The 114483-nt window shown below is 30.3% G+C and carries 98 protein-coding genes and 3 other annotated features (1 of these 101 cut by a window edge); of the genes, 18 read left to right on the forward strand and 80 right to left on the reverse strand.

What is annotated here, in order from left to right; all coding sequences use genetic code 11:
• From H9661_RS01855 to ytxC, 8 genes are all read right to left on the reverse strand, one after another.
• Positions 1-435, reverse strand: partial view of a cell division protein ZapA gene (locus H9661_RS01855; protein WP_191767565.1) — the 5' portion only. 729 nt of this gene lie to the left of the window's left edge; only the first 435 of its 1164 coding nucleotides appear in the window; the start codon lies at positions 433-435; its stop codon lies beyond the left edge, outside the window.
• A 143-nt stretch (positions 436-578) separates the two neighbouring features.
• The gene (gene pheT / locus H9661_RS01860) at positions 579-2954 is read right to left on the reverse strand and encodes a phenylalanine--tRNA ligase subunit beta (protein WP_191767566.1); all 2376 of its coding nucleotides are present in this window, start codon (positions 2952-2954) and stop codon (positions 579-581) included.
• 14 nt (positions 2955-2968) lie between these two features.
• Positions 2969-3988: a phenylalanine--tRNA ligase subunit alpha gene (gene pheS / locus H9661_RS01865; protein WP_143314458.1), complete on the reverse strand. Its 1020-nt coding sequence runs from the start codon at positions 3986-3988 to the stop codon at positions 2969-2971.
• A gap of 83 nt (positions 3989-4071) precedes the next feature.
• Positions 4072-4293 (reverse strand) — a binding site (T-box leader).
• 40 nt (positions 4294-4333) lie between these two features.
• Positions 4334-5107 (reverse strand): TrmH family RNA methyltransferase, encoded by a 774-nt coding sequence (locus H9661_RS01870; RefSeq protein WP_191767567.1) that lies wholly within the window; start codon positions 5105-5107, stop codon positions 4334-4336.
• 209 nt (positions 5108-5316) lie between these two features.
• Entirely contained in the window at positions 5317-5676 is a 360-nt protein-coding gene (gene rplT, locus H9661_RS01875; RefSeq protein ID WP_143314561.1) for a 50S ribosomal protein L20, read from the reverse strand.
• Positions 5677-5700: 24 nt separating this feature from the next.
• Complete coding sequence (gene rpmI, locus H9661_RS01880) at positions 5701-5898, reverse strand: 50S ribosomal protein L35 (protein WP_143314562.1); 198 nt, start codon at positions 5896-5898, stop codon at positions 5701-5703.
• A 21-nt stretch (positions 5899-5919) separates the two neighbouring features.
• Positions 5920-6441: a translation initiation factor IF-3 gene (gene infC / locus H9661_RS01885; protein WP_143314563.1), complete on the reverse strand. Its 522-nt coding sequence runs from the start codon at positions 6439-6441 to the stop codon at positions 5920-5922.
• Positions 6442-6467: 26 nt separating this feature from the next.
• Positions 6468-6590: a sequence feature (ribosomal protein L20 leader region), on the reverse strand.
• A gap of 50 nt (positions 6591-6640) precedes the next feature.
• Positions 6641-7504, reverse strand: a complete 864-nt coding sequence (gene ytxC, locus H9661_RS01890; protein WP_143314564.1) for a putative sporulation protein YtxC — start codon at positions 7502-7504, stop codon at positions 6641-6643.
• 140 nt (positions 7505-7644) lie between these two features.
• Here ytxC and H9661_RS01895 point away from each other — a divergent pair, with 140 nt between their 5' ends.
• A complete protein-coding gene (locus H9661_RS01895; RefSeq protein WP_143314565.1) occupies positions 7645-8346 on the forward strand; it encodes a DUF6873 family GME fold protein in 702 nt (233 codons plus the stop codon).
• Between the two features lie 95 nt (positions 8347-8441).
• On the opposite strand, the gene H9661_RS01900 is transcribed toward H9661_RS01895, so the two are convergent.
• From H9661_RS01900 to H9661_RS01960, 13 genes are all read right to left on the reverse strand, one after another.
• Complete coding sequence (locus H9661_RS01900; protein ID WP_191767568.1) at positions 8442-9068, reverse strand: HD domain-containing protein; 627 nt, start codon at positions 9066-9068, stop codon at positions 8442-8444.
• A 103-nt stretch (positions 9069-9171) separates the two neighbouring features.
• Positions 9172-10815, reverse strand: a complete 1644-nt coding sequence (locus H9661_RS01905) for a peptide ABC transporter substrate-binding protein (protein WP_191767569.1) — start codon at positions 10813-10815, stop codon at positions 9172-9174.
• A gap of 54 nt (positions 10816-10869) precedes the next feature.
• The gene (locus H9661_RS01910) at positions 10870-11832 is read right to left on the reverse strand and encodes an ABC transporter ATP-binding protein (protein WP_191767570.1); all 963 of its coding nucleotides are present in this window, start codon (positions 11830-11832) and stop codon (positions 10870-10872) included.
• A complete protein-coding gene (locus H9661_RS01915; protein ID WP_143314569.1) occupies positions 11832-12839 on the reverse strand; it encodes an ABC transporter ATP-binding protein in 1008 nt (335 codons plus the stop codon). The genes H9661_RS01910 and H9661_RS01915 overlap by 1 nt, the downstream gene beginning before the upstream one ends.
• Positions 12840-12858: 19 nt before the next feature.
• Positions 12859-13800 (reverse strand): ABC transporter permease, encoded by a 942-nt coding sequence (locus tag H9661_RS01920; protein WP_143314570.1) that lies wholly within the window; start codon positions 13798-13800, stop codon positions 12859-12861.
• A gap of 15 nt (positions 13801-13815) precedes the next feature.
• Complete coding sequence (locus H9661_RS01925) at positions 13816-14742, reverse strand: ABC transporter permease (RefSeq protein ID WP_143314571.1); 927 nt, start codon at positions 14740-14742, stop codon at positions 13816-13818.
• A gap of 334 nt (positions 14743-15076) precedes the next feature.
• Entirely contained in the window at positions 15077-15808 is a 732-nt protein-coding gene (locus H9661_RS01930) for a LytR/AlgR family response regulator transcription factor (RefSeq protein ID WP_185966679.1), read from the reverse strand.
• Between the two features lie 12 nt (positions 15809-15820).
• Positions 15821-17125 carry a sensor histidine kinase gene (locus H9661_RS01935; protein WP_191767571.1) on the reverse strand — a complete coding sequence of 435 codons (1305 nt, stop codon included), beginning with the start codon at positions 17123-17125 and terminating at the stop codon, positions 15821-15823.
• Positions 17126-17179: 54 nt separating this feature from the next.
• Complete coding sequence (locus H9661_RS01940) at positions 17180-17335, reverse strand: hypothetical protein (protein ID WP_185966680.1); 156 nt, start codon at positions 17333-17335, stop codon at positions 17180-17182.
• A complete protein-coding gene (locus H9661_RS01945) occupies positions 17307-17939 on the reverse strand; it encodes an accessory gene regulator B family protein (RefSeq protein WP_143314574.1) in 633 nt (210 codons plus the stop codon). The genes H9661_RS01940 and H9661_RS01945 overlap by 29 nt, the downstream gene beginning before the upstream one ends.
• A gap of 299 nt (positions 17940-18238) precedes the next feature.
• Entirely contained in the window at positions 18239-19123 is an 885-nt protein-coding gene (gene hslO / locus H9661_RS01950) for an Hsp33 family molecular chaperone HslO (protein ID WP_143314575.1), read from the reverse strand.
• Between the two features lie 2 nt (positions 19124-19125).
• Positions 19126-19872, reverse strand: a complete 747-nt coding sequence (locus tag H9661_RS01955) for a class I SAM-dependent DNA methyltransferase (protein WP_191767572.1) — start codon at positions 19870-19872, stop codon at positions 19126-19128.
• A 65-nt stretch (positions 19873-19937) separates the two neighbouring features.
• Entirely contained in the window at positions 19938-20189 is a 252-nt protein-coding gene (locus H9661_RS01960) for an alpha/beta-type small acid-soluble spore protein (protein WP_143314577.1), read from the reverse strand.
• A gap of 455 nt (positions 20190-20644) precedes the next feature.
• Between H9661_RS01960 and dapA the strand changes: the two genes are divergently transcribed.
• The 4 genes from dapA to dapD all read left to right on the forward strand — a co-directional run bounded on the left by dapA (position 20645) and on the right by dapD (position 23341).
• Complete coding sequence (dapA, locus tag H9661_RS01965) at positions 20645-21523, forward strand: 4-hydroxy-tetrahydrodipicolinate synthase (RefSeq protein WP_191767573.1); 879 nt, start codon at positions 20645-20647, stop codon at positions 21521-21523.
• 10 nt (positions 21524-21533) lie between these two features.
• Positions 21534-22286, forward strand: a complete 753-nt coding sequence (dapB, locus tag H9661_RS01970) for a 4-hydroxy-tetrahydrodipicolinate reductase (protein WP_143314579.1) — start codon at positions 21534-21536, stop codon at positions 22284-22286.
• Between the two features lie 70 nt (positions 22287-22356).
• Positions 22357-22512, forward strand: a complete 156-nt coding sequence (locus H9661_RS01975; protein ID WP_185966681.1) for a hypothetical protein — start codon at positions 22357-22359, stop codon at positions 22510-22512.
• Positions 22513-22630: 118 nt separating this feature from the next.
• Positions 22631-23341 carry a 2,3,4,5-tetrahydropyridine-2,6-dicarboxylate N-acetyltransferase gene (gene dapD, locus H9661_RS01980; RefSeq protein ID WP_143314580.1) on the forward strand — a complete coding sequence of 237 codons (711 nt, stop codon included), beginning with the start codon at positions 22631-22633 and terminating at the stop codon, positions 23339-23341.
• Positions 23342-23451: 110 nt separating this feature from the next.
• Here the strand turns inward: dapD and H9661_RS01985 are convergent, their stop codons facing one another.
• Positions 23452-24108: a single-stranded DNA-binding protein gene (locus tag H9661_RS01985; RefSeq protein WP_143314581.1), complete on the reverse strand. Its 657-nt coding sequence runs from the start codon at positions 24106-24108 to the stop codon at positions 23452-23454.
• Positions 24109-24220: 112 nt separating this feature from the next.
• The gene (locus H9661_RS01990) at positions 24221-24979 is read right to left on the reverse strand and encodes a polysaccharide deacetylase family protein (RefSeq protein ID WP_143314582.1); all 759 of its coding nucleotides are present in this window, start codon (positions 24977-24979) and stop codon (positions 24221-24223) included.
• A gap of 102 nt (positions 24980-25081) precedes the next feature.
• On the opposite strand from H9661_RS01990, the gene H9661_RS01995 reads away from it, so the two are divergent.
• A complete protein-coding gene (locus H9661_RS01995) occupies positions 25082-25627 on the forward strand; it encodes a DUF4364 family protein (RefSeq protein ID WP_143314583.1) in 546 nt (181 codons plus the stop codon).
• Here H9661_RS01995 and H9661_RS02000 read toward each other — a convergent pair.
• The gene (locus H9661_RS02000) at positions 25587-26495 is read right to left on the reverse strand and encodes a YncE family protein (protein ID WP_143314584.1); all 909 of its coding nucleotides are present in this window, start codon (positions 26493-26495) and stop codon (positions 25587-25589) included. The genes H9661_RS01995 and H9661_RS02000 overlap by 41 nt on opposite strands.
• Before the next feature lie 150 nt (positions 26496-26645).
• Between H9661_RS02000 and H9661_RS02005 the strand changes: the two genes are divergently transcribed.
• Positions 26646-26891: a TIGR03905 family TSCPD domain-containing protein gene (locus H9661_RS02005; RefSeq protein ID WP_143314585.1), complete on the forward strand. Its 246-nt coding sequence runs from the start codon at positions 26646-26648 to the stop codon at positions 26889-26891.
• Between the two features lie 158 nt (positions 26892-27049).
• Here H9661_RS02005 and H9661_RS02010 read toward each other — a convergent pair whose 3' ends face one another.
• From H9661_RS02010 to H9661_RS02120, 23 genes are all read right to left on the reverse strand, one after another.
• Positions 27050-28363 carry a bifunctional folylpolyglutamate synthase/dihydrofolate synthase gene (locus tag H9661_RS02010; RefSeq protein WP_191767574.1) on the reverse strand — a complete coding sequence of 438 codons (1314 nt, stop codon included), beginning with the start codon at positions 28361-28363 and terminating at the stop codon, positions 27050-27052.
• A 102-nt stretch (positions 28364-28465) separates the two neighbouring features.
• A complete protein-coding gene (locus H9661_RS02015) occupies positions 28466-29389 on the reverse strand; it encodes a hypothetical protein (protein WP_143314587.1) in 924 nt (307 codons plus the stop codon).
• 26 nt (positions 29390-29415) lie between these two features.
• The gene (locus H9661_RS02020; protein ID WP_191767575.1) at positions 29416-29928 is read right to left on the reverse strand and encodes an A24 family peptidase; all 513 of its coding nucleotides are present in this window, start codon (positions 29926-29928) and stop codon (positions 29416-29418) included.
• A 9-nt stretch (positions 29929-29937) separates the two neighbouring features.
• On the reverse strand, positions 29938-30546 hold the full coding sequence (locus H9661_RS02025; RefSeq protein ID WP_191767576.1) for a prepilin peptidase: 609 nt from the start codon (positions 30544-30546) through the stop codon (positions 29938-29940).
• A 53-nt stretch (positions 30547-30599) separates the two neighbouring features.
• Positions 30600-31346 carry a TadE/TadG family type IV pilus assembly protein gene (locus H9661_RS02030; RefSeq protein ID WP_191767577.1) on the reverse strand — a complete coding sequence of 249 codons (747 nt, stop codon included), beginning with the start codon at positions 31344-31346 and terminating at the stop codon, positions 30600-30602.
• 9 nt (positions 31347-31355) lie between these two features.
• Positions 31356-31526: a hypothetical protein gene (locus tag H9661_RS02035; protein WP_185966682.1), complete on the reverse strand. Its 171-nt coding sequence runs from the start codon at positions 31524-31526 to the stop codon at positions 31356-31358.
• Positions 31527-31579: 53 nt separating this feature from the next.
• Positions 31580-32293, reverse strand: coding sequence for a thioredoxin domain-containing protein (locus H9661_RS02040; RefSeq protein WP_191767578.1), 714 nt, complete (start codon positions 32291-32293; stop codon positions 31580-31582).
• Between the two features lie 83 nt (positions 32294-32376).
• Positions 32377-33096 (reverse strand): hypothetical protein, encoded by a 720-nt coding sequence (locus H9661_RS02045; RefSeq protein ID WP_191767579.1) that lies wholly within the window; start codon positions 33094-33096, stop codon positions 32377-32379.
• 81 nt (positions 33097-33177) lie between these two features.
• Complete coding sequence (locus H9661_RS02050; RefSeq protein ID WP_191767580.1) at positions 33178-33891, reverse strand: hypothetical protein; 714 nt, start codon at positions 33889-33891, stop codon at positions 33178-33180.
• Between the two features lie 83 nt (positions 33892-33974).
• The gene (locus H9661_RS02055) at positions 33975-34688 is read right to left on the reverse strand and encodes a hypothetical protein (protein WP_191767581.1); all 714 of its coding nucleotides are present in this window, start codon (positions 34686-34688) and stop codon (positions 33975-33977) included.
• A gap of 12 nt (positions 34689-34700) precedes the next feature.
• Positions 34701-37091 carry a DUF5702 domain-containing protein gene (locus tag H9661_RS02060; protein WP_191767582.1) on the reverse strand — a complete coding sequence of 797 codons (2391 nt, stop codon included), beginning with the start codon at positions 37089-37091 and terminating at the stop codon, positions 34701-34703.
• A gap of 10 nt (positions 37092-37101) precedes the next feature.
• Positions 37102-37761, reverse strand: a complete 660-nt coding sequence (locus H9661_RS02065; RefSeq protein WP_191767583.1) for a TadE/TadG family type IV pilus assembly protein — start codon at positions 37759-37761, stop codon at positions 37102-37104.
• A gap of 16 nt (positions 37762-37777) precedes the next feature.
• Positions 37778-37957, reverse strand: coding sequence for a Flp1 family type IVb pilin (locus H9661_RS02070; protein WP_191767584.1), 180 nt, complete (start codon positions 37955-37957; stop codon positions 37778-37780).
• A gap of 261 nt (positions 37958-38218) precedes the next feature.
• Positions 38219-39088, reverse strand: coding sequence for a type II secretion system F family protein (locus H9661_RS02075; RefSeq protein ID WP_191767585.1), 870 nt, complete (start codon positions 39086-39088; stop codon positions 38219-38221).
• A 1-nt stretch (position 39089) separates the two neighbouring features.
• On the reverse strand, positions 39090-40043 hold the full coding sequence (locus tag H9661_RS02080) for a type II secretion system F family protein (RefSeq protein ID WP_191767586.1): 954 nt from the start codon (positions 40041-40043) through the stop codon (positions 39090-39092).
• Between the two features lie 113 nt (positions 40044-40156).
• Positions 40157-41398, reverse strand: a complete 1242-nt coding sequence (locus tag H9661_RS02085; RefSeq protein WP_143314598.1) for a TadA family conjugal transfer-associated ATPase — start codon at positions 41396-41398, stop codon at positions 40157-40159.
• Positions 41399-41406: 8 nt separating this feature from the next.
• Positions 41407-42492 (reverse strand): AAA family ATPase, encoded by a 1086-nt coding sequence (locus tag H9661_RS02090; RefSeq protein ID WP_191767587.1) that lies wholly within the window; start codon positions 42490-42492, stop codon positions 41407-41409.
• Between the two features lie 29 nt (positions 42493-42521).
• On the reverse strand, positions 42522-44198 hold the full coding sequence (locus H9661_RS19970) for a DUF6382 domain-containing protein (RefSeq protein ID WP_191767588.1): 1677 nt from the start codon (positions 44196-44198) through the stop codon (positions 42522-42524).
• Between the two features lie 135 nt (positions 44199-44333).
• Positions 44334-45521, reverse strand: coding sequence for an ABC transporter permease (locus H9661_RS02100; protein WP_191767589.1), 1188 nt, complete (start codon positions 45519-45521; stop codon positions 44334-44336).
• Positions 45514-46245 carry an ABC transporter ATP-binding protein gene (locus H9661_RS02105; RefSeq protein ID WP_143314602.1) on the reverse strand — a complete coding sequence of 244 codons (732 nt, stop codon included), beginning with the start codon at positions 46243-46245 and terminating at the stop codon, positions 45514-45516. Before H9661_RS02105 ends, H9661_RS02100 begins: the two co-directional genes overlap by 8 nt.
• Positions 46246-46558: 313 nt before the next feature.
• On the reverse strand, positions 46559-49201 hold the full coding sequence (locus H9661_RS02110) for a valine--tRNA ligase (protein WP_143314603.1): 2643 nt from the start codon (positions 49199-49201) through the stop codon (positions 46559-46561).
• Positions 49202-49252: 51 nt separating this feature from the next.
• Positions 49253-49479 (reverse strand) — a binding site (T-box leader).
• Between the two features lie 64 nt (positions 49480-49543).
• Positions 49544-51007, reverse strand: coding sequence for a cellulase family glycosylhydrolase (locus tag H9661_RS02115; RefSeq protein ID WP_191767590.1), 1464 nt, complete (start codon positions 51005-51007; stop codon positions 49544-49546).
• 137 nt (positions 51008-51144) lie between these two features.
• Positions 51145-51684: a CPBP family intramembrane glutamic endopeptidase gene (locus H9661_RS02120; RefSeq protein ID WP_243129497.1), complete on the reverse strand. Its 540-nt coding sequence runs from the start codon at positions 51682-51684 to the stop codon at positions 51145-51147.
• Positions 51685-51779: 95 nt separating this feature from the next.
• Between H9661_RS02120 and H9661_RS02125 the strand changes: the two genes are divergently transcribed.
• The 3 genes from H9661_RS02125 (at position 51780) to H9661_RS02135 (ending at position 55144) form a co-directional block, all read left to right on the forward strand.
• Positions 51780-52382: an accessory gene regulator B family protein gene (locus tag H9661_RS02125; protein ID WP_191767591.1), complete on the forward strand. Its 603-nt coding sequence runs from the start codon at positions 51780-51782 to the stop codon at positions 52380-52382.
• Between the two features lie 59 nt (positions 52383-52441).
• Positions 52442-53173 (forward strand): LytR/AlgR family response regulator transcription factor, encoded by a 732-nt coding sequence (locus H9661_RS02130; RefSeq protein ID WP_243129499.1) that lies wholly within the window; start codon positions 52442-52444, stop codon positions 53171-53173.
• A 627-nt stretch (positions 53174-53800) separates the two neighbouring features.
• Positions 53801-55144: a sensor histidine kinase gene (locus H9661_RS02135; protein ID WP_191767592.1), complete on the forward strand. Its 1344-nt coding sequence runs from the start codon at positions 53801-53803 to the stop codon at positions 55142-55144.
• A gap of 26 nt (positions 55145-55170) precedes the next feature.
• Here H9661_RS02135 and H9661_RS02140 read toward each other — a convergent pair whose 3' ends face one another.
• The 10 genes from H9661_RS02140 to H9661_RS02180 all read right to left on the reverse strand — a co-directional run bounded on the left by H9661_RS02140 (position 55171) and on the right by H9661_RS02180 (position 80345).
• On the reverse strand, positions 55171-55314 hold the full coding sequence (locus H9661_RS02140) for an AgrD family cyclic lactone autoinducer peptide (RefSeq protein WP_191767593.1): 144 nt from the start codon (positions 55312-55314) through the stop codon (positions 55171-55173).
• Positions 55315-55511: 197 nt separating this feature from the next.
• Entirely contained in the window at positions 55512-58199 is a 2688-nt protein-coding gene (locus H9661_RS02145) for a glycoside hydrolase family 9 protein (protein WP_243240312.1), read from the reverse strand.
• 40 nt (positions 58200-58239) lie between these two features.
• Positions 58240-60462 carry a glycoside hydrolase family 48 protein gene (locus tag H9661_RS02150; RefSeq protein ID WP_191767594.1) on the reverse strand — a complete coding sequence of 741 codons (2223 nt, stop codon included), beginning with the start codon at positions 60460-60462 and terminating at the stop codon, positions 58240-58242.
• A gap of 137 nt (positions 60463-60599) precedes the next feature.
• A complete protein-coding gene (locus H9661_RS02155; protein ID WP_191767595.1) occupies positions 60600-62150 on the reverse strand; it encodes a glycoside hydrolase family 9 protein in 1551 nt (516 codons plus the stop codon).
• Positions 62151-62263: 113 nt separating this feature from the next.
• The gene (locus tag H9661_RS19470) at positions 62264-65185 is read right to left on the reverse strand and encodes a glycoside hydrolase family 44 protein (RefSeq protein WP_243240313.1); all 2922 of its coding nucleotides are present in this window, start codon (positions 65183-65185) and stop codon (positions 62264-62266) included.
• Between the two features lie 30 nt (positions 65186-65215).
• Positions 65216-67360 (reverse strand): glycoside hydrolase family 9 protein, encoded by a 2145-nt coding sequence (locus H9661_RS02165; RefSeq protein WP_191767596.1) that lies wholly within the window; start codon positions 67358-67360, stop codon positions 65216-65218.
• Between the two features lie 111 nt (positions 67361-67471).
• The gene (locus H9661_RS02170; protein WP_191767597.1) at positions 67472-72556 is read right to left on the reverse strand and encodes a X2-like carbohydrate binding domain-containing protein; all 5085 of its coding nucleotides are present in this window, start codon (positions 72554-72556) and stop codon (positions 67472-67474) included.
• Positions 72557-72799: 243 nt separating this feature from the next.
• Positions 72800-75328 carry a dockerin type I domain-containing protein gene (locus H9661_RS02175; RefSeq protein ID WP_191767598.1) on the reverse strand — a complete coding sequence of 843 codons (2529 nt, stop codon included), beginning with the start codon at positions 75326-75328 and terminating at the stop codon, positions 72800-72802.
• A 477-nt stretch (positions 75329-75805) separates the two neighbouring features.
• A complete protein-coding gene (locus tag H9661_RS19815) occupies positions 75806-75940 on the reverse strand; it encodes a CPC_1213 family protein (protein ID WP_279232031.1) in 135 nt (44 codons plus the stop codon).
• A gap of 112 nt (positions 75941-76052) precedes the next feature.
• Positions 76053-80345 carry a 2-hydroxyacyl-CoA dehydratase gene (locus H9661_RS02180; protein WP_191767599.1) on the reverse strand — a complete coding sequence of 1431 codons (4293 nt, stop codon included), beginning with the start codon at positions 80343-80345 and terminating at the stop codon, positions 76053-76055.
• A 202-nt stretch (positions 80346-80547) separates the two neighbouring features.
• On the opposite strand from H9661_RS02180, the gene H9661_RS02185 reads away from it, so the two are divergent.
• Complete coding sequence (locus H9661_RS02185) at positions 80548-80901, forward strand: tetratricopeptide repeat protein (RefSeq protein ID WP_143314615.1); 354 nt, start codon at positions 80548-80550, stop codon at positions 80899-80901.
• Positions 80902-80911: 10 nt separating this feature from the next.
• Here the strand turns inward: H9661_RS02185 and H9661_RS19475 are convergent, their stop codons facing one another.
• The 3 genes from H9661_RS19475 to H9661_RS02200 are packed head-to-tail and all read right to left on the reverse strand — an operon-like array spanning position 80912 to position 83882.
• On the reverse strand, positions 80912-81976 hold the full coding sequence (locus H9661_RS19475) for a transglutaminase domain-containing protein (protein WP_243129505.1): 1065 nt from the start codon (positions 81974-81976) through the stop codon (positions 80912-80914).
• 12 nt (positions 81977-81988) lie between these two features.
• A complete protein-coding gene (recX, locus tag H9661_RS02195; protein WP_143314616.1) occupies positions 81989-82627 on the reverse strand; it encodes a recombination regulator RecX in 639 nt (212 codons plus the stop codon).
• A 7-nt stretch (positions 82628-82634) separates the two neighbouring features.
• Positions 82635-83882, reverse strand: coding sequence for a M16 family metallopeptidase (locus H9661_RS02200; RefSeq protein WP_191767600.1), 1248 nt, complete (start codon positions 83880-83882; stop codon positions 82635-82637).
• A gap of 167 nt (positions 83883-84049) precedes the next feature.
• Here H9661_RS02200 and H9661_RS02205 point away from each other — a divergent pair, with 167 nt between their 5' ends.
• Entirely contained in the window at positions 84050-84721 is a 672-nt protein-coding gene (locus H9661_RS02205; RefSeq protein WP_143314618.1) for a response regulator transcription factor, read from the forward strand.
• A 2-nt stretch (positions 84722-84723) separates the two neighbouring features.
• Positions 84724-86229 (forward strand): HAMP domain-containing sensor histidine kinase, encoded by a 1506-nt coding sequence (locus H9661_RS02210; protein WP_143314619.1) that lies wholly within the window; start codon positions 84724-84726, stop codon positions 86227-86229.
• Positions 86230-86287: 58 nt separating this feature from the next.
• On the opposite strand, the gene ymfI is transcribed toward H9661_RS02210, so the two are convergent.
• Positions 86288-87028 (reverse strand): elongation factor P 5-aminopentanone reductase, encoded by a 741-nt coding sequence (gene ymfI, locus H9661_RS02215; protein WP_143314620.1) that lies wholly within the window; start codon positions 87026-87028, stop codon positions 86288-86290.
• Positions 87029-87044: 16 nt separating this feature from the next.
• Positions 87045-87980: a dipeptidase gene (locus H9661_RS02220; protein WP_143314621.1), complete on the reverse strand. Its 936-nt coding sequence runs from the start codon at positions 87978-87980 to the stop codon at positions 87045-87047.
• A 152-nt stretch (positions 87981-88132) separates the two neighbouring features.
• Between H9661_RS02220 and H9661_RS02225 the strand changes: the two genes are divergently transcribed.
• On the forward strand, positions 88133-88771 hold the full coding sequence (locus H9661_RS02225) for an MBL fold metallo-hydrolase (protein ID WP_185966683.1): 639 nt from the start codon (positions 88133-88135) through the stop codon (positions 88769-88771).
• Positions 88772-88839: 68 nt separating this feature from the next.
• Here H9661_RS02225 and H9661_RS02230 read toward each other — a convergent pair whose 3' ends face one another.
• Entirely contained in the window at positions 88840-90072 is a 1233-nt protein-coding gene (locus H9661_RS02230) for a serine hydroxymethyltransferase (RefSeq protein ID WP_143314623.1), read from the reverse strand.
• Between the two features lie 133 nt (positions 90073-90205).
• Between H9661_RS02230 and H9661_RS02235 the strand changes: the two genes are divergently transcribed.
• A complete protein-coding gene (locus H9661_RS02235; RefSeq protein ID WP_143314624.1) occupies positions 90206-90982 on the forward strand; it encodes a threonine/serine exporter family protein in 777 nt (258 codons plus the stop codon).
• Complete coding sequence (locus H9661_RS02240; RefSeq protein ID WP_143314625.1) at positions 90979-91416, forward strand: threonine/serine exporter family protein; 438 nt, start codon at positions 90979-90981, stop codon at positions 91414-91416. Before H9661_RS02235 ends, H9661_RS02240 begins: the two co-directional genes overlap by 4 nt.
• A 31-nt stretch (positions 91417-91447) precedes the next feature.
• Here H9661_RS02240 and H9661_RS02245 read toward each other — a convergent pair whose 3' ends face one another.
• The 9 genes from H9661_RS02245 to glnA all read right to left on the reverse strand — a co-directional run bounded on the left by H9661_RS02245 (position 91448) and on the right by glnA (position 100577).
• Complete coding sequence (locus H9661_RS02245; protein WP_143314626.1) at positions 91448-91711, reverse strand: hypothetical protein; 264 nt, start codon at positions 91709-91711, stop codon at positions 91448-91450.
• Positions 91712-91723: 12 nt separating this feature from the next.
• Positions 91724-92971, reverse strand: coding sequence for a Y-family DNA polymerase (locus H9661_RS02250; RefSeq protein ID WP_191767601.1), 1248 nt, complete (start codon positions 92969-92971; stop codon positions 91724-91726).
• Positions 92972-93088: 117 nt separating this feature from the next.
• Positions 93089-93355: a metal-sensitive transcriptional regulator gene (locus tag H9661_RS02255; protein ID WP_143314628.1), complete on the reverse strand. Its 267-nt coding sequence runs from the start codon at positions 93353-93355 to the stop codon at positions 93089-93091.
• 159 nt (positions 93356-93514) lie between these two features.
• Entirely contained in the window at positions 93515-94894 is a 1380-nt protein-coding gene (locus H9661_RS02260; protein WP_143314629.1) for a radical SAM/SPASM domain-containing protein, read from the reverse strand.
• 126 nt (positions 94895-95020) lie between these two features.
• A complete protein-coding gene (locus H9661_RS02265; protein ID WP_143314630.1) occupies positions 95021-96208 on the reverse strand; it encodes an LL-diaminopimelate aminotransferase in 1188 nt (395 codons plus the stop codon).
• A gap of 1 nt (position 96209) precedes the next feature.
• A complete protein-coding gene (locus H9661_RS02270) occupies positions 96210-97808 on the reverse strand; it encodes a CTP synthase (protein WP_143314631.1) in 1599 nt (532 codons plus the stop codon).
• Positions 97809-97814: 6 nt separating this feature from the next.
• Positions 97815-98645: a diaminopimelate epimerase gene (gene dapF / locus H9661_RS02275; protein WP_191767602.1), complete on the reverse strand. Its 831-nt coding sequence runs from the start codon at positions 98643-98645 to the stop codon at positions 97815-97817.
• A gap of 2 nt (positions 98646-98647) precedes the next feature.
• Positions 98648-99217 carry an ANTAR domain-containing response regulator gene (locus tag H9661_RS02280; protein ID WP_143314633.1) on the reverse strand — a complete coding sequence of 190 codons (570 nt, stop codon included), beginning with the start codon at positions 99215-99217 and terminating at the stop codon, positions 98648-98650.
• 28 nt (positions 99218-99245) lie between these two features.
• Positions 99246-100577 (reverse strand): type I glutamate--ammonia ligase, encoded by a 1332-nt coding sequence (glnA, locus tag H9661_RS02285; protein ID WP_191767603.1) that lies wholly within the window; start codon positions 100575-100577, stop codon positions 99246-99248.
• A 447-nt stretch (positions 100578-101024) separates the two neighbouring features.
• On the opposite strand from glnA, the gene H9661_RS02290 reads away from it, so the two are divergent.
• Positions 101025-103124: a glutamine synthetase III family protein gene (locus H9661_RS02290; protein ID WP_143314635.1), complete on the forward strand. Its 2100-nt coding sequence runs from the start codon at positions 101025-101027 to the stop codon at positions 103122-103124.
• 84 nt (positions 103125-103208) lie between these two features.
• Here H9661_RS02290 and H9661_RS02295 read toward each other — a convergent pair whose 3' ends face one another.
• From H9661_RS02295 to H9661_RS02315, 5 genes are all read right to left on the reverse strand, one after another.
• Positions 103209-104915: an ABC transporter ATP-binding protein gene (locus H9661_RS02295; protein WP_191767604.1), complete on the reverse strand. Its 1707-nt coding sequence runs from the start codon at positions 104913-104915 to the stop codon at positions 103209-103211.
• A gap of 24 nt (positions 104916-104939) precedes the next feature.
• The gene (locus H9661_RS02300) at positions 104940-105608 is read right to left on the reverse strand and encodes an ABC transporter ATP-binding protein (RefSeq protein ID WP_191767605.1); all 669 of its coding nucleotides are present in this window, start codon (positions 105606-105608) and stop codon (positions 104940-104942) included.
• Positions 105592-106359, reverse strand: a complete 768-nt coding sequence (locus tag H9661_RS02305; RefSeq protein WP_143314638.1) for an ABC transporter permease — start codon at positions 106357-106359, stop codon at positions 105592-105594. Before H9661_RS02305 ends, H9661_RS02300 begins: the two co-directional genes overlap by 17 nt.
• Positions 106334-107311 carry an ABC transporter substrate-binding protein gene (locus H9661_RS02310; RefSeq protein ID WP_191767606.1) on the reverse strand — a complete coding sequence of 326 codons (978 nt, stop codon included), beginning with the start codon at positions 107309-107311 and terminating at the stop codon, positions 106334-106336. Before H9661_RS02310 ends, H9661_RS02305 begins: the two co-directional genes overlap by 26 nt.
• A 147-nt stretch (positions 107312-107458) precedes the next feature.
• A complete protein-coding gene (locus H9661_RS02315; protein ID WP_143314640.1) occupies positions 107459-107884 on the reverse strand; it encodes a YaaR family protein in 426 nt (141 codons plus the stop codon).
• Positions 107885-108030: 146 nt separating this feature from the next.
• On the opposite strand from H9661_RS02315, the gene H9661_RS02320 reads away from it, so the two are divergent.
• Positions 108031-109167: a DEAD/DEAH box helicase gene (locus tag H9661_RS02320; protein WP_191767607.1), complete on the forward strand. Its 1137-nt coding sequence runs from the start codon at positions 108031-108033 to the stop codon at positions 109165-109167.
• A 260-nt stretch (positions 109168-109427) separates the two neighbouring features.
• Here H9661_RS02320 and H9661_RS02325 read toward each other — a convergent pair whose 3' ends face one another.
• From H9661_RS02325 to H9661_RS02335, 3 genes are all read right to left on the reverse strand, one after another.
• The gene (locus tag H9661_RS02325; protein WP_207729615.1) at positions 109428-111377 is read right to left on the reverse strand and encodes a rhamnogalacturonan acetylesterase; all 1950 of its coding nucleotides are present in this window, start codon (positions 111375-111377) and stop codon (positions 109428-109430) included.
• Between the two features lie 229 nt (positions 111378-111606).
• Positions 111607-112857, reverse strand: a complete 1251-nt coding sequence (locus tag H9661_RS02330) for an MFS transporter (RefSeq protein ID WP_143314642.1) — start codon at positions 112855-112857, stop codon at positions 111607-111609.
• Positions 112858-112861: 4 nt separating this feature from the next.
• Positions 112862-113632: a DUF2087 domain-containing protein gene (locus H9661_RS02335; RefSeq protein WP_191767608.1), complete on the reverse strand. Its 771-nt coding sequence runs from the start codon at positions 113630-113632 to the stop codon at positions 112862-112864.
• Positions 113633-114483 lie beyond the last annotated feature (851 nt).

Below are 114483 nucleotides of genomic sequence, written 5' to 3' on the forward strand. Positions count from 1 at the left end.
GCTCTCATTGTTACTATTTAATTTACTATTCTCATCAAATAAATTTTTATTCTTATTAGTTTGTTCTATTATATTTTCATTTAACTTACCAACTTTATTTTCTAAATCACCGATTACTTTATTACTAGTTCCATGAATCTTTTCTATTCTTTCACGTAATTCCTTTATTGTATCGCTTAAGGTTTGATTTCTTTCCTCTAATGAAACCTTAATTTTATTTAATCTGTCTACTTCAATATCCCCTTTGTAAAGTTCATCTGCTATATTTATTGCCGCTAGGACTGCTGCATCTCCTGTACTTAAAAAGGTATTCTTACTTGTAATTTCTTTTATTTTACTATTAACAAATTCAGATACTTCTTTTAAATAATTTTCATCTTCTTTACCCTTTAAATTATATTCTCTTCCATTTATAGTAACTGTAACTTTAATCATAGTAACACCTCTCAAAATTGTCTTTATAAATAATTATAGGGGAATTAAACCTATAAAACAAGCTAGCTGATAAAAAATCAGCTAGCCAAAATCTTACAATATTATTACTACTTTCATCCTATACGCAACAAATCAACAACATTTTATCTTAATTGTGCTCCAACTTTATTTTCCAAGCTCTTCAATATTTTATCGTGAACTTTATTTACATCATTATCAGTTAATGATTTTTTTGCATCTCTATACACTATTGCATAAGCTATACTCTTCTTACCTTCTGGAATTTGAGAACCCTTATAAATATCAAATAGTGCTATCTTCTCAACTATTGAACCACCAGCTCTTAACATACATTCTTCAATATCTCCAACAAGTATACTATCATCAACCAAAATAGCTATATCTCTTGTAGCAGCTGGAAACTTAGGAATTGGTGCATACTCTCTCTTAACATTAGAAGCTTCATATAAAAGATCTAAATTCAATTCAGCTACATAAGAAGGAACATCTAACCCATATTCATCTTGTACATCTGGATGTATTTCACCAAATATACCTGCACTCTTACCTCTTAATTGAATTCCCGCTGTTTTTCCTGGATGGAATGTAGGATTTTCACTTTCCCTTACGAATTTAGCCTTAGTAATTCCTAATCTATCAAGCACATTTTCAACTACACCCTTCAAATCAAGGAAATCAACTTTTCCATACATACCAATAGTTAAAATATTCTTTTCATTTGGAAGTTTATTTTCCTCTTCGCTCTTAACATAAACTTTTCCTATTTCAAAAAGCTTAGCATATTCATTATTTCTCGAATAATTTCTTCCAAGTGATTCCATTATAGAAGGCAAAGTTGAAGTTCTCATTACTGAGAAATCTTCTCCTAATGGATTTTTAATTTTAATAACATCTCTAAGTTCAGAATCTTCTGCTACCTTTATTTTATCAAAAACCTTAGGTGATACAAAAGAATAAGATATTGATTGATTTAGCCCAGAAGCTATTAATGCATCAATAACAACTTCTCTAAGAATATCATTTTTATGTTTGTTTTCTCTCATAGGAGTCACATCAAACACTGTGGTAGGAATCTTATCATATCCATAAATTCTTGCAACTTCTTCTGCTATATCTTCTCTTATTCCTATATCTACTCTAAATGTAGGTACAGTTATCTCTAAGTTATCTCCATTTATTTCAGTATTTAGGTCTAAAGAATCTAATGCACTTTTCATTTCTGCTTTAGTTATATCAGTTCCTAAGAACTTATTAATCCAGCTTGCAGATACTGTCATATGAGAAATTTCTTTAACCGAAGGATATTCATCTATAGTTCCTTCCATTACTTCCCCAGAACCTAATTCACAAATAAGAGCACAAGCTCTATCTAATGCAATTTGTGCTAAATTTGGATCAATATCCTTTTCAAATCTTGATGAACTTTCAGTTCTAAGGCCTAAAACCTTAGAGTTAACTCTAATATTAGTTCCATCAAAATTTGCGCATTCAAATACAACTTCAGTAGTATCTTCCTTTATTTCTGAGTTTAGTCCACCCATAATACCAGCTAGGGCAACTGTTTTGTCTCCATCCTTAATACATAAGAAACTTGAATCTAATTCTCTTTCTATTTCATCAAGAGTTGTAAACTTTTCTCCATCTTTTGCTCTATCTACTACAATTTCCTCAGTAGTTAGCTGTCTTTTATCAAATGCATGCATTGGTTCACCAATTTCTAACATTACGAAATTTGTTATATCTACAATATTATTTATTGGTCTGACACCCGCTTCAAGCAATCTTTCTTGCATCCAACTTGGTGATGGAACTATTTTAACATTTTTAACTCCTCTAGCCATATATCTTCTGCAAAGGTCACTTTTAATGGTTACCTTTAATTCATCATTTATATTTTTAGAAGATTTAACTTCAAAGTTAAGGTTTGGCATTTTATATGTTGTTCTAAACGCTGCAGCTGTTTCCCTTGCCATACCCACCATACTTAAACAATCTGGTCTATTAGATGTAATATCAAAATCTAGTATAGCTTTATTTAGTTTAAGATATTCTTTTATATCCATTCCTATAGGAGCATCTTCTGGTAATATCATAAGTCCATGTACTGGCTCATCTCCAGCTATTCCAAGCTCTTCTTCTGAGCAGAACATACCATTAGATACAACACCTCTCATCTTGCCCTTCTTTATCTCTGTTCCATCAGCTAAAATAGATTTATGAAGAGCAACAGGAACTTTATCTCCTTCTTTCATGTTAGTTGCAGCTGTAACTATTTGAATTTTCTCTGTTCCAATATCAACTTGACAAACATTTAATCTATCTGCATCAGGATGCTTTTCTATTTGTTCTATATAACAAACAACTACATTCTTAATACTATCTCCTTGAATCTCTACCTCTTCAAGTTGTGAACCTGTAAGCGTAAGTATATCTCCAAGTTCTTTAGCGTCTACATTTATATCAACATAATCTTTAATCCAATTAAATGGTACCTTCATTACTTAATCCTCCTCTAGAATTGATTTAAGAATCTCATATCACTTTCATATAATAATCTGATATCATCAAGGCCATAGCTAAGCATAACCATTCTATCAACACCAAATCCAAAAGCAAATCCGCTATAAACCTCTGGATCTAAGCCACAATTTCTAAGAACATTTGGATGAACCATACCACAACCTAAAAGTTCAATCCACCCCGATCCTTTACATACATTACATCCTTTTCCCCCGCATACGAAACAAGTTGCATCCATCTCAGCAGATGGCTCTGTAAATGGGAAATGATGTGGTCTAAACTTTGTCTTAACCTTATCACCAAACATCTTCTTTGCAAATAGCTCTAAAGTTCCCTTTAAGTCTGCAAATGTAACTCCTTTATCTATTACTAACCCTTCCATTTGATAGAATATTGGAGAATGGGTAGCGTCCACAGAATCAGCCCTATAAACTTTTCCTGGAGAAATCATCTTTATTGGTGGTTCTTGCTTTTCCATAGTTCTAATTTGTACTGGAGATGTTTGAGTTCTTAGCACAATATTATCATTTATATAGAATGTATCTTGCTCACTTCTAGCTGGATGATTTTTGGGTATATTTAGAGCTTCAAAATTATAATAATCAAGCTCTACTTCTGGTCCATCTTCTATTGCAAATCCCATAGAAATGAATATATCCTTCATTCTCTCAACAGTTAGCTCCAATGGATGTCTCTTCCCAATATCATTTTTCTTTCCTGGAAGTGTTATATCTATAATTTCGCTGCCAAGTTTTTCATTCTTTTCTCTTTCTTTTATTTCCTTTGAGATAAATTCCAACTTATCTTCTACAACTTTTTTTACGTCATTTACCATTTTACCTACTACAGGTCTTTCTTCTTTAGACAAACCACCCATACTCTTTAAAATAGTAGTTAGTTCTCCTTTTTTACCTAAGAACTTAACTCTAAGTTCTTGAACTTCTGCAGTATTTTTTACTGCTTCAATTTCTTTTAAAGCCACTTCTTTAATTTGCATCAATTTTTCTTGCATTTTAATTCTCCTTTACTTGAACTTTGTAAGTAATAAGTTTTCCATTAACTTTACTAATTTTGAACATAAAAAAAACGCCCCTAAAAAGGGACGAATTATCCGCGTTACCACCCTAATTGGTCTGTCTAAATAAAGACAACACCCAACTCAATAATTTAACGGTTTCCCGCTAGCTACTACTAAAAATTTCACAGCTAGAACTCCTGAGGGAACTTCAATATAACTCCTCATAAAAAGGCTTCCAGTCCAAGACCCTTTCTCCCTGAATGTTTTATTATATTTACTTTCTCAATCATAGTTTATTATTCTATTACTTTCCTATTATACAAATAAATTTATTAAATATCAACTATTTTGTCTAACTTTCTCGTATAATATAACCGATGTTGCTATAGCAACATTTAAAGATTCTGCTCCTCCTGGCATAGGTACCTTAACCTTTTTATCTGAAAGATTGTATATCTCCTCACTAACACCATTTCCTTCATTTCCAACTGAAATAATAATCTTTCCAGTTAAATCTTCTTTAAAGAAATCCTTATCTCCTTCCAAAGAAGTAGAAACTAGTGAAAATCCTCTATCTATTAATTTTTTTGTAATGCTATTATTTTCATCATCATTAATGATAGGAATATGAAATAACGATCCCATGGTAGATCTTATAGTTTTATCATTATAAACATCCACACTCCCCTTTGTTAATATAACGCCATCCACACCGGCCGCATGAGCAGTTCTAATTATAGTTCCTAAATTACCAGGATCCTGAAGTTTATCACATAACAAATAAAAACTTCCTTCAAAGCTTATATCTAGCTTCTTCATCCCAACAACTGCTACAATTCCTTGTGGTTTTTCTGTAGAACACAACTCTCTTAATAAATCATCTCTTAATCCATAAATTTTCGTCTTATTTATATATTTTCCAAGATATTCATTAAGTTTTTCTACTTCCCCGCTAAAGAATATATAATCTACAGAAACACCTGCTTTAAATGCTTCTTCTATAAGCCTAAATCCTTCTATTATATATTTAGAAATTTTATTTCTGCCTTTTCTATCCTTAAGTTTTTTTGTTTCTTTGTACAAAGTATTATCTTTACTTTCTATGAAAATCAAAGTTTACACCCCTACTATTTTATATTAACTATCTTACCTTCTACTATAATCAGATGATAATTCAATATACTCCATTATACTTGAAAATACTAATTTATGTTCAATTCTATCGTCCATATACTTTTCATGTAATAAAGCTACTCTATCTTATATATCTATTATTTTTTGCAAAAAAAACGCGACACTTTGTCGCATTTCTATTATATATATTAAGCGTTTATGTTTTTCTTAGCTACTTCTACTAAATCAGCAAATGCCTTTGGATCATTTATAGCTATTTCTGATAACATCTTTCTGTTGATGTCAACACCAGCTAATTTCATTCCGTTCATGAACTTTGAATATGAAAGACCATTCATTCTTGTAGCAGCATTTATTCTAGCTATCCATAATCTTCTATAATCTCTCTTCTTTAATCTTCTTCCAACATATGCATTTCTTAATGCTCTTATAACTGATTCATTAGCTGTTTTAAATAACTTACTCTTTCCACCGTAGTATCCTTTTGCAAGCTTTAAAACTTTTTTATGATTCTTACGAGAATTAACCGCTCTTTTTACTCTTGCCATTCTTTAAACCTCCTGTACCAATTCTTATAGATATGGTAATAATTTCTTCATTGCTTTTTCTTGAGTAGTTGAAACATATCCCGCTTTTCTAAGATTTCTCTTTCTCTTTGCACTTTTCTTAGTTAGGATATGGCTTCTGAAAGCCTTTGCTCTCTTTAATTTACCTGTACCTGTTAATTTGAATCTTTTTGCTGCACCTCTATGAGTTTTCATTTTTGGCATTGCTTAATTCCTCCTCTCAGTTTATGCCTTTTTAGGGCCTACAACCATCGTCATATTTCTTCCTTCTCTTTTAGCTGGCTTTTCGATAATACATACATCTTCAAGCTTGCTCGCGAAGTTTTCTAGAATCTTTAGTCCTAAATGACCAAGTTCCATTTCCCTTCCTCTAAATCTGACAGTGATCTTAACTTTGTCTCCATCTAATAAGAACTTTCTTGCATTTTTAGCTTTAATTTCGATATCATGTTCTTCAATTGTAAGGCTTACCCTTACTTCCTTTATACTGATAACCTTTTGCTTTTTCTTAGCTTCCTTTTCCTTCTTAGATTGCTCATATATGAATTTTCCTAAATCCATAATCTTGCAAACTGGTGGCTTAGCTCCAGGTGATATCATAACTAAATCTAACTCTGCTTCATCAGCCATATTTTGAGCTTCTTTAGTAGCTATTACACCTAATTGACTTCCGTCAGCTGCTATAACTCTTATTTCTTTTTCTCTTATATCCTCATTAACTATATAATTTTTGTTAATAGTTTTCACCTCCGAAAAATAAAAGCAATATTCTATATATAATAAAAAGACGGCAGTATACTGCCGTCCTATATTATCAACAAAATCATCGCGATAAATAACCACGCTAGCTATCAATTGATGCTGCAAGGTGAGAAACGGCGTTTCTTCTTAACGTATTTAATTCTATCACCCAATAACTGTGATGTCAACATTTTTATTAAAAAATCTAATTATAAACTTTTTTAAACGTTACTCTATCTCCAAATACATTAGTAATTGTATCAATAAATTCTTTATTTGTACAATCCTCTTTACCCTGAATTACGATATGATTTGGAGCATTAGTGATTAATCCACTAATAACAATATCTTCAACACTAGCATCAATTCCTAATTTACATTCTGATAAATCTCTTAAAAAAGAACTAAAAATATCATTACCATATTCATCAGTAATTTTATATCCTCCAGTAGAGTTTATTTCTATATTTACTTCTTGTATTTTACTTTCTTGAATGTCTACAAAGTACTTTAATAATTTAATAAATTCCTTATATTCCTTTTCTACCATATATTTTTCTACTACTTTATCAATTATATCTTCGATATCTTCTCTAAGTTCCCTCATCCTGAAGGTAATAAACCCATTTATATTAATCATCTTATTTTCTTCAATGCAATATTTAATCTTCTCAATTATAGAATTAACTTTGTTTGCGCAATAAACAAACATATCATCCCTTGGTCCTTGCTCTCCAATAAGCACTTTCATAATTTCTTCTTCAACTTCTAATATTTCCTCTTGTCTTAAAAAGAAATAAGTGTCTGTTAAAAATTGAAACATTTCTTTTTCTTTATATTTCTTAATAACTATATTGTATAGAATATTGCTTATATATAAATTTATTCTATTACAGGTCTTTTCATCATAACCTTCATCATCACAAACCACCTTAACTACATGAGTTATCCCATCTAATCTTTCAACTACTCCAATAACTACATTTCTCTTTCTGAGAATATCCTTTAACTCTTGTAGCTCTTTAACAAAATCTAATTCACCTGAATAAGCTAATTCCTGTACAAGCATGGGTTTCACTCCCTTCCTAGTAATAGTATGTATTAAAATTTCAGCTATATACAGAATTTATTTTTCAGCTTTTGTCTACTTGATTTTTTTAATTTTTAATAGTAACTTATCCTTATAATGAATTATTTAAGGAGCGTTTCATGTTTTGTTTTGTAGATTATAGAATTACTCGTGAAGAAATAAATAACCTTATCAAGCATAAGCTTACACCTATTATTATTCCTAAATGCATAGAAGTTTATGATGCCATTGATGGTCATGTTGATATTCAACTGAATATCCTAAATAAAGAAGAAAAGACTGTAATAATACAAAAAAATATAAATAAAAGCTTTCTAACTACCTTATCTTCTAATAACATAAAATACATATTATCAGAAAAATCACTTGGAAGCTTATATCCAAATGATATAGGTTTAAATGCGCTAATAACTGAAAAATATTTTATCCATAACATAAATTTTACTGATAAAAATCTACTTGAAAGTCAATTAACTAAAAAGATAATCAATGTTAAACAAGGTTATACAAAGTGTTCAATATTACCAATTAAAGATGATGTGTTTATAACTAGTGATAAAGGTATTTTTAACTCCTTGAAAGATGAAGAAATTGATGTTTTACTCATTCCTGAAGGAGATATTCTTTTACCTCCTTTAAATTACGGTTTTATCGGAGGAATAGGTGGCATGATCTCTGAAAATAAACTTGGACTATTTGGCGAACTGAATAATTACAATTACGGTGATGAAGTATACAAATTTTTATATAAATACGATATCGAACCTATTAGCCTAAAAAAAGGGAAATTAATTGATAGGGGTAGTCTTATGGTTCTTTAACTTCCATATATATTACGTGGTTAAGATGTAAATTGTTCTCAAATAGAAGTGTTTTAAATTTTTTTATATAAAAGATTCAGATGCTATAATTATTCCTATAGCATCTGAATCTTTCCATATTTTTCTCTAAATTTCTTTATCTCATTTCTAACTTCTTCTTTATCCTTATCTGAAAGGCCACCTCTTCCTAATCTATCACTTAAAAATACCATGGACAAGTCATCTAAGTCAGTATATCTCTTCATACCTTCAATGTCTGAATATGGCATTTTGCCCATTACATATAAGAGGTGCATATGGTACCTTATTAGTTTTATTGTTTTTACAATAAATTTTTCATCATCTATAAAATAACTCAAAAACTTTCTTCCCTCTTCCTCTCCAACTTTATCATGATCATAAGAAATCCATCTTCCTTTACGAAGTTTTGTAGTAGTAAGTTTTCCTAAATCATGTAGTAGCAAACACCACATAAATGATCTTTTATCCTTAACTTCATCCAAAACCTTAGCGCCTTCATCTACAACCATCATGGTGTGTATCCATACATTGCCCTCTGGGTGATGTTTAGGAGACTGCTGAATTTTCTCTAGCCCCTTAATTTCACTAAATGGGTATTCATCCAAGATACCTTTATCTTTCAATTCATTTAAGAATATAGATGGTTTTTTATCCTTTAATAGATGCTCTTCAATCTCTTCATAAAGCTTCTTTCCACTCATAATAATAACCTCCATAAAATCCTGCTTATTTCTAAATTTATTATACCCTACAAACAAAAAAAATCTCGTAACAAGAATAATCTTATTACGAGATTTAAAATTACTATTCAGCCATATAAGCTTTAACAAAGTATACTTGACCTAAAGGTGATACTCTCATATCCTTAACCTTAGGATCAATTCCTTTTACAAAAGTATAATAGTATATTGGAACTATTGGCATTTCTTCCATTAATATATCTTCTGCTTCTCTCATATGTTGAGCTCTAGTTTTTACATCAGTTTCTAATTGTGCTTTTTTGATTAATTCATCATATTTTGGATTTGCAAATTTAGCGTCATTATTTCCTCCGCCAGTCATCCACATATCTAAGAAACTTATTGGATCAACATAATCAGCACTCCAACCATGTCTAGCAATTTCATAGCTACCATTTTCTCTTGATTTTTGGAATACCTTCCATTCTTCATTTTGTAAGTTAACTTTAACACCGATTTGTGCCCACATTTGTTGAACAGCTTCAGCTATTAACTTATTACCTTCAGCAGTGTTATACTTTAATTGGAAAGTAGGAAGGCCTTCACCATTTGGATATCCTGCATCAGCTAATAATTTCTTAGCCCCTTCAACATCAAACTTAGTTTCATCCCAATACTTCTTATCAGCAAAATCTTTACCGTCTATTTCTATACCTTTAGGTACAAATGAATAAGCAGGTTCTTGACCACCCTTAGCAACTTCTTTAACAATCTTTTCTCTATCTATAGCAAGATTAAGTGCTTTTCTAACATTTTTGTTATCTAAAGCTTTCTTAACTTCTGGCTTAAGTTGTTCAGTTTTATTTCCAACATTTAAACAATAGAAGTATGTTCCTAAATTTGGAGAAATTTGAACTAATCCAGATTGTTTACCACTTTCTATTTCTGCTACTGGTACAATATCAATTGAAGTAAGTTCTCCATTCTTTAATGACGCATAAGCAGAAGTTTCATCTACTATCATCTTAAATGTTAACTTATTAAGCTTAACCTTATCTTTATCATAGTAATTGTCATTTTTAACAAATACGTAAGAATCTTTCATATTATATTCTTGTAACTTAAATGCCCCATCAGTTACATAAGTAGAAGGATCTGTAGTCCAATCATTTGGATGAGCTGAGATTACATCTTCTCTTAATGGCATATAAGTTGCAAATGCAGTTAACTCTAAGAAGTAAGTTGTTGGTTTTTCTAATTTTACTTCTAATGTTAAATCATCAACAACTTTAATTCCTAATGCATCTGCTGAACCTTTTCCAGTGTTATATGCTTCTCCACCTTTTATATAATACAATTGGTAAGCATAATTCGCAGCTGTTTTTGGATCTAAAGCTCTTTTCCAAGAATAAGCAAAATCCTTTGCAGTAACTTGTTGTCCATCAGACCATTTAGCATCATCTCTTAAATGGAATGTATAAGTCAATCCATCTGAAGAAATATCACAGCTCTTTGCTATTCCTGGCTCTGCCTTATCACTATCATAAGTTTTATAAAGTCCTTCAAAAGCATTAGCTATTACTATAGATCCATCAATTGCTTTATTTAATGTTGGATCTACTGTTTCAACTTCTGCTCCCAAGTTATGAACCATTTCTTGTTTAGCGCCCTTTCCGCTATCCTTTCCTCCACAACCAACTAATGTTGTCGCACCTAAAGCTAATGCTAAAGTTATAGCACAAAGCTTTTTAATTTTACTTTTTTGCATATTTGTTCCCCCTTAATAGATTTATTATAATTTGCTTAATGCAAAATAATAAGCTTATAAATTATGACACGCTACAAAATGACCTTTTTTAACTTCCCTCATCACTGGATCTTCCTGTCCACAGATTTCAGTTGCATATTTGCATCTTCCTTTGAATCTACACCCCTTTGGTGGATCAATTGGTGAAGGAATATCACCTTCCAATATTATCCTTTTACTATTTTTAGCTTCCTTAGGATCAGGTATTGGAACCGCTGATAATAAAGCTTTTGTATAAGGATGCATAGGATTAGTATAAACATCATCACTAGTACCCTTTTCAACTAATTTACCTAGATACATAACTCCTATATGAGTAGAAATATGCTTTACCATAGATAAATCGTGCGCAATAAATAAGTATGTTAATCCAAGTTCCTCAAGCATATTTATAACTTGTGCTTGAATAGATACATCTAAAGCCGATATAGGCTCATCACAAACTATTAAATCCGGTTCAACTGCAAGTGCCCTTGCAATTCCAATTCTTTGTCTTTGACCGCCTGAAAATTCATGAGGATACCTGTTTATATGAGATCCATTTAGCCCTACTTTATCAAGTAAGTATCTAATTCTATCTTCTCTCTCTTTCCCAGAGTATAATTTGTGAATATCTATTGCTTCTCCAATTATATCTCCTACTGTCATCCTTGGATTCAAAGATGCATAAGGATCTTGGAATATCATTTGCATATTCCTTCTTAAAGGAACCATTTCTTTATCACTAAGTTTTGAAATATCTTTTCCTTTAAATATAATTTCTCCTGAAGTTGGCTGATAAAGTTTAAGTACTGTTCTACCTGTAGTAGTCTTACCGCAACCTGATTCCCCAACAAGTCCTAACGTTTCACCCTTATTTATTGTAAATGATACATCATCTACAGCCTTTACATAACTTTTTTGACTAAACAACCCCTTGTTTGCAGGGAAAAATTTACATAAATTTTTAACTTCTAAAACAACCTCTTTATTTCCCATTACTTATCTCCTCCCAATGTTGACTCTACCTTTGGCGCATTTTCATGGCATAACCAACAAGCTGCTTTATGTCCTTTTTCTATTTCAAATAGAGGTGGCTGTTTTTCCATACATATTTTCATTGTATGATCACATCTATCTGCAAACGGACATCCTACAGGAGGTTTAAATAAATCTGGTGGTTGCCCCTCAATTGGTATAAGTTTTTCTTTCATATCACTCTTAGGATTAGGTACAGATTTTAATAGTCCCCATGTATATGGATGTTTTCCTCTATAGAAGATATCTTCATCTGTTCCTTCTTCTACAACAAGTCCACCGTACATTACATATATTCTAGTACATAAATCTGCCACAACACCTAAATCGTGCGTAATTAAAATAATAGCTGTATTTAATCTATTCTTTAAATCTTTCATTAAATCGAGGATTTGTGCTTGGATTGTAACATCTAAAGCAGTAGTTGGCTCATCTGCTATTATTAGCTCAGGTTTACAAATCAAACTCATGGCTATCATTACTCTTTGTCTCATACCTCCTGAAAATTCATGAGGATATTGTTTAACTCTTTTTTCTGGGCTAGGAATTCCTACTAATGAGAGCATCTTTACAGCTTCATCTAGAGCTTCTTTTTTACTAACACCTTTATGTTTTATTAAAGATTCAGTTAATTGATCACCTATTGTTAAAACTGGATTAAGAGATGTCATAGGATCTTGGAATATCATTCCTATCTTATTTCCTCTTATTGTTTCCATTTCTTTTTCTGTAAATTTAGTTATATCTTTTCCATTGAATATGATCTCACCATCAACAATTTTACCATTGCTTCCAAGCAATCTCATTATGCTCATCATACTTACTGATTTACCACAACCTGATTCACCAACTATACCAATAGCTTCCCCTTTATTTAAATAAATATTCGTACCTCTTACTGCTTTTACTTCCCCTATATGAGTATCGAAGGAAGTTTTAAGTCCTTTTACTTTTAACAATTCGTCCATACTTATTTTTCCTCCTACTCTATCTTTGATTCTTAGGATCTAAAGCTTCTGTAAGCCCGTCTCCTAGTAAGTTAAATGATAGTATTATAATACATATCGCAGCAGCTGGGAAGAATAATTGATATGGATGTACATATATTGCCTTCATAGCATCATTACATAAAGTACCAAGTGAAGCTAAAGGCGCATTTATTCCAAGTCCTAAGAAACTTAAAAAAGCCTCAGTAAATATTGCTTCTGGAATTAATAATGTCATTGTAACAATTATTGAGCTTACGCAGTTTGGTATTAAGTGTCTAACTAATATTCTTGCTTTAGAAGCACCTAATGATTTTGCTGCTAGCACGAAATCTTGTTCTTTTAATTGAAGTATATCACCTCTAACTATTCTAGCCATACCTACCCAATATGATATAGAAAGAGCAATAATTATATTTCCAATACCGCTACCACCATCTTTGCTTGTAAAGAATGCCATTAACAATATTACATAGATAATAGTTGGTATAGAATATAATACATCAACTATTCTCATCATTACATTATCAACCTTACCACCTATGAAACCTGCAATTCCTCCATAAAAAACACCGATAACAAGATTGATAATAGCCGCAGCCACACCAATTGTTAAAGAATATCTCGCTCCATACATTACTCTAACAAATAAGTCTCTTCCTAATGCATCAGTTCCAAAGATATGTGCTCCCCCTGGATTAGCATTAGTATTCGTTAAATCATTTGCATCATAAGTAAATGATGATACAAGTGGAACGCTAATTGCAGCAACAATACATAAAATAACTACAATTAACGAAACTATCGCTACTTTATTGCTTTTCAATCTTCTCCAAGCATCTTTCCAATATCCAACACTTGGTCTTACTACTTGTTCAAACTTTTTTTCTTCAGCGCTTAAAGGTGTAAACAAGCTTTTATCTAAATCATTTAAATTTTCCATTTTTGTCTTCCTTCCTTACACTTCTGGCTTATCCAATTTTATTCTTGGATCTACTATTACATACATAATATCAACTAAAATGTTACATACTACTATTAATGTACTATAAAATACTAATACTCCTAGTAATGCTGAATAATCTCTATTTGTAACTGTGGATACAAATTCGCTACCAAGACCTGGAATTGCGAATATGCTTTCTACTACGAAACTTCCTGTCAATACCCCAGCTATTAATGGCCCAAGGTATGTAATAACTGGAATCAAGGAATTTCTTAAAGCATGTTTAAAAATAATAGTCCTTCCACTTAATCCTTTAGCCTTTGCTGTTCTTATATAATCCGATTTTAAAACATCAATTAACTTACTTCTAGTTAATCTAGTTATAAATGACGTCGCACTAGCTGCTAGTGCTATAGACGGCATAACCAAATGTTTCCAACTAGTAAACCCTGTTGTTGGTAAAATATGCAATTTGCTTGCTAAGACATATATTAGCAGTGCACTCATAACAAAGCTTGGAATTGTTATACCAAGTGTTGCTAAAAACATACATAGCCTATCTGGCCATTTACCAGATTTTAAAGCCGAAACAACTCCTAAACTTACACCTACTACTACTGCTAATGCTACTGCAACTCCTCCAAGTTTAGCAGATTTAGGGAATGTTGTTTTAATTGTCTTACTTACGTCCCTTCCAACAAACTTCATAGATTCACCCAAATCTCCTTTTAAAAGATTTGACATATAGATTTTATATTGCTCACCCACCGGCTTGTCTAATCCATACTTTGCCTCTAAGTTTGCTTTTATTTCAGGCGTTATTTTGTCTCCATCAAATGGACCCCCTGGCATTAGTCTTACAAGAAAAAATGTTATAGTAATAACTGCCCATATAGTAATTATTCCTGTAAGAAGTCTTTTAAAAATGTACCTTAACAACTTCATCTCTCCCTTATTCCTTAATATAGATACACATGTCCTTATTAACAATTATATATAGATAAATGGATTTGTCAAATAAACTCGCATTTTATTTACACTACTATTAGTTATTTTAATATTCATTTGCAAGATTAAATTATTGATTTGTTAAAATATATTTATTCTTGGAATACGTTTTCACTTTTTATTTATGCTATTTTACAATTTATTCTACTATTTGTGTAAATAGAATTTTTTTACTAGATATTTTTTCCATAATAAAAATATTAACTTTTTATACTAAAAAAACAAAAAAATTAAAGTGATAAACACTTTAACTCTTTCTTTCATTTTATATAATCTTTGATAATTTGGACATTCGCCCAAATCCAATCTTACATTTTTCACCGTTATTCATTAATACATATTTTCTACTCTTGCTCATAGCCTTTACATATTTTAGATTAATTAAAACCTTTCGATTAACCATAAAGAAGTTCTTCCCAGCTTTACTCTCTAAATCTTTCAATCTCCCATTAAACTCTATTTGTCTATTTACACCATGTAATACAATTTTTTGAGTTTTAGAATCCAGTTCAAAAAATATTATTTTTTCTTTATCAAAGCACAATTTCTTTTTTCCTATATCTATAGATAATATTCTATCATCCTCTAAATCATTAGCTTCTTTAATAGAATTAGCCTTAACTAAACATTCCTTTACCTTATTTAGCATAGAATCAATTTCATCCTTTATTATAAAATCCATTGCTTCAATTTTATATTGGAATGTTAAAACACTCAATTCGCTATGAGTAGTAACAAAAATTATGAATCCATTTTTATCATGTTTTCTTATAATTTGAGCTAGCTCTAAGCCATGAATATCTTCCCCTAAATCAATATCTATGAAATATAGCCCAACAGTACCTTTTCCTTCAATACTACAAATCAAATCTTTGGCTTTATCTGTACTAAGCGCCAATTCCATATCTAAGCCATCCTCATCTATAGTCTTTTCTACAAAGTTAGTCAACCTTTCTCTTTGGCCTATGTCATCTTCAATTATATATACCTTTAACATTATCATACCTTTCTAATATATCTCTAGAATTTGTCTAAACTCGCCTTCCTCTATTATGGTATCAAGAGTAGCATGTGAATATTTTGATAATATTTCTCTAAGATTACTTAGCCCTATACCTCTATTTTCCCCTTTAGTAGAGAATCCTTTTTCATAAAGTTTATGTATTGGTGGAACACTACATTCAAAGGAATTAATTATAACAATCATCAGAGAACCACTTCTATTAATAAATCCTATTTTTATTTTTCCATCATTGCATGCAACTGCAGATTCAATTGCATTATCTAATAGAATTCCAATACATATACTTAAATCTATTACATCAAAATTAACTTTCTCTATTTTTTCAGCAACATCTATATCTACATTTACCCCAAGCTCTTGTGCTCTTATCACTTTAGTTAAAATTACCCCTTTAATTTCTTTAATCATAATATTATGAAGCAATCCAACTTTAGAATTTTTTTCGTTTATTTCTGTACCTAAAGGTACAATTCTATCCCGAAAATAACATTTTAATCCATTTAGATCTTCTTCTTCTATGTAAGCTGCCATTGATGATAATATATTTATATAATCATGTCTAAACTTTCTCATATCATTATATAACATCTCTAAATTTTCATTATATTCTGTAAGATCTTTTAATTGCCTTTCTCGAGTTTCAGCTGCTATTTCACTTTTTATGTTTTTATATCCAATAAACGTTATTATAATACCAACAATACAATAACTTATTGATATTACAATTCCTAAATAAATAAAATCGACTTTATCATTCGTCTCTTTCATTATATAACAATTTACTGAAAACATAAGTAAAACAATAGCGCAGCTAAAAGCAACCATTAACTTATTTTTAAGAATTATTTCCTTTGTCATTCCAAATTTCTTAAGCTTCTTTTCTAAAAACTTAAACCCATTACGGATTACTTTACTAGTTAATATTGATAACAAGAAAATTATTATTCTTGAAATAATAAGTTTATTGTTGCCCATTGTAACTTTTTCATCAATAATATCAATAAAAATTGGCGAAACTAACAAATCAAGAATAAACATTATAAATAATGCAATAACTTCTGATACGAGACTGATTAAAATGCTGTTCCTTTCATATATTAAAAAAAGTAGCACCGCTAACCATAGAACTATATTTGAAAATCGACTTAATTCTAATGCAATAGCAATGCTGACTCCTCCTAAAACACAAATTTTAATCCATAACTTTCTCTTTGAAAACTTAACTAAGCCTAATTCCTTTATTGACAAAATTACAGTGATAAAAGTTATTATCCCACCTAGAATTATCATTTTATTCTACCTATCCATTTGTGTACTATAAAATTTGCGAGTTCCATTCTTTGCCTACTCTTCTTCTTGTATTAATTCTTGCATAAATTCTGGCTCATAATAAACAAAGAATAAACAATCAATGTTATCAGCCTTTTTTTCAAATTGTGACATTGCAGCATCATACATACCCTCTGCAACCTTATTTCCTACCTTTTTTAAAATACTCATAATTATTGTACCTCCTCTTAAAAACTTTATATGTTATAGGTAATATACTAATTGTCTCTGCTAAAGCAGAAATAGCAAATAGAGTCTTAATTTGATGAGAATTTAAAATCATTACTAAAGCAAACAAAAAAGTAAAAGTTACAATAGTTTTAATTTTAAATTTTTTTCTTAGCTTCTTCCCAACTAATGGTCTTGATTCTGTATCCGCTGGAGCATAAATAATATAAGCTAATAAGACCATAGCATAAATTAGATAAACTATATATATTGGTAAGGTAAAATATTTATTTACCAATCCACCTCCAATAAATATTAGAATCGATACAATAGTACAACTAATACTATTTGAAGAATGTATTCCAAATGCAAACTTACGTTGTATAGCAAAAAATGCCCATATAATAAATACTTCTTTAAAGATATTTAATAAGCAAGCTATTGCAAGTATGATAACCATTTTCGTTATATTTACATATAGTACGTATATATAGTAAACCAACTTTTTTTTGTCTAATTCGGTTATCTCTCTATTTTGTCCAACTATCTCCACTATCTTTTCGCTTATCAATTCCGGAATGCTATTTCTCTTTGCTCTTTCCTTCATATTAGTATTAAATTACCTCCCCACACTACTATATGTATATTATACATAATACTATATTTACAGTCAAATTTTACTAAAGAATTGGCTTTTTCTTTTTCCATGTAGTTATAAATTAAAATTATTGCATTTTTCATCATATCTCTAAACAGTATTCTACAGTATTTTTCATTATTTGTAAAATAATTGTCTAATGTCTCTATTTTACTACATATTTATTGATAAAAAAATTAATATATACTAAAAAGACCATAGAAATTAAAATCTCTATGGTCTTTCTAGTATATTTGCTTATTGCCATTTTACTTTTTAGCTTTTTCCAAAAGATCTCCTATGTCATAATTGGTAAATTTGTATTTTTTATTACAAAAGTGACATACTACTTCTTCTTCTTTGCCATCATCATAAATTTCTTGTAAGTCTTTTTCCCCTATACTAATTAATGCTTTTTCAATTCTCTCTCTTGAACAATCACAAAAATATTTGGGCTCATTTGCATCTTCAAGTTTCAAATCCATTCCATCAAAAACATATTCTAATATCTCTTCTATAGTTTTTCCTTCATCAATCATTGTAGTTATTGAAGGTATTTCTTCTAGCCTATACATTAATATATCTGCAAGCAACGGATCCGCACCTGGCATCATCTGAATTATAAACCCTCCAGCAGCTTTAATAGATAAATCTTTGTCAACTAATACCCCTAAAGAAACTGCTGATGGTGTTTGTTCTGAAACAGTAAAATAGTAAGTAAGATCTTCTGCAATTTCACCTGATTGAATTGGCACTTGTCCAACATACGGATCTTTAAGACCTAAATCTTTTATTACATATAATATACCTTTTGTTCCAACTGCTCCCCCTACATCTAACTTTCCTTTACTATTAAGAGGCAACTCTATAAATGGATTTCCAATAAAACCTTTAACAGAAGCATCCGAATGAGCTGTTACTGTTATTCCCTTAGCTTCTCCAGATCCATTGATTTTTAATGTAACTACTTCTTTTTCAGACTTCAAAGTTGTTCCTATTAATGCTCCTGCTGTCAGCATTCTTCCAAGTGCTGCAGCTGCTAAAGGTGTACACTCATGCACACTTGTTCCATCACTCACTAGTTCTGTAGTTATTCCCCCTATTACTCTAATCATACCATCTTTTGCTGTTCCTCTTACTATTTTGTCTTTCATAATTATACCTCCGCTTTCTTACCTACAACATATAAAACTCTTTCACTCTCATCACTGACAGCTTCATCATAATAGCCATTAAATTTACCTAAAACTCTAAATTCACATCTTTCAAGTATTTCTTCTATAAATTCTTCTTTGTATGCTCTTTCAAAATGCTCTTCTTCAAATTTCTCATATAAATCTCCATCCTTAACAAAAAAGGTTAAAAACATACTAACTATATCATCTTCTAAAACATTTTCCCAAGAATAAAACACTTTTTCTTCATTATATATATAAATGTTATTACCAAGAATATTAGTTAATTTATAATATGAATTTATATCAAAGAAAAAAACACCATCATCTTTCAAATGATCGTACACACCTTTAAAATACTTTTCTAAATCTTCACTATCTATTATGTAATTAGTTGAATCTAAAACACAACTTATCACATCAAATTTATGATTCAAGGATAACGCTGTCATATCTTGGCATATTATCTTACCTTTAATCCTATTTTCTTTAAATTTATCATATGATTCTCTTAACATATCTTCTGATAAATCTACAGCATAGGTATTTTTAAATTCTTTAGCCATTCTAATTGCTACATTACCTGTACCACATGCCAAGTCTAAATAATCTTCATGTTTTACATTATGTTTTTCCATAAGATCTTTTAACCTGTCAGCAATGTGATCATAATTCACATCTTCATTTATCAATTGATCATAAACTTTTGCAAATTCCTCATATGCCATAACTTTCCCCCATTATTAAATAATTACTCTAAATTATATTAAAGCTTATATTAACTTTAGTCAATTCATTTTCTGCCAAGGATTTCATTATTTGTTGGTATATGAAGTTCTTTTTTTCTTCTAGTCATTATCCCACCTATTCTTCCTGTTTCCTCTGCAGTAAGTCCACTCCATCCTAGAGCATCTACTTTATCTCTTAGTCCAAGTTCTTCTGCAATTTCATATTTGATTTTTTCTCTAAGCATTTCTTCTTTTGTTAATTGCTTATTACCTTTAATTTTTGCCTTAATAATCTTTTTTAGCGGTGTATTACCCACATTCTTCCCCTCCTTCTATCCTTACAAGTCTATTATTACCATTAGCGTTTCAATATATGCTACAAATTAATCACATCAAAAAAATATTCATCTTATCTCTTGATATTTAAACTATATTTATCTATATTTATTATGTATATAAAATATTTGATAATATATAAAAGAAGGTTCCTGTTATTTTACATAATGACATGAAATATGAACCTTTAACTTAGAAATTTCATATTGCTTATATTTTTAATTTACTAAGTACCAGAAAAGATTATAATGTATATTATAATCGTAGAGAATAAATATTTCCTGATACTCTTAAAGTTGTATAATCATCATCAATTTCACACATAAAATTAGGCTAAGATATTTATTCTAATAACTTTACAGATTACAGGAAAACCATGCTTTATATGCATGGCTAAACTAATTATATAAAACTCAAATAGAATGGAGGATTCTAAATGTCAATATTTGAAGGTTCTGGTGTAGCTATAATTACTCCCTTTACTGAAAATGGAGTAGATTATAAAAAATTAAAAGAATTATTAAACTGGCATGTTGAAGAAGGTACAGATGCTATAATTATCTGTGGAACTACAGGCGAAGCAACTACCATGACACTAGAAGAAAAAAGAGAAACAATTAAATTTACAGTTGAAGTTATAAACAAGAGAATTCCAGTAATAGCCGGTACAGGTTCAAATAATACACTTGCTGCTATAGAAATGAGTAAATACGCTGAAAGCGTAGGCGTAGACGCTCTACTGGTAATAACACCTTATTACAATAAAACAAATTCTATTGGTTTATTTAAACATTTTGAAGCTATTAATAACGCTGTAAATATTCCAATAATTCTTTATAATGTTCCTAGTAGAACAGGTCTAAATATTACTCCTAATAACTTATTAGAGATCTCAAAGCTTTCTAATATAGTAGCAATTAAGGAAGCTAGTGGTAATATAAGTCAAATAGCTAATATGAAAGCACTTTGTAAGGATTCTATAGATATCTATTCTGGTAATGATGATCAAATTATACCTATTATGTCCCTTGGTGGCAAAGGGGTAATCTCAGTACTAGCTAATGTTATCCCAAATGATGTCCATAAAATGACTAAAGCTTATTTAGAAGGAAATCTCAAAGAAGCTTTAACTTTTCAATTAGATAATCTTGAATTGTCTAATGCTTTATTCTTAGAAACAAATCCTATCCCCGTAAAAATTGCTCTTAACATGATGGGAAAAGAAGTAGGTCCATTAAGGTTGCCTCTTTATGACATGAATCCTAGTAATAAAGAAATGTTAAAAAATACTTTAAAAAAATACAAATTAATATAAGGAGAGACATATGATTAAAATAATTTTAAACGGATGCTCAGGAAAAATGGGCAAAATGATAACTGAAACCGCTAAACAATTCGATAATTTACAAATAGTTGCTGGTATAGATAAATACCCTGCTGAACTTGGTTATCCTATATTTGAAAGCACTAAAGCTGTCAATATAGACTACGATGTTCTTTTAGACTTTTCAAGAGCTGATGCCTTAAACGACATTTTAGACTTAACCGAAAAAACTAAAAAACCTTTAGTAATATGCTCAACAGGATTTTCAAATGAGGACTTAGACTTAATTGATAAAAGAAGCAAATCACTACCTCTATTTAGATCAGCTAATATGTCTCTTGGCATAAATTTAATAAATTCTCTTTTAAAAAAGGTAGCACCTTTGCTATATGGAAACTATGATATAGAAATCGTAGAAAAACATCACAACCAAAAAGTTGATGCTCCAAGCGGTACTGCTATCCTTCTAGCTGATACTATAAAAAATTCGCTAACTGATAAAACAGAATATGTTTATGGAAGAGAAGGAAATTCTAAAAGAGCACAAAACGAAATAGGTATACATGCTGTAAGAGGAGGCTCTATAGTTGGTGACCACGATGTTATATTTGCTGGTACTGGCGAAGTTATCGAGTTAACTCATAAAGCAATTTCAAGAGAAGTTTTTGCAGTAGGTGCACTTAAAGCTTGCGAATACATGAGCACTATAACAAATCCTGGTCTTTATAATATGGATGATGTTATAGGATTATAAAATTCATAGAATATCTTCTTTTTAATTGTAAATACTATTTTATAGATTACATTAAGGAGGGTATACTAATATGACAAAGGATAGTCAACCTGATAATAAAAAGGCACGAATGGAAAAGTGCAACCATCAAACACCACTTACAGATGAGGAAGCTAAAAATCATAATAGAAATGATAAAAGACAATCTATTAAGACTGAAGGCTTTCAAAGTGATCATATCAATTAATAAAAAGCTGTCTATATATAGGCAGCTCTTATTTATTTAATTATTTCTTCGATTTTTTGCAAATTTTCATAAGACAAACATAATTATATATAGAGAAGTGATTATGGAGGTCCATATTATGAATTGTAATTTATCCGATCCTTTTGAAATTGCAAGATATATAAAAGAATCTAAAAAGACAACTCCAGTTAAAGTTTACGTGAATGGTGATTTAAGCAATGCTGACTTAAGCCATACCGAATGGTATGGCTCAAAAGGATTTTATATTTTGATAGGAGAATGTAATATAATAACACCTATTATTTTAAATAATAAACACTTAATTAGACACTTTCGTATAGAAAATGATAGAAGGAATTCAGCTATACCCATGTTAGATTTACTAGAATTAGATGCTAGAATTGAGCCAGGGGCAATTATTAGAAATTTCGTAAAAATTGGTCGTAATGCTGTAATCATGATGGGAGCCGTAATTAATATAGGTGCAGAAATAGGCGAAGGGGCAATGATAGATATGAATGCTGTCATTGGTGCCAGAGGAAAAATAGGCAAACGTGTCCATGTAGGTGCTGGCGCTGTTATAGCAGGTGTTCTTGAACCACCTAGTCTTTCTCCTTGTATTATATGTGATGATGTTATGATAGGTGCTAATGCCGTTATACTAGAAGGAGTAACCATAGGTTATGGCGCTGTTGTAGCAGCAGGTGCTGTTGTAACTAAAAACGTCCCTCCAGGAATTTTAGTAGCAGGTGTCCCTGCCAAAATTATTAAAAAAGTTGATATTGAAACACGTCGCAAAACTGAACAACTAAAAGATTTAAGAGATTGATACATAAAAAGCAGCTATAAAAGCTGCTTTTAAAAATTAATTAATTTATTCTTATGTGGTTTATATACTTCATTTTGTTTAGTTTAATTTAATTTATATAATAGCAAATTCTACACTGCTCCAGCTTCATCTTGTGACGCTGAATCCTCTTTTGAAACTTTCTCCATTTTAGAAATAGACACTTCATAAGCAATCTTTTTAATTGCTTCAGTTTCGGAAATCTTCTTTTGATATTCTCTGCTTTGAAGCCTTCCCCAAACTCTTATATTATCTCCAACACTTAAAGTCTGACAAAATCTAGAATTTCTTCCCCACGCAATAGTTGGAATATAGTCCGACTTATTATATGCTCTATTTACTGCTAATAACACATCAGCTATCTCCCTTCCAAATGGGGTTGTCCTGTATACAGGTTCCTTACATATAAATCCATCTAAGTAAATTTCATTTGGATTCTTACTTCTTTCAATGCATGGTTCTATGTTTCTAGCAAAAACTGTTAATATAAGTTTATTAGATCCATCCATAAACTTGTTATATGATCTTAGTTGTCCCTCTACTATAACTTCATTTCCAATAGTTAAATCTAATTCACTTAATAACCTTTCAGAAACAGTAATATTTAACAAATCTACTGAATCACTTAATCTCATAACCTCAATATTGAAGCTATAAAATCCTTCCCCATACATTTCATGACTGAACTCAAGTTCAGATGCTATCTTTCCTTCAAGATATATTTTGTTATTTAACATTAAATTATCCATTTGTAACCCCTCTCTCCCTTGGTAATAACTTAATTCAAAATAAAGAAGACCCCCACAAGTACATATTTCCATTATAATACATTTTAACATTAGTTTTCAATATAATTTGAAATTATTTTCTATATTGGATACCATTTTCGTCTATATAATAATTTTCATATAGAATTAACCGTCCTACAGTTTCAAAAGAATACCCCTCACTTTTTAATTCTCTAATAATCCTATCTAGATTTTGAGGAGTATATTTAGCATTATTATGAAAAAGTACGATAGATCCTGATTTTACATTTTTTTTAACCTTATTATATTCAACATCAACTCCCTGTTCCCTCCAATCAACCGAATCTGTATCCCATTGAATCGGTATATATCCTGCTGACCAAACGGTTCTACATGCTTTTTTATTGTAATCTCCACTAGGAAATCTAAAAAGTTTTGGCTTTTCACCTATAGCATTTTCAATAGTTTCACTTGTTTTCTTAAGTTCTTCTAACATCCTTGCTTCTGAAATACTACTAAACATTGGATGTTTATAACTATGATTTCCGATTTCATGACCCCTTTCATGAATTAACTTTAGTTTTGTTAAGTTTTCCTCACTATAATTTACCCAACCTCCCATTATAAAAAATGTTGCTTTTACATTATATTTATCCAAAATATCTAATATGCTATTAAGGTAATCCTTCTCAGCCCAATTTATATCAAAGCTTATAGCTATAACTTTTTCTTCTTTATTTACTGAATATATAGGAAGTTCACATACTTCACTTGAAACCTTTTTGTTTGCATTTTGGAATAAATATGATGCCCCTATTAAAACAAATATTAACAATATAGATAAAATTGTCTTAATCCATCTCCATTTCACCTCTAAGACTCCTACTATTTCTATATTTAAATTTATATTCACTTATCAACTTTTTATGATATAATAATTTCGTATACTTTCACAGGAGATGGAGGTTGTTATATGTTTGAAAATTCGGCAGAACTTGCGGAAAACAAATTATTACTTTTATATATTTTAAGTGAATTAAAAACACCAATTTCTAATACACAACTTACTGAAATAGTTCTTGAAAATAATTTCATAAATTATTTCACCTTACAACAATATATTAGTGAGCTTGAACTATCTAAGTTTATATCTTATAAAAATATAAACGAAAAAAAACTTTTAATTTTAACCGAAAAAGGAGAAAATGTTCTATCCTTGTTTAATGACAGACTTTCTCCTTCAAAAATAGCTATATTCGATAATTATATAAAAGATAAGATTGATTTGATAAAAAAAGAATTAACTATTCAAAGTGATTATACTATAGCAAAAAATGATAGTTTTTTAGTTGATCTTAAAGCTCTTGAAGATAATTTAACACTTATGGAGTTAAAATTATCCGTTCCTACAAGAAAACAAGCTGTCTCTCTTTGCTCAAAGTGGCAAGAGAACCCATCTGATTTATATAATAAAATTATTAATCTACTGTTTTCTGAGGATAATCAACAAGAATCATAGCATTAGGCTCTTTGCCTACTGTTATGGTTTTAATTATTCTTTCCTTTAAATTAAGTTTTATAACTTTTCCATTCATATTATTCCCAATAAAAATATCTTCTTTATATTTTATAATCCCTCTAGGCATTCCACCTACAAAAATTTTTTTAATTTCTCTCTCTTTTTTTAAATCTACTATACTTAAATATCCCTCAGAAAAATTTGTAATATATAATCTTTCATCCTCTTCAAAAATATCAACAGGACTTCCACCTACTTTTATACGTTTAACTATTTCATTGCTATCTGTAGATATTACAGATATATATCCATCTATGTCCATTCCGAGATAACTTTCACAAAGGTATAACTTTTTCTTATCCTTAGATAGTAAAATCTTTGTTGGATACTCTGGTGCTTTTATATTATCTATGGCCCTATTCTTTAAGCAATCTATGACAGTTATAGAGTGTCCTTCCATATTACTTATATATGCAATATCTTTTTCTGGATAAATTTCTATACTGTGTGGAAATGCTCTAGCTCCAAGAAATACCTCACATATCATACTTTCCTTATTTAAATCTACTACAACCAATGAATTAGATTCGCCACAAAGCACATAAGCCTTGTCCTTAAATACCTTTACATCATTTGGATGAGCACCTACGTGAATATTCTTTATTTCTTTATTAGCCATTAAACTAAAAATAGAAATACTATTGCTATAATTATTTGTAGTTATAATATTTCCGTTATAATAATCAATTCCATGAGGTCCAACAGGCTTTTCTCCTAATTCTAAGGGTAGACTTTCAACTGAATAATCCTTCAAGTTAATTTTACTTAATGTATCACCAGCTGTATTACATACAAAAATATATTTCATCTTTTTAACCCCCTTTAGAAAAACCTTTTGTACTTATAATATATGTGAAACCCCAACTAGTGGGACAACTTTCAGTTAATATTTCACTTTATTTATTTTCAATATAAGCATATAATATAATTACACTTAGACAATGGAGGAGGGTGCATTATGTACACTTACAAGACCAAAGGAACATGTTCCACAGAAATCAACTTTGAAGTTGAAGACAACATAATTAAGGAAGTAAACTTCATTAGAGGTTGCTCAGGTAATTTACAGGGTATCTCAGCATTAATTAAAGGTATGAATGTTGATGATGCTATAGATAAGTTAGAAGGAATTGACTGTAAAGGTAAAGGTACTTCTTGTCCTGACCAATTAGCTAAAGCCTTAAAAGAGTGGAAAAATAAATAAATACTAAAACAAGCTATCATAAAGAAGTTAATACTTCTATTTTGATAGCTTGTTTTAGTATTTTTCTTAGTCGCCATTTTTTCAGCATATTCTTATATTCTTATATTCTTGTATTCTTATATTCTTAAGAATATATATGGTAATATTCCTTTTTCATGCTATAATACTTTATTACAAATCTCTCTTATTTTTTTTCTCATATCTCCTATCATATAAAGGGAGCCACTTACAAGAATCAGATCATCTTTATCAGCTTCCTGGAGTGCCAGAGTCAAAGCTTCATTATACCCTTCCATAGCAACACAATTGCTATTATACTTCATAGCAACCTTTTTCAAATCAACAGCAAGTTCTGCTCTATCACTATGGGGAGTAAGAGCATATACTTTCCTTGCCATAGGTGCTATAACCTTTACCATTTCTTCTACTTGTTTATCTGCTAATATTCCTAAAAGCAAATAAATATTTTTATATTTCAAATACTTTTTTACATTAACACTTAATTGACTTATACCTTGGATATTATGTGCTCCATCTATTACTATTAAAGGATTCCTAGACATTATTTCAAACCTTCCAATCCATTTAACCTTCTCTATAGATTTTTTTATTTCTTCTTCTACTATTTCTAAATTTTCCTTTTTACAAATCACTTCATATGCCTTAAGGGCTACTAAAAGATTAGTTATTTGATGTGCTCCAAGTAATGGTAATTTTAAATCAATAGTCTGTTCTTTAAAATTAACTTGTACATGTTGATAGATTTTATTTTCATCTAATATATCTATTAATACTCCATCCTTGTAGTCTACATTATAAATTGTAGAATTCATCTCCTTAGCTTTATTATAAATAGCCATATAAGCTTCTTCTTCCTGAGGATAAGTTACTACTGGAGTATTGCTTTTAATTATCCCTGCTTTTTCACAAGCTATTTCAGAAAGTGTATTTCCTAGTAGATTAGTATGATCAAAACTAATAGATGCTATTACACTTACTATTGGCATAATAACATTTGTAGAGTCTAACCTTCCTCCAAGACCTACCTCTATAACTCCATAATCAACATTTTCTTCATAGAAGTACAAAAACATTAAGCAAGTTATTATTTCAAATTCAGTAGGATGGCTAAACCCTTCCTCTATAACCTTATCTACAGCAATTTTAATCTTATCCATTAAGTATCCTAATCTCTCTTTAGGTATATTATCACCATTTATTTGAATTCTTTCTTCAAATTCCTCTAGATATGGTGAAGTATACATACCTACCTTATACCCCTTTCCTCTAAGAAGAGAAGTTATCATAGCTGTAATAGACCCTTTTCCATTAGTGCCTGCTATATGTATAAGTTTAAGTTCTTTCTGTGGATTACCAAGTAGTTCTAATAATTTATATGTTCTCTCTAATCCATAATTTGATCCAAAGTTTCCAACCTGTTTTATATAATTCATAGCCTCTTTATATTTCATTACTTATCATCCTATTCATTTTAATTAATATCTATATTATAAGATAGAAAAAAAATAAGTCAAACGCAATGACCTTTGCGTTTGACTTGTACTAAATTACTTTTATATAGATCTTGAAACAATTTCTTTAAACTTGCTTGAACAGTCTTGCATTTGTCCATATAAGTCATAAGAAACTTCTGATTGAGAACTAGCATAGATATAATCCTTAATCATAATAATTACTACCACTGGTTCAATAAATGTAGCAGATATTATTGCCCATAATAAAATAGCTACTATTATGCCTATAAAAAATCCTTTTGAATGCATAAGTGGAGTTAAGAAACCTATTATTAAAAATAACATAAATGCTTTTATAGCCACTACTCCAATTGCAACCTTAGCACTAGCTTTAAAAATAGCTTTCCAGTTTTGTACATATAGTACTATTCCATCTGCTGTCTTTTTCCATACATTACTTTCATCATTCTTTATATAAATATATGCCATTACTGCTTCATCAACATAATTTGTTACAGTCTTAATAAAGAACTTTACGATCCACATGAATGTTCCAATCCCAGGAATAAAATCCAAGAAATCTTCTACTCTATTTAAAACAGACAACCCTTGATTTGTAGCACCTCTAATTAAACTATCAAAACCAAAACCAACATTAGTTGTTATAAAGTTTTCTTTAACAGTTCTCTTTGCATACTCAACTTGTCCTTCCTCAGGTAAACATCCATAAGCCATATAATATGCTATTACAGAAACATGTCCAGCTTTTATTAAATACATAACCCAGTGATTTATGAAATATACCACTGCCATTACTGCTATTACTGCTATAAAAGTAAATATTGTTGGATCAAATCTACCATGAGTCATTTTTCTCAATGCTGCCCCTATACCAAAAAATATTCCAAATACTAAGAATGCTATTACTCCCTTTAGAATATTTGCTCCCATTCTTACCATGATCATAGGCATCGTCTTAGTCAATATTTCCATAGTACTTCTATTTTTCATATCTTCGTTCATTAATTACACTCCTCAATTTTTACATTCTATATAAATTTATATACTATTATTAACTGGGAAACAGTCCCAAGTAATATTGCTACCGCAAAAGGAAATCTTCCATTCCCTTTTTCATAATCTACCATGCTTTTACTCAATATTAAATTAAATAAAAAGCTGAAAAGATACTTAATTCTTTTCAAAAAATTTTTTCTAATTAATATAAGTATTATTGATACAATTCCCCCTGCTATGAAGGAATATATAATATTATTCAATAAAAATTGCCATCCCATTAAAAATCCTATAGTTGAAAATAATTTAATATCACCTGCTCCAAACATCTTAAATATAAACAGCGGTGCAAATACTATTATAGGAATAATCCCTCCAATTAAGGAATCCACTCCTCTACCTAAACCTCCAAATATAAAATTCAATAATAGTCCACCTATAACAAAAGGCAATAATACCACATTATATATCTTATTGTTTCTAACATCTGTAACAAAACAAATAACCACCAATAACACTAAAATTCCTTTTATAAAAATCTCCAAAACAACCTCCTACTGTAACACATTTACCAAAATACACGCTACTAAAATAAATGGCACAAAAGGCATTTCTTTTTTTCTATTTTTAAAACTTTTAATTAAATAAAATACTCCTATAATAGCTACAAATAATGAAGCTAAAAATAAAACCATCAAGATTCCATCTAAGCCATAATATAGTGATAATATTGACAATAAAATTGCATCACCATAACCTAATGCTTCATTAGTAAATTTACTTAATAAAAACACTACGATTGATATCACTAAAAAAGCTATACCAACGTTTATTAAATTATCTTTGTTTATTACAAATACTGATGCTACACTTACTACTGCTAACATAATTATCACTTTGTTTGATACTACCTTTTCTTTAATATCAACTAATGCTAAAGCAAATAATAAGAATGTAACTATACTATCAAAAATTAATTTTATACAAGGTTCTTCATAATAAGTTAATCCCCCTATTAAAATAACTAGAATAATACCCTGTAAATATGTAAACTTATTCTTCAAAACGCTAAAATTAATTTTTTTATCTTTTATACTACTTTCTATTACTCCATAGAAAAGCCATAGTATTAATGCTCCTATGGGAAGAAAATATGGTGACATGTTCCCACCTCCTTTGTTTATTTGCCATCTCCACCTTCACTTGAATTATTACTTCATTTGTCTCCGATCCAAGCCTTTACACGAGCTTTATGTTTCATGTGAAAAACCTTCTTAGATATTAAAGGAAATGGCACCTTCACGTTATACTGAACTTGAATTACTATATCTTCACCGTTATTAAAGGTTGTCCCCTCAAAGTTTAAAGCGTCCTTTACATTAGATACCTTATTGCCACCAGCATCTACTAAATTCATCTTACCTAATTTATCTTCAGAGGATTCCTTATCATTCCCTAAGTCCATTAGAAATAAATATTTCGAAATATTCTCACAAACTGCTGCTGCAGCTTTATCTTTATAAGAATTACCTATAGCACATAAAATCATTATCCCTTCTTTTCCAGGGTTATCTTTAACAGTATTCATTAAATTTCCCAAATCACTATTACCTTGCATTTGTGCATTAATCTCAGCAATATCTCCCATTTGAACATCTTCTTGTGTTTGTATTTTATTAAACTTAGAAAGTGCTTCTAAAACTACCTTTTTTTGTTCTTCAACTTTATCTGCTGAATCCCCCATAGCAGTACTTGCAGAACTTGCTATATCCTTTAATCCTGATCTTTCATAAAGATATGAATATTCACTAATATTATTAGCAGTATGACTTAATGAATTTTTCATAGTTTCATCAATATATACAAGCCTCATTATAAAGGCTAAAGTAAGCATTGCTAAAGCAAATATTGGCACTACTAATGCTGCTTCTACGGTTATAGATCCTTTATTTCTTTTAAACATCCTCGTAAATCACCTAATCTTTATATCAAATTTGAATCCAATTCTTGAATTCGAATTATTGTCTTCTTTTATCGTGCTTTTCTTTGAAGCCGATTCATAAGCTTCATCTCTGCTACAACTAACTATTGCAAATGTTGCTATAATCAGTAGCAATACCCCTAATATATTTTTCTTTTTCACCATTTCCACCTTATTTAGTAAAGTTTATGTAAAGTAGTTAAAACATTTTAATATTATTTTCTTAGTGAAAAACTAAATATTATCATATTTGTGTTTTTGCCAGCTCTTTTGCTTCCACCTTCTATACCTTCATGGAATGAACCTACGTCTCTTGCTGATGCTCCTTGTTTTTCTTTCGATTGTATCTTCTTAATATGCTCTGACATCCATTTATCTAATGAGGCAAAATCATAATCACTACCTTGTACTTCTTGTACTAATTCTTTAAACATCTTAAAGTTGTCCAATTTAAACTCTTCTGTTGTTGGATAGTCAATTGTTATTTGATATAAATAACGTGGTCCATCTGTATTTTTACTTTCATAAGCACTATAAGATATAGAATATCTATGATCTCCACCATCATTAAGATTTACACCTTCAGTTGTTGTTATACTATAGCCTTTCCCCCCTTCAAGTGAACAATCATTTTCATCTTTAGCTATATGCACTGGCATTTTCATATTTTTATCTGCATTATAAGCTGTCTTAACTCCATACTTCTCTAAAATATCCTTAATCTCTTTTGTCTGCTTAGCTCCTAAATCAAAAATATTTTTTTGTGTAGGCTCTATTTTCTTAAATCCATCTTTTGAATCTGAAGTGCTTTCTTCCTTTGTAGTAGTTTCTGTTGATGACGTGTTTCCACTATTACTTTTACCACACCCTACTACACTAAATGCTAATGTTAACGACATTATTATTGCTAAAATCCTTTTCTTTTTCATCCCTTACCCCTTGTTTATGTAAAGTAGTTAAAACATCTTAATACAGCACCTGCATATAATCAAATGCTGTATTAAGTTTCATATTATTTTCTTAGTGAAAAACTAAATATTATCATATTTGTGTTTTTACCAGCTCTTTTACTTCCGCCTTCTATACCCTCATGGAATGAACCTACGTCCCTTGCTGATGCTCCTTGTTTTTCCTTTGATTGTATCTTCTTAATATGCTCTGACATCCATTTATCTAATGAAGCAAAATCATAATCACTACCTTGTACTTCTTGTACTAATTCTTTAAACATTTTAAAGTTGTCTAATTTAAACTCTTCAGTTGTTGGATAGTCAATTGTTATTTGATATAAATAACGTACTTCATTATTATTTTCCTTATCCACATATGCATTATGAAGTATTTGATATTCATGTTCTCCACCATCATTAATCTTTACATCGCCAGTTGTTGATATATTGTACCCTTTAGTAGCATCGTAAGAACAATCATTTTCATCCTTTGCAATGTGTATTGGAACATTGGTATTATGTTCTCCATTATACGCAGTCTTTATTCCATACTTTTCAAGTATAGCCTTTATTTCTTTTGTTTGTTTTGCTCCTAATTCAAGAACATTTTTTTCTGTATTTTCTATCTTTTTAAATCCATCTTTTGAATCTGAAGAAGAACTATCTTCCTTTGTTGTAGCTTCTGTTGATGAAGTGTTTCCACTATTACTTTTACCACACCCTACTACACTAAATGCTAATGTTAACGACATTATTATTGCTAAAATCCTTTTCTTTTTCATCCCTTACCCCTTGTTTATCTAAAGTAGTTAGAACATCTTAATACAGCACTCATATAATCAAATGCTGTATTAAGTTTTATATTATTTTCTTAGTGAAAAACTAAATATTATCATATTTGTGTTTTTACCAGCTCTTTTACGCCCACCTTCAATACCTTCATGAAATGAGCCTACATCCCTTGCTGATGCCCCTTGTTTTTCTTTTGCTTGTATCTTCTTAATATGTTCTGACATCCATTTATCTAACGAGGCAAAATCATAATCGCTACCTTGTACTTCTTGTACTAATTCTTTAAACATCTTAAAGTTATCTAATTTAAACTCTTCTGTTGTTGGATAATCAATTGTTATTTGATATAAATAAAGTGGTCCATATGTATTTTTACTTTCATATGCATTATAAAGTATTTGATACTCATGTTCTCCACCATCATTAAGCTTCACATCTCCAGTTGTTGATATATTGTAACCTTTTCCTCCTTGAAGCGAACAATCATTTTCGTCTTTAGCTACGTGTACAGGAACACTTGTATTATTTTCATTATTAAATTCTGTTTTTACTCCATACTTTTCCAAAATATCCTTAATCTCTTTTGTCTGCTTTCCACCTAAATCAAAGACATTTTTTTGTGTAGGCTCTATTTTCTTAAATTCATCTTTTGAATCCGAAGTATTTTCTTCCTTTGTAGTAGTTTCTGTTGATGATGTGTTTCCACTATTACTTTTACCACACCCTACTACACTAAATGCTAATGTTAACGACATTATTATTGCTAAAATCCTTTTCTTTTTCATCCCTTACCCCTTGTTTATGTAAAGTAGTTAAAACATCTTAATACAGCACCTGCATATAATCAAATGCTGTATTAAGTTTTATATTATTTTCTTAGTGAAAAACTAAATATTACCATATTTGTATTTTTACCAGCTCTTTTGTCTCCACCTTCTATACCTTCATGGAATGAACCTACATCCCTTGCTGATGCTCCTTCCTTTTCTCCCGATTGTATCTTTCTAATATGTTCGGACATCCATTTATCTAATGATGCAAAATCATAATCACTACCTTGTACTTCTTGTACTAATTCTTTAAACATCTTAAAGTTATCTAATTTAAACTGTTCTGTTGTTGGATAGTCAAATGTGATTTGATATAAATACTCTGGTCCATCTGTTTTTTTACTTTCATATGCATTGTAAAGTATTTGATACTCATGTTCTCCACCATCATTAAGCTTCACATCTCCAGTTGTACTAATAGTGTAACCTTTTCCTCCTTGATACGCACAATCATTTTCATCTTTTGCTATATGTATAGGAACACTTGTATTTTTTTCACTATTATATGCTGTTTTCACTCCATATTTATCTAAAATGGTCTTAATTTCTTTTGTCTGCTTTGCACCTAAGTCAAAGACATTTTTTTGTGTAGGCTCTATTTTCTTAAATCCATCTTTTGAATCTGAAGTGCTTTCTTCTTTTGTAGTAGTTTCTGTTGATGATGTGTTTCCACTATTACTTTTACCACACCCTACTACACTAAATGCTAATGTTAATGACATTATTATTGCTATTATTCTTTTCTTTCTCATCTTTATTCCTCCTTAAAAACTTAATGACTTTTTAATCTTTATTTCATATCTTCCACTTTTCCTATTTTCCTCAAACATCATGGGAAGATTAAAAAACATATATTTAATACTTGCTGTACCAGTTACATTAATTTGTGTCATAGCTTTTGATAAATCAAAATCTTCATTTTCTTTTTTCATATTTACTTGTATTATATCTTCTGTTCTAGCTAATGTAGTTTCTTGAGATTGTAATAATAAAAATAGTCTTAAATAATCACTGTACACTGTACTTAATAACTTATCTGCTGTACTCTCAGGTGAATCAAATGTTTGTTTAACTGGTTCATCTATTTCTAGAACATTTTGTGTTGCCCAATGTTTAAAATCTCTCTTATATAAAGGCACTTTATGACCTCCTACTAAAAGATCAAGATCTGCCTTACTCTCAGCTGCTACCCATCCTGCTGTATATATAGCCTTAAGAAAAGTCAAGTTAGAAGGTATTCCAAATACCGCCAGAGTTGCTTGGGTTAATAGCGCCATATCCCTAATTCTTCGAGTACAATCATCTATACCTCTAATAGATATAGCATTTGCTAAAACTCTACAAGCATAGATTTTCCACCAAACATTATCACTATTACTCTTATCATCAAGATTTCCTGCTAAAATATATTCAATTTCATAATCTAACTGTGTATCAAAATCAACCATCTTAGGAACTCTGTTCTTAGCTAATTCTGGCGATTCACCTACAACTCTATCTTTAAGCCTAGTCATTACATATTCATTTAAATATACCTTATCCCTAATACTGTCTAGAGCGTTTTCCACTCCTGCTAAGACATCCATGGCATCTAATGATCTTTCTATATTAGAATTACCATCTCCAGAAATAGCACTATCTCTATTTTTATCAAACTTGATAAAATCTTTAGTATTAATATTTTTAGAAGGTAATATAGATGAATATTGTGCTATACTTTTTTCTGATAAGTTAGGATCATTATCTACACTCTCTTCCTTTTTATCCTTTAAGTTTTCTCCAGCCTTTTGTTTTTTCCCTGTAGCATCTTCAGGCTTTTCTTGAGGCGGTGTTTCTAATAATTCTTGTAGCTTATTAACAGAGTTACTTATAGCATCTTGAATATCTGTAAGTTCACTAGGAATATCTAGTCTTCTCTTAGTATCTCTCATACTATTTTTACTATTGTAAAAGTCAATTACTGAAGCATAATCATTCTTCCTACTTAACTGCTTTATTTCTCCTATGACATTTCTATCGACCTCATGTTCATTATAATCACTGCCACGGAATTTATCATAGTTCTCCATTTGTTTTTGTATTTCATCAATTGCTTCTTTATTGTTTTCAGCACGTTTGATATTTTCATCTAAGTTGTTTTTATCACCAAATATGGCATCGTAAGTTTTTGATTCTTTTTTAAACCCTTCATTTATAGCATCTACGCTCTCTCCCAAACCATTATTGGTCATTGTGCCCTTGTTCGCACTAGTCTCAGTATTTTCTAAACTAGATTTATATTGTTCATATACATCTCTAGCATTATCAACAGCTTCCTTAGCTACCTTCGAGTCCTTTAAAAATTCCTCTAATGCTTCTTTAAGCTGTTTAACATCTTCTTCAATTTGCTTACTACAATCTCTTTTTCCCTTACTAATGATACTTCTTAAATTACTTAGATTAATTGGTTCATACTTAGGATTCTCTTCTTGCTTTTTATCTTCATATTTTTCAACAGCATCTAGTATCATAGATAAATGTAAGAAAGCCTTTATATCAGAAAATTGATATGTAACATCTTTTCTATTATCTTCGTTGTCATACTGTTTTATCTTTTTAATTAAATCCTGTATCTTTTTTCCTTGTTCATCTACTGATTTAAACTTCTTATCAATATCCTTAACCTTTTGGTCTAGTTTCTCCTTCTTCTTTAGGACATCACTGTATTTGTTCATATCCTTAAATAAACTTAATTTTTGAATTATATTTTCCATTAAGTTTATAGGAGCTCTATATTTCATATTTTGTAATATCTGTTCTTTAATGACCTCTGGCTGTGTTAATGGCCCTTTCATATTTATGTTTAATTCATCTAATTTGTAATCATAAAGATCAACATATCCATCTCCAGGAGACAATAAGTTATCCTTAGTAACACTTGTTACTGTGTCTTGCATGCTAGATTCATCACCACTATAAGCAAAAAGTCCATACTTATCTTTTAAATCTCTATTATAGGAAGCTAGTACAGATTTTGTACCATTATCAACTGCCCTATTTACTTGGGTATCAGCAGTTCTCATTCTTGACCCATCTACCAATCCACCAATAAATACAATTATAATTACGATTATTAAACTTAAGTAGATGGTTATAGATCCTTTACTATTTTTCATATTTCATCCCTTAATTCCCCTTTGCAAACTGGTCAAAATTATCGATGGTTCCCTTTATTGCATCTAACTTACCTTTAAATTCTTCTAGTGCATTATCTTTATTCAATCTATAGCATAGTTCCTTATATATTTCTAATGCTATATCAACATTTCTAGTAAACTCTACTGGATTATTAATCACTGCATCTATTTGAAATGTATCTACTATCGGTTTGTTAATTCCTATTAACTTAAATATACCTTTAAAAGGAGTTCCATAATCAATATTTACATCAACTTTTAACTTTCTAAAAATAACATAGTTTTTACTTGTAACATTTGTGCTTATCTTAACATTTTTAGCTAACAAGAAAGAATGGATGTCCTTATCTAAGGCTACGCTTAAGGATTCTTTCTTTTGATCAGCTTTAAAATCATACAAAGATGAATATATATCTGAATCTGCAGATATATATTCACCAGTTTGAAAATCTATATTACTTTTAAGCCAGTAAATTGCAGCTTTGTCTAAGTTCTTATTTGCAATTGAATTTGCTGTTGTCCTATTGTAAATCATAGAAGCAGCAAAACATATAAATATTACAAAGACAAATATAAACGGGAATACTAACGCCATTTCAACTGTTAAGCTTCCTTTTTTATTGCTCGTTTTTTTACTAATCTCAATCATAATATTTTATAGTCCTTTACTTAGGAGCCATAACCTTGTCGCCGTTACTACTGATACTACCCAAAACTTTATTAACAAATGCAATTATAGCGTCCTTAAATAATAATACTAAGGCTATTAAAACAACTATTATTAGCACCAATTCAACTGTACCCATTCCTTCTTCTTCTGTAATAAATCTTTTTAAGTTATTCATCTTTATCCCCCTACTTGTTAAATCATTATTATTTTGTATGAAATTCTTATAAACTTCATCACATATTGTATCTCCTTAATAAATTGTAGTTTCTGTGATAATATTTGTAAATAGGACCTTATATAGTATTTTTTCAGGACTTTAGTCCCGTTTTGGCATATACTGGTATAAGTTTTGGTTTTTTTTATCGCTTTTTAAATTCATCTAAAAAAAGCACAAAAAATATGAAATAGATTTTTCTATTTCATATTTTAATTCACTTTAAAAATTAGCTATTTGAAGTGCAGCTGGAGTCATTATTAACAAAAATACAGCTACTAGCATTAACATCATTGGGAAAAGTAATTTTGTTGATGCTTCCTCTCCCTTTTGCTTAGCCACATTCTTTCTAGATTCCCAGCACTCAAATGACAATTTATTTAATACTATTACTATATCACTAGAACCTCTTATCATACTTTGAGTAACTATACTTGCAAACTTTGTTATTTCCTTTACCTTAGTCCTTCTAGATAGTCCTTTTAAAGCTTCTTCCATGCCCTTTTGCCCTTTTAAATCTAACAATGTTTTTTTCATTTCGTAATAAAGTACCGTATCTTCTTTATTACCTTCTACTATTCTAGTAAAAGCACCTTCTACTGTTAGTCCTGCATTTATTAAAAGAGTTAATTTACTTAAAAACTCTGGAAAATCATATTTTATTTTTAAACTTCTCTTTTCAAAATCCTTATTTAAATTTGAGTCCAATAAGAAAAACACTAAAATCGAAGCTAATGGTCCTAAAGCTGTCATAGCAGCAGAAAATTCCCTATTAGTAAACATTAACAAATAAACAGCAAGCCAGCCAACTAACATATATAAACACTTATTTGCTTCATATACCCTAAAATTATCACTAGCTTCTACTCCATAGATAGACATCATCTTTGAATAAGGTTCTCTATTTATATTTTTAAATCTCCCAATTCCTATACTATCAACAATAAATAGTCCTACTGGAAGAAAATCTTTAAGTGGATATTGATTTTTATCTATACTACCTAGTTCCTTTTTGTAACCTTTACTGGAACCAAGCAAAAATAATAATACTATTAAAATTAAAACCGCAACAAATGGTATTCCTGCTAACATACTACACCTCTATCTTCATTATTTTCTTAGCCCAAAGATTACCTATAAGTATAAGTATTATGGACACTGTAGTTATCATTCTTCCACTAATTGACTTTAATGGTGCCATAAAATCTGGAGCACTCATATATAAGAAAGCAACTAACACCACTGGTATTAGAGAAAGAATTTTTTGTTCAAACTTCTTTCCTGAAACCAGTACATTTATATCTTGCTTGATTTCAATTTTATCTCCAATAATTTGAGAGGAATTTCTTATGACCTCTTTAAGGTTTCCTCCTGTTCTTGTACACGTAGTAAATATATATGCAAAGGTTTGAACATCATCTAAAGCACTTCTCTCTGCAAAATCAGCTAATGCATCTTCAATTGTTTCATTTCTGTCTATCCTTCTTATGATAAATTGAAGTTCATCTAAGATATAACAGTCAGATGTTTCTTCATACATAAGCTTTAAATCATTATAACAATCTTTAAATGCCATAGGAACAGATTTACCTGCTGATAATGATGATGATAAAGCATATAATGCTTCCTTGAATTGAAGCAATAGCTTTACCTTTCTAGTGTTTATTAGATCCTTAGTTTTCATCTTTGGATAAAATAAACCTGCAAGTGATATTATAGCTGCCCATGCTACACTTTGATAAAATACATATCCAACAGCAAAAGCAACCGCCATTCCCAAAAGTCCCCATAGGATAAATTCTTTCACACTCATCTTATAGTAACTATAGTTTGGCAATATACCTGGTCCTTCTTTTTTCTTCTTTTCTTTTATTCCTTTAGATTTGTTCTCTTTCACCCTATTTTTTTCATCTTTATTAATTACTTCATCTTCAATTTCTATAACTTCATAATTGCGTCGTTTTTTTATAATCACGATTAATATCACTGATATTACTAATATAACTGCTATAATAGCAATTATTCCTATCAAGAATTTCGTTTTCATTCTTTACCCCCTATTTCAATATATTTAGTTAAATCAATATTGTTTTAGAGATACAATATATGTAAAGCTAACTAAAATTTCAATAAAATAGGTTTTTAATTGTTTAATTTATTTTATACATTTATATGTATTCCTGCCATAGACAGTTTTTCCTTATTTACTAATTCATTTTCAGTCCTAACAAGACTTCCAATGATTTTTCCACTTTCTGTTTCTCCCTCTTCTTTAAACACATAAAGAGGATTTAGTTTTATATTTCCATCATCATCTATTCCTAGCACTTCCGCAATTTCTAAGACCTTTCTACTTCTATCTCTAAGTCTTCCTAGATGTACTATAATATCTAGAGCTGATGATATTTGTTGTCTAATAGCTTGAATTGGGAAATTTACTCCCGTAAGAACCATTGTTTCAAGTCTACTTAACATATCTTTTGTAGAATTGGCATGTCCTGTTGATAAAGAACCATCATGCCCTGTATTCATTGCCTGCAACATGTCTAAAGCTTCCGCTCCTCTTACTTCTCCTACAACAATTCTATCAGGCCTCATTCTAAGTGAAGATTTTATTAAATCTCTAATAGATATTTCACCCTTACCTTCCGTATTGGCATTTCTAGTTTCAAGTCTTACTATATTGTCTACATTTTCAATTTGTAATTCTGCTGAGTCTTCAATAGTTATAACTCTTTCATCCCTTGGAATGAAATTAGATAAAGCATTTAAAAATGTTGTTTTACCTGATCCAGTACCACCACTTATGAACACATTATATTTTGCTAATACAAAGTTTTGCAATAGCTTTGCAACATCTGGTGTTATTGAACCATACCTTATTAACTTTTCTACTGTCATCGGGTCTTCTGGGAACTTTCTTATTGTTACAATAGGACCGCATAAAGATATAGGTGGTAATACCACATTAACTCTTGAACCATCCTTTAATCTTGCATCTACTATTGGAGACGATTCATTAACTACTCTGTTAACATCAGAAACTATCTTTTGAATTAAGTTTTCTAGCTTTTTCTGATCTTCAAATACAGTCTTTACTTGGATTACTTCCCCATCCTTTTCTACAAAGATATTTTTATGACCATTAATCATAATTTCTGTAATATCTTTATCATCTACTAAAGGTTGTAATACATCTAATTTTCTAATAGAGTTATATACCGTATTAACTAATTCTATCTTTTCTGAAACGCTAACGGCATAACTTTTTGTTTTTTGAAACACTTCTTTTGATATAACGTCTCTAGCATCTTCATCTGATAAATCTTGTTGAATGAATCTATCATCCCTTATCATAGAATTAACTTCATCGATTATTTGTTGCTTTAATTCTTCTTTCATCTTATCACCTAAACTAAATTTAATTTAACTATTAAGCTTTGTAATATTTGCTTCATAACCATAGTAGCATTTGATTCCATAGCATAATTAAATTGCATATTCATATCATAGGGTATTCCACCTTCTACACTTTTATTTTCTCTTTGTAGAGCTTCCGGCACCATATACTCTAGATTATTTATTGATTTATTTATTAAGAATGTATACTTTTCTAAATCAGTAACATTATTTATAAATGTATTTAATTTTTCTGTAGAAACATTATCCATACCAAATGGAACTATTATAGCATCTGAATTGTTTAATAAAACTCTATATTGTAAATTATATTTTGATGATGTATCTATAATAATTGTGTTAAACATCTGTACTTCTATAAGATTTTCTAAAAGAACTTTAACATCCTTTTTATCCATATCTTCAATATCTAGCATACTGTCAATTGCCTTATAGAAATATACTCCTGAATTCTCATCCTTACTTACAAAACTTACTATATCTCCTTTAATGTCCTTCTTTTTTTCTTTAATAGCAAATATTAAATCAGATAATGTAGTTTCTTTCATTGAATTAAAATATAAATCGGTAGTTTGAACATCTTCAAGATTTAAATATAACACACTATTTCCATTAGCCGCTAACTCCTTAGCTAAATTAACTGCTACAGTTGTTTTTCCAATCCCTCCTATTGGAGAATAGACCGTAATAATCTTACTTTCTGTATTAGTAACCGATAACTTTTCTAATTCATCAGAATTCTGTTCAGTATAAGCCTTAATAAGACTATCATGAAGAGCTTGTCCTGAAATATATTTATTGATTATAGGATAGCCATCAATTTCACCTTGTTCTTCAAAATCACTAAATATAACTTTTGTTTTTATATTGTAAGTTGTTAACTCTTCAAAATACATGTCTTTATTAATTATTACTATATCGAATTTTTTCTTAGTTTTTAAAAATTCTAATAGATAATCTTTATTCGAAAAACAACTAACTGTAAATCTTTCGGAATAATTATTATTAAAGTAATCACTTACTCCTTGCATATATCTATCATCTGCATCTACTATTGCTATACTTATCTTTGCCATAATTAATCACCTCGCTTTTATAATTCTTTTTAATATAATCTAAATGTATATACTGAGTCTGCTAGCATAATTTCATCTTTATCTTTTAATGGCTGAGGACTATTGCTAATTATCCTTTTTTTATTGATAAAGGTTCCATTTTTTGAATTCAAATCAACTATGTAGTACATTCCCTTTTGATTAATTATTTCTGCATGAATTTTACCTACAGCTTTGTTTAATATAGCATAATCTACTTGTGTAGATAACCTTCCTAGTCTGAACCTTCTAGTATTTATGTATATTTTTTCAGATTTTCCTGAACTATTTACTAAAAGATAAGGTTCACTTGTTGTAAGCAATACTGTTTCATCATCATAATTTTCTGTAGAGTCATTTTTAGGTATTTCTTTCACATTAGAACTATTCATATTTACTCCAGTAGAGCTATTATTAATATTTTGCATATTGTAATTCATATTATTGTTAGCTTGCATATTAAAATTATTACTAGTACTAGTATTTGTAGTATTATTCATAAAGTTATTATTAGTATTCACAGAAGTGTTAACATTATTATTTGGCATCCCATTGTTTATATTTCCATTATTATTGCTCACGTTGTTACTTGAAACGCCATTATTCATGTTCATATTGTTATTAACATTTCCATTACTCATATTATTTTGAACAGTTTTATTTTTCTTTATCTCCTCTTTTTTCTTTGGTTCTTTTATCTTTACTTTTACCTTGATCTTCTTTTTCTTATCTAATAAGTTTCTTAAAGCAAGAAAATCTAGTACTCCAATTATTAAAACTACTCCTAATTTTTGTGAAATATCCTCTAATGCTATAAATGCCAAAACTGCTAAGCATGCTGTAACCACAACCATAACAATGCTTATTATTATGTTTACTGTTTTGTATACTTCTTTAACCTCTACCTTTTCACTTAAATCAGCTTTACTTTTCTTCAAATTATTTGATGGTTTAAACTGATTGTTATTCATTTGCACAGGATTATTGTTTGTTTGCATTGGATTATTATTTAGATTTTGTCCCATTATATTAGGTTGTTGAACGAAACTTCTATCTCTCCCTATATTACCTTGCATATTGTTTTGTTCATTTAGGATGGTACCCATATCTTTACAGACATTACTTAAGAAAAAATCGTAAAATTCCTTTATAGTAGTCTTTTCTCTCTTTAAGAAATTCAACATTTTCTGAAGATAATGATCTGAATAAGTATCGTCAATATTTGCATAATCTACTATTATATCTTTAATCATATTCTTAAACTTATCATTAACGTTTAAGTTGTAATTTTTTTCAATTGGGATGTAGATATACTTAACTTGTAAGTTTTCCTTAGATATATATATCTTATCAAGATCCAAAACATAATTATTAACGGACAAATATTGTTCTTCTGATTTGACTAATGTCCCACACAAATTTTTTACAATATCCAAAAAATTCTTTCTTGATATTCTATTCATCCTAAAATAACTATCAATTGGAATTAGAGATGTAGTCTCATAATACAATTGAATTTCTGAATTAAATTGTCTCTTCTCAATAGGTAAAAAGCCACCATCCACATTTCTATTTACCATTTCAATTTGAAAATCAATTAATTCTAAAGCGTTAAAGTTTGTAACTAAATAATTTTTATTACTGCTTGTATTTGTAACAAAAACTATTTCTTTGGTTAAATTTGTCACTATTACCCCTCCATTCTTTTAATATATTACCATCTTAGCTTTTTAAATACAACTATCGATATTTAATCCATAATCCAAAAAAAATTCCAACTCATTTTATTATGAGTTGGAATCTCCAAACTTAATATTTTTAATTTAACTTCTAAATATAACTTCTTCCCTTGAGAACATGTACCTTGTAACAGAAACTATAGCTATAATATATACTATATGCCAACCTATAACTATTGCTATATGCTGAAGATTATATATTCCAAATAAGAATTCCTTCATAACACAAACTGCATTTACTAATGGTACATGGAAAAACACCTCTTGTATATTTTTTACATTCATATACATTGGAACAAATACAAGTAACATCATAGGAACCATTAACCCTGAAAGGTATGTATTTGCTTCCTTTGTTGATCTTGCATATATACTTATTCCTATTTGTAAAGTACAAATAGCTATTATTATAAATAATGAAAATAATATTATCAATGCTATTGCTTTTGAATTTATATCAAAAGATATTTCTGTACCAGCTACTGACGAAATATATCCCTTGAATGATACAAACAGAGATGACATGCTGGCAATTAATGCAACTACAGCGATAAGAGCCATACTAGCAATCTTTCCCCATAAAAGCGAACTTCTATTTCCTGATGTTGATAACAAAGGTTCAAAAGTTCCTCTTTCTTTTTCTCCTGCACCCATATCAGCTGCCAAGCCCATAGTAGGTGTAAGAAGTAATATTACTATCATTGCAGGTAGCATTCCCATAAGCATATTAGCTACTGAATTCATCTTTCCATCTTCGCTTATCCCTGATTTTTGTTCTACCGTAAATGGTGTAAGTATAGAGGAATTTATCCCCACCTCATTTAATCTTTGCTCAACTATCTGCTTGCTATACCCTTCAAAAAGAGTATTTACCATTCCAGCTGCAATTGTAGATTTATCTGATTGGTCATCTACTAACAATTCTATATTATTTGATTTCTTTTCAGCTATATTATCATCTATATTATGTGGCAAATTAACTATTAATTCTATTTCACCATCTTTTAATGCTTTTGAAGGATTCTCCACATCTTCTATCGTTATATTATCTTGAGTTTTTAGAACCTCAACTAAACTAGATTCCTTATCTCCTTCAATAACAACTCTTATTTCTTTTTCTGCATCTTTAGAGCTCTTTTGCATTGTTGAGCCCATAACTTTAAACATTATTGGGTAAATTAATATAGGTAATATAATAGTAAAGGCAATGGTTTTTCTATCTCTTAATATATCTGTTAATTCTTTTTTTAATACAGTTATGAAATTATTCATTGGAATCACCTCCAATTAATGAAAAGAACACATCTTCCAAATCTTGATTACTATACTTTTCTTTAAGTTCTTTTATCGTTGAATTCTCTAACAATTTTCCCTTGTGGATTATTATTACTCTGTCACAAAGCTTTTCTACTTCAGTCATTGAGTGACTTGAAAATAGTATAACTTTTTTATCATCTTGGCATTTTCTTATAAAATCATGAATTATCCTAGTTGCTCTTACATCTAAGCCTGTACATGGTTCATCAAATAGCATAACCGATGGATTATGAACAATTGAACGGGCAATAGATACTTTTTGTTTCATTCCCCTTGAAAACTTACCAACTTTTTTATTAATATACTCTATCATTCCAAATTCACTAGCCAAATCATCAATTCTCTTATTTGCCTCGTCATCACTCATTCCAAATAGATTAGCAAAATACTTTATATTTTCTCTTGCACTTAATCTATCATAAAGTCCTACATCTCCTCCAAATAATATCCCAATTTCTCCTCTTACCTTATTTCCTTGATTTGTAGCACTTAAATCATTAACAATAACTTCTCCTGAAGTAATTTTTAACATAGTTGAAATCATTCTAAGAGTTGTAGTTTTTCCTGCACCATTTTCACCTAAAAGTCCAACTACTTCTCCTTCCTTTACTTCAAAGGACAGATTATCAACAACAGTTGCATCTTTAAATTTCTTAGTAAGATTTTTTACTTCTAACAAAACTTCTCCCCCTATTTCTCTTAATGTATTCTATTTATTATACAATAGATATTAAATTTTAACTAGATATTACTGGATTTTAATCCAAATTATCTTATGATTAGTTTAATATTAACCTCAAATTTTTCCCAATATATGTAATAGCAAACAATCTTTCAACTTTATTAGTACTCATTAGTATTTAAATTCTCTACATTTTCCACATATAAATAAAGCAGCCCAATGGGACTGCCTTATAATTTCACATAACTAAATATTTCTCTATAGCTAGTTGTTTTCCTACAGATAATATTAATATTTGAAAACAATATACTTATCCTAAAGCCTTTATTCTCGCTTCAACAGCTTCAAGCATTTCAACATACTTTTCTCTCTTAGCTTTTTCTCCATCTACCACTGCTTGAGGGGCTTTAGCAACAAATCCTTGATTCCCTAGCTTTTTATCAATTCTTTCTATTTCACCATTGAGCTTTTTAACTTCCTTGTTTAATCTTTCAAGTTCCTTTTCCTTATCTACTAAATCTAGAAGAGGCATAAATAATTCTCCACCTTTAACTACTAAGGATACTGCATTTTCTGGAACTTCATTCTTGTTATCTATAAACTCAACCTCTGAAGCTGATGCAAGCTTTTCAATATAAACTACTCCTGACTTAAATGCTTCCTTAGCTTCTTCTCCAATATAACAAATAACTTTTGCCTTTCTTGAAGGTGGAACATTCATTTCAGCTCTTACATTTCTAAGTCCTTTAATTGCTTCTATTATATATGCCATTTCTTCTTCAGCATTTTTATCAACTAATGATTCTTCAAATTCTGGCCATGCTGAAGTTGTAATTGTCTCTTCATCACTTAAGTGAGTAAAGATCTCTTCTGTTATAAATGGCATTACTGGATGTAATAATTTTAATCCCGTAATTAAAACTTTATTTAAAACATTATAAACTACACCTTTAGCCTTTTCATCTTCACCATAGAATACTGGTTTTACAAGCTCTATATACCAGTCACAGAATTCAGTCCACATAAAGTCATAAACTTTTTGTATAGCTATTCCAAGCTCAAACTTATCCATATTTTCTGTAACTTCACTGATTAAGTTATTCATTTCTGATAATATCCACTTATCAGCTAATGAATATTCAGTACAGTCTTTGTATTTATTCATTATATCTTTATCAAGATTCATCATAACAAATCTTGAAGCGTTCCAAATCTTATTAGCAAAGTTTCTAGCTGATTCTACTTTTTCTGGATAATATCTTATATCATTTCCCGGAGCATTACCAGATACCAACATATATCTTAAAGCATCAGCTCCATAACTATCTATAACATCTAAAGGATCAACACCATTTCCTAAAGACTTACTCATCTTTCTTCCTTCTGAATCTCTAATAATACCGTGAATTAATACTGTATCAAAAGGAGTTTCATCCATGTTATGAAGTCCTGAGAAAATCATTCTAGCAACCCAGAAGAATATAATATCATATCCAGTAACTAGAGTGCTTGTTGGATAGAAGAAATCTAAGTCTTCTGTCTTATTTGGCCAACCAAGTGTTGAGAAAGGCCAAAGTGCTGATGAAAACCAAGTATCTAATACATCCTTATCTTGTTCTATATTAATAGATCCACACTTTGTACATGCTGTAGGTGCATCTTCTAATACCATCATTTCGTTGCAATCTTTACAATAGAAAACTGGGATTCTATGTCCCCACCATAATTGTCTTGAAATACACCAATCTTGAATGTTCTCCATCCAATTAAAATAAGTCTTTTCAAATCTTTCAGGAACAAACTTAGTTTTCTTATTTTTAACTACTTCTATAGCAGGCTTTGCTAAAGATTCCATCTTAACATACCATTGCTTAGAAATTATAGGCTCTACAGTAGTACCACATCTATCATGAGTACCAACATTATGAGCATGGTCTTTAACCTTTACTAACAATCCTGCTTCTTCTAAATCTTTTACAATAGCTTTTCTTGCTTCATACCTATCAAGCCCTTCATACTTTCCACCAAGTTTATTGATAATTCCCTTATCATCCATAACTCTTATAATTTCAAGGTTATGTCTTTTCCCTACTTCAAAATCATTAGGATCATGAGCTGGTGTCATCTTAACTGCACCAGTTCCAAACTCTAAATCAACATATTCATCGCCAACTATAGGGATTTCCCTATTTACTAATGGTAAAATTACAGTTTTCCCTATAAGATGCTTATATCTTTCATCATTTGGATTAACGGCAACTCCACTATCACCTAGTAATGTTTCAGGTCTAGTAGTTGCGATTTCTAAAACACCAGAACCATCAGCTAGTGGATAGTTAATATGCCAAAAATGACCTGCTTGTTCTTCATATTCAATTTCAGCATCAGAAAGAGCTGTTTGACAATGAGGACACCAGTTAGTTATTCTATTTCCTTGATAAATTAAACCTTCATTATATAATTTAACAAAGACATGTTTAACAGCTTTATCTAGATTATCATCCATTGTGAAAGCTTCTCTTGTAAAGTCAGCTGATACTCCAACCTTCTTTAATTGAGTTCTTATTCTCTCTCTATATTCATCAGTCCATTCCCAAACTTTTTCTAAGAATGCTTCTCTTCCCATTTCTTTCTTATCAAGACCTTTTTTAGCAAGTTCGTTTGCAACTTTAACTTCTGTTGCTATTGAAGCGTGGTCTTCACCTGGAACCCATAAAGTACAATAACCTTGCATTCTCTTAAATCTTATAAGCATATCTTGAAGTGTATTATCAAGAGCATGCCCTAAGTGAAGTTTACCTGTTATATTTGGTGGTGGCATAACTATTGAATAAGGCTTTTTACTCTTATCTACAACTGGAGTAAAATACTTTTTCTCTTCCCAAGTTTTATATATTCTCTCTTCAAAATCTTTTGGATCATATGTAGTTGATAAATTTTTGTTTTCTTCCATATTTATTTCTCCTTATCTTTATCTTTGCAAAATAAAAAGAGCCTTAATCCTAAAAAGGACGAAGACTCGCGGTACCACCTTTATTCCTACTATAGTAAATTAGAACTATTATAGGCTCTTATTTAAATAACGGTTTAGAAAAACCGTCCTTAGCTACTAAAAAATTTCACTAAGGAAGCTCAAAAGCTACCTTCAAAACCTTCCATATAAGGGCTTTCACCTAATCCCTCTCTCTTAAATACTTTTGGGTTCTTACTCCTCTTTATCACTGCCAATAAAATATTAATTTACTTCATGATATATTAATATAATTATTTTGTCAAATTAATTTTTCACCATAGTTTATAGTAGATCATAAAGTGCAAATAAATCACTGATATCTATTTCTCCATCTTTATTAATATCTGAATTTTTTTCATTAATTTTATAATTAGGATTTAACAAAAACTTTTTAAGATCTATACCATCTGCCATTGTTATTTCCCCATCTCCATTAACATCTCCAAGTAACGCTGGTTCAGGAACCTCTCCATTCACATGCGTTCCATATTTTCCTAAATTAACCTTATGATCTAATCCTATGCATTTTCCTGTACTTTCATCCTGCCATAATGTAGGCTTAACTAATGCCATCTTTGCTGTATCAACTGTTTTAAAATCATAGCCAAGTATTCCACCAGTATCTCCTGAGTTTGCATTAACACACCAGAATGTATGATTTAAATTATTTTCCTTAATTAAGTCAGCTAACTCTTTCATCCATTTTTCATTCTTTCCACCATCAAGGTTTCCACCCCATTCTCCTATTAGAACTGGTGCTATATTCTTTTCTTTAATGTAAAACCAGTTATCACGCCATACATCCTTAATCAATGAATCCTTAGTAAAATCACCTTCAAACCATGACTGAGCTGATACCCCTGGACCATAATCATGTGGAGAATAAATTACTTGATTTTTATACTTTCCAAGATCTACAGGATAATCTTTAACCCCTCTAAGATTTCCTCCCCACCAAGAACCATAATAGTCACTTATTCCTTTAGCATCATAAGTAAGGCCTTCTTTTGGATATGTCTCTACTCCTTCTACTATAACTAGAAGATTTGGGTTAACATCTAAAATTGTTTTTCCAACCTTTTCAGCTTCATATTTCCAATTATTTTTATCAGTACTTCCGTCCCATTTAGCTGATTCTCCTGCTTGATATGACTTTCCATGAGGTTCATTAAAAACATCTGCTGCTACTACTGTATCATCATTTTTATAATGTTCAGCTAAATAAGCCCAACAAGCTTCAAAATCTTCAGTTCCATAATCACCGCTATACCAAGTAGGAGTTTGTCCAGCACTTACAATCCTGTGCATATCTAGCATAACTTTCAAACCTATCTTTTTGCAGTAAGCTATAACTGCATCCAAGACTTCTAAACTATTTTTCCCTTTTAAATCTGGATTAAGATAATCATTTGGTGAAGCAGGCATTGGATATGTACCTTGCCTCCATTGATTTACTAATTCTACTGATAAAGGCACTCTTAAAATATTAAATCCGTTATTAGCAACTGTATCCAAAATGTTCCATGGTGTATTTGCCCATATTCCATGAAAGGAATAATCTGGTGTTTCATTTCCAAACCAAGCTATACCAGTTAGTCGTACTTCATTACCATTTGCATCTAAAATTTCACTTCCGTTTGTGTGTAAATAATCATCATTATTATCTGCAGCTAAAGCTGTCAATGGTGAATTTAAAAACACCATAGCTGCCATCATAACAGAAATACACAATGACTTTCTTTTCATAGATAATTTCCCCCTCAAATTTACTGAAACTACTGTCATTGCAATAGTTTTGTGCTATAATATTACATAATTACATATAATATGTAAAGTGAAATAGCATAAAACGCCTGTATTTAAATCGCAAATGATATATTACTTTATAATCCTATCCAAATACACAAGTTAAATACTGAATGACAAATTATTGTTACCCATAATGATTTGTATTCTTTAAATAAATACCCAAAAGCTAAACTTACCATAGCTGTAGTTATGGATGATTGTAATATATTAGTGCCCGAATTTATCCATGTAGGAATATGAAGACTTGTAAATATAAACGTAGTTATTAAATTTGCTGTCCAAAAACTATACTTACTATCTAACTTTTGTAAAAGGAAACCCCTAACCGGTATTTCTTCAAGAAAACCTACAAGCATCCCGCTTATCCATAGTATTCCTATATTAAAATTCATATGAAATGATCCTATAAGTATATTTTTTATTATAAGCAGACCTATTAACATAAGACTTACTATAGTTCCAATTAAGATACCTTTTAACGAATTCTTAGTTAATTTCAGATATTCAAAGGGATTAGTTTTTTCCACTTTATAAATATAAATGAATACAGGTACTATGAATATAAAAATATATATTGATAACATTGATAAAAAAAAGCTTGGACTTATTTCCAATTCAAACACCTCTTTGCAAAAATTATATATTTATTATATAGTAAAATATGTTATTTTCATAATAATAATAATGATGTAGAGAAAGGATTATTTTGATGATTGTTACAGATAAATTAACTAAAAAACTTACAAATTTTATCGGTGAAACACTTTCAAAATCTGATGAAGATTTGGAGAAAATTGAATATGGCATTAAAGTTATTTTTCTAAACCTATTTAAAATGATTATTTTATTTTCAACTGCTTATATTTTAGGAGTATTTAAATATACCCTTATAGCTCTTATTATATTTGCCATATTTAGAACATTTGCTTCTGGAGCTCATGCAAATTCTAGCCTTCAATGCATTATACTAAACTACGTGCTTTTTCTTGGAAATGTCTATGTTAGCATGTATTTTCCTTTAAATAAATTATATATTTCTTTAATTTTTATAATTAGTTTAATACTTACTTATTTTTATGCTCCAGCAGATACTGCTGACCGTCCCTTAGTAAGCACAAAACTACGTAAGAGCTTAAAAATCAAATCATTACTAGTTGTTATATTTTTCTATATAATTTGCATGATTATAAAAAATGATATTTATATGAATTTAATCACCTTTTCTATCTTAGAAGAAGCTTTAGTAATTACACCTGTAAGCTACAAAATTTTAGGTAAAACATATAACAATTACGAAAATATTCAATTATAGACATAATAATGTAAATAATGTTATAATATAATGTACACTTTTTTATGGGGGGAACATTAATGAATATAATACTTTGTGAAGATAACTCACGCCAAAGAAAAGATTTTGAAGATATGATAACAAATGAAATAAATGATTTAGATTTTAAAATTGTTCTTTCTACAAATAATCCAAACAAAGTTATTAAACATGTAGAGGATAATTTATCAAGTAATTTTATTTACTTTCTAGATATTGATTTACAAAGTGATATAAATGGAATAGAGTTAGCTAAAAAAATTAGAAAATACGATTCATCTGGTTATATAATATTTTTAACAGCTCATGCTGAATTAACACTTTTAACATTCCAATATAAAGTAAGAGCTATGGATTATATACTAAAAGGGGACAACCATTTAGTTAGACAAAAAATTCATGATTGTATAACTCAAATTTGCACTGATATATCAAATAGTAGGCATAAAAAAAGTAATATAATTCCTATTGATATTGGAAATAATCTTGTATTTTTTGATTTAGACGAGGTTCTATTTTTCGAAACAGCTGATACTGAACATAAGATTAGAGTGCATACTTCTTCAGGGTATTCTGAATTTTACGGAACCTTAAAAGATATCGAAAGCACCTTAACTCCGTCATACTATAAACCACATAGATCTTATTTAGTAAATACTAAGATGATTAAATCTATAGATAAAGAGAACTTAATTATACATATGAATAATGGCGAAACGTGCTATGTGGCATCACGTTACTTAAAGGGACTGTTACAAAAATGTTTAAAGTAAAGTAATGAAGAAAAATAATTTAAATCTTTATTAAAATATAAACGTATTCAATTTGTTTTTAGTAAGAAAGGACTGTATTATTTTGTCATACTTAGTTTTAAATGTGCTTCTTTCTTGTATAATGTCGCTTATTATGATTTTACCAATAGTGTGTTTTAGTAATTTACTTGTTAAAAAAAAGTTTTTTTTTGTAATTTTATTTATTAACTATTTATGCATTACATCCTTCCATCTAAATATGAAGGATGTAATTTGCTTGTGTATATTACTTTTCACTTCATTTATCTATTTATATTTTAACTATAAGAATATACTGTATCCTATAATAACTATTATATTAATTAATATTGTTATATCTTTAAGTGATTATATAACCGAATTTTTATTTACAAATGTAGTAAAACTTGCTTTATCTGAAATAGAAGAAAGCAAACTACTTTATTTGTTGTTTGCTTTTTCAACATTATTAATATCTTGCTTTATAAGCAAAATTTTAAAGGTTCTTTTCATTAATATGAAAAAGTTATATCGTAATTATAATATAACTAAAGGAAAATAAGATAATAAAAATATTAAATTATCTTAATACATTAGTTGATTTAATATTTTTTTGAAAGGTGGTTTAGAATGTCGACTTTAGTTTTTAAAATATTATATCCTCTAATAATGGCAATTATGTTATATGAACCAGTTATTATTCTTAGTTCTTTAAAATTATATAAGAAAAAACTTTCTATCTTCTTTTTGCTTGCTTATATATTTATATTTTTAGCACAAGGTCAAACAAAGAATAAATATGCGTTACTAGTATCAATTTTCTGTGCAACAATTTATTTGTTTTTAATCAGTAAAAATGTTATATATTCCATTTTTATTAGTTTAGTTACTATGATTATTTTAATAACAAGTGATTCCTTTACAGGTTTCATTTTTATGCAAGTTTTTAATTTATCCTATTTTCAAATAACATCAAATATTAATCTATATTTTATTATGGGAATTCTAATTTTATTTTCAACAACAATTATATGCATAGTACTAAACCGCTTAATAGGTTTTAACAAAATATACAATTATTTTAATATGTTATTAAATAAATATTCAGAATTTAAACTTGTTATTAATTTAGTTTCAGCTTTTATGGCTTTAATAATTTATATACTATTATTCAGCAAATTATTTGTTTTTGTTGATAGCACAATAGTTCTAGTATATGCCATATGCTCTTTTCTGTTATTTATATTTTCTGTTACTATAGTATATATATCTATTTATTCCATTAAATTATCAATAAATCAAGATGTTGTTGACAAAGAAAATAAGCAACTAAAAGAATATTCTACAATGCTTGAAAATATGTCAACTGACTTAAGACGATTCAAACATGATTATATAAATATCCTTTCAACCCTTGGAGAATTTATTAATGAAAAAGATATTAGTGGATTAGAAGAATATTATAAAAGCGAATTACTTCCTGAAAGTAATAAGATAATTAATAGGGATAAATATGTATCGCTACTTAAAAATATTAAAATTACTCCACTAAAGGCTCTAATATCTTCAAAAATAATTTATGCTCAATCAAGAGGTATCGATACTAGGGTTGAAATATTAGATGAAATTGATGAACTTCCTATTAGAACCTTTGATATATGCAGGATAATAGGAATATTCTTAGATAATGCAATAGAAGCTACCTTATTATGCGATAAAAAACTTATTCATTTAGCCTTTGTAAAAACTGATGATTCTATAGTTATTATTATTTTAAACACCTGCTTAGAGGATTCTCCGCCAGTCTATAAAATTTATAACAAAGATTTTTCAACTAAAGGTACAGATAGAGGAATAGGTTTAAAAACAGTTAAAGATATGCTAAATGATAATTATAAACATATCTTATTAAACACTACAATGGAAAATTGCACTTTTAAACAAGAAATGATTATAAATAAAAGCGATAACTAATTTTAGTTATCGCTTTTATTTACTTTTTATTCTACTTTATATAATGATTTAGGCATCTTTGGTTCTTCAAAAAATAACCAAAAACACAAAGATGATGATGTAGTTGCAGCTAACATAGCAATTGCAGAAATAAGTAGTGCCATAGATTTCTTAAATTTAAAAGACTTCATTCTTCACTTACCCCTTTCCAAGTATCGTTTACATACCAATTATAGCACAATTTACATATTGTTTTCATAACTTTTATGTAAAGTTTACTATTTTTTAATAAAAGAAAAAGTATCTAAACAAAGTTTTCCTTTGTTTAGATACTTTTAAATCTTCCTTTATAATAATACTTGCTTTCTTAGTAGAACCTTACTGATAATTAAAGCATATCATAAAGTTCAAACAAATCAGAAATATCTATTTCTCCATCTTTATTAACATCTGCATTTTTCTCATTAATCTTGTTGCTTGGATTTAATAAATACTTCTTCAATGCAATAGAATCAGCCATTGTAACTTCACCGTCTCCATCTACGTCTCCTAGAAGTACATCTGGACCATTACCGTTATCATCCATATAAGATGAAATCCATGCAAATGGTGCGTTCCAGTTAATTGTAATTTCATTAGTTGACCATGATTCTATATTATCCATAAAGCATTTTTCTGAAGCCATTTCTCCTGGTTGCCATCCTGAACCCTTTACCCATGGATCTTGTAATCCTGAATTTGGTCCACCTGACATACATCCTGCTGGTGCATGTGGGAATGCAGGGTCAGTTTGATATGACCAAAAACGATGATGTGGATTTTCTAATGGATTAGAACCATATCCAGTTATATAACTTTGAACATTTGGATTACATCCAAGTAGATAGTCCATAACTCTTGAAGCACCATCAATATACTTGCTTGTATTTGGACTAAAATCATTTGCATAAGCCATTAATATAGCAGAGTTAGCGACAAATGAATTTGATCCCCATGGAAGTCCTGTGATTTTCTTAGTTGAATCTGAAGGAAGTCCTGCTTGTGTAGATGATAATTCACTTTCATTAATTGGAATACCATATCCCTGATTATTTTCTATATCGATAAATTTATCAGCTGCTGCCTTTATATTATCTCTAGCCTTTTCAACATCTGCAGAAGGTAAATTAGTCTTTACTGAAGCTAAAGTAATAGTTCCTAATCCTTGAACATTACCCCAGTCAAAGCATCCAACTGTACCGTTATCTTCTCCTCCAGTTAATGTAGTAGGCATTTCTAAATAATGCTTAGAAGTCTTAGCATAATCAAGATATTGTTGATCCCCTGTAGTTGCATATAATTCACATGCTGCCCAGTAGAATTCATCTCCTACATAGTTATCACCGTAAGCTCCACCACCTACGCTACCTTTAATAGGAGCTAAAATATCTGGATGCTTCTCTGCTGCTTTCCATGCTGTTTCAGCTGCATCTTGGCATGTTTTCGCAAACTTTGGATCTATATCCTTCCATAAACGAGCTGCTTGTGAAGTAACTGCTGCAAAGTTCAATGTAGCTGCTGTACTTGGTGGTTGTAAATAACGATCTTCATCATCTTGGTCAGGTCTCATTCCAAGGGCAGTCCAACGTTCATCATGAGCTTTATGATGTACCATACCAGCATATTCTTGATTAAGTTCCTTTGGTATTTGCATCTTTAAGAACATTTCTACATTCCAACGAGATTCATCAAGAATATCAGGAATATTATTGCCACTTTCAGGGATATTCATTGTGTTATCTCCAAATGGAGCCTTTGTTAAATCTTGTCCCTTTTCTTTAGCTCTTTCATATTGATTCATCATAGTCCAGGTAGAAATACCACCATTTACTATATACTTACCATGGTCTCCAGCATCATACCAACCACCAGTTACATCTAGTGAATAGTTACCTGGATACCAATTTGCTTTATTATCTGAAGTAGTTTTAGCATTTTGTAAAATATCCTTTGGATGTCCAGCTGGTCTAGCCAAATCTTTAGTTCCGCAGTATGGCATTTTTATCTCTATACCACTTCTATTGTGATAGAAATATTTTATTGCATCAGACTTCATCTTTGTATATAAATTCTTGCCTATTTCAAAAGGTAAACTTTCATAACTAGATACCTTTGCTTGAACATCTGACTTATTAACTGCTAATTTATATCCCTTTCCTTCTTGCTTAAAGGATGAGAAATCAATTGTGTGTACTTTATCTCCTGAAGCATGATCATCTCCAAATACTGTTGTCATTCCTGAATCAACAACATTATTGCTAGAATCTAATAACTTCCAAGGAATAGGACTTGTAGATTCTGATAATACAGTAGCCTTCTTTTCACGATTTGGAAGATATCCAACTTGGTTTACACGTATTGCATTAGTTGGTTCTGGTGTTGTTTTTTTGTAACCAATAAATTGTGGATCATCTAAATATATATTATCAAAAGAGAACTTATATCCCATTTCTGATGCAGCACAATCTCCAGCTAAGTGGAATGCAAATTCACATTTAGGATCAGTTTCATCATTCATAGTGAACTCTGAAGTTACTGTTTTGGGAACACCTGCTTGTAAATCATATGGATTCCAGTTGTTATTCCAGTATTCTTTATATGGTTTACCTTGTTGACCTATCTTAGGATATATCTTACAGTTATGATCTGCAGTAACTGTAAACTTTACAGTGTAGTGATGTCCTCTTTCAAGTGTTAATCCTCTATGACGGAATTGTACTGCCCATCTATTATCCTTAGTAGGTGGTGTTTGAATCTTATTTATAGTAACATTGTAAGTTCCTCCTGAAATATCAAAAGTACCTTCTGCTGGATAAGTTTCAACTTCTGTCCATGGCAATCCAACACGATTTTCAAATGTACTATTTCTTATTAAGTGACCTTGGCTTTCATATTCATCGTTACTATTAGAAGCACTTGTTAAGTTCACTTCAGCAGCATTAACCTTTGAATTGCTATAGTTTGCAGTAGGTGTAACTAAAGTTACACTTACTGTCATAGCTGAAAGAACCAAACATAATAATTTTTTCTTTATCATTCTTTCTCCCCCTTAAATTTTTATAACTTTTCACACCAAATTACAACATATCATAAAGTGCAAATAAATCACTAAGATCGATTTCATTGTCCCCGTTAATATCAGAATTTGCTTCATTTATTTTATAACTAGGGTTTAATAAGTATTTCTTTAAAGCAATGCTGTCTGCCATAGTAACTTCACCATCACCATCAACATCACCTTTAAGTACTGGACTTGGTAACTCTGAAACAAGGTTTGCATAAGTTCCATTAGCAATTGCAATTTCTGATTGAGCCCAGAAACGGTGATAATGGAAAACTGGATCTTCTCCTTTATCATAAGCTTCCTTCAACATGTTATATTGAGGATCTTTTTTATACTTAGAACGAATGTCAATAAACTTAATTCCTGGCTTAATTATATCTCCATTAGCCATCTTTCCTGAATATCCACTTGGAACAAATACTTCTTGCTCAAAGAACTTTTTATAATCAGCTCTCTTTTCTGGTGAAGATAATCCCTTATCATCTTGATAGCTATTCCACATACGGTCAAGTAATTCTTTAGAAAGCTTTTGAGCTGACATATCATACTGACCATTATATAAGGTGTCTTTATATTTATGAGAACCTGCAGCATAATACATTAATGTATTTGCTAAAGATGCTGCTGGTCCAAGATCTTGTGAATAATCCTTTACTTTTACATGAAGATCAGGATTTCCTGTATATGATCCATCCCATGTATCAGGCTTTCCTGACCATTCTAAGTTAGAAGGAACTTCAAAAGTTCCATCATCTTTAAGATGAACTTCTCCCTTAACCCAATTAACCCATTTATCAAGAAGTTTACCAGCCTTTTGATCTCCTGTATTATAGAAATATTCAGCTATACGTTGCATTGACCAAACTTGCATACCAAACCATTGATTACTTGGTGGATCATGATAAACTGGTGCTTCATCATAAGCCATTCCATAGAATGTTGTAGTTCCTGCTGGATACTTACTGTTACTACCATTTTCATCAGTAGTATATGAATTTGTAGCACCACCTGCTATAGCACCTTCTGAACTTTGTAACCATTGATAGAATTCAAGTTGACGTTTTAAACTCTTAGCCCAATCCGATTGACCATTTTGAGACTTAGGCTTAAAGTCCTTAGAAGTTGACATAATCCAAGCTGTCATTGGATTTTGATATCCAAAGTGATTATGTCCACAAGATATCTTCCAAGACCAATCTGCATTGTCACTTCCACCCCAAGAATAGTACCAACCTAATAAGTAGTGTTGATTAGTTCCTTGTTTTTGATTATCTGATCCTATACCTATTTCTCTAAAGTATTTATCAAACATTGAGTATCTTAAATAGTCACCCATTTTTGTTGCTTTTGATACTTCATTATTTACATTTGATCCTTGTTCCTTAGCCCATTGATCTGCCCAATAAGTTGCTTGAACTGCACGAGCATCTGCATCAGAAGCTATTGTATATCTCCATTGTTTTGAATAGCTATCATCTGCATTAAAGATATCTAAGAAACCATTTCCTTTGTCTCCACCCCATTTAAATTTTTCATATGATGGATGAGTGATTGCTTTCCATACTGACTCGCTAGATCCTCTTTGATAGTTGTTAATGTACGCTGGATTAGTGTCATTTGCATTTCCACGATTTCCATAACCATACCAGTTATCTGTATCTAAAAGCCAATGCATTCCATACATTTCATCTGTACCATAAGCACTCTTTAAATCGTTACATATTGGATCTTGTCCAACAGGTGCGTTTGCATCTCTTCTACTTGGATATTTGTTAATTGATACATATTCATTTATGAAATCTGCAGGATCATTAGGTTTATAAGTATTTAATCCCTTTTGATCTACTCCATGAGGTATAGCGTAAGTATCTGCTGATTGCCATGCATCCTTAAATGCAGACCAATCATTAGTGAACTTACCATACATAGCTTCTAACCACATATAGTAACTATAACCTTCACTTGTTGTTTCATGTCCATAATCAGGACCTTCAACCATTAATGTTTCAACTGAATGATATGGAACCCTTAAAGTTTTTCCATCACTTGTTTTAATTTCTCTAAAATATCCATTGCTTGGATCATGTATTTTTTCTCTTAAATCTAAGAAATGTTGTTTATACTTTGCACTCTCTTCATCATTTGCAGCCTGAGCTGTTGAAGTTAGCACTGGTGATAATACAAATGTAGCACTAAGAACAGCTGCTAATATTAATTTAGATTTTGCCTTTATCACTATAAATCCCCCCTAAGTTTTTTAAATATATATTGTGAATTCCTTTGCATTTAGTTATTAATTTACCTTACCTCCTTATTTAATTTCTTAATGCATTGGATTAACAATCGCTTTTTGTTTTACTATACATAAATTTACTAAAGTAAATCATATATATCATATAAATCTGCAATATCAACTTCACCATCATTATTTACATCTGCTGCTTTTGTGTTGATATCACCTGATTTTCCAAGTAAATATTTTTTTAATGCTATAACATCACTCATTGTGATTTGTCCATCTCCATCTACATCGCCTAGCAATACACTTTTTTCATAAGTATATTGAACCATTCCAGATAAAGCACCAACTAAACCAGCATTGTAATCAATTGCAACTTCAGTAAATTGATATTGATTTATATCCTCTACATAATTGTCATTTGCATCTGGTCCACCTACTAATGCCCCAGTTAATACATACTTTGCTTCTTTTTCATTGTCATGGTTGTCGTTAGTATATCCATTAGCTGCTCTATGATGTGGATGTTTTGGATAGTTTGAACCAAATCCAACTACATATGACATGTTTTTTGGATTTTTACCTAATATATAATCTAACTGAGACTTTGCAAAATTCTTCAAAGACTCATCTTTAGTTTGCTTATAATATGCTAAAGCTAGCATTGATTCTGCAGCAGAATACCTAAGCACTCCCCATTCAGTTAAATACTTTAATCCACCTGGTGTTGTTTTTATTGAATTCTTCCAATAATCCAAGTTGTACTTCATAGCACTTTTATATTTAGCTTCTCCTGTTATTTCAGCTAATTTTAAAATTACAGGAAGTTTCATACTATTCCAACACATTGTCCAATTATCATCTAAAGAACTTGAATTTGACATTATTAATTCTTTAGCATCGCTTAAATACTGATTATCCCCCGCAGCTTTATAAAGCCAAGTTGCTGCCCAAGCTAAATCATCATTATATTGAGAAGAAACATAATAGCTTTGCCCATTACCGCATCCCCTATTATTTTTTCCCATATTGTATAATTCCTTAGCTGCCTGCAAACATTTATTTGCATAGGAGATGTCTTTACCTTTATAATTCAAATACATTAAACTTAATGCTGCTGAGGTTTCTCCTAAGACATCTGATGCTGGCTTACCTGAATCAGCTACAAATAGCGTTTTTCTCGATCCAGGTTGTTTTTCAGGGCTTCCCCAATAATTATGATCTACGTCTCCGTCACCCACTTGATAATAGAATATGTTTTGAGTTGGATGACATTTCAAGAAATAATCTGTAAAATGTTTTAATTGTTGAAGTTGTTTTGATGTATTTCCACTAAGGTCAAATCCATCTTTAAATTCATATAATGCCCATCCCATTACTGAAGCTGCATAACCTTGAGGAAGTCCAAATTTTACATGGTCTCCGGCATCATGATACCCCCCAGATAAATCAAGTCCTACATCACTTCCATCAGTTGTATGACAAGCACCTCTCCAATCAAATTCGTTGTTTTCTCCAGCATCTTTACCACACTTATTGGCATCATAAAATATTATTGAATCTTTTAATGCAGTCTTATAATCCATGCCTTCGCTAGCCCTAGCAATACGTCCTGGAATAATGGCCGTAGCCATTATTCCTAAGGCAGTAATTAATGCTATATAACTTCTACTTTTTTTAATCATCTTTTTCCCCCCCCACTTTAATTCTCAAAACAAAGCATAATTAATGATTTTTTAATCATCACTGTCTTATGCTAGAAAACATAACCTTTATTTTGAAACTTATTTTTTATTGCTTATAACAAATCATAAAGTGCAAATAAATCAGAGATATCTACTTCCTTATCTTGATTGATATCTGCATTCTTTTCATTTATCTTATTTTCAGGTGATATTAAATATTTCTTTAAAGCAATACAGTCTGCCATAGTTACTTCTCCATCACCATCAACATCACCTATAACAAGATAAGGTTTGTTTTTATCACTCATAGCCTTAGCACTATCCATAATTACATTTGCAATTGAACTAGGATATAATACACGGAACCCATCATAATCTGGATAGTCTTGTTTTCCATCAAATCCTACAGCAGTTAAAATCCAGAACATTGACCCTGCTCCACCATAATTTAACACTGTATCATTCCATGTCTTATAAACACTCTCTTGATTGCTCTTAATACCATATTCCTCAAGAACTGCTGGCTTATTGACCGCTTTAGCTGCATCAATATGATCCTTTATCCATTGAGTACCCCATTCTACTGATCTTCCCCATCCATCTGGATATAGGTGATAAGTACCATAATCTATAGAAGGAAGTGCTACTATTTTATCCCAATCTACACCTGCTCCTCCGTTATAATCATAATCACTACTATATTTACTGTCTTTTCTGTTAAAGAAACCTTCATCTCCAACTGCTACCATATGATCTGGATCGATACTCTTTATATATTCACTCATTTCCTTAACCCAGTTATAAAGAGTAGCTCCTGATTTATCATCTCCACATCTAGGTTCATTACCAAGTTCCCAAGTCATAATAGTTGGATCATCTTTATACTTAACTCCTGTCAATGAATTTGTTCTATTTAAGAAATGATTTATATAATTTTTATATGCTGTTTTGCAAGCCTCATTTGTGTAGAATTTGTCATGACTACCTGCTCCTGTCCATTGAACATACTTATCTATTCCACCAAAATCCTTCCAGTTATTTATAAATGGAATAACTAATTTCATACCAGCTTCTTGAGCCTTTTTAACAACATAATCAAATTTCTTAAATCCATTTTCATCATATACACCAAGACTTGGTTGTAAAACTATATCACAGCTCTTATCTCCATCAAGAAATCCCCAAGTACGCATTACTTTTAACCCCATAGTTTTTGCTTTATTAAATACATCATCAACCATATAATCTGGAGCATAAGGCAAATAATAATTATTTGTACCTTGGAAATAGAATGAACTTCCATCTAAAGAAAATTCACTTCCATTAGCTTTTACAAATCCACTTTTTGATTTAGTTGGATCTGTTGGTTGTGGATTATCTTGAGATTTAGCATCTAACACCAAATGACATACTGATAACTGAGGTACTTCATAAGTAAAACTGTTATCCTTTATATTTGTAATTGAATCTTTTTCCTTAATATCTGAACTGTCTTTATCAAATCCCCAAACCTTACCTGATGTATACTTTTTATCTCCAGCAAGGTTTACATTAATCTTCATTGGTTTATCATAATTCTTATTAATTAAAATTACATGAAGTTTATTACTATCTTTACTATCAACTGCTGAATAGACAGATGAATTTTCTATATCAGATGTATTCGCTTTTACCTTTATATCACCATAAGTTGAATTTTTCCCATCGTAATTTCTATATAAATTGAAAGCAGCTTGTGTATAATTTGTATCTCCATTAAATCCCCAAAGTGAAGCGAAATATACATTTTGGTTTGCAAAAATACCAAAAGCATCTGCTTGTGCTATTCCACCTGAAATATGGTCACCGCCACCAAAATTATATTCAGTAATAGCAAGTTTTGTTCCTGGATAATATTTATTTATTGATGCTTGCATTTTGGGAATAATTGGTGTTTGATCTTTACACCATTGTCCTATCCAACTATCTTCTTTATAGTTTGAATCCCATAAAGTTCTTGTTGCTTGTATACGTGCCTTATTGCACTCTATATTACTAGGATCATTTTTTTCTGTTACTCTAACTCCTCCACCTTTAGCTTCTGGATAATAATGAAAATCAAATACATCAAGTAGTCTCTTTCCTTCAGTAGTTTCAGCTTGCTTCATTTTATCTAGATAATAATCTACAAACCAAGAATATTTACCTTCAGCTTTAGCTGCATCCCAATCTGAAGCTTTTTGAAGTGATTGATACGCCATCATTCCATATAAAGCTGGTCCAAAAATTTCTGCCTTTGGATCTACATCTTTAACTGCTTTAGAATAGGCTATACTCTTTTCTAAAAGTTCGCTACAAGTAACATTTTTAGGATGTATCCTTGAATGTGTACTTGACCATAATCCTGGTTCATTATCTAATGAATATCCCTTTATTCCTGTGGTTGTATCGGCTTTACCATATTTCTTTGTCAAGAAATTTACAAACTCATCCATATAAACTGCATTATCATTTACATCTGGAGTATCTGCAAAAGCACTATCTTTTTTAGGTTTTACTTCTAACCATCTTGATGATGGTGCAACTTCTGCTTCTGAAACAGGTCCACTCTTATCCTTAGCTACATACCCTGCCATCTGTAAAGTTACTAACGAATATTTTGAATTTGTTTTCAAGGCACCATCGTGGAATGAAGTTACAACTTGTCCAGGTATATTTTGTTCTGAATAAGGACTATTCATATTTAAATAATTATCACTTTGATGCTTATAATCACTACCGGCATTGGAAGCATTATTCTCCCAATTATAACCAGTAAATCTATTTCCTCCATCTCTTAAAGCTGTGGCAACTTGTGTTATTGTCCCTTGATTTCCTCCGAAATCATTATTTGATCCATATATATATGGACTAATATCTTGTCTTTCTGAATTTGTATCTATACTTACGTTTATATTATTAACTTGTCCTTCTTCTGCATTAACCATGTTATATGAGGCAAAAGAAGAAGTTACTGCAAAAGCTAAACATAAGGAAACTAACTTTTTTAATTTCATTTTAATCACCTACCAAATTATTGAATATTCTTATAACAACGCTTCAAGCTCGTATAAATCAGCTATATCTATTTCTCCATCTTTATTTATATCTGCTGCTTTTTCATTAATCTCAACCTTAGTTGAAATTAAATATTTCTTTAGTAATATCATATCTGTGAGTGTTACTTCACCATCACCATCAAGATCCCCAAGTTTAACTTCCTTACCTCCTTTTTCAGGAGTGATTCCATAAACTAGAACACCGTCATCATATACTGGTATCTTATTTGTTTGTTTTGGCGCTTCTCCAGGGGTTTTCTCTATTTCCTCATATGAGAAATCATTAGAGTTATCCCAATAGGTTGCATTTTGATCAATAGATGGTGCTAATATTCTAAATTGAACTTCTTTTCTGTAATGCTGTTGCCCTCCAGGATATATCTTAGTTCCTGTAAAGTCTGCATTAACGTAATATATATTATTTTTTTCATCCCAAGGTATTAAATTTGATACCTTAGCTCCCTGATTGTAATTTGTACTTACTTTAATATCTTCAGCCTTATATCCAGCCTTCACAATTTCACTTATGTCTATAAAATATTTGAAAGAAAGTTTATCTCCAACCTTTGCTGGCCAACCTGTTTTGTTATATAAAAGAGCTTTTATTTCCATGAAATTAGGCCCGCTGGCATTTACAGCTGCTTCTACATAAAACTCATCATTAGTTTTAGGTTCTATTGACTTAAAGTTTTCTATAGGTTCTCCTCCGTGTGCCTTATACATTTTGGCTAATGCCCCAACAAAACCAGCATTATAATCGCATGCTACTTCGTTATGAGTGAAGTCTTCAACATCATCTATATAACTATCGTCAGCACTAGGTCCTCCTACTAATCCTCCATAAAGGACATGTCTCTCATATCCAGGCACTCCTTTCTTATCTAACCAAGATCCTTGTGCTCCTCTATGATGTGGATTTTTGGGAGAATTAGTACCAAAACCCACTTCAAAACTTCTTCCTGTACTTCCTAAAGCATAGTTTAATTGACTTTCCATAAAGTCTTTATATATTGAAACCTTTGATGGTGTACATCCTGACCACTCCGAATATACTCCTGCTAAAAAAGCTGTAGTAGTTGCATATCTAAGTGAGCCCCATGAACTTAACCATGCTAATCCCTTTGGTGTATATTGAACACGATTTCCATCGTAACCTGTTGTCCAATAATCTAAATTTCTCTCTGCACTCTCTTTATAAATCGGATTATTTGTTATTCTCGCTAAAAGAATTTGCGCACCAAAATGAACATCATCCCAACATTGTCCCCATCTATATGAGATTGTTGTCGTTTGCTGTTCAACTCCCCAATGACTAACATATCCTTCTGCTTTTTCTAAATATGAATTATCATTAGTTGCAAGATACAACCAAGTTGCCGCCCATGAAAGTTCATCCCAGAATCCACTACTTACAGAATAATATGATGATGCTGCTTTATATCCAACATCACTTTTAGTTTCATCTGCAAATTCAAATAATTCCTTTGCATGTTTTAGACAAGTTTCAGAGTACTCTGGATCAGTATCTTTGAAAATAATAGCAGCTGATGCAAGTGATGCTGCTGTTTCTCCACATACAGTTGTTCCAGAATTTTCTTTATCTAACTTAAATGATGGTCTTTCCATCTGCATTACTTCTGGAGGTCCCCACCAATTATGATCTTTTCCTCCATCTCCAACTTGATAATAATAAACATCTTTTTCTGGATGACATTTTATAAAATAATCATTAGCCCATTTTATCGAATCCTTAATGTACTTAAGCTGTCCACTTTTTTCATATGCATCTTTATCTTCATACACAGACCAAGCTAACATTGTTGCTGTATAAGACATTGGTAAATTAAATTTCACGTGATCTCCAGCATCGTAAAAACCACCTGTAAGATCTAAGCCAGCATCTGACCCGTCTTCCATTCCTGAGTCATTTCTCCAATTATCTCTTTTATCTGAAGGTAACTTACCAGAACGTTGAAAATCATAAAACATTATAGATTTTTGTAATGCTTCACCATAATTGAAAGTCTTATCTTCTGCTGCAATACTTATATCACTTGGCATTATTCCAGATGTACAAAAAGTAAGAATCAATAAAACTACAACTTCCTTAATTATTTTTTTCACTACTATCATCCCTTCTAAAAAATTACACTCAAACCAACTTATTGCTGACTAATCTTTATAGAAATCTATAAAGATTAGTCACAATAATTTATTTTATAGGGAATACCCTATCCTAGTTGGTTAATTTATATTTATCTTTCCAAATTGTACAGTAACAGGTACACGTTTTTTATTAGTATCTAATAAAGTTGTTTTTCTGAATTCTGTTATTGCTGTTTCTCCTTTTGCTGCAGTATCTTTTACCTTGAATTTCAAAGTAACAAATACACCTTCTTCCTTTATTTCAGCATTTGCCTTACCTATTGGCATATATCCAATTCCTATGAACTTGCTTGCTGGTATGATATTCCCATCAGCATCTCCTTTACTAGGAATTATTGAACCAAATTCATAACCAGTACACTCTAAAACACTTGTATCATAGTTAAGGTTTAGTGATGCAGAAAGAATACCTCCAGTAGGAATATTCTTAATTAAAACTGGAACATTAAATGTTTCACCTACTTTAACATTCACTGCATCTGTCTTAATTAAAGGAGTAGTTACTGGTACATCTGTTTTTATTACATTAACAATTAAACTTTGTGCATTTCCATGGTTAAATACAAAATTAAGTGTAGCTTGTCCTAATGGTAATTTGCCTAAGTAAGTTTTACTTAATACAATACCATTGCTTCCTTCTGTGTAATCTTGTCCTTTTACTAAAGTAGTATCACCATTCTTAATTGCTTCAATAGTATTTCCGTTGTATTCTATTCCCACTGAAATATCAGCTGGTTTACTTTGGTCAAATTCTACCTTTGTATTAGCTAATTTTGAATCAACCACAACTTCTGTTTTGCTGACTTTAACTGTCAATGTTTCACTACTTCCGTTGCTAAAAGTAAATTTAAGTGTAGTTTGTCCTAATGGTAATTTGCTTAAGTAAGTTTTACTTAATACAACCCCATTGCTTCCTTCTGTATAATCTTCTCCTTTTACCAATGTACTACTGCCATTAGTAATTGTTTTAAGAGTATTGTTGTTGTATTCTATTCCCACTGAAATATCAGCTGGCTTAGTTTGATCAAAATTCACTTCTGTTTCTTTTAACTTAGCATCTTTACTAACTGGTGGCTGTCCACCTATATTTACTGATCCATCTGCAAAGTTTACTTTGTATGGTTTGCTCTTTTCAGCACCAGTTGGCATGTATTGGAATGTTCCCTTTGTTGCAAATGTAATTGGGCTAGTTCCTTTTGATGCTGTGTCTTTTATAGTCATAGTAATATTACATAATACTCCATCTTGTCCAATTGATTCTGTTGGATCATCATTTGATGTTGAATTCATATATAATACTTTTACTATTCCACCTGGAAGTATGCTTCCATGGAATGTTGATGTTGGATTTGGGCAATTTGTTGCCGGTTCTACCTTTACATTTTCAAACTTAGTTGTATCATATTGTAGACGGAAGTTATATCCATATACTGCCTTATCCTTTTCAATTCCCTTTACTGTTACTGGTACTACTACAGTATCTCCAGGATTACCATTAACATCTGCTACTTTTACATCTAGAAGATCACCTACAACATTAATTATTAATGTTGGATCATTTCCATTGTCGAAGTCAAATACAAGAGTTATTTGTCCAGTAAATTGGCTTAAGTAATCTTTACTTAATACTACTTGTCCATTAACTATTGTGTAGTCTTTTCCTTCTACTAAAACTTTATTTCCATTTTTTATTGCCTTAAGAGTATTCCCATTGTATTCTACTCCCACAGTAATATCTGCTGGGTTAGTTTGATCAAAATTCACTTCTGTTTCTTTTAACTTAGCATCTTTACTAACTGGTGGTTGTCCACCTATATTTACTGATCCATCTGCAAAATTTACTTTGTATGGTTTACTCTTTTGAGCATCTTTTGGCATGTATTGGAATGTTCCCTTTGTTGCAAATGTAACTGGGCTAACTCCTTTTGATGCTGTATCTTTTATAGTCATAGTAACATTACATAATACTCCATCTTGTCCAATTGATTCTGCTGGATCATCATTTGATGTTGAATTCATATATAGTACTTTTACTATTCCACCTGGAAGTATGCTTCCATGGAATGTTGATGTTGGATTTGGACAATCTTTTCCTGGCTCTACCTTTACATTTTCAAATTTAGTTGTATCATATTGTAAACGGAAGTTGTATCCATATACTCCTTTATCCTTTTGAATTCCTTTTACTGTTACTGGCACTACTACAGTATCTCCAGGGTTACCAGTAACTTCTCCAACTTTTACATCAAGAAGATCACCTACTACATCAATTACTAGTGTTGGATCATTTCCATTATCAAAGTCAAATACAAGAGTTATTTGTCCGTTAACAAATTGACTTAAGTAATCTTTACTTAATACTACTTTTCCATTAACTATTGTATAGTCTTTTCCTTCTACTAAAACTTTATCTCCATTTTTTATTGCCTTAAGAGTATTTCCTTTGTAGTCTATTCCAACAGTAATATCTGCTGGATTTGTTTTATCAAAATCAGCTTGGCTCTTATCTAAAACAGAACTAAGATGTCCAGATACATTTACTGTTAAAATCGGATCATTTCCTGCATCCATATCAATTGTAATTGTTGATTGTCCGTCTGGTAATTGTGCTAAGTAATCTTTACTTAATACTACGTTTCCATCAACTATTGTATAATCTTTTCCTTCTACTAAAACTTTATCTCCATTTTTTACTGCCTTAAGAATATTTCCGTTGTATTCTACTTTTATAGTAGTATCTTTTACAGTTGCTCTATCTACATCTATAGACACTGGATTTATCTTTGAATCTACAATATCACGTTCTACAAATACTGATCCATCTGCAAAGTTTACTTTGTATGGTTTACTCTTTTGAGCATCCTTTGGCATGTATTGGAATGTTCCCTTTGTTGCAAATGTAACTGGGCTAGCTCCTCTTGCTGCTGTATCTTTTATAGTCATAGTAACATTACATAATACTCCATCTTGTCCAATTGATTCTGATGGATCATCATTTGATGTTGAATTCATATATAATACTTTTACTATTCCACCTGGAAGTATGCTTCCATGGAATGTTGATGTTGGATTTGGACAATCTTTTCCTGGCTCTACCTTTACATTTTCAAATTTAGTTGTATCATATTGTAAACGGAAGTTGTATCCATATACTGCCTTATCTTTTTCAATTCCCTTTACTGTTACTGGTACTACTACAGTATCTCCAGGTTTACCATTAACATCTCCTACTTTTACATCTAGAAGATCACCTACTACATTAATTATTAGTGTTGGATCATTTCCACTATCAAAGTCAAATACAAGAGTTATTTGTCCGTTAACGAATTGACTTAAGTAATCTTTACTTAATACTACTTTTCCATTAACTATTGTATAGTCTTTTCCTTCTACTAAAACTTGATCTCCATTTTTTATTGCTTTAAGAGTATTTCCATTGTATTCTATTCCTACTGTAATATCTGCTGGACTTACTCTATTAAAATCAGCTTGTTCCTTATCTAAAATAGAACTTATATCTCCAGTAACATTTAAAGTTAATGTTGGATCATTTCCATCATCAAAATCAAATGTAAGAACCACTTGTCCTTTTGGTAATTTAGCTAAGTAGCTCTTGCTTAATACTACTTTTCCGCCAACTATTGTATAATCTTTTCCTTTTTCTAAAACTTTATCTCCATTTTTAACTGCAAGAAGTTCATTTCCGTTATATTGTACATCTACTGTAATATCCTTTGGATTTGTTCTGTCTACATCAGCTGTAGTTGGAGTAATTACTGAATCTACTATATGTGTTTTAATAACTGTTACTTTTAAGTCAGCATCATTACCTTGGTTAAAGTCAAATGTGATAACTGCATCTCCTTTTGGTAAAGTCTTTAAGAAGTCTTTGCTTAATACTACACCATCAGCAGTTACTGTATAATCCTGTCCTTCTTTTAACACTTTATCTTTATATTTTATTGCAGTAAGAGTGTTACGATTATATTCTATATTTACTGGTATATCAGTTGGTACATTTTTATCTTCTGTAGCAACCTTTGGATCTATTACTGAATCTATTATTGGAATTGGACCTTGTCCAAATATTACTTTTCCATCCACTTCAGCGACAACATTTTGCCATGCTGCTGCTCCATTTGCATTGAATGAGAAGTCGTTTGATTGATCAAAATTACTCCAATTTTCTTTAGAAATTCTTGTTTGAACAACCATTTCTTGTCCTGGTTCAAGTGTTCCAGCCGCATCATCAAATCCAATTTCTAAATAAGTATTTGTAGTAGTACTACCATCCGCTGCTGCAAACGGATTAATTGTTCCTTTTACATTACCTGTTAATCCTCTATAACCTCCAGTTGTTACTGCTGCATAATCACAGAAGAAGTTTTCCTTTTCATCTCCATCAGAATTATAAAAATACTTTAATTTTAAATCTGATAACTTTACTGCTTTATCAGAAGAATTTTTCACCTTAAATGTAGGATTTAAAGTATTTGTAGAAGTTGCTGTAGTACCATTAATTGTATCTACTGTAACATTACCAGTTGGAGTTCTAGATTGATCTGGATCTTGTGCTGGATCTTGTGCTACATCTTTACTTGGAATTACTCCACTAACTTGTTGATCATTTACAAATACTACTGTCTTATCTGTGCTAGTATAACTAGTAGCTGAATTGAATGAGTAGTCATTGCTTTGATTCAAGTTTGACCAATCTTCCTTAGCAAATCTTCCTTGTATTTCAACAACTCCCCCAGCTGCTAATTTACCTGCTTCACTACCAAATGAAATTTCAAGGTAATGATCAGCACCTTCTTTAGGTTGATCCATCTTTACAAAGCTTCCTGATACATTACTTGTAATTCCAGTATAATTGTATCCTTCTATCTTTGAAGCACTATCACAATAAAAATTCTCTGCTTTTTCGCCATCTATTGTATAGTAATATCTTATCTTTACTTGTGAAAGATCTACATCTTCACTTCCTGTATTAGTAATCTTATACTTTGTTGCTACTCCATTTGTAGTCTCTGAAGTATTAGTATTAAACATTTGTACATCAACATTATTGCCTTCTTTGGCATATGTTGGATAACATTGCATTGTTATCGATGCAGATAGCAATGCTGCAGTAATAAGTGAGCAAACTTTTAATCTTTTCATTTATATTTCCCCTCCCAAAATTTGAAAAAATCTATATTAAACATATAGTGATTTTTTTACATTTCACTATATTATTTAAAACCTTTATATCTTCCATTCCATATTATTACACTACTTTTTCCTCTATTTCTACACTATTTCCTATATTGCCCTTTTATCTTCGCGGAATAGATATTTTCCGTAATAATTAGATTAAGACTAACTTTCGTCATTTTACGAAATATTTAATTGATTCAATTGCTCTTATAGCAAGTCAAATAATTCAAATAAATCAGCTACATCTATTGTTCCATCTTTGTTTACATCTGCATTTCTAGTATTTATAGAACCTGCATCTTTTCCAAGAATATATCTTTTCAATGCTATTACATCTGACATAGATAATTCACCATCTCCATCTACGTCACCTCTTAGTTCTTTACTTATATCCCCATAAATAGCACCTAACCCATTAGTAGCTATATAAACTCTTCCATAAATCCTTGGATCTCCTGTAATGTCTGAATTTGCAACTCCATATTGATGATTATCATCATTTATTCTTGTCCAAGTTTCACCTTCATCATCTGATCTAAAAATTCCACGAATACCATTTATTTTTGCATTGCTGTAAAGTGCCATATAATCTTTTCCTTCAGCAGCTTTACCAAATCCAATGGTTTCTGCAGCTTCAACTCCAAGTACCTTTGTGAAACTATTTCCAGAATCTTTTGAGTGCCATAAGCCATTACCACTACCTGCAATCCATACTTCTCCTTCCATTCCTGGAACAGCTTTGAACTTACCATCTTTAGGTAATCCTGTTGCGGCTGTTTTAGCAAATGTCGCTCCAGCATCAGTACTTACATAAAACTCTCCATTTACAAATCCATAGAATTTCTTTGGATTTACACGATCTGATGCTACTTTAGCTCCATCAGGCAAGCCACTAGTTTCAATCCATGAACTCCCATTACTTGTTGAATAATAAGCTTTTTTAGTTCCAGATCCACTTGGGCTCCAAACCACTACCGTTGCATCTGCTGCTGCTGCAACAGTTCCACCAGCTTCTTCACTAATTCCAGGGATATCTTGTCCTGAGAACCAATTATGTCCTCCATCATAAGAGAATGCACAACCTTTTGTAGTACTCTTTTTATCCTTAGAAACATTTCCTGATCTTACTACAAAGTTTGCCTTTGTTTCAGCATAATCTATGCTACATGTATTAAAGTTTGGTGTATTCATCATTGTCTTTGGAACTGTTGTTAAGTCATCATGAACAAAGCCGCTTACATCTCCCATACCAGTAATTAAATGCGCTGTTCCTGATGAAGGACTTGCCAATGCTAGTACATTTTCTTCTTCAATACCTGTTGCTTTTACATCTATATCAATCTTTTCTCCTTTATCCCAATTAGTAAGATTATCACTACCATAAAGTGTAGCCCCAGTACCATACATCATCCTATCAGAATTAAATGGGTCTATAGATACCCCGCCAGTCATCCATCCAAGCTTTGGATTTATTTCTGGTACTTGTGGAACAGTTCCCCAATCTAACCATGGTGCTTTTGAAATATCTTGCTTATAATAAAGTTTACGAGTTGGATATCCATCAAACTCCCATATTGGTTTCCAAGTTTCTCCTCCATCTGTACTACGAAACATCTTAGTATCAGGCCACCATGAGTTCATACTAGCAACTACTAATGTTTCTGGATTTTGGGAATCTACTGCTAATCCGCCATAACCAAAATAATCATCATCACTACTTGAAGGTACTGGGCTTATATTTTTCCATTCGCCATTCTTAGTATTATATCTCCATACATCTCCTCTAGTTCCATCATAAGGTCCACAATCATTACTATATGTAATATAAAGATTTCCATCTGATGATAAAACTCCATGATATGGCAAGAATGCTCTTGGCTTTTTTTGCTTTGTCTTTTCATCCATAGCTATCCAGCTTGGTTGATTTGATAATGTAGGTTGTCCTTCTACCGCGTTCCATGTCTTTCCGCCATCTGTACTCTTATAAATACTTTGTTTTGTATCTGCTACACCTACATATATAGTTTGAGTAGTATTTCCTTTAGTTCCTGTAGTTGGATCAAATGTAACCCATACTACCCCTATTTGGTCATTACAATTTGGATCACGATAATCACCAACATTTTCAAATGACTCTACTCTATTCCATGTAACACCATAGTCTTCACTCTTCCACAGACCATTACCATTACGAGCACCAAGATAAAGTATTCTATTATTATTAGGATCTATTACTAATCTCTCCCCCATTGAACGTCCTGGCATATTTCCACCTATTTTAAATGGCAAATCTGTCTTCTCCCAAGTATCCCCTTTGTCTGTAGATCTTAAAATTGCACCATTTCCTGCCCAATCATTAGTATATGTTCCTGAAGCTATATATACTCTATTTGTCTCAACAGGATCTGTAGCTAAGCTTTCACAGCCAAGTAAATTCCAATTATCATAACCTATCCAGTCTGACAACCCAATCCATGAACTAGTTTTCGAATCCCATCTATATGCTCCGCCAATATCTGTTCGTGTATATATTAAATCTTTTTCACTTTGGTTAAATATAATAGCTGGTATATAACCGCCACCCGCTCCAGTATTCACCTTATTCCATGTATAAGGCGTATTATAATTTGGTACAGGATTTTCAGAAGGTCCTGTACTTATAGCTAATGCATTAGTTGTAGATACCATTGACCCCACTACTAGAGATGCAATTAGCGTACACAGTTTTTTATTCATCATTTTTCCCCCTCTAAACTGTTTTTTTTAATCTTCTCACATTTATTGTATATTTTTCTACATTTTTTCATGAAATGTATTATAAAAATCGTCAATCCCTCTTAAAATTAAATAGATTATTTATATTGACAATTTACGATGGAATATTTCTTCTTTAAGATATTCACACAAAAATGAATATTTGTTCTTTTGTGAATATTCAAAATTTTTACCAAAATCATCTTATATGCACATTTTCTCACAACGCATTCCTATTTTCTACCATTTTTCACGAAATATCTCTACCTTGTCGTCAACTATGTTTACAATAAAAATAAACGTTTACGATTAAAATTTCGACTTTTATGATATCGGTTACAAGTTGGCATGAAATTTGTTTTCATTTTATTTTTTTATTAATCCATGTAAAAAATAGTAAAAAAATAAACATAAATATAAAGAAATTTATATTTATGTTTTATAAACTTATAAATTATCTCAAATTTTAAAATCACTAGGATCATTATCTCTAGCTTTAGGTTCCCCAAAAACTGATTTAACACTTTCTGCTTGTGGATTATGTTTTAACTTTTTCTTTCTTATTTTATAACTTTCATCCATTTTGTTACTCATAGACATCACCTCCATAATATAATGTCCACTTACACTCTTTTTATTCTTAAACCTACAAGAAAAAAAGATGAAATTATTTCAAATAATAATTTCATCTTTTTTAATTTAACTTTTAGTTTTCACTAATAACAATTCCATCATGAGTTACACTAGCTTCTCTATTAGCTGGAAGTTCAATAATCTTTTCATCTACCTTTTTAAAGGCAACTGATAACATTAGTTTAATTCTATTAAGCTGATTTACTGCTGATGCCCCTGGATCATAATCAACTGCAACTATATTTGCAGTTGGATATTTTGCTTTCAATGCCTTAATCATACCTTTACCAGTTACATGATTTGGTAAACAAGCAAAAGGTTGCATGCATATTATATTATCTGCTCCACTTTCAATAAGCTCAATCATTTCAGCCGTTAAGAACCAACCTTCACCAGTTTGATTTCCAAGTGAAAGTATTGGCGATGCCATCTTACCAAGTTCAACTATATGTTTTGGTGCATGGAATCTCTCAGATGCATCCAATACCTTTTTCATAGTTTTTCTGTAACTCTCCATATAACTAATAGCAAACATATAAATATTTCTATTCAATCTACTAGCACCTAAGTTTTTAAATTTGAACTCTTCATCATATGCTGAATAGAAGAAGAAATCCATCAAGTCAGGCATTACCGCTTCTGCTCCTTCTGCTTCAATAATATTAACTACATCATTGTTTGCTGTTGGATGGAATTTGACTAATATTTCTCCAACTAAACCTACTCTAGGCTTAACTATATCTAAACATTCAAGATTATCAAACTCTTCAACAATCTTCTTCATATTAGCGTTAAATTCCCTCTTACTTCCATTTTGGACGTTAGCCTTAGCTATTTTATTCCACTTTTCATGAAGAGCATTAGCTGAACCTTTCACCTTTTCATATGGCCTAGTTCTATAAAGTACTCTCATAAATAAATCTCCATAAATAAGAGCCATAAGAGCTCTTTGAACAAGCTTCAACGTTATCTTAAATCCAGGTTGTTTCTCAAGACCAACAGTATTAAATGAAAGTATTGGAATTTGTTCAAATCCAGCTTCTTTAAGTGCCTTCTTTAAGAACCCTACATAATTTGTAGCTCTACACCCTCCACCTGTTTGTGTTATTATTACAGAGGTATTATTCAAATCATATTTTCCTGACTTTAATCCGTGAATAATTTGACCTACCACTATTATAGAAGGATAACAAGCATCATTATTTACATACTTTAATCCCTCTTCAACAGCTTCAGTATCTATTGATGGAAGAACTTCAAGATTGTAACCACAAGATCTCACAGCTGCTTCTATAATATCAAAATGAATTGGAGACATTTGTGGAGCTAAAATAGTATGAGTTTTCTTCATCTCTTTTGTGAATACTGGATTCTTATATACTATTTCTTCTACATGTGGCTCATAACCATTTCTTTCTCTTTCTTCCATAGCAGCTTTTAATGATCTAATCCTTATTTTTGCTGCTCCTAAATTGTTACCTTCATCAATTTTTAAACATGTATAAATTTTCCCTCTTGATGCTAGCAATTCAGCTACTTGATCAGTTGTAACAGCATCAAGCCCACATCCAAATGAGTTAAGTTGTATAAGTTCTAAGCAGTCATTCTTAGAAACAAAATTTGCTGCTCTATATAATCTTGAATGATACATCCATTGATCAACTACCCTTAATGGATTATCTAATTCTCCTAAATAAGCTATGCTGTCTTCTGTTAATACTGCCATATCAAAAGAAGTAATTATATCTGGTATACCATGATGTATTTCTGGATCTACATGATATGGTCTACCTGCTAGTACTATACCTTTTTTCCCAGTTTTCTTTAAATATTTAATTACTTCTCTTCCTTTTTCTCTTAAATCTTTATCAAAATTATCTCTTTCAATATAAGCTTCATTTACTGCTTTTCTAGCTTCATCCTTAGACACATTAAAATCTTTAAATTCTTCTACAATTCTTGCAGCTAAGCCATCTTTGTCTTCTAATGATAAGAATGGTTCCATAAACTTAATATCATTATCTTTTATTATATCCATATTATTCTTTATTACTTCTGGATATGAAGTAACCATTGGACAATTATAATGATTATTGGCATCATTAAACTCTTTTCTTTCATAAGGAATACATGGATAAAATATTGTTTTTATTCCTCTATTTATAAGAGACATAATATGTCCATGGGAAATCTTAGCTGGATAACATGCTGATTCTGATGGTATCGTCTCTATACCAAGCTCATAAACCTTTTTACTTGAAATAGGTGATAGTTCAACTCTAAAGCCAAGATTTGTAAGCAAAGTAAACCAGAATGGGTAATTTTCATACATATTTAACACCCTTGGAATACCTATTATCCCTCTTTTCGCTTCTTCCTTCTTTAATGGAATATAATTAAACGTCCTTTTTAACTTATATTTAAAAAGATTAGGGACTTCTTCCTTAGTTCTTTCTATTCCTAAACCTCTTTCACATCTATTTCCTGATATAAATTCTTCATCTGTAGAGAATCTATTTATTGTCAATAAGCAGTTATTTCCACAAAGTCCACATCTTCTAAAATCAGCTTTCATTGTAAAACTATCTATCTTCTCTCTACTTAGCAAACTAGACTTATTCCCTTCAACATATCTCTCCTTAGAAATTATAGCTGCACCAAAAGCCCCCATAATACCTGCTATGTCTGGCCTTATAACTTCTCTTCCTGAAATAATTTCAAAACTTCTAAGTACTGCATCATTGTAGAAAGTACCACCTTGCACTATTATTTTCTTACCCATTTCCTTTTCATCTCTTATTTTTATAACCTTAAACAGAGCATTCTTAATAACTGAGTAAGATAATCCAGCAGAAATATCTGAAACTTGAGCCCCTTCTTTCTGAGCTTGTTTAACTCTAGAGTTCATAAACACTGTACATCTTGAACCCAAGTCTACTGGAGCTTTTGATGTTACTGCCGCTTTAGCGAAATCCTCAACTTTCATATTTAAAGACTTTCCAAAACTCTCTATAAACGATCCACACCCTGATGAACATGCTTCATTTAACAAAATGGAATCTATTACTCCATCTTTTATTCTTAAGCATTTCATATCTTGTCCACCAATATCTAAAATAAAATCTACTCCAGGTAAGAAATAATCTGATGCTTTATAGTGAGCAATAGTTTCAATTTCTCCAATATCTACATGTAACGCCGATTTTATTAAAGCTTCCCCATATCCTGTAACAGTAGAATTTACTATTTCCACTTCTTCATCTAATTTAGAATATAAATCCTTTAGAACCTCTATGACTTTATTTAATGGATTTCCTCCATTACTTCCATAATAATTATAAATTATTTCACCTTTATCATTTATCAATACAACTTTAGTGGTTGTAGAACCTGCATCAATCCCTAAGAAGGCTTTTCCTCTATATGTTTCTATATCCCCCCTTTTAGCTTTTGCTTTACTATGTCTTTCAGTAAAAACTCTATACTCTTCTTCATTTTGAAATAGAGGATTAAGTCGTTCTACACCTTCATCACTTATGTCTATAATTTTTTTAACTTTTGAAACAAGATTTTTTAATTCTATTTCTTTTGATTTTCTCGATAATAGTGCTGCTCCATATGCAACAAATAATTGTGAATTTTCAGGGAATACTATTTCATCCTCTGTAAGTTGTAAAGTTTCTATAAATCTTTGTCTAAGTTCCGATAAGAAAAATAAAGGCCCTCCTAGAAATGCCACCTTTCCTCTTATTGGTTTTCCACAAGCAAGTCCACTTATTGTTTGATTTACTACTGCTTGTAATATAGATGCTGCAATATCTTCTGTTTTTGCTCCCTCATTTATTAAAGGTTGTACATCTGTTTTTGCAAAAACTCCACATCTAGATGCTATTGGATATATAACTTTATAATTTTTAGCCAAATCATTAAGTCCTGAAGCATCTGTATTTAAAAGCGCTGCCATTTGATCTATAAATGCACCTGTACCCCCTGCACACGTACCATTCATTCTTTGCTCTATGCCACCTTTAAAGTATGTAATTTTAGCATCTTCTCCACCAAGTTCAATAGCTACATCTGTTTCTGGAACTAATTCTTCTACCGTTCTAGTACATGCTATTACCTCTTGTTCAAAGTCTACATCCAACCATTTAGAAACAGAAAGGCCTCCTGATCCAGTAACACTTACTGTAACCATAGCCTCTCCCACACTGATATAAGCTTCTTTTATTAATTCTATTATAGTACTTCGTATATCTGAAAAATGTCTCTTATACTGACTGTATACTATATTTTGGTTATAATCTAATACAACAACTTTAACTGTTGTAGACCCAACATCTAATCCTACACTATATCTTTTCATTCATACACCTACTTATATATTTTATGACTACTTATATTATAACGTTTCTTTCATGTTTTTCAAGTTTCACATTATATTTTAAGAATGATTTAAACTTTCCACAAACAGTAATAACATATGTTTTTCATGTATATAATATAACAGCTATGTCTATAATCATAAGGAATAAATTTCTATTTTGAATAATATTTAAGGAGGGCATATGAGCTTTTTTAATGAAGGTAATAAACTCTACAATACACAAGACTATAAAAGGGCTATTGATTGCTATAAAAAAGCTATCAAAACAAAAGATAATGAAGCTTGTTCATATTACAATTCTGGAGTTTGCTTCATTAAATTGAGAGAATACGATAATGCAATAACTATGATAAAAAAAGCTCTTCAATTACATAAAGAGAGCAAGTATTACTTTAATCTTGGATATTGCTATGCTATGAAAGAAGATACTAATAAGGCTCTAATCAATTTTAATATTGCATGGGCACTTAATAATGAAGATACAGATTGTGAAAAAGCCATAAAGCTTATTACTTCTCGTATAGTAAAAAAATAGGAGAGTTCTACTAGAACTCTCCTGCTACATTTTTAGTCTTATATTCTTTATTAAAATTCACACTATCAAAATAGTTTCCTGCTGGATAAAAAGTAGAATCCGCATTAATCCATTTACCTTCTTCTCTAATATAAACTTGATTCCATGAATGACTTATATATTGGGTACCATTAAATGCCTCTCCTATTATGATTCTACTCTTAAGCCCAACTGCCTTTGCCATAGCTGTATAAAGACATGCATAATCAAAGCATATTCCCTTTCTATCCCTAAAAGCAGGTATTGCTCCACTTTCATACTTAGTTGTAGTTTGACTCATAACTTTATCAGCTTTTAAATCATCATATACTATATTACTTCCAACCCAATTATAAATGCTCTTTGCTTTTTCTCTATCCCCATCATCTCTTTTTGTAATTTCCATTGCCATATTATCTATTTCACTATTTGACTCGATTCCTTTATCTATTGTAACTCCATTATAATAATATACTTTATTGTTGGAAACACTTTCTAATATCCCATTTGAAATATTTTCTATTTTACTCTCATCAATTATTCTCTCTAGCTTATTATATGCTGCCAAATTATCAAGCACATTTATTCGTCTACTATTTGGTACAATACTATTATATACTAACAAGGAAATGCATAGTAAGACTATAACTACCATACCCCTTATAGCTCCAAATATACTTGAAAATACAACTAGAAAAGTTTTACTTATATTAAGTTTCTTTATTGCATTATTTAAAGATAGAGAATTTATTAATTTAAGAACAGCCTCTATTAGAAATTTTATTATTACAAAGACTGCTATTAATACTAAAATTCGAACTATTCCACTATTTACTATACTACCAGAAAAATATTTATTTAAAATATTACTTGTTTCTAAACTTAGCCTTTCATATGAACCAATAATAACAAAAAAAGCTATTATTGTTGAACATCCTGATAGAATAGGTTCTATTGCTTCTCCTAAATCATCACTATGTAAAACTCTACTTATTGTAGCAATTATGGAGATTATTATTATTCCTAAACATAAAATCATTTGAATATCAAAATTCATATATCTTCTCCTTTAATTTATATCCTCCATATGACACACTTCTTGAACCACTTCTTTAGCTATTGAATACTTATATCCTTTTCCCACCAAAAATCTACATAACTTATTCCATAACTTATATTTATCATTTTCTCGTTTTATAAGCACTAAATATTTCTTTGTTGCTAACTCTACAGCTATATTTCGCTCTTCATCCATATCAATAGAATTTAGTTCCTCTTCAATCAAATCACTATCTATCCCTTTTCTTAACAATGCATACTTTATTTTTTCCCTACCTTGACTTTTAAGCCTATCTTTTATGTACATTTTCATATAAGATTCATCATTTATAAAATTATATTCTTTAAGAAATCCTAATACTTTTATTATCTCTTCTGAATCATATCCCTTTTCCCTTAACTTTTCCTTAATTTCTTTTTCTGTCTTATAACTTCTCTCAATTATTCTAAGTGCAGTTTCTTTACATTTTAGTAAATTTTCATTTTTAGATAAGTTATGGAGTTTTTCTTCATCAACTTCTAAATTTACTTTTAAACCTTCCCTATAAACAAGTTCTGCATTTACTGCAAAAGCATATCTATCATCTAAATATATGTTTACCCTATCTTTATTCCTCTTTTGAGTTTCTATCCTTGTTATTTTAGCCATACTTTAATTACTCCTTAGAAGATTTTAAAACATGTATTGTCGGTTCCTTTAAAACAAGTTTTGATACTTCATATATTTTCTCCTTATTTAGTTTGTTCAACTCATCCATATCTTTAACAAATTCAAATATATCCTCATCTTCAAGTTCTTGATGAAGTATATAATTACATAATTCTGATGAATCTTCCAAAGTTGATATAACTGCTGTTTTATGAACCTTCTTCATTATATCCAAATCTCTATCACCAATTACTACCTCACCCTTAACTATGCCATTTAATGTTTCATCTATTGCCTTAATTGTTTCATTAACGTCTTCATCTGAAACTGCTGTATATATATATAGTGTTTTTATATACTTTGTCATATCTAGCTGGGTATATATATCATATGCTAATCCTCGTTTTTCTCTAATTTCTCTAAATAATAACGAATTAGAACTTTCACCCAGCCTATGATTTAATATTCTTAGAGGTAATTCATATTCCTTGTCTAAATCATAAAATGTATACAAATATACTATTGTACTTTGTTCCATATCATTTTTATAATTTATTATTTTAACATTTGCATTTTTTTCTTGATCTACTATTGGCTCCTTTACCTCTTCCCCCTGCCAAGATGCAAACTTTTCTTCTATTAGCTTTTTTGCTTCTTCGTGTTCCATTGAAGAAACTACAGTTATTAAACTATTCTTTGGGCTATAATATTTACTATAAAACTTAACAATATCTTCTCTTCTAAAATTCTTAACTTTTTCTTCTATACCAGTAACATCATATTTCAAAGGACTTGTCTTAAATGCTACCTCATTTACTTTTTTAAAACTCAAATCCTCTACATCATCTTTACTCGTTCTTATTTCTGCTAGTATTACTCCTCTTTCTTTTTCAATTTCTTCCTCTAAAAAATTTGATGAAGCAATCATATCTCCAAGAAGTTCTATACCATTTTTTAATTCTTCACTTAAACAACTTATTGTATAAACAGTAGAATTATATTCAGTATATGCATTATATTCCCCACCTAACGATTCCAGCTGATAATTCAACTCTTCATTATTTCTATTTTTTGTTCCTTTAAAAATCATGTGTTCAATAAAATGACTTATACCTTTTTCATCCAAAGTTTCATTTATAGCTCCCACTTTTATTCCTATGTTAATTGAAGCAATATGTGTATCTTTTTTTATAGTTAAGATTTTTAATCCATTTTCCAAAATATGTCTCTTTACATCGAAATTTAATTTCACCATTCAAAATCTCCTTTTTATATAGCAACTTTAAATATAATCCTTTTTTAACTACTTTACAATAATATTATTATATTCTTCTATTTTATATCTTGCTACTTTTATATATAATAATATTAAGTACCCCTTAAATTTGAAATTTAATTTTACCTAGAAAGGGAGAGATTATTATGAAAAAATCTATACTTATAGTTGAAGATGAATTTAGAATAAGATTTTTAATTAGAGATTACTTTTTAAAAGAAGGATTCACAATTTATGAAGCTGAAAATGGAGAAGCTGCTTTAAATATATTTAAAGAAAATAAAATTGACCTTATAATTCTAGATATAATGATGCCTGTTATGGATGGGTTAACTCTTCTTGAAAAAATTCGTGAGGTTTCTACTCTTCCAGTTATACTTCTGACTGCTAAAGATCAAGAAGAGGATAAACTTCAAGGCTATGATATCGGTGCTGATGATTATGTTACAAAGCCTTTCAGCCCCAAAGTACTAGTTGCTAAAGTTAAAGCACTCTTAAAAAGAACTAGAGAAGATATAGACTCAAGTTCTCAAGACTATAACGGACTTGTAATCAATAAGCTTTCAAGAGAAGTTAAGATAAATGATATTCCATTATCACTATCCCCAAAAGAATATGAATTATTAGTATATTTAACTGATAATGAATCAATAGCCTTATCTAGAGATCATATTCTAGATAGTGTTTGGGGAATTGATTATTATGGTGATATCAGAACTGTAGATACTAATGTAAAAAGATTAAGAGAAAAACTTGGTGACAAATCTAATTATATTGTAACTGTTAGAGGTAGTGGCTATAAATTTGAGGTGCATTAATAATGAAGCATAAATTATCACATAAACTATTCTTTATTACTCTAGGCCTATTGGTAACATTAATGGCTACAACTTTAATTTTTCAAATATTCTTCTTTCAAGGATTCTATGAAAGAAGAAAAAAAAATATTTTAACTCAAGAAATCAATAAGTTTAAAAGTATTTATTCCTATAATTTAGATGATGATAACGTAGTATCTAGAGCAATGAAATCCTTTGAAGAAAATACAAATTCTAAAATTGCTATATTTTCTTCAAATGGTGATATAAAATATCTTGCTGATAAATATAATAACGATTCTTATGATGTTAATGTACTAAAAGCATTTTATAGTTACGCAGTAACTGATCACGATTTACTACGCAAAATATTATCTATAGATAATACTCAAATTATATATTATGATGATAAATTTTCCGGAGATAAAAAAATAGGTGGCGTCTCTGCAATGTCCATAAATTCACCGAATGATTCTCTGATAGTATCTGTAACATCTATTCAGCCTATAAAAGAAGCTTCTGATGCTATGAGTGATTTTTATATATATATTTTTATAGGATTTGCAGTTATTTCAATTTTTCTATCATCACTTTACTCAAATCTTATTTCAAAACCTCTTATTAAAATAAATAATGTGGCTCTAAAAATGAGTAAAATGAATTTTGATGAAAAATGTACAGTTAACAGAGAAGATGAAATAGGCAGTCTTGCAAACACTCTAAATTTTCTTTCCACAAATCTTGATGGTGCTTTAAAAAATCTTCAAGAGAAAAACAAGAAACTGAAAGAGGACATTGAGAAAGAACGTAGCCTAGAGCTTATGAGAAAAGACTTTATAGCTTCTGTTAGCCATGAGCTTAAAACTCCTATAGGAATAATTGAAGGTTATGCCGAAGGTATAAAGGACGGCATAGTATCTGGTGAAGATTCTCTTATTTATCTTGAAACTATAATTGATGAATCAAAAAAAATGGGTGTTCTAGTTTCTAACATGCTTGAACTTTCAAAATTAGAAGCGGGAGTAATTAAACCTAAATTCGAAACATTTAATATAAACAGACTAATAAACAAGGTAATAACTAAGCATTCAGTTAATGCTGAAGAAAATGGATTAAAAATAGTTTTCAATGAAAACACACAATATTCCTATGTCTCTGCAGATTCTTTCCAAATGGAGCAGGTATTAACTAATGTAATCACTAATGCTATTAAATATACTCCAAGTGATAATTATATTGTAGTATCTATATCCGAAGAAAAAGATTTATATAAAATTTCAGTTTTAAACAAAGGTGGATATATAGATCCGAAAGAACTTGACAAGCTCTTTAATAAATTCTACAGAGTGGATAAGGCCCGACAAAGAAATACCAATAGTACCGGTCTTGGTTTATCTATAGTTAAAAATCTACTTGAACTACATAATTTAAAATATTCTCTAGAAAATACTGAGGATGGGGTTGAATTTAAATATTATATTCCTAAAATTGAAGAAGAAAATGATTAAAGCTAAAGGATTAATTGAATCTTGTCTTATAATAAGACTTTTTCAATTAATCCTTTTTTTAAATATATGATCCATCTACCTTAATAACTTGCCCTGTAATATAACTCGAATCACTACTGCATAAAAACACTGCAGTTTTTCCTACTTCTTCTGGTAATCCAAATCTTCCTATTGGAATTTCCTCTTCTAGTTCCTTCCTATCTTCTACAGTTAGAAATGCATTCATTTCAGTATCTATAACACCTGGAGCTATTGCATTCACTCTAATATTTGATGGTGCCATCTCCTTAGCTAAGGCTTTTGTAAATAGGTTTATTCCTCCCTTTGATGTTGAATACGTAACTTCACATGACGCCCCAACCTCTCCCCACATTGAAGATATATTAAGAATTACACCACCTTTTCCAATCATATGTGGAATTGCATGTTTTGTTAAATACATAGGGCCTACAAGATTTGTATTTAATAATTCCTCTATTTCATCCTTACTTGCATCCATAAATAATCCTATCTTACTTTTAGCTGCATTATTAATTAATATATCTATTTTCCCAAAATGCCTCAAGGTTTCATCCACTATTTCCTTTGCCCCTTCAAATGTGGATACATCCTTTTTTATCACATATGCAGTTATCCCTATTTTTTTAAGTATATCCATAGTTTCTTTTGCTCCATCATCATCTTTAGAATAATTTATAGCAATAGAAGCTCCTTCTTTTCCAAGTTCTATAGCTATTGCCCTGCCTATTCCTCTCGAGGACCCTGTAATGATAGCTACTTTACCTAATAATTTACTCATCTTTTCATCCTTTTCCCTATCTTAAAGTTTCTTTAAATAATCTTAATGCATTTTTATAATATATTTTTTCTATTTCTTCATTTTTAAATCCCTCGTTTTTAAGAGCTATCTCTAATTTATTAAACTCAGATGCATCCTTTATTTCAACTTCATTCTCTATTCCGTCGAAATCACTTCCTAGAGATATAACATCTATACCTCCAACATTTCTAATATGCTTAATATGTCTAACCATATCTTCTATTAATGATATCTGACTTTTTCCTATAAATTTGGAGCAAAAATTAATTCCTAAAACTCCACCCTTATCTGCTAACAATTTAATCATTTCATCAGTTAAATTTCTTGAATGGAGTGTCTGTTTTCTGCTATTAGAATGAGTTACTATAAACGGTTTTTTACAAACTTTTATTAAATCATAAAACCCAGCATCCGATAGATGTGAGGCATCTGGAAGAATACCTAGCCTCTCCATCTCTAATACCATCTGCATTCCAAATTTCGTTAAGCCTTTATCTTTATACCTAAATCCATCATTTGGATACCCAAAAGAGTTCTTATAATTCCAAGTAAGTGTTACAAATCTTATTCCCTTTTTATAAACCTTCTCTACATTTTCAATATGTTTCCCTAAAGCTTCTCCTTCTTCAATAGATAAAAATGCTCCTATCTTCCCTTTTTTCTCTATTTCATTAAGTTCAGTTAAATTTGTAACTAATTCTATATCCTCTTTATTTTCTTCTAACTCTTCCTTAAATTTATTATACATTACTTCAAATTCACTCATAGTATTATCTATCTTACCTGCATCTATGAAAAATGCAAACACTTGAGCCAAACACTGACCCTTTCTCAATTTACCTATATCAACCTTGAAGTTATTCTTTTTCAACCCTTCATGTTCATATAAAATTCTACTGGCTGTATCACAATGTAAATCGATATATTTCATAGCTTCACCTCTATTTTTTATATTATATCCTTATTAAGGTTAATTTCAACCTATTTTTTATCAATAATTAATTTACTTTATTTTACAAATATTGAATTTTATTCATAATAGTGCTATACTAAAAAAAATACTTAAGATAGGTGGTGGGCTTATTGTACAAAATAATTACTATTCCATGTGGTAATGTAAATTGTTATTTAATTGAAGGTAATAATTTTGCCATTTTAATAGATACAGCTAGAGAAAAATATAGAAAACATCTATTAGAAAGACTAGAAAACTATAATATCATACTGATTATTTTAACTCATGGTCATATCGATCATACAGGAAATGCAGCTTTTTTGGCCAAGCATTTCAACGCAAAAATTGCAATGCATTCTGACGATTATAAACTATCTAAAAATAATTCTATTAATAATATCTATTCAAATTCTTTTGTAGGTAGTATTTTAAAAAAAGTTTCTTTATGGAATTTCAAAAAAACATCTATTGAAGAATTTGAACCTGACTTGTTTTTAACTGATGATCAATCTCTTAAGGAATTCGGAATTGACGCAACTATAATTCATATACCTGGTCATACTAAAGGTTCTATCGGAATTCTTATTAATGATAATGAATTAATAGGAGGAGATATCTTTATGAACTTTTTATATCCATCAGAAGCTCTTATAGCAGAGGATATAGATATGCTTCGGAAAAGTATTAAAAAAATTGAATTACTAGACTTAAAATTAGTATACCCTGGCCATGGAAGGGAAATTACTTCTGTAAAAATTAGCTTCTAAAATTTTTATATTATTAAAAAGACTATCACAGAATAAGTATATAATTATTCTGTGATAGTCTTTTACCCTTAGTATAAAGGATGCTTTTCACAAAGCTCTAGAACTTTAGTTCTTAATCCATCTAAGTTTCCATCTTTGTTTTTAATCGCTTCATCTATTATCTCTGCAACTACCTTCATATCATCTTCTTTAAATCCTCTTGTAGTTACAGCTGCTGTACCTATTCTAACTCCAGATGTAACAAATGGACTTCTTGTTTCATTTGGAACTGTATTTTTATTAAGAGTTACACCTATTGAATCAAGTAAATTTTCAGCTTCTTTACCTGTTATATCCTTATTGTTTAGATCAACAAGAATCAAGTGGTTATCTGTTCCTCCTGATACAAGCTTAAATCCTCTTTTAGTTAATTCTTCTCCAAGTGTTTTACAATTCTTAACTACTTGAGTCATATATTCTTTGAAACTTGGATCTAAAGCTTCTTTTAAACAAACGGCTTTTCCTGCAATTACATGCATCAAAGGCCCGCCCTGCATACCTGGAAATATATTTTTATCTAAGTCTTTAGCAAACTTTTCTTTACATATTATTAATCCACCTCTAGGTCCCCTTAATGTCTTATGTGTTGTTGTTGTAACAAAATCAGCATATGGGACTGGTGAAGGATGTACCCCGGCTGCAACAAGTCCAGCTATATGAGCCATATCCACCATAAAGTATGCACCTACTTCATCTGCAATTTCCTTAAACTTTTTAAAATCAATAATCCTAGAATAAGCACTTGCTCCAGCTACTATTAATTTTGGTTTATATTCTAAAGCAAGTTTTCTAACATTTTCATAATCTATTACTTCTGTTTCCTTATCAACTCCATAAGAAACAAAATTGAATAACTTCCCTGAAAAATTAACTGGTGAACCATGAGTTAAATGTCCACCATGGCTTAAATCCATCCCAAGTACTGTGTCTCCTGGATTTAGTATTGTAAAATATACTGCCATATTAGCTTGTGACCCTGAATGAGGCTGAACATTCGCATGTTCTCCGCCAAATAGTTTTTTAGCTCTTTCTCGTGCTATTTCTTCTATTTCATCAACTACATAACATCCACCATAATATCTCTTGCCTGGATATCCTTCAGCATATTTATTAGTTAGATGAGAACCCATAGCTTCCATTACTGCCTCGCTAGTAAAGTTTTCTGATGCTATTAATTCTATTCCATTTTGCTGCCTTTTCAATTCTTTTTCCATTAATCCATAGATTTCTTCATCTATCTTTGATACATTATCAAAATTCATTTATGCCACCCCAATTACTCTTTTTAATCAATTATACGGTTAATTACTACAATTATCAACTAGTTTTTATATAATAATTTATTTACTTATGCTATAATACATAAGTAATTTATTTATAGTCTAGGAGGTCTTTATGGATTTGAATAAACTCCTAAAGGTTGCTACATTTGCTGGAAAGATAATGCTCGAAAGTGGTGCAGAAACCTATAGAGTAGAAGAAACCATTTGCAGAATTTGCTTATCATTTGGTGTAGAAACGGCAGATAGTTTTGTTACTCCAACTGGCATAATGGTTTCTATTTCTGACAATAACGAAACATTGTCGTTAATTAAAAGAGTAACTTCAAGGGGGGTTGATCTTAACAAAATAGATAAAGTTAATGATTTATCTAGATTACTTCAAGATAACAAAAATAATACTGGCATCGAAGACTTTTATGAGTCCCTTTTAATAGTTAACAAAGGAGATAGATATTCCGTACTAACTACTTTAATATTTTCTTCTATTGCTGCTGGTGCATTTTCTTATCTTTTTGGCGGCGATATAAAAGATTTAATCTCAGCTACATTTGTAGGGCTAATAATTAAGATAATAACTAATTATTTCGAAAAGTTAGCTATTAACGAATTTTTTATTAACTCAATAGGTGGAGGAATATCTGCTCTTCTCGCTATCATATTATTTACACTTGGAGTAGCTAGTCATATAGATAAAACAATAATAGGTGCTATAATGCTTTTAGTACCTGGATTAGCTATCACAAATGCCATTAGAGACACTATAGCAGGTGATTACTTAGCAGGAATAACAAAAGCTTCCGAAGCATTTTTAATAGCTATTTCAATTGCCGTAGGTACTGGTGCAGTACTTAGTTTTTGGATTAACACCTTAGGAGGTTCTATTATATGATTATAGAAACTTTAACTGCAATCATTGCCTCAATAGGTTTTGGAATTATTTTTAATATTAAAGGAAAAAAACTTCTCTTTGCTTCCTTAGGCGGAGGCTTAAGCTGGTTCTTTTATTCTTTAGGATTAGAACTTGGATTTTCAGATATATTTTCCTTATTTATATCATCTATTTGTTTTAGTATTTATTCAGAGATTTTCGCTAGGCTTCTAAAGACTCCCGTTACCACTTTGGTAATATGTTGTCTTATACCTCTTGTTCCAGGGGCTGGCATGTATAACACTATGTATGAAGTCATTACTGGAAATATTACAAGAGCATTAGAACTTGCTATAAATACATTATCTAGTGCAGGAACTTTAGTCTTAGGAATTATTTTTGTATCTACAATAACTAGACAATTAAAAGTAATCAAAAAAATAAAGAGAAAGTAATGGCCTTATCTAAAATAGACTTACTTTCTCTTTAAATTTTAAATAGCAACCACTTACAAGTATTTATTTCATACTTTAACTGAAAAATCTTCTCGACTCCATTTATAATACCAGTACAAGTAAATATATGCATAGGGTTTCCAGCCAATCTTTCATTTTCTCTTTTCACAACTTTCTCTATTTTAACTATTATAAAAACTTCACTATCCTCTTCTATTCTAAATTTTATTGGATTAACCTTACCACATTTCTCAAACCAAGCTACCATTTCTATAGGTTTTGCTACTACTTTCATTCCAAAAACCTCCTATAAAACACTACCCATAAAAGGATAATCTACTTCTCCATTTCCACTTATTAAAGGATTTAATCCTGAATTAATGAAAGTCGACCTCAAAACCGAATTATTTCCAAACCTTTTTCTTATATCGTCCATAACTTCATCTAGTTTCCTACTTTTATCAATATCTTTTTCTTCAAATAATGATCCTTGATAAAAATCTTTATCACAAAAATCTGAAACCCTTACTCCAAGTTGTCTTATGCCCTCCCCTTTCCAACAATAATCAAAAGCACATTTTATTTCTTTATATATTATTTTAGTACAGTCTGTAGGAATATTAAGTTTTCTTTGATGTGAATAAGTTTTAAATTCTTTATTCTTAATAGATACAGAAACCAAATTACATATATTTTTACTATTTCTAAGTCTCATAGCCACATTTTCAGTAAGTGATAACAATATTTTATATGCATCTTCCTTATTATCAACATCATAGGAAATTGTAGTAGAATTTCCTATACCTTTGATCTCTAGATAATTTTTATCTCTAACTTCTGATCTATCTATTCCGTTTGCATATTCATAAATTACTCTTCCATGGCTTTTAAATACATTTGTAAGTATTTCGAAATCATAATTTGCTAAATCTCCAATTGTATATATATTAAGTTTCTTTAACTTCAAAGCAGTTTGCTTACCTACCATAAATAAATCCTCCACTGGAAGAGGCCACATCTTTTTTTTAATTTCTGAAGGGAATAATGTATGGATTCTATCTGGTTTTTGAAAATCTGATGCCATTTTCGCAAGCAATTTGTTATTTGATATACCTATGTTAACAGTAAATCCAAGTTCATCTTTAATTCTTTCACTTATCTCTTTTGCCTTTTCATAATAATTATTCTTTGCATGGGTAACATCCAAAAAGCACTCATCCACCGAATATCTCTGTATTTTAGGAGAATACTCTTTTAAAAGTTTAACCATTCCATCACTACATCTTATATACAATTCATAATTCGGCTTATAAACTTTAAGTTCTGGACACTTTCCCATTGCTTTAAATAAAGGCTCTCCTGTATTTATTTTATACTTTTTAGCCAAAATTGACTTAGCTAATACTATTCCATGCCTGTTACTTATATCTCCACCAACTACAGATGGTATATTTCTTATATCTATCTCTTCACCTTTTTGAATTTTACTTACAGCAGTCCAGCTTAAATATGCCGAATTAACGTCAATATGGAAGATTATTTTATCACTATCCATAATTGCACATGCCTCCCTATAATTATATATCTATATAAATTATATAGAACACATGTTCTGTTGTAAAGTAAAAAATAAAAGTAAGTATATAATTCTTACTTTTACTAACAATATAGATTACTTAATAAATGTATTAATTGTTTTCATTAGTTCTTTTAACTCTTCTTCATTTTCCTTATTATCCTCTGTTGAAAGACAGTTGCAAGCATAATTTTCTATCATAATAGATCCAACCTTATTAATAGCTGATCTTATAGCTGATATTTGTACCAATACATCTTTGCAACAAATATCATTTTCCACCATCTTTTGAATTCCTTTTACCTGACCTTCAATTCTCTTTAATCTATTTAATATATCTTTATTTTTGTCAGCTTCATCCATAAATACACCTCCTAAATACCCATAGGGGTATATTTATAGTTTACCCTAAAAAAAGAAATTATAAAAGTTCTATTTATAAAAGAACTTTCTCATTAGAATTACTTCTTTAATTGAGATAGTTCTTTTATCTATAAATCCAATTATTTAAATTATTGCACTTTATCCTTTAGCAAACTCATCATTGCCTTTAGAATGAAAATCTTTTTCCCATGCTTCATCTGCATATGTCTTAAAATCATCTGATAGCTTATTTAGTTTTTCTTGGAATTCCTTATCATTAAGCATAGCTTCAGCACTTTTATCAGTTGGATGAGCCTTTACCTTCTTTGCTACTTCTCTTATTACATTAGGATTATCAATCATCATACATGGCCTTAACATATTCTTATTATATGGTTGTCTTACTCTTAATTCTTTAAATAACTCTCCTCTAAATACATCTATTAATTTTTTGTTTTTTACATTATCTGCTGCTATATGTGCAAATATACAAGGTTCTACATCTCCGCTTGAATTAATATGACAATAATACTTACCTGCTATACACCCACCAACATATGGAGCATCATTGAAGAAATCTATAGCAAAATAAGGTTTAGTCATCCTTATGTTCCTTACTCTTCTCCCAAGCTCAATCCTTTGCTCAGGCTTTAACATATTTTCTATGTTAGGTTTTTCACCAACTGGCATATAAATAAAATACCAACTCATTCTTGAGCCCTTTTCAATTAACATATCTATGAACCTCTCAGACGAAACAGTATCTATATTGTGAGTTGTAGTTGCTGATGACACTCCAAACGGAATACCTCTAGTTTTTAAAAGATCCATTCCATTCATAACTTTATTAAATACCCCTTTACCTCTTCTATCGTCTGTTTCTTTTTCAAATCCTTCTAAAGAAAACATAGGCATAACATTACCTAGTTTAGATAGTTTATCCGCTATATCATCATTAAACAAGGTTCCATTTGTAAATGGTGTAAACATAACATCATTATATTTTTCATAAATTTTATACATATAGTCAACAAAAAAAGGTTCTCCTCCTAATATGACCATATAATGTATTCCTAAGTCTCGTGCTTCTCCAACTATCTTATCAACCTCTTCAAAGGATAGTCCTTGATCTTTAGGATAATCTGCAGCATAACATCCCGAACATCTTAAATTGCACCTCATAGAAGGACTAAGTAAAATTACAAATGGAATTTTTGTATTCTCTTCATCCAACCACTTTTGCCTTTTTTCAACACCATTCCAAATAGCATTAGCAAGGAAATTTTTAAAAAACTTTTGAAGGCAATTAGAATTAGTATTTGCTAATATATCTTGTATCTCATCTTTTACAGTTGGAATCTCATTGTAATAATCCTCTATGTTTTCTACCGCCATCTTACTATAGTTATCCTTGGCTAGCTTCTTTGCTACCGAAAATATCTTATCTACGTTTTTCTGTGGGTTTTTCTCCAAAACTCTGCATACTTGTCCTATTATTGCTTCTCTACTACCTTTTTTTATCCCTTCTATTATACCCATAGTAATTTCCCTCCATTCTGTTTATAATATGAAGTCATTTTCTATACTATGTATATTCCAATTTATCTTAAATAAACCTTATAAATAAAAAAAGGTTGGAAAACTTCAAGTTTTCCAACCTTTTACTTAGTTAAATTTCAACTTTTTTAATCTTTCTGCTGCTTCAATAACATTTTCCTTTAAAGCAAAACAACTAAGACGGAAATATCCTTCTCCATTTTTTCCAAATCCAACCCCTGGAGTACCTACTATATTAGCTTTCTCTAATAATAAATCAAAGAAATCCCAAGATGACATATTATTTGGACACTTTAACCATATATATGGAGAGTTTTCTCCTCCAATATAGGTAATTCCAAGCTCTTTTAAAGTTTCTCCAAGTATATTTGCATTATTTTTATATATGTCTATTACTTCCTTACACTTTGCTCTACCTTCCTTGGTAAATACTCCAGCAGCTGCCTTTTGTACTACATAAGGAACTCCATTAAACTTTGTAGTTTGTCTTCTAAGCCAAAGTTTATTTAATTGAACATCTTCACATCTTAAATCCATAGGTACAATTGTATACCCACATCTTAATCCTGTAAATCCAGCTGTCTTTGATAAAGAACATATTTCTATAGCACATTCTTTAGCTCCTGGAATTTCATAAATACTATGTGGTATTTCATCATTTCCTATAAATGATTCATAAGCTGCATCAAATAAAATTACTGCATTCATTTCCTTTGCATATTCTACCCATTTAGTTAGTTGGTCTCTATTATATACAGCTCCGGTAGGATTATTCGGCGAACAAATATAAATAAGATCAGCCTTAACATTATAATCAGGTAAAGCTAAGAAATTATTATCTATGTTACTATCCATATAAATAATCTTTCTTCCACCCATAACATTTGTATCTACATATGCAGGATAAACTGGATCAGGTATTAATACTACATTATCTTGTGCAAAAATATCTAGTATATTTCCTAAATCACTCTTAGCTCCATCACTTACAAAGATTTCATTTACATCTAAATCAACTGAAAACTCTTTATAGTAGTCTTGAAGCACTTCTCTTAAAAATGCATAGCCTTGTTCTGGTCCGTATCCTTTAAAAGTTTCTATAGAAGCCATATCTTTAACGCCCGACTCTAGCCCCGCAATTACAGGTGCACTTAAAGGAAGTACGACATCCCCAATCCCTAATGATATTACCTTTTTATCTGGATTATCTTCTTTAAACTTATTGACCTTTTGAGCAATGTTTGAAAATAGGTAACTATCTTCTAGCTCTAAAAAATTCTTATTAATTTTTAACATCTTAATCCTCCTTTGCAGCTTTTACTAATCCTACAAATAATGGATGTGGCCTATTTGGACGAGATAAGAACTCTGGATGATATTGAACTCCTACAAAGAATTTATGATCTTTAAGTTCTACCGCCTCAACAAGTCTTCCATCTGGTGAAATTCCACTTAGTGTTAAGCCATTTTCTATGTATTGTTGTCTATATTCATTATTGAACTCAAATCTATGTCTATGTCTTTCTTGAATAAGTTCTTCACCATAAAGTTCAAATAATCTACTATTTTTATCTACCTTACAAGGGTATGCACCTAAACGCATTGTTCCTCCTTTAGATTTAACACCAACTTGGTTGTTCATTAAATCTATTACTGGATAATTCGATATCTCATCAAACTCTCTAGAATTTGCATGCTTGAATCCTAAAACATTACGTCCATATTCTATAACTGCAACTTGCATTCCTAAACAAATTCCAAGGAAAGGTAAGTTGTTTTCTCTAGCATATTTAACAGCTTCTATCTTACCTTCTACACCTCTGTTACCAAATCCACCAGGAACTACTATACCCTTACATTCTTTTAATATATCTTTAACAGTTTCTTTAGTTATTTCTTCACTGTCAATCCATTCAATTGTAACATTCACAGCATTTTCATATCCAGCATGCTTTAAACTTTCAACTACTGATATATAAGCATCATGTAATTGTACATACTTTCCTATTATACCTATCTTTATTTCTTCTTGAGCTTCTTTAATCTTTTCTACTAAAGCTGTCCATTCATCTAGTTTACATTTTGTATCTTTTATACCAAGTTCTCTACAAACAATTTCTGAAAAATTGCTCTTTTCAAGCATTAATGGTGCTTCATAAAGCACTGGCACTGTACTATTTTCAATAACACAATCTCTCTTTACGTTACAGAATAATGCTATTTTATTCTTAATATCCTCTTTTAAAGGTATATCACATCTACAAATGATTATATCTGGATTTATTCCAAGACCTTGCAATTCTTTAACACTGTGTTGTGTTGGCTTAGATTTTAATTCATCCGACCCCATAATATAAGGAACTAATGTAACGTGAATAAATAAACAATTTTCTCTACCAACTTCAAGAGATACCTGTCTTATAGCTTCTAAAAATGGAGTTGATTCTATATCACCAACAGTACCTCCAATTTCAGTTATTATAATATCACTATCTGTAACATCCCCAACTGAATATACTTGATTTTTAATTTCGTTCGTAATGTGAGGAATTACTTGAACTGTTTCACCAAGATAATCTCCTTTTCTTTCCTTATTTAAAACATTCCAATAAACTTTACCTGTAGTTATATTAGAATACTTGTTAAGATTTTCATCTATAAATCTTTCATAATGACCTAGGTCTAAATCTGTTTCTGCTCCATCATCTGTTACAAACACTTCTCCGTGTTGAAAAGGGCTCATAGTTCCTGGGTCAATATTAATGTATGGATCAAATTTTTGAGCTGTTACTTTTAATCCTCTACTTTTTAATAATCTACCCAAAGAAGCTGCCGTTATCCCCTTTCCTAATCCTGATACAACACCGCCAGTTACAAAAATATACTTCTTATTCATAATTAATTAAATCCTTCCTTCAAAAACAAATTCCGCTGGGCCAGTCATATAAACAAGGCCATCAGATAAATATTTTATCTTTAAATCTCCCCCCAAAAGTTTTACTGTAATATCTTCATTGATCTTACAATATTTATTTAGTACAGATGCTACTACTGCTGCGCAAGCGCCTGTTCCACAAGCATAAGTTTCCCCACTGCCTCTTTCCCATACACGCATTTTTATGGTTTTCTCATCAATAACTTGTATAAATTCTGTATTAATTCTTTCTGGAAACAGAGGGTGATTTTCAAATTTGGGCCCTATTTTCTCTATTTCCAAATCATCAATATTATCCATATATATAACGCAATGAGGATTTCCCATTGACACACAAGTTATCCCTACTTCTCTATTATCTACTGTAATCTTCTCATTTACAATAATATCTTTATCTAATAAAACAGGTATATCTTTGGGATTTAAGATTGCTTTTCCCATATTAACTTCTACCTGCATTACTTTATTATCTTCAACGAAAAGTTTAAGTGTCTTAATGCCTCCTAGTGTTTCTAAAGTTATTACATCTTTGTTAGTAAGACCTTTTTCATAAACATATTTAGCAATACATCTAACTCCATTTCCACACATTTTACCTTCTGAACCATCAGCATTAAACATTCTCATTCTAAAATCCGCCAATTTTGACGGAAGAATTAAAATAATACCATCTCCTCCAACTCCAAAATGTCTATCGCTAAGTTTTATAGACAATTCTTCAGGATTTTGAATTTCTTTTTCCATACAGTTGAAATAAAGATAGTCATTACCAATTCCATGCATCTTAGTAAATTCCATAACTACACTCCTAAATAATTTATTATTTTATCAGCTACTTCTCTTCTAGTCAACCTAGCATCCATAGCTTGCTTTTCCAAATATTTATGTGCTTCCTCTTCTGTCATATTATTATATTGAATAAGCAAACACTTGGCTCTATCAATTTTCTTAATATCTTCTACTTGTTGCATTAATTTATTTTTTTCATTTTTAAGAGCACTAAACCTCCTTAATGATGTAAAAACAAATTTTACGCCTTGATGAAATATTGATTTAGTAAAAGGCTTTGGTATAACGAAAATTCCATACTCTTCAACCTTAGCAGAAACCAAATCAGCATTTTCTGACTTTACAACTAAGATAACACCACTGCTACCACTTCTAGACAACTTGATAGCAAAATCACTACCAAATTCATCTTTAAGAGGTGTATCTACTATTATTATGCTATAGTTTTCATGTATTAATCTTCTTCTAGCTGATCCACTATTCCCTTCAGTGTCAATATGGACATACCCCATACTCTTTAGATTTTCAGTATATACCTTTGTTCCTTTATCTGAACTACACACTAATAGTATTTTATCCATATAACACCTCCCAAACTCAAAATTTTAATTAAAGTCTATAAAAATAATTACTAATCTCCCATTCACTTACTTCATCGTGAACTGTACATTTACTTTCATAATCTGACCATTCTTTAAGTTTAATTTTTAAGAATTTATTATATACAAATTCTCCTAGCACTTCTTTAACAAAATCACTATTTTTCATTATATGAAGAGCTTCATTAAGATTTGAAGGTAATTTATCAAATTTATCAACTTCTATATTATCTACATTACTATAAAGATTTCCTTCAACAGCATCTGGAAGAACTCTTCTCTTTTTAATACCTTCCATTCCAGCATAAATTAAAAGAGAAAATGCTATATATGGATTGCAAGTACTATCTGGACTTCTTAGTTCCATTCTACTATACTCTCCTCTTGAAGCTGGTATTCTAATTAATTGGGATCTGTTTTTGTGAGACCACGTTACATACTTAGGGGCTTCAAAAGAACCAAATCTTTTGTACGAATTGATTGTAGGATTTAATACTGCAGTAATTTCCTTAATCCTATACATTATTCCAGCTATAAACCCTTCTGCCACCTTATTATGCACTCCATCATTATGAAATAGATTTTTATCTTCCTTAGATATAGATAGATTAATATGAAGACCTGAACCGCTCTTATTAAGCAAAGGTTTTGGCATAAAGCTAGCATGAAGTCCATTTAGACTTGCTATTGTTTTTATAACATTCTTAAATGTTATAAAATTATCTGCTGAACTTAAAGCATTATCATGCATAAAGTCAATCTCATTTTGACCAGGCCCTGATTCATGATGAGAACTTTCTGGAGTTAACCCCATCTCTTCTAATGTTAAACAAATTTCTCTTCTAATATTTTCACCCTTATCAAAAGGTGCTACTTCAAAATATCCTGCACCATCATGGGGAATCAATATAGGTTCTCCTTCGTCATCAGTCTTAAATAAATAAAACTCACATTCTGGACCAACCTTAGCTGTATAACCTAATTCCCAAAGCTCTTGTACAGCTTTCTTTAATATATTTCTACAATCACCTTTAAAGATTTCCCCTTCTGGAGTTCTTATATCACAAAAAAATCTAGCAACTCTTCCTTCTTGAGGTCTCCAAGGAAGTATTGCCAATGTTGAAGGATCAGGGAACAAAAACAAATCTGACTCTTCTATATTTAGAAATCCCTTTATCGATGACGCATCAAAACATATTCCATGAAGAAAAGCCCTCTCTAATTGAGATGCCATTATAGATATACTTTTCAACTCTCCACAGACATCACAAAATTGTAACTTTATAAATTTAATGTCATTCTCTTCAATAAATCTTAATATTTCAGCAATTGTTTGATCCATGTAACTACCTCCTTATTTCTTTATTTTTATTAGAGTTTTCTTAACTCAAAGCTCTAAATAACACACTTCAAAATACTTTGCCAGCTTTTATCATTTATTATTATACCATTAATAATGGTAACTCCAAGTATGTTTAAGTATAATTTTCTTTCATAATTGTATCATCTAAAATAAAATAAGCAACTAAAAATTTTAGTTGCTCAAAAAAATAACCACAATCTATTTAAAATCAATTAAAAAACTGGTCTACTAATAAACACTCCCAAAAAGCGTAATTTATAGAACCCCATTGTTCATATAACAATTTTATTAAAAACCTAATTTTTTGTCAATATTTTTTTTAATTCTATTGCATTTTAGCAATTTGAATTATATAATGTTATTAACAGCAAGGGCGCTGTACACTACTAGGTGTACAGCGCCCTTTTTTATTAAGGAGGAATCTTGATGGATAATAAGAACTATGTACCAAATTTATTTGGAAGTATGGTATTCAATGAAAATACTATGAAAGAACGCTTACCTAAGCAAACTTATAAGGATTTAAAAAAAGCTATTGAAAATAATTCCGAACTTAATCTTGAAATAGCTAATGTTATAGCTAATGCAATGAAAGATTGGGCTTTAGAAAAAGGTGTTACACATTTCACTCACTGGTTCCAACCAATGACAGGAATAACTGCTGAAAAGCATGATGCATTTATTCAACCTACTGCTGATGGAAATATAATAATGGAGTTCTCTGGCAAAGAATTAATAAAAGGTGAACCAGATGCATCTAGTTTCCCATCTGGTGGATTAAGAGCTACTTTTGAAGCAAGAGGATATACTGCTTGGGATCCTACATCTTATGCATTTATAAAAGATAATATATTATGTATACCTACAGTATTTATGTCATATACAGGTGAAGTATTAGATAAAAAGACTCCTTTACTTCGTTCAATGGAAGCACTAAACAAACAAGCTTTAAGAATATTAAAGTTATTTGGAAAAGATAATGTTAAGAGAGTAACTACCACTGTTGGTCCTGAACAAGAATATTTCCTAGTAGACAAAGAATACTACTCAAAAAGACTAGACTTAATGTTAACTGGAAGAACTCTTTTAGGTGCTAAAGCTCCTAAAGGTCAAGAATTAGAAGATCACTACTTTGGAAATATAAAAACAAGAGTAGCTGCATACATGGAAGATTTAGATAGAGAATTATGGAAACTTGGTGTATTAGCTAAAACAAAGCATAACGAAGTTGCTCCAGCTCAACATGAATTAGCTCCAATATTTGCTTCTACAAATATTTCTGCAGACCACAACCAATTAACAATGGAACTTATGAAAAAAATAGCTGATAAACATGGTTTAGTTTGCCTTTTACATGAGAAACCATTTGAAGGAATCAATGGTTCTGGTAAGCATAATAACTGGTCTCTTTCTACAGACCTTGGAGAAAATTTATTAGACCCAGGTAAGAAACCTGAAGATAATGTACAATTCTTAACTTTCCTTTGTGCTGTAATAAAGGCAGTTGATGAATATCAAGATTTATTAAGAATTTCTGTTGCTAACGCTGGAAATGATCATAGATTAGGTGCAAATGAAGCTCCACCTGCTATAGTATCAATATTCCTAGGTGATCATTTAGAAGCAGTTCTAGAATCAATAGAAAACAGTTCTGTTTACGCTTCAGAGAAAGCTACTAAAATGGAACTTGGAGTTGATATAATTCCTAAATTTACAAAAGATACTACTGATAGAAATAGAACTTCACCATTTGCATTTACAGGTAATAAATTTGAATTTAGAATGTTAGGTTCAACTTTCTCAGTATCTGGTCCTAACATAGTTTTAAACACTATAGCTGCAGAAGCTTTAGAACAATTTGCTGATACTCTTGAAGCAGCTCCTGATTTTAAGACCGCTTTAGATGATTTAATAAAATCTACTATACAAAAGCATAAGAGAATTATATTTAATGGAAATAACTATTCTGACGAATGGGTTGAAGAAGCTGAAAAAAGAGGTTTATTGAATCTTAAAACTACAGTAGATGCTCTTCCTCATTTTGTAGATGAGAAAAATATAGCTTTATTCGAAAAGCACAATATTTTCACAAATGTTGAAATGCACTCAAGATATGAAATACTTCTAGAAGAATATTCTAAAGTACTTAACATCGAAGCTTTAACTACTGTTGATATGGTTAGAAGACAAATTCTACCTGCAGTAACTTCATTCATGAAAGAATTGAGTGATACTATTATTAGCAAGAAGTCAGTTGGCTTAAGTACTAGCTGCGATATGGAAAAGGGTACTTTAACTCAAGTTTCTACATTTGCAAACAAGCTATATGAAGAAGTTGAAAAGTTAAACACTTTACTGACTAAAGCAGAAGAACGTAAAGATGCATATGATAATGCAAACTTCTATAAATCAGAAGTAATTCCTGCTATGGAAGCTACAAGAGCCGCTTGTGATGGTCTTGAAGTGTTAGTTGGAGAAAATTACTGGCCAATACCAACTTATTCTGATTTAATCTTCAGAATATAGTTCATATCATTTATAGAAAAAAGCAGATGGCTTAGAGTCATCTGCTTTTTTCTATATTATAAATTTCCAATAATATTATTCTTTCTAATTCTTAACGAAATTATGCAATTCCTTATATATTCCACCTAACTTCATAAGTTCTTCATGTGTTCCTTTTTCCTCAATTCCTTTATCAGTAAGCACAATGATTTCATCTGCATTTCTAATAGTAGATAATCTATGTGCAACTACAATAGTAGTTCTACCTTTACATAATTCATCTAAAGATTTCTTAATATAATATTCTGTAGTATTATCAAGAGCCGAAGTCGCTTCATCTAAAATAAGAATAGGAGGATTCTTTAAAAATACTCTAGCAATAGAAATTCTTTGTTTCTGTCCACCTGAAAGCTTAACTCCTCTTTCACCTATATAAGTATCATATCCTTCATCAAGACTTAATATGAATTCATGAATATTAGCTCTTTTAGCAGCTTCATAAACTTCCTCATCACTCGCCTCAAAATTTCCATACATTATGTTTTCTTTAATTGTTCCTGTAAATAAGAAAACCTCTTGCTGCACTATACCTATATTTTCACGCAATGACTTAATTGTAATATCATAAATACTTTTATTATCTATAAGTATGTCACCCTTGTCCAAATCATAGAATCTAGGTATTAAGTTACAAAAAGTTGATTTTCCTCCGCCTGATGGGCCTACCAATGCAAGCATCTTACCTTCTTCAATATTTAAAGATAATCCACCTAAAATTTTATTATCCTCATAACTGAATTCAGCATCTTTAAACGTTATTTGTCCTTTAACATCTACTAAATCTTTAGCTCCTTTTTTCTCTTTTTCCCTATCTTCACTTAGGATTTCCATATATCTTTGAAAACCTGTCATACCACTTTGGAATTGTTCCATAAAATTAATTAACTTCTTAATAGGATCAGTGAATATTTTTATATATAATAAATAAGCAAAAAAGTCGCCTAATCCTATTATATTATTAAATGTAAATAATCCACCGATTATTAATGCAACATAGTTTAAAATATCTATAGAGAAAGTTGCTCCTGAAAAATATTCTGCCATAACCTTATAGGCCTTTTCTCTAGCATTTATGAAATTTTTATTTCCTTCTTCAAACTTAGCTTCCTCAAACTCATGAGAGACAAAAGCTTTCGAAACTCTAATTCCAGAAATACTATTTTCTAAACTAGCATTAACTACACCTGTCTTTACTCTTGTTTTTAGAAATGAATCATTCATTCTTTTTCTTTGTTTCATCGTAAATATAACTATTATAGGTATAAATGCAAAGATTATTAATGTTAAAGGAATATTTATGGTACATAGTATTCCAAATGATCCAAGTAACATTACTATGGAAATAAATATATCTTCTGGTCCATGGTGGGCAAGTTCTGATATTTCCATTAAATCATTTATAATCCTAGACATTATATCTCCAGTTTTATTATTATCGAAATATGTATTTGGCAATCTTTGAAGATGGTTAAATATCTCACGTCTCATATCACCTTGCATTCTAACTCCAACAACATGTCCCCAGTACTGCATGAAATATCCACATATAGCCTTTATTATAAACAATATAATAAGTGTTATTGCAAATACTATTATCATCCTCATTTCTTTATTTGGAATTGAATTATCAACCAACTCCTTGGTCATCATTGGATAAACCAAATCACAACCAGCTGCCACCAAAGCTGCTATTAAATCAATAAAAAACAACTTCTTATACGGCTTATAAAAACTAACAAATTTTTTAAACATATATCCCCCTCCTATTTATTTCATCTATATAAGTTTTAATATTTCCTCTTTATCTTCTTGTATTTTTTCTGTGAAGACCCCTCTAATAGAAAATGGCTTTCCTCCTAAGACAAAAATATTTCCATTCATGTATATAGCCTCATCCACATCATGAGTAACAAATATGACCATTCTCTCTTCTTTTTTCAATATTTGTTTTAATTCCTTCATTATAGAATATTTAGTTTTATAATCAAGGGATTTAAATGGTTCATCCATTAAAATTAATTTTGAAGGCTTTAAAAGAGCTCTTGCTATATTAACTCTCTGCCTCATCCCCCCACTTAATTTCTCTGGATATTTCATCTGAATATTTTCTAAATGCAAGAGTTTAAAGGTCTCATTTATTTTCTTCACCCCTTCATCCTTTGAAAAATAATCATATATAAACAATTCCATATTTTCTTTAATGTTAAGCCAAGGAACTAATCTATCTTCCTGAAATATATAACTTATATCATCTTCATTAATTCCAACTATCTCTCCTGAATCTTTTTTAAGTAATCCTGATAATATATTAAGAAGAGTACTCTTCCCACCACCAGATTCACCAATTATTGAATTTACACTTTCAGAAGTAAAAGAAATATTAAAATTATCAAATACTATTCTATCCCCAAAGGACTTACATAAATTTTTAATTTCTATCTTCATGTTTCCACCTATAAACTTTTTTAATGACTAATTTGTTTAACAAATCAAACGATACAGATAATATAGCTATAATTATAACCCATGCAAAAATTGCATTTGTGTTAAAATTCATCTTTTCAACTTGAATTGATGAGCCTACGCCATATTTAGGCTCACCATAAACTTCGCCTGCTATTATAACTTTAAATGCTAGAGAAAATGTAGACATTAAAATTCCTGTAATATAAAACCCTATAACTGGCATATATATTTTCTTAACCTTTTGCCATGTTGAAATCTTATAAACTTTACACATATCCATAAGTTCTTTATTTATATTATTGATTGAGCTTATGACACCTTCATAGAGTATAGGAAATACTATAAAAAAACTTACTATAAAAGGTGCCTCTTCTTTCTTGAACCAAATAAGTGCAAGCACAATCAAAACCATTGTCGGTATAGTTTTACCTATTGAATTTAATGGCTTTAGAAAACTTTTAAAAACGGGGTACATCAAAGATAGCACCCCAAACACTATAGCTAAAATTAAAGCTATAAGAAAACTAATTAAAGTCCTGCTAAGACTAAATAAAATATTTTTAAAGAAATCATCTTTAACTAAGATTTCCTTTATGGAAAACAATACATTCTCAACTCTTGGAAGATATATTTCATTATTCATTTTTATTGCTATTATCTCCCACAGAATGATTAATACTATACAAGCTATTATTCCCTGTATTTTATTTTTCCATGTAAACTCCTTCATCTGGAACCTTTCCTCCTATAGTCTTAGGATCTAAATCATTCAATTTATTAAAATAAGTATTATATTCTTTATATGAATCCTTAATTGATACATACTTTATATTTGCCTTTTCCACAGCTTTTGAAACCATATCCTTATTAACAGACACTCCAATTTCCTCACAATATGATGGTAAGTCATAATTGTTGTCAGAAGCAAATTTACAGCTTTCTTCTAATTTATTTAAAAACTCTTGGATAAATTTATTATCCTGTTCAACCAAATCCTTCTTCACTATTAAAGTTGATTGTGGAAAACCATATTCCGAGTTATATGCCTTCTTCCATTCTTCATTAAAGTCCATCAGTATTTTAGTATCTTGCTTCTTACTTAATACTTGTGATAATGCTGGTTCTGGGACAACAGCATAATTTGCCTTTCCAGCCATTATGGCTGGTGTAAGTTCTGTAACACCATTAACATATGAAAAATTGAAATCTGACTCTATATTATATCCTTTTTCTTTTAGAACTATTTTAGTAATTAGATCTGGAGTCAATCCTTTGCCAATATTAAAAATTTCTTTTCCTTTTAATTGTTCTAATGAACTCTCACTTTTAGCAGAAACTAAATAAAATGATCCCCATCCTATAGTTCCTGCAATTACATAACCAGCATTTTTATTATATTGTGTAGCAGCTACATTTGATGGAACTATTGCTATATCCGTTTCTCCTTTTAATACCTCAGAAACTATATTTTCTGGAGTCTTCTCAATAGAATATTCTATATTGTATCCTTTTTCTACTTCTGGTTTTTCCTTCATAAGCTTCGCTGTTGCCATTGCTGTTAATCCATCTGGAACTACTGCTTTTATGTTTTTTGTTTCCTTAGGCTGTTCATTTGATGAACATTGGGTAAATACTCCTAAAGCAAATATTATTGATAGTATTAGTGCGAATTTCTTCTTCATTATTATTCCTCCCTTGGATTTTATATAGTATATGATACTACAATTGAGATTAGTTGTCACTCAAACAGCTCTTAATCTTGATAATAGAGTAGTCAAAAAACTAAAACAAAGAGCTCTCTCTTTAAATAAGAAAGAACTCTTTCAAAATCATCTATAAATATCTACTATTAATCCTTGAATTTCATCTATTGTAGCTGCAATATCCAAGTTCTCTTTTTCATCCCCAAGAAGTGCGTCCGTAAGCTCCTCAAGCTTTAAATCAACAGTATCAACGGTTATAAAATATTGAGTTTGCCAGAAACTTATATCTTTTTTGGTATCGTACATAAATTGCAAAACAGATTCTAAATACTCTTTTATAAGCTTTTTATACATTCTAACATCAGCATATGTCTTTGTTAGAACAAGCCTATTACCCTTTTTTCTTATATCATCACACATCTTTTTAAGCTGTTCTTGAGATTTTCTATCCCTTGCCTGGTTAAAGCTTTGTGAGAAATCTCTTCTACCTGGTACGACTTTTCTCTCTTCATCACGAGTTATAGTATTTCTCGAAACTCTCCCAATCTCCATACTACCATTCCTTTCTATACTGCTAATTATAACAAAAATAATTAAATTAAACTATATACTATTACCAATAAGAAAATATTTTCCTCGTTATTTCTAATATAAATGTATATAATAATTATTATAAACAAAAACCAAAGGAGAAATTTATGAAATCTTTTAATGAATTAAACTTAAATAAAAATTTAATAATAGGTCTAGAAAAACAAGGCATTAATATCCCTACAGAAATTCAAGCTTTAACAATTCCTGAAGCTCTTAAAAATAAAGATATTATAGGCGAAGCACATACTGGCAGCGGGAAAACCCTAGCATTTGTTCTTCCTTTATTTCATAAAATCAATACAGAAAAAAGAGAAATGCAAGCCCTTATTTTAGCTCCAACTCATGAACTTGTAATGCAAATTGATGCTCAAATTAAGTTGCTTGCTAAAAACTCTGAAATTCCTGTTACTTCATTATCTATAATCGGAGATGTTAACATCGATAAGCAAATTAAAAAACTTAAGGAAAACAAACCACATATAATAGTTGGTTCAACTGGTAGAATTCTTGACTTAATAAAGAAGAAGAAGAAAATAACCGCTCATACTATTAAAACTATAGTTATCGATGAAGCTGATAATCTTCTGGACAACACTAGTTCTGCAATGGTTAAGGATGTAATTAAAACTACTATGAAAGATAGACAACTCATGGTATTTTCTGCTACCATAAACGCAAGCACCTTATCTACTGCTAAGGAACTTATGAATGAAGCTGTAGTATTTAAAAGTAATAAAACAGTATCTTTAAATCCAAATATAGAACATATTTTTATAGAAGTAGATCCAAGGGATAAATTTGAAACATTACGAAAACTCATAGTTGCTACAAACCCAGATAAAGCCTTGATATTTGTAAATAAAGGTTACGAAATTAATATGATATCTGACAAATTAAATTTTCATAACAAGGCTGCTTTTGCTATTCATAAAGGCATTAGTAAAGAGCAAAGACAAAATGCTATTGAAAGTTTTAGAAATGGCAAAATAAACATCCTCGTTTCTTCAGATATTTCAGCAAGAGGATTAGATATAGAAGGCATAACCCATATCATTAATTTAGATTTTCCTTCTAATGCTAATGAATATCTACATAGAGCTGGCAGAACTGCTCGTGGTAAAAATTCCGGATGCACAATTTCATTAGTAACTTCAAAAGAAAAAGCAGCCGTTAGAATATATGAACGAGAATTTGGAATAGAAATTAAAAAGAAAAGATTATATCACGGAGAACTAAAATAACTATAATTTTTATAAAAAATGAACTGTCTAAGTAGAAATTTGAAATTTTCTTTTAGACAGTTCATATTGTATTAACCTGTAAAGTAATTTAATTCCCCTCATTATGTCCTTCCCTAGAAATCCAAACAAAGCTTATCTGTGGGCTTCTCATCCTCCTTAAAATACTTTTTCATGTTTAATACGTTTAATATGTCGTTTACCTATTCATCTTATTTTACATTCTTATTGTGTCATTTTAAAGAATTTCATCTTAAAATGCACTAATTAACTCGTGAAATAAACATTTGATTTGATATATCCATTGGATTATTATATTTGTTATTTACATTGCCTTGGCAATCTATTATAGATACTCCATCGTCAATAAGTAATTTAGCTTCTAAATTTGCATCACTAACCTTTGACATTACCTTCAAATTGCTTCTATCAGTGGGCTTAGAAGGGTCAAATGCTGGCAAAACAAATTCTTTCTTTTCTTCTAAAATAACTTCACTTGTATTTTTATTGCAAAGTTTTAATGAAACTGTCACCTTAGTGTCTAAACTACGTAGATTTTGAACATTAACACTTGCTGTAATTGTACCTTTATTCTTATTCCTAGTTATCTTTGCCCTATCACTTTTCAAAATTAAGTCATTACTTGTACCATAAGGAAGTATCTTAGAATTTTCCAACCCGTCTACATTCTTATTCATCAATTCCTCTACAATTAGTCTTGCAAGTTGACCTGCTCCAGTTCTATTAGGATGAAGAGTATCTAGCTTGCCATCACTATGTACCCAATAAAGAGCATTAGTATTTTCTTGTCCTATTTCTGTGAAATATGCTGAGCTCATATTGTTCAAGTCTATAAATTGAACGTCCTCTACTTTCGCTATTTCCATTGTAATAGTTTTAAACCATCTATTTTCCCTATGATGAACATTATTTTCATCAAAATCACTTGCACGGCCTTGACCGGTTACTAAAATTGGTATAGCTCCTTTTTCTTTTACTCTTCTTAACATCTCTATAATACTAGCTTTATATTCTTCCTCATTTGAATAATTAGTATCATTAATTCCAAAAGCAACCAAATAGTAATCACCTGGTTTAATATAATGTTCTACTGCATCAAATTGTCCACTTATTAAAAATCCTTTAGCAAACTGACCTCCTGTTGCATAGTTATGTACTCGAAAATTATCTGGGAGATATTTTTCAAGCATCTGTCCCCATCCCCCTTGAGTTTTTGGAACCATAGGAGCCACTAAAGGATAATAAGCTGTAACTGTTGAATCTCCACCAACAAAAATAGTATGATTAGGTTCTAAATCATCACTTATTTTCGACACTTCAATAGCACTAATAGAAAAACTTGTACCTTCTTTTCCCGCTGTGCCCAATATATTTAACTGACCATCTGTAACAGGAATCTCAAACTCACTTACCGCATTGTTACCAGTCATATTCATAACAGCAAAGTAACCTTCTGCGGCAACACTCATTCTGAAAATATCTCCTGCAATAACTTTTATCTTATATCTTCCACTTGGCACATCAATATTAAAAGTATTTTTACTAGTTACCCCGCTATTTAAAAATTCTACGGCATTTGAACAAACTCCATCACCAGAAGATTTTACATCTCTAATCTGTTCAATATTATTAAAACCATAACCAAGCTCCTTTGAGTATTTAGTTGTTGAAGAAGCACTAGCATAATCATCTAATTTATTCTCTGTTCCTAAATTAAATTTAAGCAACTTTGATACTTCTACAATACTTACCTCTCCATTAAAGTCTAAATCCAGTTTACCATCCTTAACTAATACTTTATGAGTGACTTCTAGATATTTTTTATTTTCACTCCCTGAACCTTTATACATAGTGTCACCTTCAGCCTTAACCTCTAAATGTTTTTTAGGGCCTATTACTGTAACATTATATTCCCCATTATCAAGTTTCTGACTAAATGAAAAATCTCCAACTAAAGCTGACTCTTTTGAATTTTCCCTGCGAACAACCTTCGAGACACCGTTTACATCTTTAGGCATAATAGATATATAATCCTTATTTTCATCTCCTCCAAAATCATACTTATAATCAACATAACCTAGTGCATTTCTTTTATCTTCTGTGACTGCACTAGTATTATAAGCACCACTTAAAAGCATAAAAATTGAAATTATTAATACAATCGAATTTTTTGACAAATAAGTTTTTTTCAACTTCAGCCCCCCTTTTTTCTACATATTTACTTCACAGTTAAAATATACAAGTTTAAATATTGTTTGTCAACACAAAATAACATGATAACAGATTTTTTTGCATTCAATACCGCCAGTATTATGTTGAATTTTATCTAAAAATAACAACACCACATAATTAAGAAACTCTAATATTAAAATACTATATAATAATAAAAGGATATCAAAAATTAATTGACATCCCTTCATTCTATTCTTTTGCTTCATATGCTTCATCACAAGCTTTTATTAAAAAAATCCCTGTAACCAAAATTGATAATAAATTTACAATAGTAAAAATATTATAATATTTCATTGCATCAAGCAATACCCCAAAAATAAAAGATCCTATAGGTATAGCACCTCTAGAAAACATACCAAGTATTGAAAAAAATCTTGATCGCATCCCCGGTGGAACAAGGTTTTGAAGATTTGTTGAAATAGGAGTATTAACAAAAGCATTAAAAAATCCCATTCCTATGCAACAAATTGATATAGATAGAAATAACGCGAATGTTGCCCCTCCATAAATCTCAACTGACTTAGGGAAAATTAAAGCACATACTATTAAGGTTATAGCTGTTTCTATCATAAGTCCAAGTTTCATAAGTCTTTTAAGTCCTAATCTTTTAAAATATGCTGAAATAGCAATATTCCCAAACAATATACCTGTTGTAAAGAAACAAATTATATATCCATACTGCTCTGACGCAAATCCAATTTCTTTTTTTAATGTATAAGGCATTAGTATATCAAATAATGGAACAAGTAAAAAATTAGAGGTCATAGCAAAACTGAACAATTGAAGTAATCCCTTTTTTCTCACTATGAACTTTAGAACTTCTAAGTTTTCACTTAAAAATAACTTGGTATTAATTTTTTCCTTTTCAACTACTTTCCTTCTATAAGTAATAAGCAGAGAAAACATTGCTGATGATAAAAAGGAAAGTCCATTAATTAAGAATACCATTTTTATTCCCCAAATACCGTAGATAACTCCCCCTAATGCAGGCCCTAAAATATTAGCTGCTGCATCAAATCCTCCTTTAGCAGAATTTGCTTCTATAAGTTCTTCTCTAGATATTAAATCTGGCATAAGCGCAGCAGAAGATGCATCAAATAGGCTGTCCATAATTGATATGAATACCTGTAAAGAAAATAAAATAAAAATATTAAGAGTTCCCATCATAGCAAATATTCCAAAAAGACAAATTAATACTCCCCTGCATAAATCCATTGTTACCATTATATTTTTTCTATTTTTTCTATCCCCAAGTATTCCTGAAAAAGGTGATGTAATTAATGCTGGCACAAGTGTCAGTATTGAAAACATCCCCATTAATGTTCCAGATCCAGTTAAATCTAATATAAACAATGGTAATGCTATGCTTTGAATTCCGCTGCCTATTAACGATACAAACCTACCTCCAAAATACATCCATATATTTTTACTTTTTTTCACAATTTTACTCCTTTACCCAATAGCTTTTACAATCATTAGTTCTTTCAACATATCCATACTCTATTAAAGCCCTTCTTAAACTGGCGTAATCTGAATATATTCTCTTTAAAATTCTGTTAATTTCCTTTTCCGAATAAATTTTCCCCTTTGAAAAATTTCTCACTATTTCCTCAAGTACAATAACTTTTTTCTTAGCCTTGGCTGGATAACTTTTCAAAGCTCCATTCTCATCCATATAATTTTTTATAGTCTCCATTTTTTCTTTATCTGTTATATTAAATCTATCATCTAAAATGGTTGCTGTTTTATGTGCATCACAAATAACTTCTTTATCAAGTTTATTAATCTTCCTATTAGTATTTTCAGCTAATAGATCCATCATAGTTAAAAATATTCTTGCTTGCTTTTCTTTTTCTCTTAACTTGTACTTATGATTTCTGACAGTTGATTGGGCCACTCCCATTTTTTCTGCAACTTCTTTATCTGATAACCCTTCAGAAATTAATGATATTACCTCCTTTTGGATATCAGAAACTCCTAAAAAAGTTGAATTCATTCCCAAAAGATAATTAAGCACTGAACCATGACTATCTTCTATATGCATCTCTATAGCCTTCTTAGCCTCATACAATGCTGATCTAACCTCATAAATACGTCCTTTTTCAAATTCTTTTTCACAAATAATACATTTGTATTCTTTCTCTCTCTCTATAAATCCACTTTTTACTTCCTCCATATTTGCATTCCAAAATATTTCATTTGTCTTTATATCCATATATATTAATCTCCTTCCAACAATTAACTCTACATACATATTACATCTTTTTTATAATATTGTCTATATATTTATAGACATTCTATCACTTTATCTACGATTATTAATATCTTTTACAAAAGACAATAGAGATTGTCCAATTGTATAAAATATGTAATATAAAATTTATCTTTCCCTTTTCTCTAATATAAATAAAAAACTAAAAAGATAACTAGGTGTATTATTTTGTCATGTTACTGCCATAATATACACCTATAATTTAGTTATATAAATTAATAAAACATTATTTATCCCCCAAAAATAGATAATGTACTATTTTAAGAATGACTTAATCATCCCCCTGATTAAGTCATTCTTTTTATTAGTTATATACACGTTTAAATTTGATTTAAATATTATCGCGTCTTACATTTTGATATTGATTTTTAATATCGTTATATGTTATCATGTATTTGCAGACATAATTCTAATCATTACTTAATTAAAAGTTAAATGTTGTATATAGGTGTCGAATTATGTTTTTTTAAAATGCTGCAAATACTTTATTCACTCCCAAAATTGTATAAAGTTTGTTTTTATCCCTTAGTAGCATCCTTACTTTCTATTTTTATAGAACTCTTATTAGCTACTAAGGGATATTTTTCAGCTTCACTTGAATATTTTTTTCAATTCCAGTAGAGACTTAGAATCTATTAATTTAAGATATAGATAATTTAACAATCGAGTAGGAGGTAGATAATTATTTTATCTACCGACCTCTCACACCACCGTACGTACCGTTCGGTATACGGCGGTTCATTAGAATTTAATGCATCATTTGATATGTTTGTGTTAGACTAACAAATCCTAGA

The organism is Clostridium cibarium, assembly GCF_014836335.1.
In the GTDB taxonomy this organism is placed as follows: Bacteria; Bacillota; Clostridia; order Clostridiales; family Clostridiaceae; genus Clostridium; species Clostridium cibarium.

Coding starts and splice junctions, on each gene's coding strand:
- pheT (WP_191767566.1), bottom strand. CDS start 2,954: ATGAAGGTACCATTTAATTGGATTAAAGATTATGTTGATATAAATGTA.
- pheS (WP_143314458.1), bottom strand. CDS start 3,988: ATGCAAGAAAAATTGATGCAAATTAAAGAAGTGGCTTTAAAAGAAATT.
- rplT (WP_143314561.1), bottom strand. CDS start 5,676: ATGGCAAGAGTAAAAAGAGCGGTTAATTCTCGTAAGAATCATAAAAAA.
- rpmI (WP_143314562.1), bottom strand. CDS start 5,898: ATGCCAAAAATGAAAACTCATAGAGGTGCAGCAAAAAGATTCAAATTA.
- ytxC (WP_143314564.1), bottom strand. CDS start 7,504: ATGCTTGTACAGGAATTAGCTTATTCAGGTGAATTAGATTTTGTTAAA.
- H9661_RS01895 (WP_143314565.1), top strand. CDS start 7,645: ATGTTTTGTTTTGTAGATTATAGAATTACTCGTGAAGAAATAAATAAC.
- H9661_RS01900 (WP_191767568.1), bottom strand. CDS start 9,068: ATGAGTGGAAAGAAGCTTTATGAAGAGATTGAAGAGCATCTATTAAAG.
- H9661_RS01905 (WP_191767569.1), bottom strand. CDS start 10,815: ATGCAAAAAAGTAAAATTAAAAAGCTTTGTGCTATAACTTTAGCATTA.
- H9661_RS01910 (WP_191767570.1), bottom strand. CDS start 11,832: ATGGGAAATAAAGAGGTTGTTTTAGAAGTTAAAAATTTATGTAAATTT.
- H9661_RS01915 (WP_143314569.1), bottom strand. CDS start 12,839: ATGGACGAATTGTTAAAAGTAAAAGGACTTAAAACTTCCTTCGATACT.
- H9661_RS01920 (WP_143314570.1), bottom strand. CDS start 13,800: ATGGAAAATTTAAATGATTTAGATAAAAGCTTGTTTACACCTTTAAGC.
- H9661_RS01930 (WP_185966679.1), bottom strand. CDS start 15,808: ATGTTAAAGGTATATATAATTGAAGATGACATAGGCCAAAGAGAAAGG.
- H9661_RS01935 (WP_191767571.1), bottom strand. CDS start 17,125: ATGATAATTCTAGGTGGGATAATAACTTTTATCACTGTAATTTTGTCA.
- H9661_RS01940 (WP_185966680.1), bottom strand. CDS start 17,335: ATGAGTATTTTAAAAAAGGTAGGAAATAAGGTTGCAGAGGGTATGTAT.
- H9661_RS01945 (WP_143314574.1), bottom strand. CDS start 17,939: ATGAAGGAAAGAGCAAAGAGAAATAGCATTCCGGAATTGATAAGCGAA.
- hslO (WP_143314575.1), bottom strand. CDS start 19,123: ATGAAAGACAAAATAGTAAGAGGAACAGCAAAAGATGGTATGATTAGA.
- H9661_RS01955 (WP_191767572.1), bottom strand. CDS start 19,872: ATGGCATATGAGGAATTTGCAAAAGTTTATGATCAATTGATAAATGAA.
- dapA (WP_191767573.1), top strand. CDS start 20,645: ATGTCAATATTTGAAGGTTCTGGTGTAGCTATAATTACTCCCTTTACT.
- dapB (WP_143314579.1), top strand. CDS start 21,534: ATGATTAAAATAATTTTAAACGGATGCTCAGGAAAAATGGGCAAAATG.
- H9661_RS01975 (WP_185966681.1), top strand. CDS start 22,357: ATGACAAAGGATAGTCAACCTGATAATAAAAAGGCACGAATGGAAAAG.
- dapD (WP_143314580.1), top strand. CDS start 22,631: ATGAATTGTAATTTATCCGATCCTTTTGAAATTGCAAGATATATAAAA.
- H9661_RS01985 (WP_143314581.1), bottom strand. CDS start 24,108: ATGGATAATTTAATGTTAAATAACAAAATATATCTTGAAGGAAAGATA.
- H9661_RS01995 (WP_143314583.1), top strand. CDS start 25,082: ATGTTTGAAAATTCGGCAGAACTTGCGGAAAACAAATTATTACTTTTA.
- H9661_RS02000 (WP_143314584.1), bottom strand. CDS start 26,495: ATGAAATATATTTTTGTATGTAATACAGCTGGTGATACATTAAGTAAA.
- H9661_RS02005 (WP_143314585.1), top strand. CDS start 26,646: ATGTACACTTACAAGACCAAAGGAACATGTTCCACAGAAATCAACTTT.
- H9661_RS02010 (WP_191767574.1), bottom strand. CDS start 28,363: ATGAAATATAAAGAGGCTATGAATTATATAAAACAGGTTGGAAACTTT.
- H9661_RS02015 (WP_143314587.1), bottom strand. CDS start 29,389: ATGAACGAAGATATGAAAAATAGAAGTACTATGGAAATATTGACTAAG.
- H9661_RS02025 (WP_191767576.1), bottom strand. CDS start 30,546: ATGTCACCATATTTTCTTCCCATAGGAGCATTAATACTATGGCTTTTC.
- H9661_RS02030 (WP_191767577.1), bottom strand. CDS start 31,346: ATGTTTAAAAGAAATAAAGGATCTATAACCGTAGAAGCAGCATTAGTA.
- H9661_RS02040 (WP_191767578.1), bottom strand. CDS start 32,293: ATGAAAAAGAAAAGGATTTTAGCAATAATAATGTCGTTAACATTAGCA.
- H9661_RS02045 (WP_191767579.1), bottom strand. CDS start 33,096: ATGAAAAAGAAAAGGATTTTAGCAATAATAATGTCGTTAACATTAGCA.
- H9661_RS02050 (WP_191767580.1), bottom strand. CDS start 33,891: ATGAAAAAGAAAAGGATTTTAGCAATAATAATGTCGTTAACATTAGCA.
- H9661_RS02055 (WP_191767581.1), bottom strand. CDS start 34,688: ATGAGAAAGAAAAGAATAATAGCAATAATAATGTCATTAACATTAGCA.
- H9661_RS02060 (WP_191767582.1), bottom strand. CDS start 37,091: ATGAAAAATAGTAAAGGATCTATAACCATCTACTTAAGTTTAATAATC.
- H9661_RS02065 (WP_191767583.1), bottom strand. CDS start 37,761: ATGATTGAGATTAGTAAAAAAACGAGCAATAAAAAAGGAAGCTTAACA.
- H9661_RS02070 (WP_191767584.1), bottom strand. CDS start 37,957: ATGAATAACTTAAAAAGATTTATTACAGAAGAAGAAGGAATGGGTACA.
- H9661_RS02075 (WP_191767585.1), bottom strand. CDS start 39,088: ATGTTAGCAGGAATACCATTTGTTGCGGTTTTAATTTTAATAGTATTA.
- H9661_RS02080 (WP_191767586.1), bottom strand. CDS start 40,043: ATGAAAACGAAATTCTTGATAGGAATAATTGCTATTATAGCAGTTATA.
- H9661_RS02085 (WP_143314598.1), bottom strand. CDS start 41,398: ATGAAAGAAGAATTAAAGCAACAAATAATCGATGAAGTTAATTCTATG.
- H9661_RS02090 (WP_191767587.1), bottom strand. CDS start 42,492: ATGGCAAAGATAAGTATAGCAATAGTAGATGCAGATGATAGATATATG.
- H9661_RS02100 (WP_191767589.1), bottom strand. CDS start 45,521: ATGAATAATTTCATAACTGTATTAAAAAAAGAATTAACAGATATATTA.
- H9661_RS02110 (WP_143314603.1), bottom strand. CDS start 49,201: ATGGAAGAAAACAAAAATTTATCAACTACATATGATCCAAAAGATTTT.
- H9661_RS02115 (WP_191767590.1), bottom strand. CDS start 51,007: ATGAAAAGAAAGTCATTGTGTATTTCTGTTATGATGGCAGCTATGGTG.
- H9661_RS02125 (WP_191767591.1), top strand. CDS start 51,780: ATGATTGTTACAGATAAATTAACTAAAAAACTTACAAATTTTATCGGT.
- H9661_RS02130 (WP_243129499.1), top strand. CDS start 52,442: ATGAATATAATACTTTGTGAAGATAACTCACGCCAAAGAAAAGATTTT.
- H9661_RS02135 (WP_191767592.1), top strand. CDS start 53,801: ATGTCGACTTTAGTTTTTAAAATATTATATCCTCTAATAATGGCAATT.
- H9661_RS02140 (WP_191767593.1), bottom strand. CDS start 55,314: ATGAAGTCTTTTAAATTTAAGAAATCTATGGCACTACTTATTTCTGCA.
- H9661_RS02145 (WP_243240312.1), bottom strand. CDS start 58,199: ATGATAAAGAAAAAATTATTATGTTTGGTTCTTTCAGCTATGACAGTA.
- H9661_RS02155 (WP_191767595.1), bottom strand. CDS start 62,150: ATGATTAAAAAAAGTAGAAGTTATATAGCATTAATTACTGCCTTAGGA.
- H9661_RS19470 (WP_243240313.1), bottom strand. CDS start 65,185: ATGAAATTAAAAAAGTTAGTTTCCTTATGTTTAGCTTTTGCAGTAACT.
- H9661_RS02165 (WP_191767596.1), bottom strand. CDS start 67,360: ATGATAGTAGTGAAAAAAATAATTAAGGAAGTTGTAGTTTTATTGATT.
- H9661_RS02170 (WP_191767597.1), bottom strand. CDS start 72,556: ATGAAAAGATTAAAAGTTTGCTCACTTATTACTGCAGCATTGCTATCT.
- H9661_RS02175 (WP_191767598.1), bottom strand. CDS start 75,328: ATGAATAAAAAACTGTGTACGCTAATTGCATCTCTAGTAGTGGGGTCA.
- H9661_RS19815 (WP_279232031.1), bottom strand. CDS start 75,940: ATGAGTAACAAAATGGATGAAAGTTATAAAATAAGAAAGAAAAAGTTA.
- H9661_RS02180 (WP_191767599.1), bottom strand. CDS start 80,345: ATGAAAAGATATAGTGTAGGATTAGATGTTGGGTCTACAACAGTTAAA.
- H9661_RS02185 (WP_143314615.1), top strand. CDS start 80,548: ATGAGCTTTTTTAATGAAGGTAATAAACTCTACAATACACAAGACTAT.
- H9661_RS19475 (WP_243129505.1), bottom strand. CDS start 81,976: ATGAATTTTGATATTCAAATGATTTTATGTTTAGGAATAATAATAATC.
- recX (WP_143314616.1), bottom strand. CDS start 82,627: ATGGCTAAAATAACAAGGATAGAAACTCAAAAGAGGAATAAAGATAGG.
- H9661_RS02200 (WP_191767600.1), bottom strand. CDS start 83,882: ATGGTGAAATTAAATTTCGATGTAAAGAGACATATTTTGGAAAATGGA.
- H9661_RS02205 (WP_143314618.1), top strand. CDS start 84,050: ATGAAAAAATCTATACTTATAGTTGAAGATGAATTTAGAATAAGATTT.
- H9661_RS02210 (WP_143314619.1), top strand. CDS start 84,724: ATGAAGCATAAATTATCACATAAACTATTCTTTATTACTCTAGGCCTA.
- ymfI (WP_143314620.1), bottom strand. CDS start 87,028: ATGAGTAAATTATTAGGTAAAGTAGCTATCATTACAGGGTCCTCGAGA.
- H9661_RS02220 (WP_143314621.1), bottom strand. CDS start 87,980: ATGAAATATATCGATTTACATTGTGATACAGCCAGTAGAATTTTATAT.
- H9661_RS02230 (WP_143314623.1), bottom strand. CDS start 90,072: ATGAATTTTGATAATGTATCAAAGATAGATGAAGAAATCTATGGATTA.
- H9661_RS02235 (WP_143314624.1), top strand. CDS start 90,206: ATGGATTTGAATAAACTCCTAAAGGTTGCTACATTTGCTGGAAAGATA.
- H9661_RS02240 (WP_143314625.1), top strand. CDS start 90,979: ATGATTATAGAAACTTTAACTGCAATCATTGCCTCAATAGGTTTTGGA.
- H9661_RS02245 (WP_143314626.1), bottom strand. CDS start 91,711: ATGAAAGTAGTAGCAAAACCTATAGAAATGGTAGCTTGGTTTGAGAAA.
- H9661_RS02250 (WP_191767601.1), bottom strand. CDS start 92,971: ATGGATAGTGATAAAATAATCTTCCATATTGACGTTAATTCGGCATAT.
- H9661_RS02255 (WP_143314628.1), bottom strand. CDS start 93,355: ATGGATGAAGCTGACAAAAATAAAGATATATTAAATAGATTAAAGAGA.
- H9661_RS02260 (WP_143314629.1), bottom strand. CDS start 94,894: ATGGGTATAATAGAAGGGATAAAAAAAGGTAGTAGAGAAGCAATAATA.
- H9661_RS02265 (WP_143314630.1), bottom strand. CDS start 96,208: ATGTTAAAAATTAATAAGAATTTTTTAGAGCTAGAAGATAGTTACCTA.
- H9661_RS02270 (WP_143314631.1), bottom strand. CDS start 97,808: ATGAATAAGAAGTATATTTTTGTAACTGGCGGTGTTGTATCAGGATTA.
- dapF (WP_191767602.1), bottom strand. CDS start 98,645: ATGGAATTTACTAAGATGCATGGAATTGGTAATGACTATCTTTATTTC.
- H9661_RS02280 (WP_143314633.1), bottom strand. CDS start 99,217: ATGGATAAAATACTATTAGTGTGTAGTTCAGATAAAGGAACAAAGGTA.
- glnA (WP_191767603.1), bottom strand. CDS start 100,577: ATGGATCAAACAATTGCTGAAATATTAAGATTTATTGAAGAGAATGAC.
- H9661_RS02290 (WP_143314635.1), top strand. CDS start 101,025: ATGGATAATAAGAACTATGTACCAAATTTATTTGGAAGTATGGTATTC.
- H9661_RS02295 (WP_191767604.1), bottom strand. CDS start 104,915: ATGTTTAAAAAATTTGTTAGTTTTTATAAGCCGTATAAGAAGTTGTTT.
- H9661_RS02300 (WP_191767605.1), bottom strand. CDS start 105,608: ATGAAGATAGAAATTAAAAATTTATGTAAGTCCTTTGGGGATAGAATA.
- H9661_RS02305 (WP_143314638.1), bottom strand. CDS start 106,359: ATGAAGGAGTTTACATGGAAAAATAAAATACAGGGAATAATAGCTTGT.
- H9661_RS02310 (WP_191767606.1), bottom strand. CDS start 107,311: ATGAAGAAGAAATTCGCACTAATACTATCAATAATATTTGCTTTAGGA.
- H9661_RS02315 (WP_143314640.1), bottom strand. CDS start 107,884: ATGGAGATTGGGAGAGTTTCGAGAAATACTATAACTCGTGATGAAGAG.
- H9661_RS02320 (WP_191767607.1), top strand. CDS start 108,031: ATGAAATCTTTTAATGAATTAAACTTAAATAAAAATTTAATAATAGGT.
- H9661_RS02335 (WP_191767608.1), bottom strand. CDS start 113,632: ATGGATATAAAGACAAATGAAATATTTTGGAATGCAAATATGGAGGAA.